The 84,381-nt window shown below is 67.1% G+C and carries 83 protein-coding genes, 4 pseudogenes and 1 riboswitch; of the genes and pseudogenes, 47 read left to right on the forward strand and 40 right to left on the reverse strand.

Going from position 1 to position 84,381, the window contains the following annotated elements; all coding sequences use genetic code 11:
- The 5 genes and pseudogenes from EJC49_RS25755 to EJC49_RS18165 form a co-directional block, all read left to right on the forward strand.
- A pseudogene (locus EJC49_RS25755) lies at positions 1–310 on the forward strand (hypothetical protein); the annotation flags it as partial.
- Between the two features lie 25 nt (positions 311–335).
- Positions 336–1,472 carry an ABC transporter substrate-binding protein gene (locus tag EJC49_RS18150; protein WP_126701353.1) on the forward strand — a complete coding sequence of 379 codons (1,137 nt, stop codon included), beginning with the start codon at positions 336–338 and terminating at the stop codon, positions 1,470–1,472.
- 74 nt (positions 1,473–1,546) lie between these two features.
- A complete protein-coding gene (locus tag EJC49_RS18155) occupies positions 1,547–2,368 on the forward strand; it encodes an ABC transporter permease (RefSeq protein ID WP_126701354.1) in 822 nt (273 codons plus the stop codon).
- A complete protein-coding gene (locus tag EJC49_RS18160; protein ID WP_170314782.1) occupies positions 2,365–3,225 on the forward strand; it encodes an ABC transporter permease in 861 nt (286 codons plus the stop codon). Before EJC49_RS18155 ends, EJC49_RS18160 begins: the two co-directional genes overlap by 4 nt.
- Positions 3,222–4,244, forward strand: coding sequence for a LacI family DNA-binding transcriptional regulator (locus EJC49_RS18165; RefSeq protein ID WP_126701355.1), 1,023 nt, complete (start codon positions 3,222–3,224; stop codon positions 4,242–4,244). The genes EJC49_RS18160 and EJC49_RS18165 overlap by 4 nt, the downstream gene beginning before the upstream one ends.
- A 68-nt stretch (positions 4,245–4,312) precedes the next feature.
- Here EJC49_RS18165 and EJC49_RS18170 read toward each other — a convergent pair whose 3' ends face one another.
- The 6 genes from EJC49_RS18170 to EJC49_RS18195 all read right to left on the reverse strand — a co-directional run bounded on the left by EJC49_RS18170 (position 4,313) and on the right by EJC49_RS18195 (position 11,229).
- Positions 4,313–6,022, reverse strand: a complete 1,710-nt coding sequence (locus tag EJC49_RS18170; RefSeq protein ID WP_126701356.1) for an ABC transporter ATP-binding protein — start codon at positions 6,020–6,022, stop codon at positions 4,313–4,315.
- Entirely contained in the window at positions 6,022–6,894 is an 873-nt protein-coding gene (locus EJC49_RS18175; protein ID WP_126701357.1) for a metallophosphoesterase family protein, read from the reverse strand. Before EJC49_RS18175 ends, EJC49_RS18170 begins: the two co-directional genes overlap by 1 nt.
- 78 nt (positions 6,895–6,972) lie before the next feature.
- Positions 6,973–8,526: an ABC transporter substrate-binding protein gene (locus tag EJC49_RS18180; RefSeq protein ID WP_126701358.1), complete on the reverse strand. Its 1,554-nt coding sequence runs from the start codon at positions 8,524–8,526 to the stop codon at positions 6,973–6,975.
- A gap of 80 nt (positions 8,527–8,606) precedes the next feature.
- Positions 8,607–9,506 (reverse strand): ABC transporter permease, encoded by a 900-nt coding sequence (locus tag EJC49_RS18185; RefSeq protein WP_126701359.1) that lies wholly within the window; start codon positions 9,504–9,506, stop codon positions 8,607–8,609.
- A complete protein-coding gene (locus EJC49_RS18190; protein ID WP_126701360.1) occupies positions 9,506–10,432 on the reverse strand; it encodes an ABC transporter permease in 927 nt (308 codons plus the stop codon). Before EJC49_RS18190 ends, EJC49_RS18185 begins: the two co-directional genes overlap by 1 nt.
- Positions 10,432–11,229, reverse strand: a complete 798-nt coding sequence (locus EJC49_RS18195) for an HAD family hydrolase (protein WP_245453463.1) — start codon at positions 11,227–11,229, stop codon at positions 10,432–10,434. Before EJC49_RS18195 ends, EJC49_RS18190 begins: the two co-directional genes overlap by 1 nt.
- Before the next feature lie 211 nt (positions 11,230–11,440).
- Here EJC49_RS18195 and EJC49_RS18200 point away from each other — a divergent pair, with 211 nt between their 5' ends.
- From EJC49_RS18200 to EJC49_RS18235, 8 genes are all read left to right on the forward strand, one after another.
- Positions 11,441–12,343 (forward strand): LysR family transcriptional regulator, encoded by a 903-nt coding sequence (locus EJC49_RS18200; RefSeq protein ID WP_126701361.1) that lies wholly within the window; start codon positions 11,441–11,443, stop codon positions 12,341–12,343.
- A 59-nt stretch (positions 12,344–12,402) separates the two neighbouring features.
- Positions 12,403–12,774, forward strand: a complete 372-nt coding sequence (locus tag EJC49_RS18205; protein WP_126701362.1) for a winged helix-turn-helix domain-containing protein — start codon at positions 12,403–12,405, stop codon at positions 12,772–12,774.
- Positions 12,775–12,837: 63 nt separating this feature from the next.
- A complete protein-coding gene (gene modA / locus EJC49_RS18210; RefSeq protein WP_126701363.1) occupies positions 12,838–13,629 on the forward strand; it encodes a molybdate ABC transporter substrate-binding protein in 792 nt (263 codons plus the stop codon).
- Complete coding sequence (gene modB, locus EJC49_RS18215) at positions 13,630–14,298, forward strand: molybdate ABC transporter permease subunit (protein WP_126701364.1); 669 nt, start codon at positions 13,630–13,632, stop codon at positions 14,296–14,298. It begins immediately after the preceding gene.
- Positions 14,298–15,392, forward strand: a complete 1,095-nt coding sequence (gene modC / locus EJC49_RS18220; protein ID WP_126701365.1) for a molybdenum ABC transporter ATP-binding protein — start codon at positions 14,298–14,300, stop codon at positions 15,390–15,392. Before modB ends, modC begins: the two co-directional genes overlap by 1 nt.
- A gap of 124 nt (positions 15,393–15,516) precedes the next feature.
- Positions 15,517–15,780, forward strand: coding sequence for a PepSY domain-containing protein (locus tag EJC49_RS18225; RefSeq protein WP_126701366.1), 264 nt, complete (start codon positions 15,517–15,519; stop codon positions 15,778–15,780).
- A 125-nt stretch (positions 15,781–15,905) separates the two neighbouring features.
- On the forward strand, positions 15,906–17,027 hold the full coding sequence (locus EJC49_RS18230) for a baeRF11 domain-containing protein (protein ID WP_126701367.1): 1,122 nt from the start codon (positions 15,906–15,908) through the stop codon (positions 17,025–17,027).
- 26 nt (positions 17,028–17,053) lie between these two features.
- Positions 17,054–17,473: a universal stress protein gene (locus EJC49_RS18235; protein ID WP_126701368.1), complete on the forward strand. Its 420-nt coding sequence runs from the start codon at positions 17,054–17,056 to the stop codon at positions 17,471–17,473.
- A gap of 99 nt (positions 17,474–17,572) precedes the next feature.
- On the opposite strand, the gene EJC49_RS18240 is transcribed toward EJC49_RS18235, so the two are convergent.
- The 3 genes from EJC49_RS18240 to EJC49_RS18250 form a co-directional block, all read right to left on the reverse strand.
- The gene (locus EJC49_RS18240; RefSeq protein WP_126701369.1) at positions 17,573–17,836 is read right to left on the reverse strand and encodes a DUF2312 domain-containing protein; all 264 of its coding nucleotides are present in this window, start codon (positions 17,834–17,836) and stop codon (positions 17,573–17,575) included.
- A 150-nt stretch (positions 17,837–17,986) separates the two neighbouring features.
- Positions 17,987–18,361: a cell division protein ZapA gene (locus EJC49_RS18245; RefSeq protein WP_126701370.1), complete on the reverse strand. Its 375-nt coding sequence runs from the start codon at positions 18,359–18,361 to the stop codon at positions 17,987–17,989.
- Positions 18,362–18,367: 6 nt separating this feature from the next.
- Entirely contained in the window at positions 18,368–18,640 is a 273-nt protein-coding gene (locus tag EJC49_RS18250; protein ID WP_126701371.1) for a DUF4164 domain-containing protein, read from the reverse strand.
- A gap of 278 nt (positions 18,641–18,918) precedes the next feature.
- Between EJC49_RS18250 and tkt the strand changes: the two genes are divergently transcribed.
- The 5 genes from tkt (at position 18,919) to EJC49_RS18275 (ending at position 25,743) form a co-directional block, all read left to right on the forward strand.
- Positions 18,919–20,913: a transketolase gene (tkt, locus tag EJC49_RS18255; RefSeq protein ID WP_126701372.1), complete on the forward strand. Its 1,995-nt coding sequence runs from the start codon at positions 18,919–18,921 to the stop codon at positions 20,911–20,913.
- 210 nt (positions 20,914–21,123) lie between these two features.
- Positions 21,124–22,134, forward strand: a complete 1,011-nt coding sequence (gap, locus tag EJC49_RS18260) for a type I glyceraldehyde-3-phosphate dehydrogenase (RefSeq protein WP_126701373.1) — start codon at positions 21,124–21,126, stop codon at positions 22,132–22,134.
- A 10-nt stretch (positions 22,135–22,144) separates the two neighbouring features.
- Complete coding sequence (locus tag EJC49_RS18265) at positions 22,145–22,402, forward strand: hypothetical protein (protein WP_126701374.1); 258 nt, start codon at positions 22,145–22,147, stop codon at positions 22,400–22,402.
- Positions 22,403–22,582: 180 nt separating this feature from the next.
- Positions 22,583–24,484, forward strand: coding sequence for a potassium/proton antiporter (locus EJC49_RS18270; protein ID WP_126701375.1), 1,902 nt, complete (start codon positions 22,583–22,585; stop codon positions 24,482–24,484).
- A 62-nt stretch (positions 24,485–24,546) separates the two neighbouring features.
- Positions 24,547–25,743: a phosphoglycerate kinase gene (locus tag EJC49_RS18275; RefSeq protein ID WP_126701376.1), complete on the forward strand. Its 1,197-nt coding sequence runs from the start codon at positions 24,547–24,549 to the stop codon at positions 25,741–25,743.
- A gap of 42 nt (positions 25,744–25,785) precedes the next feature.
- Here EJC49_RS18275 and EJC49_RS18280 read toward each other — a convergent pair whose 3' ends face one another.
- Positions 25,786–26,124: a hypothetical protein gene (locus tag EJC49_RS18280; protein WP_126701377.1), complete on the reverse strand. Its 339-nt coding sequence runs from the start codon at positions 26,122–26,124 to the stop codon at positions 25,786–25,788.
- 238 nt (positions 26,125–26,362) lie between these two features.
- Positions 26,363–26,701: a hypothetical protein gene (locus EJC49_RS18285; protein ID WP_126701378.1), complete on the reverse strand. Its 339-nt coding sequence runs from the start codon at positions 26,699–26,701 to the stop codon at positions 26,363–26,365.
- Positions 26,702–26,965: 264 nt separating this feature from the next.
- Between EJC49_RS18285 and EJC49_RS18290 the strand changes: the two genes are divergently transcribed.
- Positions 26,966–27,901 (forward strand): fructose bisphosphate aldolase, encoded by a 936-nt coding sequence (locus tag EJC49_RS18290; protein WP_245453464.1) that lies wholly within the window; start codon positions 26,966–26,968, stop codon positions 27,899–27,901.
- A gap of 118 nt (positions 27,902–28,019) precedes the next feature.
- The gene (locus EJC49_RS18295) at positions 28,020–28,784 is read left to right on the forward strand and encodes an SGNH/GDSL hydrolase family protein (protein WP_126701379.1); all 765 of its coding nucleotides are present in this window, start codon (positions 28,020–28,022) and stop codon (positions 28,782–28,784) included.
- Here the strand turns inward: EJC49_RS18295 and EJC49_RS25760 are convergent.
- On the reverse strand, positions 28,752–28,913 hold the full coding sequence (locus EJC49_RS25760; protein ID WP_170314784.1) for a hypothetical protein: 162 nt from the start codon (positions 28,911–28,913) through the stop codon (positions 28,752–28,754). The two genes, EJC49_RS18295 and EJC49_RS25760, sit on opposite strands and share 33 nt — an antisense overlap.
- Positions 28,914–29,088: 175 nt before the next feature.
- Between EJC49_RS25760 and EJC49_RS18300 the strand changes: the two genes are divergently transcribed.
- From EJC49_RS18300 to EJC49_RS18320, 5 genes are all read left to right on the forward strand, one after another.
- A complete protein-coding gene (locus EJC49_RS18300) occupies positions 29,089–30,993 on the forward strand; it encodes a propionyl-CoA synthetase (RefSeq protein WP_126701380.1) in 1,905 nt (634 codons plus the stop codon).
- Positions 30,994–31,082: 89 nt separating this feature from the next.
- On the forward strand, positions 31,083–31,871 hold the full coding sequence (locus EJC49_RS18305; RefSeq protein ID WP_126701381.1) for an SDR family NAD(P)-dependent oxidoreductase: 789 nt from the start codon (positions 31,083–31,085) through the stop codon (positions 31,869–31,871).
- Positions 31,872–31,958: 87 nt separating this feature from the next.
- Positions 31,959–32,141 carry a hypothetical protein gene (locus EJC49_RS18310; protein WP_126701382.1) on the forward strand — a complete coding sequence of 61 codons (183 nt, stop codon included), beginning with the start codon at positions 31,959–31,961 and terminating at the stop codon, positions 32,139–32,141.
- 165 nt (positions 32,142–32,306) lie between these two features.
- The gene (locus tag EJC49_RS18315; RefSeq protein WP_126701383.1) at positions 32,307–32,678 is read left to right on the forward strand and encodes a VOC family protein; all 372 of its coding nucleotides are present in this window, start codon (positions 32,307–32,309) and stop codon (positions 32,676–32,678) included.
- 25 nt (positions 32,679–32,703) lie between these two features.
- Positions 32,704–33,432, forward strand: coding sequence for a helix-turn-helix transcriptional regulator (locus EJC49_RS18320; RefSeq protein ID WP_126701384.1), 729 nt, complete (start codon positions 32,704–32,706; stop codon positions 33,430–33,432).
- A gap of 13 nt (positions 33,433–33,445) precedes the next feature.
- Here EJC49_RS18320 and EJC49_RS18325 read toward each other — a convergent pair whose 3' ends face one another.
- Positions 33,446–34,450 (reverse strand): NAD(P)H-quinone oxidoreductase, encoded by a 1,005-nt coding sequence (locus EJC49_RS18325; RefSeq protein ID WP_126701385.1) that lies wholly within the window; start codon positions 34,448–34,450, stop codon positions 33,446–33,448.
- Positions 34,451–34,553: 103 nt separating this feature from the next.
- Here EJC49_RS18325 and EJC49_RS18330 point away from each other — a divergent pair, with 103 nt between their 5' ends.
- From EJC49_RS18330 to EJC49_RS18340, 3 genes are all read left to right on the forward strand, one after another.
- The gene (locus tag EJC49_RS18330) at positions 34,554–34,748 is read left to right on the forward strand and encodes a DUF1192 domain-containing protein (RefSeq protein ID WP_126701386.1); all 195 of its coding nucleotides are present in this window, start codon (positions 34,554–34,556) and stop codon (positions 34,746–34,748) included.
- A gap of 90 nt (positions 34,749–34,838) precedes the next feature.
- On the forward strand, positions 34,839–36,110 hold the full coding sequence (locus EJC49_RS18335; protein ID WP_126701387.1) for an MFS transporter: 1,272 nt from the start codon (positions 34,839–34,841) through the stop codon (positions 36,108–36,110).
- A gap of 127 nt (positions 36,111–36,237) precedes the next feature.
- Positions 36,238–36,501, forward strand: coding sequence for an ArsR/SmtB family transcription factor (locus EJC49_RS18340; RefSeq protein WP_126701388.1), 264 nt, complete (start codon positions 36,238–36,240; stop codon positions 36,499–36,501).
- Positions 36,502–36,568: 67 nt separating this feature from the next.
- Here EJC49_RS18340 and EJC49_RS18345 read toward each other — a convergent pair whose 3' ends face one another.
- A complete protein-coding gene (locus tag EJC49_RS18345; protein WP_126701389.1) occupies positions 36,569–36,748 on the reverse strand; it encodes a YdcH family protein in 180 nt (59 codons plus the stop codon).
- 217 nt (positions 36,749–36,965) lie between these two features.
- Here EJC49_RS18345 and EJC49_RS18350 point away from each other — a divergent pair, with 217 nt between their 5' ends.
- From EJC49_RS18350 to EJC49_RS18375, 6 genes are all read left to right on the forward strand, one after another.
- Entirely contained in the window at positions 36,966–37,169 is a 204-nt protein-coding gene (locus tag EJC49_RS18350; protein WP_126701390.1) for a YdcH family protein, read from the forward strand.
- Between the two features lie 107 nt (positions 37,170–37,276).
- On the forward strand, positions 37,277–37,741 hold the full coding sequence (purE, locus tag EJC49_RS18355) for a 5-(carboxyamino)imidazole ribonucleotide mutase (protein ID WP_126701431.1): 465 nt from the start codon (positions 37,277–37,279) through the stop codon (positions 37,739–37,741).
- Positions 37,738–38,811, forward strand: a complete 1,074-nt coding sequence (locus tag EJC49_RS18360) for a 5-(carboxyamino)imidazole ribonucleotide synthase (RefSeq protein ID WP_126701391.1) — start codon at positions 37,738–37,740, stop codon at positions 38,809–38,811. The genes purE and EJC49_RS18360 overlap by 4 nt, the downstream gene beginning before the upstream one ends.
- 140 nt (positions 38,812–38,951) lie before the next feature.
- Entirely contained in the window at positions 38,952–39,077 is a 126-nt protein-coding gene (gene ykgO, locus EJC49_RS18365; protein ID WP_126701392.1) for a type B 50S ribosomal protein L36, read from the forward strand.
- Between the two features lie 83 nt (positions 39,078–39,160).
- Positions 39,161–39,739, forward strand: a complete 579-nt coding sequence (locus tag EJC49_RS18370; RefSeq protein WP_126701393.1) for a tetratricopeptide repeat protein — start codon at positions 39,161–39,163, stop codon at positions 39,737–39,739.
- 70 nt (positions 39,740–39,809) lie between these two features.
- Entirely contained in the window at positions 39,810–40,880 is a 1,071-nt protein-coding gene (locus tag EJC49_RS18375) for an alpha/beta fold hydrolase (protein WP_126701394.1), read from the forward strand.
- Between the two features lie 12 nt (positions 40,881–40,892).
- On the opposite strand, the gene pyk is transcribed toward EJC49_RS18375, so the two are convergent.
- Positions 40,893–42,329 carry a pyruvate kinase gene (gene pyk, locus EJC49_RS18380; protein ID WP_126701395.1) on the reverse strand — a complete coding sequence of 479 codons (1,437 nt, stop codon included), beginning with the start codon at positions 42,327–42,329 and terminating at the stop codon, positions 40,893–40,895.
- Positions 42,326–42,811 (reverse strand): DUF1036 domain-containing protein, encoded by a 486-nt coding sequence (locus EJC49_RS18385; RefSeq protein ID WP_126701396.1) that lies wholly within the window; start codon positions 42,809–42,811, stop codon positions 42,326–42,328. The genes pyk and EJC49_RS18385 overlap by 4 nt, the downstream gene beginning before the upstream one ends.
- 241 nt (positions 42,812–43,052) lie before the next feature.
- On the opposite strand from EJC49_RS18385, the gene EJC49_RS18390 reads away from it, so the two are divergent.
- Positions 43,053–43,859: an N-formylglutamate amidohydrolase gene (locus EJC49_RS18390; RefSeq protein ID WP_126701397.1), complete on the forward strand. Its 807-nt coding sequence runs from the start codon at positions 43,053–43,055 to the stop codon at positions 43,857–43,859.
- A gap of 33 nt (positions 43,860–43,892) precedes the next feature.
- Positions 43,893–44,201: a DUF1244 domain-containing protein gene (locus tag EJC49_RS18395; RefSeq protein WP_126701398.1), complete on the forward strand. Its 309-nt coding sequence runs from the start codon at positions 43,893–43,895 to the stop codon at positions 44,199–44,201.
- A 3-nt stretch (positions 44,202–44,204) separates the two neighbouring features.
- Here the strand turns inward: EJC49_RS18395 and EJC49_RS26310 are convergent.
- The 3 genes and pseudogenes from EJC49_RS26310 to EJC49_RS18405 form a co-directional block, all read right to left on the reverse strand.
- Positions 44,205–44,480: pseudogene (locus tag EJC49_RS26310) on the reverse strand (ABC transporter ATP-binding protein); the annotation flags it as partial.
- A gap of 71 nt (positions 44,481–44,551) precedes the next feature.
- Positions 44,552–46,034 (reverse strand): annotated as a pseudogene (locus tag EJC49_RS18400) (ABC-F family ATP-binding cassette domain-containing protein); the annotation flags it as partial.
- Positions 46,035–46,040: 6 nt separating this feature from the next.
- Positions 46,041–46,691 carry a thiamine diphosphokinase gene (locus EJC49_RS18405; protein WP_126701400.1) on the reverse strand — a complete coding sequence of 217 codons (651 nt, stop codon included), beginning with the start codon at positions 46,689–46,691 and terminating at the stop codon, positions 46,041–46,043.
- Between the two features lie 125 nt (positions 46,692–46,816).
- Positions 46,817–46,938: riboswitch (TPP riboswitch) on the forward strand.
- Between the two features lie 47 nt (positions 46,939–46,985).
- On the opposite strand from EJC49_RS18405, the gene thiB reads away from it, so the two are divergent.
- From thiB to EJC49_RS18425, 4 genes are all read left to right on the forward strand, one after another.
- A complete protein-coding gene (gene thiB, locus EJC49_RS18410) occupies positions 46,986–47,990 on the forward strand; it encodes a thiamine ABC transporter substrate binding subunit (protein ID WP_425358830.1) in 1,005 nt (334 codons plus the stop codon).
- A gap of 13 nt (positions 47,991–48,003) precedes the next feature.
- The gene (thiP, locus tag EJC49_RS18415; RefSeq protein ID WP_126701402.1) at positions 48,004–49,614 is read left to right on the forward strand and encodes a thiamine/thiamine pyrophosphate ABC transporter permease; all 1,611 of its coding nucleotides are present in this window, start codon (positions 48,004–48,006) and stop codon (positions 49,612–49,614) included.
- A complete protein-coding gene (thiQ, locus tag EJC49_RS18420) occupies positions 49,611–50,354 on the forward strand; it encodes a thiamine ABC transporter ATP-binding protein (protein WP_126701403.1) in 744 nt (247 codons plus the stop codon). The genes thiP and thiQ overlap by 4 nt, the downstream gene beginning before the upstream one ends.
- Positions 50,355–50,580: 226 nt before the next feature.
- Entirely contained in the window at positions 50,581–52,026 is a 1,446-nt protein-coding gene (locus EJC49_RS18425; RefSeq protein ID WP_245453465.1) for a M48 family metalloprotease, read from the forward strand.
- Between the two features lie 24 nt (positions 52,027–52,050).
- Here EJC49_RS18425 and EJC49_RS18430 read toward each other — a convergent pair whose 3' ends face one another.
- Positions 52,051–52,917, reverse strand: a complete 867-nt coding sequence (locus EJC49_RS18430; RefSeq protein WP_126701404.1) for an RNA polymerase factor sigma-32 — start codon at positions 52,915–52,917, stop codon at positions 52,051–52,053.
- A gap of 155 nt (positions 52,918–53,072) precedes the next feature.
- Here EJC49_RS18430 and EJC49_RS18435 point away from each other — a divergent pair, with 155 nt between their 5' ends.
- Positions 53,073–54,863 carry an acyl-CoA dehydrogenase gene (locus EJC49_RS18435; protein ID WP_126701405.1) on the forward strand — a complete coding sequence of 597 codons (1,791 nt, stop codon included), beginning with the start codon at positions 53,073–53,075 and terminating at the stop codon, positions 54,861–54,863.
- An 18-nt stretch (positions 54,864–54,881) separates the two neighbouring features.
- On the opposite strand, the gene EJC49_RS18440 is transcribed toward EJC49_RS18435, so the two are convergent.
- Positions 54,882–55,244, reverse strand: a complete 363-nt coding sequence (locus tag EJC49_RS18440) for a DUF423 domain-containing protein (RefSeq protein ID WP_126701406.1) — start codon at positions 55,242–55,244, stop codon at positions 54,882–54,884.
- Positions 55,245–55,372: 128 nt separating this feature from the next.
- Between EJC49_RS18440 and clpS the strand changes: the two genes are divergently transcribed.
- Positions 55,373–55,678: an ATP-dependent Clp protease adapter ClpS gene (gene clpS / locus EJC49_RS18445; RefSeq protein ID WP_126701407.1), complete on the forward strand. Its 306-nt coding sequence runs from the start codon at positions 55,373–55,375 to the stop codon at positions 55,676–55,678.
- A 143-nt stretch (positions 55,679–55,821) separates the two neighbouring features.
- Here clpS and EJC49_RS18450 read toward each other — a convergent pair whose 3' ends face one another.
- From EJC49_RS18450 to EJC49_RS18475, 6 genes are all read right to left on the reverse strand, one after another.
- A complete protein-coding gene (locus EJC49_RS18450; protein ID WP_126701408.1) occupies positions 55,822–56,400 on the reverse strand; it encodes a CarD family transcriptional regulator in 579 nt (192 codons plus the stop codon).
- Between the two features lie 357 nt (positions 56,401–56,757).
- Positions 56,758–57,096 carry a ferredoxin FdxA gene (fdxA, locus tag EJC49_RS18455; RefSeq protein WP_126701409.1) on the reverse strand — a complete coding sequence of 113 codons (339 nt, stop codon included), beginning with the start codon at positions 57,094–57,096 and terminating at the stop codon, positions 56,758–56,760.
- Positions 57,097–57,221: 125 nt separating this feature from the next.
- Complete coding sequence (locus EJC49_RS18460; RefSeq protein ID WP_126701410.1) at positions 57,222–57,605, reverse strand: RNA-binding S4 domain-containing protein; 384 nt, start codon at positions 57,603–57,605, stop codon at positions 57,222–57,224.
- A 5-nt stretch (positions 57,606–57,610) separates the two neighbouring features.
- Complete coding sequence (locus EJC49_RS18465; protein ID WP_126701411.1) at positions 57,611–61,078, reverse strand: helicase-related protein; 3,468 nt, start codon at positions 61,076–61,078, stop codon at positions 57,611–57,613.
- 390 nt (positions 61,079–61,468) lie between these two features.
- A complete protein-coding gene (phbB, locus tag EJC49_RS18470) occupies positions 61,469–62,191 on the reverse strand; it encodes an acetoacetyl-CoA reductase (protein ID WP_126701412.1) in 723 nt (240 codons plus the stop codon).
- A 125-nt stretch (positions 62,192–62,316) separates the two neighbouring features.
- The gene (locus EJC49_RS18475; RefSeq protein ID WP_126701413.1) at positions 62,317–63,504 is read right to left on the reverse strand and encodes an acetyl-CoA C-acetyltransferase; all 1,188 of its coding nucleotides are present in this window, start codon (positions 63,502–63,504) and stop codon (positions 62,317–62,319) included.
- Positions 63,505–63,812: 308 nt separating this feature from the next.
- Here EJC49_RS18475 and phaR point away from each other — a divergent pair, with 308 nt between their 5' ends.
- A complete protein-coding gene (gene phaR, locus EJC49_RS18480) occupies positions 63,813–64,421 on the forward strand; it encodes a polyhydroxyalkanoate synthesis repressor PhaR (RefSeq protein ID WP_126701414.1) in 609 nt (202 codons plus the stop codon).
- Positions 64,422–64,461: 40 nt separating this feature from the next.
- Here the strand turns inward: phaR and EJC49_RS18485 are convergent, their stop codons facing one another.
- The 4 genes from EJC49_RS18485 to EJC49_RS18500 form a co-directional block, all read right to left on the reverse strand.
- Entirely contained in the window at positions 64,462–66,051 is a 1,590-nt protein-coding gene (locus EJC49_RS18485; protein WP_210211822.1) for a gamma-glutamyltransferase family protein, read from the reverse strand.
- Positions 66,052–66,082: 31 nt separating this feature from the next.
- Complete coding sequence (locus EJC49_RS18490; protein ID WP_126701415.1) at positions 66,083–66,484, reverse strand: hypothetical protein; 402 nt, start codon at positions 66,482–66,484, stop codon at positions 66,083–66,085.
- A gap of 175 nt (positions 66,485–66,659) precedes the next feature.
- Positions 66,660–66,842 (reverse strand): 50S ribosomal protein L32, encoded by a 183-nt coding sequence (rpmF, locus tag EJC49_RS18495; protein ID WP_047147461.1) that lies wholly within the window; start codon positions 66,840–66,842, stop codon positions 66,660–66,662.
- Between the two features lie 156 nt (positions 66,843–66,998).
- A complete protein-coding gene (locus EJC49_RS18500) occupies positions 66,999–67,658 on the reverse strand; it encodes a biosynthetic peptidoglycan transglycosylase (protein ID WP_126701434.1) in 660 nt (219 codons plus the stop codon).
- A 212-nt stretch (positions 67,659–67,870) separates the two neighbouring features.
- Between EJC49_RS18500 and EJC49_RS18505 the strand changes: the two genes are divergently transcribed.
- Complete coding sequence (locus EJC49_RS18505; RefSeq protein WP_126701416.1) at positions 67,871–68,788, forward strand: polyprenyl synthetase family protein; 918 nt, start codon at positions 67,871–67,873, stop codon at positions 68,786–68,788.
- Between the two features lie 12 nt (positions 68,789–68,800).
- Here the strand turns inward: EJC49_RS18505 and EJC49_RS18510 are convergent, their stop codons facing one another.
- The 3 genes from EJC49_RS18510 to EJC49_RS18520 all read right to left on the reverse strand — a co-directional run bounded on the left by EJC49_RS18510 (position 68,801) and on the right by EJC49_RS18520 (position 71,589).
- Entirely contained in the window at positions 68,801–69,664 is an 864-nt protein-coding gene (locus EJC49_RS18510) for a lytic transglycosylase domain-containing protein (protein WP_425358829.1), read from the reverse strand.
- Positions 69,665–69,667: 3 nt separating this feature from the next.
- A complete protein-coding gene (gene ispG / locus EJC49_RS18515; RefSeq protein WP_126701417.1) occupies positions 69,668–70,960 on the reverse strand; it encodes a flavodoxin-dependent (E)-4-hydroxy-3-methylbut-2-enyl-diphosphate synthase in 1,293 nt (430 codons plus the stop codon).
- An 89-nt stretch (positions 70,961–71,049) separates the two neighbouring features.
- Positions 71,050–71,589 (reverse strand): TetR/AcrR family transcriptional regulator, encoded by a 540-nt coding sequence (locus EJC49_RS18520; protein ID WP_126701418.1) that lies wholly within the window; start codon positions 71,587–71,589, stop codon positions 71,050–71,052.
- A gap of 128 nt (positions 71,590–71,717) precedes the next feature.
- Between EJC49_RS18520 and EJC49_RS18525 the strand changes: the two genes are divergently transcribed.
- From EJC49_RS18525 to EJC49_RS18535, 3 genes are all read left to right on the forward strand, one after another.
- Complete coding sequence (locus EJC49_RS18525) at positions 71,718–72,839, forward strand: efflux RND transporter periplasmic adaptor subunit (RefSeq protein WP_126701419.1); 1,122 nt, start codon at positions 71,718–71,720, stop codon at positions 72,837–72,839.
- Positions 72,836–75,916 carry an efflux RND transporter permease subunit gene (locus tag EJC49_RS18530; RefSeq protein WP_126701420.1) on the forward strand — a complete coding sequence of 1,027 codons (3,081 nt, stop codon included), beginning with the start codon at positions 72,836–72,838 and terminating at the stop codon, positions 75,914–75,916. The genes EJC49_RS18525 and EJC49_RS18530 overlap by 4 nt, the downstream gene beginning before the upstream one ends.
- Positions 75,917–75,991: 75 nt before the next feature.
- Positions 75,992–76,768 (forward strand): 3-hydroxybutyrate dehydrogenase, encoded by a 777-nt coding sequence (locus EJC49_RS18535; RefSeq protein ID WP_126701421.1) that lies wholly within the window; start codon positions 75,992–75,994, stop codon positions 76,766–76,768.
- A 124-nt stretch (positions 76,769–76,892) separates the two neighbouring features.
- Here the strand turns inward: EJC49_RS18535 and ftsH are convergent, their stop codons facing one another.
- From ftsH to EJC49_RS18565, 6 genes and pseudogenes are all read right to left on the reverse strand, one after another.
- Positions 76,893–78,830, reverse strand: coding sequence for an ATP-dependent zinc metalloprotease FtsH (gene ftsH / locus EJC49_RS18540; protein WP_126701422.1), 1,938 nt, complete (start codon positions 78,828–78,830; stop codon positions 76,893–76,895).
- Positions 78,831–78,944: 114 nt separating this feature from the next.
- Positions 78,945–80,357: a tRNA lysidine(34) synthetase TilS gene (gene tilS, locus EJC49_RS18545; RefSeq protein ID WP_342635361.1), complete on the reverse strand. Its 1,413-nt coding sequence runs from the start codon at positions 80,355–80,357 to the stop codon at positions 78,945–78,947.
- A 79-nt stretch (positions 80,358–80,436) separates the two neighbouring features.
- Positions 80,437–81,435, reverse strand: coding sequence for a tol-pal system protein YbgF (ybgF, locus tag EJC49_RS18550; RefSeq protein WP_126701424.1), 999 nt, complete (start codon positions 81,433–81,435; stop codon positions 80,437–80,439).
- A 153-nt stretch (positions 81,436–81,588) separates the two neighbouring features.
- Positions 81,589–82,110 (reverse strand): peptidoglycan-associated lipoprotein Pal, encoded by a 522-nt coding sequence (gene pal / locus EJC49_RS18555; protein ID WP_126701425.1) that lies wholly within the window; start codon positions 82,108–82,110, stop codon positions 81,589–81,591.
- Between the two features lie 282 nt (positions 82,111–82,392).
- Positions 82,393–83,709, reverse strand: coding sequence for a Tol-Pal system beta propeller repeat protein TolB (tolB, locus tag EJC49_RS18560; protein WP_126701426.1), 1,317 nt, complete (start codon positions 83,707–83,709; stop codon positions 82,393–82,395).
- A 71-nt stretch (positions 83,710–83,780) separates the two neighbouring features.
- Positions 83,781–84,381: pseudogene (locus EJC49_RS18565) on the reverse strand (TonB C-terminal domain-containing protein); the annotation flags it as partial.

Consider the following 84,381-nt stretch of genomic DNA (forward strand, 5'->3'; position numbering starts at 1 on the left):
GTTCCGCACGGAGGGGGCGCAACTGATTGACCGCGAAGCCGCGGCGTCCGAGGCCGTCGACGCGCTGGATCTGTTTGGTCGCGTCGAGGCCGCGAGCTATCCCGGCGGCGGCTGGCGGCACTCGGTGCGGGTCGGCGACGACATCTTGCTGATCGATGCCCCGCAGCCATGCGCGCAAGGTCGGGCGGTGCGCATCCGCATCCCCGCGCAGAACCTCTTCCTCTTCAATCCAGGCCGCGAACCGCGGCCGCAACCAGGTTTCCCGAACGGGGGTGGCGCCGCCCGCGTCCTGGAATCGTCCGACGCATGAACATCGTCCAACGGAGACACCGACCATGAAGACATTCCTCCAGGCATCGCTGGTACTGGGCCTTTCGGCCGTGCCGGCCTCCGCAGCCGAACTGACGCTCATCACCGCAGGCGACCAGAACATGGTCGACTACGTCAACGAGTACCTCGCGCCTCTCTTCGAACAGCAGAACCCCGGCGCCACCGTCCGCGCCGTCGGCACCGGCCCCGGTGACGCAGGGTCGCAGAAGATCGTCGAGCGCTTCGAGGCACAGAAGCAGGCCAACGTTCAGACCTGGGACACCGACGTGGCCGTCGTGCACGAAAAGTTCGTCGGCCCGATGGTCGAAGCCGGCTATCTCGACAGCTACCGCGACCGCATCGCCACCGGTGGTCTCGTGACCCGTTCCAACGCCGACATGGCCCTGGGCGCGAACGTCAAGGGCTATGTCATGCCCATGTTCAACAGCCAGACCGCGCTGGCCTACAACCCGGCCCTGCTGCCGAACCCGCCGAAGAGCTACGAGGAACTGGCCGAATGGGCCAAGGCCAACCCGAAGCAGTTCGGTTACAACGGCATCAAGGGCGGCGCTTCGGGCGTCAGCTTCGTGATGGGCTGGATCTATGCCTTCGGCGGCGGCGATGCCGACAAGCTGATGAACGGCCCCTTCGAGGAGGCCGAGACCACGAAGTGGGATGGCGCCTTCGACAGCCTGGCGGAATTCACCACCAATGCCACGCTGACGCCGGGCAATGCCGGGACGCTCGACCTGCTGTCGCGCGGCGAGATCGCCATCGGCCCCGTCTGGGTCGACATGTTCTACTCCTGGCAGGCCAACGGCCAGCTGCCGCCCGAGTTCAAGCTGGTGCTTCCCGCTCCCGGCATGCCCGGCCAGCCGATGCACTACGTGATCCCGCAGAACGCGCCGAACAAGGAACTGGCCGAGAAGTTCGTCGAACTGGCAACCAGCGCCAAGGTCCAGGCCGAAGGCATCGTCACCCGCTTCAACTGGTATCCGGGCATCGACGCCCAGCATGTCCAGGCCGAACTCGACGAGGCGACCTGGAACAAGCTGTTCGTCGACGTCACGCCGGATGACCTCGCCGCCAAGGGGAAGCCCTTCCCGATCGCCCCCTACAACAAGGCGATCCTCGAGGCCTACGAGCGCCACGTCACCAACTGAGCCCCGCTCACCGCAGGACCAGGGCCGCCCGCTTCGTGCGGGCGGCCAAGCCTTCACCCGATCCGGATCGAACGATGCCGAAACGCCTTCTCGGACTGCTTCTCGTCCTGCCGGCCCTGACGGTGATCCTGCTGCTGTTCGTCGTGCCGCTCGCCACATCGGTCGTCGGCGCCTTCAAGGTGGATGACGGATACGGCCTCGGCAATTTCGTCAAATCCTTCGAACTCTATACGTCCGACATCGTGTTCACGATCGTCATCGTCTCGCTGTCGACGGCGATCATCGGCATTCTGGCCATCGCCATCGGCGGCTATCTCGTCCTGGGCGAAAATCCTCGCGCGGTCGCGATCCTGCGCTGGCTCTATCGCTGGCCCCTCTTCATCCCCTTCATCGTGGTGGGCCAGATCCTGCGCACCTTTCTCGCCAAGAACGGCCTGATGAACAACGTCCTGATCGAGGCGGGCATCATCACGCCGCTGCAGGCCGTCAGCTTCCTCGACTGGCGTGGCATCGTCATCGCCTTCGTGTGGAAGCAGACGCCCTTCGTCGCCCTGCTGGTCTCGGGGGCGATGGCGTCGGTCGACCGCAGCACGATCGAGGCCGCCCGCAACCTCGGCGCCTCGCGCCTGCGCATCCTGATCGAGATCATCGTGCCCCAGGTGGCCACCACGCTCGTCGTCGGGCTGGTTCTGTCCTTCGTCACCATGATGTCGGTTCTGTCGGTGCCGCTCATGATCAACGCGCAATCCCCGACGATGATCACCGCCGACATCGCCTTCCGCATCAACGCCTATGGCGATTACGGCGTCGCCAATGCGCTGGGCATGATCTCGCTCGTCGCCAGCGCCTGCGTCGGCTGGTTCTACCTGCGTCAGACCCTGAAGGAGCGGTCATGAACGTTCCAGCCCGTCGGCCCGCCGCCCCCGGCCTCGGCATTGGCATCGGCATCGGCATCGACCTGTGGTGGATCCCGCGCGCGATCGTGCTTGGCCTGCTGGCGTTCGCGATCTTCGGCCCGCTGACCAACCTGATCCTGTGGACCGTCGCCGAACGCTGGTACTTCCCGCACGCGATGCCGCTGGAATACGGCTTCAGCTACTGGGAACGCGTGTTCTCGCCGCGAGGCACGGCGATGGAATCGCTGACCAACAGCGTCGTCGTGGCGTCCCTGACCGTCGTGGTGTCGATGACGCTGGCGGTGCCCGCGGGCTATGCCCTGGCGCGGCTGCAACTGCCGTTCCGGGCCCTGATCCTGCTTGCCTTTCTCGTGCCGCAGGCTTTTCCGAACCTGCCCGTCTACGTCAACATCGCGCGACTGTTCTATCAGCTCGGCCTCAACGGAACCGTCACCGGCGTGGTGCTGGTGCATGTCACGCATGGCCTCGTCTATGCCGTCTGGATCGCGACCGCCGCCTTTTCGGCCGTCGATACCGAACTGGAGGAAGCCGCGCGGTCGGTCGGTGCGAGTGCTCTGCGCACCTTCAAGGACGTGACCCTGCCGCTTGCCGCGCCGGGCCTTCTGGCCAGCGCCATCTTCGTGTTCCTGGAGTCGCTCGACGAGTTCACCGGCAGCTATTTCGTCGGCGCGCCCGACGTGAACATGCTGCCGCTTCTCCTGTACACGGCAAGCGCGGGCGGCAACTACCAGATCGCCTCCATCACGGCGCTGTTGCTTCTCATCCCCTCGGTGGGCTTCATGCTGGTGGTGGAGCGATTCCTCAGATCGGACGTGCTTTCGAAGGTCGGCCATTGAAACGGGACCCGAAACAGGCGAGGCCCAGTTTCGTCAGCGCGCAACAGGTCGCGAAGCTGGCGGGAGTCTCGCGCTCGGCGGTTTCGCGCGCGTTCACGCCCGGCGCGAGCATCGCCCCCGAAACCCGCGACAAGGTCGGCAAGGCTGCGGCCGAGCTCGGCTACCAGGTCAACGACCTCGCCCGCGGCCTGCTGGCGAACCGCAGCCGGCTGGTGGGCCTCGTCGTCACCAAGCCGGAGCTCGGCTTCCGCGCCCATCTCGTCGCGGCGCTGAGCCGCGCGCTCATCAAGCGCGGCAACGTCCCCTTCCTCATCAACACCGGCCATACCGAGGTCGAGATCCAGGCCGCCCAGACCGCGTTGTTCGGCTATCGCGCGGAGGCGACCATCATCCTGTCCGGCTCGCCGCCGGCATCCTTCTCCGAGCTCGCCCGCCAGAACGGGCAGCCACTGGTGATGCTCGGCCGCGCCGAACCGGACTGCGACCACGTGCGTATCGACAACAGCGGAGCGGCGGCCAGGGCGGCGGCCCTGTTCGTTGAACGGGGCCTCATGCGGCTGGGCCTGGCGGGATCCGAGACCGGGACGCCGAGCATCGTGGAGCGCGAGCGCGCCTTCATCGGCGAGGCGCAGCGGCTTGGGGCGACCGTGCAGACGGCGCGGGGTGGCGAGTCCGACTATGCAGGGGGCCAGCAGGCTGCAGCCCTGCTGCTGGGCCAGATCGAAAGGCCGCAGGCCATCTTCTGCGTCAACGACCTGATCGCCCTGGGCCTCATGGATGCCGCGCGGATCAGGTTCGATCTTCACGTGCCACGAGACCTGTCCGTCATCGGCTTCGACGACATTCCCGAAGCATCGTGGGACGCCTACCGGCTGACGACGTTCCGGCAGGACCCGGACGAGATGGCCGCCCGCGCCATCGAGCAGCTCGACCGGCGGCTGGCGAAGCCGGACGCGGCTCCGTCGATCGTTCAGCTGGATCCGGTCCTGATCCTGCGCGACAGTCTTCGACACGCGTAGCCGCGCCCCCGCCCGGAATGGCCGGCGGACGCGGGACATCCCGGGATCGGACGCTGCTGTGCAAAGCGTCAGGCCGCGTTCTCGCGCACGAAATGGCCGGGCGCCGCTTCTCGCAGGCGCGCGCCGGGCTGCGGCGAGGACACCGCCGGAAGCGGTTGCACGAAGGCGCGGCGGCCCGCAGGATCGGTGCGCGGCACCGATGCCAGCAGCCGGCGGGTGTAGGGATGCCGCGGATCGCGCAGGACGGCCTGGGACGGGCCAGTCTCGACGATCTCGCCGCGATACATGACGGCGATGCGGTGGCTGACCCGTTCGATGACGGCGATGTCGTGGCTGATGAACAGGAAGGAGATGCCTTCCCGCTGCTGCAATTCCAGCATCAGATCGGTGACCTGGCGGGCGATCGACACGTCGAGCGCGGACACGGGTTCGTCGGCGACGATCAGCTTCGGCTTCACCGACAACGCGCGCGCGATGCAGAGCCTTTGCCGCTGCCCGCCGGAAAACTGGTGCGGATAGCGGTCGACCACGTCCTCTTCCAGTCCAACCGACTTGAGGAGCGTGGCAGCGAGGTCGCGCTGGTCGCGCGCCGTCACGACGCCGTGGATGCGGGCCGGCTCGGTGACGAGATCATGCACGGGCAGGCGCGGGTTCAGGCTGGCATAGGGATCCTGGAACACCATCTGCGCGTGGCGGCGAAGGGCTCGCAACTCGACACGGCCGGCGCGCATGACATCCTGTCCGTCGAGCAGGATGCCGCCGCTCGCCGGTTCGACCAGCCGCAGGATCGAGCGCGCCAGCGTAGACTTGCCGCAACCGGACTCGCCCACGAGCCCGAGCGTCTCGGCCCGGCCGAGGCTGAGCGAAACGCCGCGGACGGCGTCGATGCTGCGGCGCTCTTCCAGAAAGCCGCCGCGAACGGTGAAGCGCGTGGTCAGGTCGCGCACCTCGAGCAGCTTCGCCGCACCAGCCGGCGCAGCGGGAGAGCCGGAGCCGAGCTTGGGGGTCGCCGCCATCAGTTGTTGGGAATAGGCGTGCCTGGGCGCACGGAAAACCTCTGCGACCGCGCCTTCCTCGACCTTGCGCCCGTCGCGCAGCACCACGATGCGGTCGGCGATCTCGGCGACCACGCCCATGTCGTGCGTGATGAACAGGACGGCCATCCCGATCTCGGCCTGCAACTCGCGGATCAGATTGAGGATCTCCGCCTGGGTCGTGACGTCGAGCGCCGTCGTCGGCTCGTCGGCGATCAGCAGGCGAGGACGGCAGGCGAGCGCCATGGCGATCATCACGCGCTGGCGCAGACCGCCGGACAGCTCGTGCGGGTATTGCGACAGCCGCCGCTGCGGGTCGGGCATCCGGACGCTGTCGAGCGCGTCGCGCGCCGCCGCCAGCGCCTGGCGATTGCTCATGTAGCGGTGACGAATGAAAACCTCCGCCACCTGGTTTCCAACGGTCAGGACCGGGTTGAGCGACGTCATCGGCTCCTGGAAGATCATCGAGATGCGGTTGCCGCGCAGCGCCCGCAGGCTCGGCTCGTCGAGCGCGGTGATGTCGACGGGACCGAGGTCCTCGTGCAGCGTGATGGTGCCGCCAGCGATGCGGCCGCCCTCGCGCTCGATCAGCCGCAGGATCGACAGCGCCGTGGCCGACTTGCCGGAGCCGGATTCGCCCACGAGCGCCAGGGTGCCGCCCGTCGGCACGTCGAAGGAAAGCTCGCGCACCGCTTCCGTGGCGCCGAAAGCGACCTTGAGATTGCGGACGGACAGCAACGGCATCACGAAGCAGCCCTTCGGATCCGCGCTCCGATCTCCGGATGTTCGGAAAACACCGGCAGCGGTGGGGTCCAGCGGCGCGCCGACGGCTTGAAGCCGAAGGCGAACGGGTCGCGGCCCGCCACCTGCCAGTTCACGGTCTCGCCCAGTTCCAGAAGCCCCATCGCCGCTGCGGGCTCGCCCTGCGTGGTGAAACTCTCGGTCAGCGACTGCTGGGTGAGATGCGTGATGCCGTCGACCGTCGTCACGGTGTTCCAGTGGACGTGGCCGGCCAGGCAGACGACCGGGACGCGGGCCTGCGCCAGAGCTGCGCGGGCGCGCTCGGCCATCGGATAGGTCGAGACGGACGGATTGCGCTCGAAGTAGTAGTTGCCGGTCTGCGCATGGCCCGAGACCGGCACGTGGCTGACGACGAGCAGAGGCCTGTCGGCGGCCTGCGCGGTGCGCGACAGCCACAGCAGATCCTCCTCCCGCAGCACGAAGCCATGACGGTCCGCGTCGCGATGGATCTTCGCGTCAGCCCGCCACAGCGCGATGCGCCAGCCGCCGAGGTCGAGCGTCATCGACTTCATCGGCTGGCCGAGGATGGTCTCGTTGTCGGAGACCTCGAGGTGATCGCGGTCGTGATTGCCGTTGAAATGGTGGATCGGAGCGGCGACCTGGCGAAACGCCTCGCCGACGTCCTTCTGGAGGGCGAGATCGGTCTCGCGGTTCTCGTCGGAAATGCGGTCGCCGAGGTCGAGCACGATATCGGGACGGGCCTCGCTGGTGAAGCGCGCGAACTCTTCCATCAGGGCGATCGCGGTGTCGCCGCGCTTGGTGGCGGAGGGCTTTCCGTGATGGATGTCGGCAACGACGCAGATGCGGACGGACATGGATTCGATTCCCGTTTCAGGCTGGTTTCAGGCTGGAGACGCCGCCGGCACGGGGCCGGCGGCGTGCGCAAGCAGGCGTCAGTTCGAGGCGAAGGAGATCGAACCGGCGCGGAAGTCGAGAACGTAGGGGATGTGGCCGGGCTTCGGCGCCCAGTTGACGTTCTTGTTCATCGCCCAGGACTCGAACGGACGGTAGAGCGGCAGCAGCGGCGGATCCTGGCTGATGCGCTCCATCAGCTCGGCATAGGCGGCCTTGCGCGCCTCGACGTCCTTGGAGAAGCGGAAACGCTCCCAGCTTTCGGCATAGGCTTCGTCGGTGTTGAAGCGGCCTTCCGATTCCGACGGGCCCTTGGGCGCCCACATGACGCCGAACGAACCGAAGGGATCGGCGAAGTACATCGGGTTCGACCAGTTGCGGGCCATCATGTCGGCATCGCCGCCGGTCCACTTGTCGACCACGTTGACCTTGCCGTTGATGCCGACTTCCTTCCACATCTCCACGATCGCCTGGGCGGCGAGGAGACCGTTGGTGTAGTAGGTCGGGAAGCTCGTGTAGACGATTTCCTCGCCCTTGTAGCCGGCCTCCTGGAGCAGCTGCCTGGCCTTCTCCGGATCGTACTCGAAGGTCTTGAGCCCGGGCATGTAGAGGTCACCGAACTCTTCCATCGTGTGGGTCGACGGAACGACGGCCTTGCCGAGCCACAGCGCCTCGTTGAGCGTGTCGCGGTCGACCGCGAGGCTCATGGCCTGGCGGATGCGCGGATCCTTCAGCACCGGATGGTTCGCGTTCATGATCATGACGTGGAACAGCGCGGTGGCCGAGCCCGCCGCCTTGAGCGCCGGATCGGCCTCGATCAGGGCCAGCTGGTCGGGTGCGATGTTGGTCACGAGATCGGCTTCGCCGGTCTTCAGCGCGGTGATGCGCGAGGCGGTTTCCGGCATGTGACGGACCGTCACCTTGTCCAGCGGCGCCTTCTCGCCCCAGAAATCGTCGAAGCGTTCCCAGACCAGCGTTTCGCCGGGAACGAGCTGGGTGATGGCATAGGGACCGGTCCCGACGGGCTTGAGCGAGAAGGCCTCGAAGTCGTCGTTCTCGGCAACCTTGGGATCACCCGTCAGGCCCTTGGTGTAGTCCTCGGGAATGATCATGACCTGCTGCAGGTTGAGCAGCGTCTCCCACAGCGGCTCCTCGCGCTTGGCGTGGATGCGAACGGTGTAGTCGTCGACCTTCTCGGCCTTCTCGAAATTGGCGAGACGGTCGCGCGAGCGGACCTGATAGGGCGGGAACGTCGCCTGGTACATGCGGTTGAGCGAGAACACCACGTCGTCGGCGGTCATGTCCTCGCCATTGTGGAACTTCACGTCCTGACGCAGCTTCAGCTCCATCACCGTCGGCTCGACCAGCGTCCACTCGGTGGCGAGGCTGGGGCGGAACTCGCCCTGCAGCTTGTCGTAGTTCTTTTCGACCAGCGTATCGAATGTGTTGTAGTAGAACTGCGAGCCGACGTTCGAATGATCGCGGCCCGGATCGACATAGCCGGTCACGTTGGCCGCGCCGACGGTCAGTTCGACGGCGAATGCGGAGCCCGCGAGTACGGTTGCGATCGCGGTCGTCGCAAGGAACCTAGTCATGTCATGCCTCCTGAAAGGGCGGTTGGGTTTGGGATCGGCGGGCCTCGGACGGCCTCTTCTTGTTGAATGCGAGGCGAGTCTCATCTGTCCCTCAGCCGCACGTCGGCGCGGTCGCGCAGCCAGTCGCCGAGGATCTGCACGGCGAAGGTGACGAGGAGGATCATCATGGCGGGAACGATCACGATCCACGGCGCGGTCGGCAGGTAGTCGCGACCGATGCCGACCATGGAGCCGAGCGTGGCCGTGGGTGGCTGCACGCCCATGCCGAGGAAGGACAGCGTCGATTCCAGCAGCACGATGTTGGAGATCGACAGGGTGAACTGGACGACGAGCGGCGACACGGCGTTGGGCAGCACGTGCCGGAAGGCGATCCGGCCGCCGGAGGCCCCGGCCGCGCGCGCCGCCTCGATGAAGGGCATCGCCATCAGCCGGCGGACCTCGCCGCGGACGATGCGGGCATATTGCTCCCAGCCGTAGAGGCCGAGCACCAGCACCATGACCTCGATCGAGGAACCGAAGATCGCAAGCGTCAGCAGCGCGATCAGGGTGAAGGGGATGGCGATCTGGGCATCGACCGCGCCCATGACGACATCGTCGACGATGCCGCCGGCGATGCCGGAGACGAGCCCGAGCGTGCCGCCGAGCAGGAGGCCGATGGTCGCGCCGAGCGCCGCCAGGATCAGCGTCAGCTGCAGGCCGTGCAGCGAGCGCGACAGCACGTCGCGGCCGAGTTCGTCGGTGCCGAGCAGGTAGCCGTCCTTGAAGCGCTCGAAGCCGATCGGCGGGCGCAGCCGCGAGATCAGGCTCTGCGCCGTCGGCTCGTGCGGCGCGATGAAGGGCGCGAAAGCGGCCACGATGAGCAGCAGGACCGCGACGCAGATGGCCGCGCGCTGAACGCCGTTCGCGTCGCCCCAGATCCGCGCGGCATGGGCCAGAAGCGCGGGCCGCGCGGAGGTATTCCCGACGACGGCTTCGGCCATCACGCCCTCCCCAGACGGATGCGGGGATCGGCATAGGCATAGGCTATGTCGATCACCCCGTTGACGATGATGACCGCGAAGGCGACGGCGAGCACGGCGAACTGCAGCACCGGGAAGTCGCGCAGGATCGCCGCGTTGACGAGCAGTGCGCCGATGCCGGGCCAGGCGAAGATCGCCTCCACGACGACGTTGCCGGCAGCGGCCAAGCCCGCGATCTGGAGCCCCAGCACCGACAGGATGGTGATGGAGGCATTCGAAAAGCCGTGCTTCAGGATGACGACGGCTTCGGACAGCCCTTTCGCGCGCGCGGTGCGCATGAAGTCCTGGCTCAGCACGTCGAGCATGGCATTGCGGGTGAAGCGGGTCAGCGCCGCGATCAGCGCGCCCGACAGCGTGATGGTCGGCATGATGAAGTGCCAGGGCGTCGAATTGCCCACCACCGGCAGCCAGTTCAGCGTGAAGGCGAAGACCAGCACCATGAACACGGCCAGCACGAAGTTGGGCACCGCGTAGCCGATGAAGGCGACCGTCATCACCGCGCTGCCGATCCAACTCTTGCGATGGATCGCGGCGAGAATGCCGAGCGGAATGGCGACGAGGATGGTGAGCGCGATGCCCGACAGCAGGAGCTGCAACGACGGCCAGACGCGCTCGGCGACGATGTCGGCGACCGGGCGGCGCTCGACGAAGGAGAGGCCGAACTGACCATCCACGAAGGAGCCGAGAAAGCGGACGTACTGCTCCCAGATTGACGCGTCGAGGCCATAGTAGCGGGTCAGAAGCTCGCGGTCTTCCTGGGTGATCCCCTGACCCACGACGTAGTTGATCGGATCGCCGGAAAGGCGCGTTGCGAAGAACACCAGCGTCACGATCACGAAGAGCGTGATGATCATCTTGGCCAGCGTGCGGGCGATGTGGCGAACCATCAGATCGACCCTCCGGCAGCGGCCGCATCCGGCATGGCCAGCGCGCCGGCGGCCGGCGGTCCGTTCGCGGTCATGCGGCGCAGGTGGATGAAGCGCACGCCGGCGGCGGCCGCCGCGACGCCGTCGGTGCCGGCATTGTCGCCGATGAAGACGCAGGCGGCGCGCGCGGCCCCGCTGAGCCGCAGCCCGAGCTCGACCAGATCGGGCGCCGGCTTGCCGATGCTGGTGAAACCGACCGAGGGAACGCAGGCACGGATCGCCGCGACGATCGCGCCGGTTTCGGGAACCGGACGGCCGCGGTCGTCGGGATGGACCGTATCGACATTGGTCACGACGAGCGCCGCCCCATCGTGGACCTCGTCGATCAGCCGGCCGAGATCGCGCACCGTGAAGTCGCCGTCCCGCGCGAGGAGCACGATGTCGGGCTTGCGGGATTCGGTGCGCAGCCCAAGCGACCGGGCGAGGTTTCGGATCGGCGGCTCGGCATAGAGCGACAGGGCCGCGCCCGGTCGGGCGGCCGCGATCCGGTGGACCGCCTGCTCGCCGGCCAGCAGGATCCGCCGCGGATCGATGGCGAGCCCGATGGTGGCCATCCGGCGCGACAGGGTCTCGGCGGTGTCGGAGGAGTTGTTCGAGACGATCCAGAGCCGGTCGGCATGGCTGGCGACGAAGGACCGCACGTTGGGATAGACGTGCCCGCCCGAAACCAGGCATCCGTCGAGGTCGCAGAAGATCGCCTCGCAGCCTTCGACCGGCGCCTGCGCGATGTCTGCAATTCTGATCGTCTCGTTCGTCACGCCTCGGCTCCGCTGCCGGGAGACACGACGAAGCCGTCCGTCGGCGCATGCGCGCCGCGGCAGGTCCGTCCCGTCCGCCCTGGATCTGTCTGGGCAGCCGGCACGTCGCCCGCTGCATCCGCAATCTGGGCCTGCTCTGTGACACAGGCTTTACAGACGACAGCTAGACTTCGGCTCGATCAAAGCCCCGCTTATGTCGCCGGAGATTTCCTTGACCGTTTCGCCCACCCGCATCCGCGCCGTGAACGCCGTCGCCGCGTCCGGTTCCTTTGCCGCCGCAGCGCGCCTGCTCGGCATTTCCCAGCCCGCGGTTTCCCAACACGTGAAGGGGATCGAGGAAGAGTTCGGCGTGCGCCTGTTCCTGCGCCGCAACGGCGCCCTGCATCCGACGCCCCTGTGCCTCGAACTCTGCGACGTGGCGGAACGGATGACGGAGGCCGAAAACGCGGCGACCCGCATCCTGACCCGCCGCAACGCGCTCGCCGACGGGCACATCTCGGTCGGACTGGGCAATTCGATGCCTGGCATGGCGCTGATCGCGCTGTTCAACAAGCGCCACCCCTCGGTGTCGATCTCGGTCCAGACCGGCTCCTTCGAGGAGATCACCGCGGCCGTCATCACCCGCCGCGTCGATGTCGGCGTGCTGCCGAACGTGCCCGACGACGGCCGCTTCCGGCGCGAACTGCTCGTGCGCCAGCAGGTCGTGGCGATCGTCAACGCCGACAGCGCGCTGGCGAGCGAGCAATGCCTGACCTGCGAACAGCTCATCACCGCGCCGCTGGTCTTTCGCACGCGCGGGTCCTCGACCCAGCGCGTCGTCGACCGCGCCTTCAACGGCGCGGGGCTGAACCCGGTGCCGCTGCTCACCCTCGACACGCGCGACGGGGTCTATGAGGCGGTCGCCAACGGCATCGGGGTCGGCTTCATGTGGCGCGAGGGCACCGGCCGCACGGACACGATCCGGCGCATCCCCGTCCGCGAGATGGACAGGCTCTACGACGAGGTGGTGTTTGCGCCGCGCGACGATTCCGGACAGGTCGGCGAAGCCTTCTTCGCCGCCGCGAAGGTCTTCGGCAGCTCGGTCCTGGCGGACGCCGCAGCGAAAGGCCCCTGAGCGGCCGCGTCATTCCGGGACGACTTGTTCCGCCGCGGCAAGACGTCGATGATGGCCGCATGACAAAGGACACAAGGCACCCGGTCGTCCGGATTCGCATCGTCTTCGGCGAAGACGAGATGATGGGCCCCGGCAAGGCCGAGCTTCTCGAACGGATCGACCGCACGGGCTCCATCTCGGCCGCCGGGCGCGAAATGAACATGAGCTACAAGCGCGCCTGGATGCTGGTCGAGACGCTGAACGCGATGTTCCGCGATCCGCTCGTCGCCAGCACGCGCGGCGGCCCCCAGGGCGGCGGCGCGGTGCTCACCGATGCCGGGCGGCAGGTGCTGCATCTCTATCGCGCGTTCGAGGCGCAGGCCGCGGCTGCCGGCGCGGAGGGGCTGGCAAGGATGCAATCGATGCTCAGCGATATTCCCAGCGGAAAATAACGTTTGACTTCGCCGCTCTGTCCCTGGGATATGTTCGGCGAAACATAACCCAGGGAGGATCCCATGGTTTTCTCGCGACGTGTCCTGCTGTCCGCCGCGTTCGCTTTCGGCATCGCCGTCCAGCCGATCGCGCTCCAGGCAAAGGACGAAGCCCCCGTCGTCGCGGCGGCTGCGAACCTGCAGTTCGCCATCGAGGAGGTCGCCGAGAGCTTCAAGGCGCAGACCGGCAAGGACGTCCGCCTCTCGATGGGCTCGACGGGAAACATCGCCCGCCAGATCCGAGAGGGCGCGCCCTACGAACTGTTCCTCGCCGCCGACGACACGACGGTGCGGACCCTGGCGCAGGACGGGTTCACCCGCGACGCAGGGACGGTCTACGCGGTCGGCCGGATCGCGCTGATCGTGCCCGCCGGTTCGTCCCTGCGCCCCGACGGCACGCTGGGCTCGCTCGGCGAGGCGCTGGCGGCCGGCACGATCAACAGGTTCGCCATCGCCAATCCCGAGCACGCCCCGTTCGGCGTGGCGGCGCGCGAGGCGCTGATCCACGCCGGCCTGTGGGACACGCTCCAGCCGCACCTCGTTCTGGGCGAGAATGTCAGCCAGGCGGCCCAGTTCGCCGTTTCCGGCAACGCGGAGGGCGGCATCATCGCCTATTCGCTCGCTCTGGCGCCCGACGTCCGGGCAAAGGGCAGCTTCGACCTGATCCCGGCGGAATGGCACGAGCCCTTGCGCCAGCGCATGGCATTGCTGAAGAATGCGGGACCCGTCGCGGAAGCCTTCTACGACTACATGAACGGTTCCGCCGCACGCGCGATCATGGAACGATACGGGTTCGTCCTGCCGGAAGGGGAATGAATGGACTGGACGGCGCTCTGGCTGTCGCTGCGGCTCGCGGCCTGGACGGTCGCCCTGCTGCTGCCCGTGGCCATCCTGATGGGACGCTTCCTGGCCTACCGCCGGTTCCGGGGCAAGGGGCTGGTGGAGGCGCTGGTCATGCTGCCGTTGGTCCTGCCGCCCACCGTCTTCGGCTTCTACCTGCTGGTCGTCTTCGGCGCGAACAGCCCGCTCGGCCAGTTCTGGCGCGCGACCTTCGGCCATCAGCTCGTCTTCTCCTTCGAGGGGCTGGTGGTCGCTTCGGTGATCTTCAACCTGCCCTTCGCCATCCAGCCCGCCCAGCGCGGCTTCGAGGCGATCCCGGTCGAGGTGCGGGAGGCCGCGCGCTGCTGCGGCCTTTCCCCGCTGGAATCGCTGCGGAAGGTCGAACTGCCGCTGGCGTGGCCGGGCCTGATGACGGCCATGGTGCTGACCTTCGCGCACACGCTCGGCGAGTTCGGCATCGTGCTGATGGTCGGCGGTTCGATCCCCGGCGAGACCCGGACCATCGCGATTTCCATCTACGACCGCGTGCAGGCCTTCGACGATCGCTCCGCGGGCATCATGGCGGCGGTGCTGCTGGCCATTTCGCTGTTCACGATCACCGTGACGTACTGGCTGTCGGCGCGCGTCGGCCGGAGGCTGTCCTGATGGCGCTGGAGGTGATGGCTCGCGCGACCGCGCCGATCCCGCTCGACATCGCCTTTCGGGTCGAGCCGGGAGAGTTGCTGGCGCTGGTCGGCCATTCCGGCTCGGGCAAGTCGACGCTGCTGCGCACCATCGCCGGCCTGTGGACGCCGTCCGAGGCCAGGGTCGCGGTCAATGGCGAGACCTGGCTCGACACCGGGCGGCGGATCGACCTCGCGCCGCATCGCCGCCGAGTCGGCATCGTCTTCCAGTCCTATGCGCTGTTCCCGCACATGACGGCGCTCGGCAACGTCGTCGCCGCCATGGGCCATCGCGCGGCCCCGGAGCGGGGCGCGGAAGCGCGCCGGCTGCTGGCGCTGGTCAACCTGTCGGGGCTGGAGGCGCGCAAGCCGGCGGAACTGTCGGGCGGCCAGCAACAGCGCGTGGCGGTTGCCCGCGCGCTCGCCCGCCAGCCGGCCGCGCTGCTGCTCGACGAGCCCTTCTCGGCCGTCGACCGCGCCACGCGCGAACGGCTCTACGAGGAAATCCGGCAGCTGCGTGCCCATCTCGCCATGCCCACCATCCTCGTCACCCACGACATGGAGGAGGCGCGCCTGCTCGCCGACCGCATGGTGGTGATCGAGCATGGCCGCGTCGTGCGCGCGGGCGCGACGGCCGACGTGATGTTCGACCCCGCCGCGCTGCGCGCCATGGGCCTGCGCGAGATCGGGTCGAGCCTGCGCGCGGTGATCGCCGCGCATGAGGACGACGAGCTCACCCGCCTGCAGTCGGCCGCCGGACCGGTGTGGCTGCCGCGCATCGACGGCGCGCCGGGCGCCCCGGTTCGCCTGCGGATCATGGCGCACGACGTGATGATTTCGCGCGAGCGGCCAGGCGACATTTCGGCGCTCAACGTCCTCCCCGCATCCGTCATCGCCGTGACCGACGGGGAAGGGCCGGGCGTGATCGTGAGGCTGGATGTATCGGGTGACGAAATCCTCGCGCGCATCACCGTCCGCTCGGCCCGCGCGCTCGCCCTTGCGCCCGGCGCCGCCTGTTTCGCCATCGTCAAGTCGATGGCCGCCGCGCGCGGCGACGTCGAACCGACGGCGCGGTGAGGCCCCGCCGACACGGGATCGGCTCTCGAGGGCGGCCTGGGTCCAGCGCACGAACTTCGGAACCCCCCGGCGTCATCTCCGTTCAGTGAAGGCTCGAAGGAGCCCCTGCCAAAGGAGACGACGCATGATCAAGAGATCCATCCTTGCCGCCGGCCTCGCCACGGCGCTGTTCGTGGCACCGGCCTTTGCCGATGACCGCCCGCCGACGCCCGAAGAGCGGGCGCAGATCGAGGCGGTGCTGGCCGCGGAAGGATTTACCAGCTGGGACGAAATCGAATGGGACGACGATGGGCATTGGGAAGTCGACGACGCGGTCGGCCCGGACGGGCGACAATATGACCTGAAGCTGGACGCCAGTTTCGCCATCATCGCGCGCGATCCTGATTGAACCGCCGCCTCCAACCACTTACCTGAACGTCAGGTCACGGAAATTTCGGCCAGTGCTGCGATGGTGCTGGCCGATTTCTTATTCGCATGCCCCCTCTTCGCATGCCCGATACAAGGAAGAATTACATGCTCCACGTCGACATCCCGACCCGCGCCGAAATCATTACGCTCAACAAGGTTCGCGCCACCGCGTGCGTCTCGATCTATCTGAAGACGACGCCGCTGACGCAGCATGCGGACGCCTCCCGCATCGAACTGGGCAACCTCGCCAAGCAGGCGCGCGAACAGCTTGAAGCCGTCGGGTTCGACAAGCGCGAACTGGCCGCGCTGATGGAGCATCTGGACGAACTTCAGGAGGACGAGGCGTTCTGGGCCGAACAGGCCAACAGCCTTGCGATCCTGGCGACGCCGTCGACGCTGCGGACCTACCGGCTCGCCAACGACCTGACGGCGATGGTGGAAGTGTCCGACCGGTTTCACCTGAAGCCGCTGCTGCGCGCCATCACCTTCCCGCATTCCGCCCTGATTCTGGCGCTGTCGGAAAACGCCGTGCGCCTGGTCGAAGTCCATGCCGACCTTCCCGCAAAGACCGTGAAGGTGGACGGACTGCCCAAGGACGCGGCGAGCGCGCTCGGCAAGTCGACGTTGAACGACCGCTCCGCGAGCGGACGCATCCATGGCTCGGAGGGCCAGAACGTCCGCTTCCAGCAATATGCCCGCAAGGTGAACGCGGCGCTGAAGCCGGTGCTGGCCGGGCTGGACACGCCGCTCATCCTGGCCGCGACGGGCCGCCTCGCCTCGGTGTTCAGGTCGGTCAACAGCTATCCCAACCTGCTGCCGGACGGGATCGAGGATAGCCCCGACCGCATCACCGATGCCGACCTTGCCGCCGCGGCGCGCCCGGTCCTGGACGCCGCCTACGCGGCGGAGATCGAAGCGGCGAAGGCCCTGTTCGAGACGCGTTCGGGCGAGGGACGGGCGACCACCGACCTGTCGGATGCGGCGCGGGCGGCAACGTTCGGCGCGATCGACACGCTGCTGGTCAACATCGATACGACCGTTTACGGTTCGATCGACGAGACGACCGGCGAACTGCGGCTCACCGGAGAGGCCGACGCGACCAGCTACGGTGTCGTCGACGAGATCGCCGGCCGGGCGCTCGCGCATGGCGCCCGGGTGATGGGCGTGCGGAAGGCCGATCTCCCGGGCGAAGGCGAGCTTGCCGCCATCCTGCGCTTCGCGGCATAGTGCCGCCACAGGAGGCGGGAGGGAGCATGGCCGGCGGAAAGCGTTTGTTGTGTTGCGTCAACGGCAGCGCGCACGCGGTGCGAGCCGTCGAACTCGCCTGCCGCCTCGGCCCGGCGCTCGGGCTGGGCCTGACCTTCCTGGTGGTCAACCACCTCCGCAGCGCGAGCGGCTTTCCGCCGATCCGCGCCTTGCAGCCGGAGGAAGCCAAGGAAATCCTGGACACGGCGGTCCGATACGCACGCACGCACGGGATCCATGACGTCGGCGCCGAAGCGCTGGAGGCCGCGGATGTTGCGGCCTGCGTGCTGGACTACGCCCGGACCCGCGACATCGAGCACATCGTCGTGGGAACGGGAAACCCGCCCTTCATCGGACGCCTGCTGATCGGATCCGTGTCGGAAGCGATCGTCTCCGGCGCGCACTGCCCGGTGACCGTGGCCCGCTGAAGCCGGACGACGGCCCGGCCGTGAAATCGATTCCCCGATCGAAGGGAATCCTGTCGCCAGAAAATCGCGCCAGCCGGGCCGCGGTGCCGATGCGACCGCTCAGGCCATGCCGAGCGCGGCGAGGTAGAGGTCGAGGATCGCCTCTTCCTCCTGCCGCTCGTTGGCATCCTTCTTGCGCAGGCGGATGATGGTGCGCACGGCCTTGGCGTCGAAGCCCGTGCCCTTGAGCTCGGCATAGACGTCCTTGATGTCGTCCGCGATCGTCTGCTTCTCCTCCTCGAGGCGCTCGATGCGCTCGATGAAGGCGCGCAGCTGGCCCGCGGCGATCGTCTGGGAGGATTCTTCGGTGATCTCGTCGGCCATGTCGCTACTCCATATGGATGCGGCGCCGCGACTCTGTCTCGGCGACGCCTGAATTCGAGGCGCCTCGTTGCATCAGGAGCCCGGACCGGTCAAGCCGCCGGGCGATCAAATCGCCGCTCCGGCCGGCGAGACGGGCGATCGAAAGCCGGCTCACCCGCCGGGCGCGTCCTTCGTGGCCAGCCGGACCGACAGCGTCTCCATGCGCTCGGCCAGCGCCGACAATGCGCCGACGACGGCGGTGTCGGTCTGGTCGGCCTTGGACAGGGCCTCGTCGCGCGTCTTGCGCAGGATGGCCACCTCGGTCTCCAGACCCTTCACGCGGCGCTGCAGCTCCGACAGTTCGTCCATCACCATGATGCCGGCCATGACGGCAAGGCGGTGATCTCCGATCTCGCCGAAGGATTCCTTCAGGTGCCCGACATAGCGGTCGAACCTCTGGGCAAGCTCGAGGAGGTGCTCCTCCTGCCCCTCGTCGCAGGCCATCCTGTAAGACTTGCCGTCGATGCTGACGGTGACTTGCGCCATCTGGCTCTACCTATCGAGGACGGCTCGGATGGTCTCCATGGCGGTGACCAGCCGGCGCGACACTTCCTTGTTGGCGTCCTGCAATCGATCCGCGCGCGCCTCGGAGGCGTCGAGTTCCTGCGCCAGCCGCGCGCGATCGGCGTTCATGCGCTGCACTTCGGCCTCGGCCTCGGCATAGTCCAGACCCTGCTCGATCCGCGCCATTGCCGCGTTTTCGAGCGCGTCCATGGCCTTCCCCAGCCGACCGATCGCCTCTTTCAGTGTCGCTTCCACGGCCATTCCTACGCGGAGAACCCGAATCGTCCGCGTTGCTAGCGCGTTATCGGTGAAAGATTAGACGCCGCATGAAAGGGGCGTCAACAAACTCCGCGCCCGGTCCCCAGCAAAGAGGTGAGGCGGGAACGGCTTCGCTGCGCGAAGTCTGCGATAGCGCACAGCCGCGAGCCTCGGATTTGTTGACTCGCAAACGGCACCTGCTATGTGTCCCCTCGCCTTTCCGGGGCATTTCGCGGGCCTTTGGTCGCCCGATCCAGCCGTTCCGCAACGAGAGAGCCACCATGCCCGTTTCCGACAATCATGCCCGCATGGCCAATGCGATCCGCTTCCTGTCGGCGGACGCAGTCGAAAAAGCCAATTCGGGTCATCCCGGCCTGCCGATGCGCGCGGCCGACATCGCGACCGTTCTCTACACCCGCTTCCTGAAGCACGACCCGCACCATCCGCACTGGCCCGACCGCGACCGCTTCGTGCTGTCGGCCGGCCACGGCTCGATGCTGCTCTACGCGCTGCTCTACCTGACCGGCTACGAGGACATCACGATCGGCGAGATCGAGAAGTTCCGCCAGCTGGGCTCGAAGACCGCCGGCCATCCCGAATACGGACACGCCGCGGGCATCGAGACGACGACCGGGCCGCTCGGCCAGGGCCTGGCCAACGCGGTCGGCATGGCGATGGCCGAGCGCATCATGAATGCGCGGTTCGGCGACGACCTGGTCGGCCACTACACCTATGTTCTGGCGGGCGACGGCTGCCTGATGGAAGGCATCAGCCAGGAGGCGATCGCGCTCGCCGGGCATCTGAAGCTGTCGCGGCTGATCGTGCTGTTCGACGACAACGGAATTTCGATCGACGGGCCGATCTCGCTGTCGGACTCGACCGACCAGTGCGCCCGCTTCGAGGCCTCGGGCTGGCACGTCCAGCGCTGCGACGGCCACGACGCCGACGCCATCGCGCGCGCCATCGAGGCCGCGCAGGCTTCCGACAAGCCTTCGATGATCGCCTGCAAGACCACCATCGGCTTTGGCGCACCCACCCGCGCCGGCTCATCCAAGGCGCATGGTTCGCCGCTCGGAGCCGAAGAGATCGCCGGCGCCCGCAAGGCGCTGGGCTGGGATGCCAAGCCCTTCGTCGTGCCCTCCGACATTCTGGACCTGTGGCGGCTCGCCGGCCTTCGTTCGGCCAAGGAGCGCAAGGAATGGGAAGCGCGGCTGGCGGCGGCGAGCGGCGAGATCCGCACCGAGTTCGAACGTCGCATGCGCGGCGAACTGCCCGGCGGCTTCGAGAGCGCCATCGCCGACTACAAGAAGAAGCTTGCCGCAGAGAAGCCGAAGCTGGCGACCCGCAAGTCGTCGGAGAACGCGCTCGAGGTGATCAACGCCGCCATTCCCGAAACCATCGGCGGCTCGGCCGACCTGACCGGTTCCAACAACACCAAGACCAGCCAGACGACGCCTTTCTCGGCCGACGACTACGCCGGCCGCTACGTCTACTACGGCATTCGCGAGCACGGCATGGCCGCCGCCATGAACGGCATGGCGCTGCACGGCGGCATCATCCCCTATGGCGGCACCTTCCTTGTCTTCACCGACTACTGCCGGCCGTCCATCCGCCTGTCGGCGCTGATGGGGCTGCGGGTGATCTACGTCATGACGCACGATTCCATCGGGCTCGGCGAGGACGGTCCCACGCACCAGCCGGTCGAGCACATGGCGGCGCTGCGCACCATTCCGAACCTGCGCGTCTACCGCCCCGCCGACGCCGTCGAGACGGCCGAGTGCTGGCAGCTTGCCCTCGAGGACACCACCGGACCGTCGGTGCTGGCGCTCACCCGGCAGAACCTGCCCGCCGTGCGCACCGAGCATGTCGAGGAAAACCTCTGCGGCTTCGGCGCCTACGAACTGGAGACGGCCTCGGACGACGCCGTGGTGACGATCTTCGCCACCGGCTCGGAAATCGAGATCGCGCTCGCCGCGCGCAAGAAGCTCGAGGCGAACGGCCACCCAACCCGCGTGGTTTCGGTGCCGTCGATGGAGCGCTTCGCGATGCAGACGAGGCAGTATCGCACCGCCATGATCGGCAATGCGCCGATCCGCGTGGCGATCGAGGCCGGCATCCGCCAGCCCTGGGACGCGCTGATCGGGCCGGACGGCATCTTCGTCGGCATGAGCGGCTTCGGCGCCAGCGGCAAGTACGAGGAACTCTACGCCCATTTCGGCATCACCGCCGACGCCGTCCTGAAGGCGGTCGAGGAGCGCCTGCACGAAGCCGCCTGATCGACCCGGATCGCCGACCGGTCGCGCCTGCGCGGCCGGTCGGCCTCCGCTTTGCGAACATTATCGATTGAAACGGCGCTGGCAGAACCGATTTGCGGCCGGCGGCGCAGCCGTGCGGCTGGATTCTTGGACGCCGCGCCGGTAAGAAGCGGCAACCATCAAGCCAAGGGCTCACCCGCGCCCGCAGTTTCCGTCCAGGAGGTTTTCCGCATGTCGATCAAGATCGCCATCAACGGCTTCGGCCGCATCGGCCGCAACATCGTTCGCGCCATCTACGAGTCCGGCCGCACGGACATCGACATCGTCGCGATCAACGATCTCGGCCCGGTCGAGACCAATGCGCACCTGCTGCGCTACGACAGCGTCCACGGCCGCTTCCCGTCGCAGGTCACCGTGAACGGCAACGAGATCCGGGTCGGCGACGATTCCTTCAAGGTGTTTGCCGAACGTGATCCGTCGAAGCTGCCCTGGGGCGAGCTCGGCATCGACATCGTGATGGAGTGCACCGGCATCTTCACGTCGAAGGAGAAGGCCTCCGCGCACCTGGCCGCCGGCGCCAAGCGCGTCATCGTCTCGGCTCCGGCCGACGGCGCCGACCTGACGGTGGTGTATGGCGTCAACCACGACAAGCTGACGAAGGACCACATCGTCATCTCCAATGCCTCCTGCACGACGAACTGCTTGGCCCCGGTGGCGATGGTGCTGAACGACGCCTTCGGCATCGAGAAGGGGTTCATGACGACCATCCACTCCTACACCGGCGACCAGCCGACGCTGGACACCATGCACAAGGATCTCTACCGCGCCCGCGCCGCGGCCATGTCGATGATCCCCACCTCGACCGGCGCCGCCAAGGCCGTCGGCCTCGTCCTGCCCGAACTCAAGGGCAAGCTCGACGGCGTCTCCATCCGCGTGCCGACCCCCAACGTCTCGGTCATCGACTTCAAGTTCGTGCCCAAGCGCGACGTCACGGTGGAAGAGGTCAATGCCGCGCTGGTGGCAGCCGCCGACGGCAAGCTGAAGGGCATTCTCGCCTACACCCACGACCCGCTGGTTTCGATCGACCTGAACCACGACGCGGCGTCCTCGACCGTCGCCCTCGACCAGACCAAGGTCATCGAGGGCAATCTCGTGCGCGTCATGTCCTGGTACGACAACGAGTGGGGCTTCTCCAACCGCATGTCGGACACGGCCGCGGCCCTGGCCAAGACCATTTCCTGACCCTTACGCCATGGACGGCAACGAACCGTTCTGGCTGTTCCTCGGCGTGGTCGCCATCATGGCGGCCTTCGCCATGGTCCGAAACGGACGGCGCCGGCCGTCCCGGCCAAGCGCGCATCGGTGGGGCCGTGACGGCGGCGATGCAAGCCGGCAGGCACGGCACCACGGCGGCGCGCCCGGCTTTTCCGGCAATGATTCCAGCCGCGGTCCCGGCAGCACGGACAGCGGCGCCAGCGATGGCGGCGGCGGGGATGGCGGATGGGCCTGAAGCGCGGTCCGCAGCGCCTCCCTCGTAGCCGGAACTTTCCCGCGCCCGCGTCCACCGCGCGTCTCGAAAAGCGACGCGAGTATCGCGTGCGACCGCATTGCGCGCGGGCGAGGCTTGCCCCGGCCATGCCTTCGCCGCACTGTGCGCCGAGAGCACGCAAGGAGGGTTCGGGACATCGGCATGGACAGCATCTACCTGGCAATCATGATCGGGACGGCGCTGGTGCTTGCCGCAGCCTTCTCGAGCCTGATCGCCTTTCGATTCGGCGCGCCGCTGTTGCTGGTCTTTCTCGGTATCGGCCTGCTGGCTGGGGTCGACGGCCTGGGCCTCGATTTCAGCAATGCGCCGGTCGCCTATTTCGTCGGTTCGCTGGCGCTCGCCATCATCCTCTTCGATTCGGGCTTCGGCACGCAGCTCTCCGTCTTCCGCCAGGCCGCGATGCCGGCCCTGTCGCTGGCGACCTTCGGCGTGGCGATCACCGCAAGCGTCGTCGGTGTCGCGGCCTTCTACGTGACGCCCCTGTCCTGGTTCGAAGCCTTCCTGCTCGGCGCCACCATCGCGTCGACCGACGCGGCCGCGGTGTTCTTCCTCCTGCGCGCCGGCAATCTCAACCTGCGCGACAAGGTGCGGGCCACGCTGGAGGTCGAATCCGGCTCGAACGATCCGATCGCCATCTTCCTCACGATCACGCTGGTCTCCGTCATATCGACCGGCGCATCCGCGGACGCGGACTGGCTCCTCATGGACATCCTGCGGGGTTTTGCCATGCAGATGGGCCTGGGCCTGGCGGCCGGCGTGACCGGCGGTTTCCTGATGGCGCGGCTGATCGAGCGGCTGGACCTCGATATCGGGCTGCTGCCGATCTTCGTGATCGCGCTGGCCCTGCTGCTGTTCGGCGTGGCCGGCGCGATCGGCGGATCCGGCTTCCTGGCCGTCTACGTCGCCGGACTGATCACCGGCAATTCGCGCATCCGCTCGGCGGCGCGACTGAAGCGCTTCCAGGACGGCATTTCCTGGCTGGCGCAGATCATCATGTTTCTCGTGCTCGGCCTGTTCGCCACGCCCTCGCAGTTCGGCGCCATCGCCTTGCCGGCGATCGGGCTCGGCCTTTTCCTGATCTTCGTCGCCCGGCCGCTGGCCGTCTGGCTCTGCCTCATCCCGTTCCGGTTCACCCGCGCCGAAACCGCCTTCGTCTCCTGGGTCGGCCTGCGCGGTGCGGTCTCGATCCTGCTGGCGCTCACGCCGGTTCTGGATGCGCTGCCCAATGGCGGCTACATCTTCAACAGCGCCTTCATCATCGTTCTCGTCTCGCTCGTGGTCCAGGGCTGGACCATCGGTCCGCTGGCCAGGCGCCTGGGGCTCGTGGTGCCACCGCGCATCGGGCCGCTCGACAAGGTCGAACTCGAACTGCCCGGCGCGGCCAGGCACGAGCTCCTGGCCTACCGGGTCGCCGCCGGCAGCCCGGTGGCGCGCGGCGTGCGCATCCCGCGCTGGGCGCGGCCCTCCCTCGTCGTGCGCGAGGGACGGTCGATGGCCTATCAGTATGCGGGACGGCTGCTGGTCGACGACCATGTCTACATCTTCGTGCCAGACCGCTACCCGCCGCTGCTCGACCGGCTGTTCGCGAGCCGGGCGGACCTCGACGAAGACGATGCGGATTTCTTCGGTGAATTCGCCATCGATGCGACGCGGCCGGCCTCCGACCTCGACGCCGCCTACGGGATCGGCCTGCCGGAGGAGGATGCCAAGCGAAGCATCGCCGAGCTCGTCATCGCGCGCCTGGGCGGGCGGGCCGAATATGCGGACCGGGTCACGATCGGCCCGATCGAATTGATCGTCCGCGACGTCGGCGAGGACGGCACGCTCGCCTCCGTCGGCCTGTCGACCGAGCCGCACCACGCGGTACCGCAGGTTCCGGTCTTCCTCAGCGCCGGTGAAATGCGCGACCGGGCGGTCGAGGCCGTGCGCGGCTGGCGCGCCAGGCGGCGCGAAGCCCGGTTGCGCAGGCTGGAGATCGAAGCGGCGCGGCAGGCCGATTCGGGTCGTGGACCGGACGTGATCCTGCCGCGCGATCCCGACTGACGCTCCCTTGCGCGCGCCGGGGCAAAATGTATGGTCCGGCCGATTGCATTTGGGAGATGGCGATGCCCGACTTCAGAACCCTCGACGACATCGGTGACGTGACGGACAAGCGCGTGTTGCTGCGCGTCGACCTGAACGTGCCGATGAAGGACGGCGCGGTGACCGACGCCACGCGCATCGAGCGTGTTGCGCCCACCATCGCGGAACTGTCGGACAAGGGCGCGAAGGTGATCCTGCTGGCTCATTTCGGCCGCCCGAAGGATGGCCCCGACCCGGCGCTGTCGCTCGCCCCGATCGCGGCGGCGACCGAAGCGGTGCTGGACCGCCGCGTCCACTTCGCGGCCGACTGCGTCGGCAAGGTCGCGACGGACGCGGTGGCGGCGATGGCGGGCGGGGACGTTCTGCTGCTGGAGAACACCCGTTTCCACAAGGGCGAGGAGAAGAACGAGCCCGACTTCGCCAAGGCGCTGGCCGCCAATGGCGACATCTTCGTCAACGACGCCTTTTCGGCCGCGCATCGCGCGCACGCCTCCACCGAGGGGCTGGCGCACCTGATGCCCGCCTATGCCGGGCGCACCATGCAGGCCGAACTGGAAGCGCTGGAGAAGGGTCTCGGCAATCCGAGACGCCCCGTGGTCGCGATCGTCGGCGGCGCAAAGGTGTCGTCCAAGATCGATCTGCTGATGAACCTGGTGAAGAAGGTCGACGCGCTGGTGATCGGCGGCGGCATGGCCAACACCTTCCTGGCCGCGCGCGGCACGGATGTCGGCAAATCGTTGTGCGAGCACGACCTGGCGGCGACCGCCAAGCAGATCATGATCGAGGCGGCGACGGCCGGCTGCGCCGTGATCCTGCCGGTGGACGGCGTGGTGGCACGGGCGTTCAAGGCGGGCGCGGCAAGCGAGACGGTCGCCATCGACGCCGTCCCCGCCGACGCCATGATCCTCGATGTCGGACCGAGGACGGTTGAAACCGTCAACGCCTGGATCGACCGCGCAGCGACGGTGGTGTGGAACGGCCCGCTCGGCGCCTTCGAGATCGAGCCCTTCGATGCGGCGACCGTGGCGGCGGCGAAGTTCGCGGCGGCCCAGACGCGCGAGGGCAGGCTGGTTTCGGTGGCGGGTGGCGGCGATACCGTGGCTGCCCTGCACCTTGCCGGGGTTGCGGACGACTTTACCTATGTCTCGACCGCAGGCGGCGCCTTCCTCGAATGGATGGAAGGCAAGCCGCTTCCGGGCGTGGATGTGCTCAAGCGATAGCCGGGCATTCCCCGGGCCGCCGGGGACCAAGCTGCGCCCTTGTCATTCCGCATGGCTCGGCGTCATGCACAGCATGGCGATGCCGACCAGCACGATCGCCGCCCCGGCGGCCTCGCGCAGGGTGTATTTTTCCCCGAGGAACCAGATGGCCACGACGAAGGTCATCAGGAATTCGATCGCGAGGATCAGGATGATCACGTGGCCAAGCCGCGTGGTGCGGAGCACCTCGATCTCGAACCAGGCGGCCGCCGACAGCGTCAGGATGACCGCGGGGATCAGGACCAGGTAGGTCGAGCCGCCCCACGTCTTCATGATCCAGCTCGCCGACATGTAGAAGAACGCCGCGCCCGAGGCGAGCAGCACGGTGATCATCTGTGACATGCGACGCTCCGAGGCAGGAGGCGCTTCCGTCCACGCAGTGCCATGTGCAGTTTCCCGTGTGAAAGGCGAAGCCCCGCGCCCGTGTCCGATGCTGGAAAGCTAGATGCCGCGAGGCATTCCCTCTGTTAATGCCTTAACACTGGCATGCAGATTATCCTTGTATATCAAGCGCTTGAATCCCATCGACACGAAGCCGCGCCCCCGGTTTTCACCCAGGGCGGGACCGGACAGAACCGACCTATCCCGCGCGCCCGGCGCGGGTGCCGAGCAGGGCGAGACCGGCGAAGGCGACGATGGCGCCCATGATTTCGCGCGAGGGATAGATGTCGGTGACCGAGAGAATGGCGGCAACGACCGCCATCGAGACTTCGAGGGCGATCAGCAGCGTTACGACCGGGCCGAAGCGGAACCGGTGCTGCGATGCAGATTCGATCCAGGCGCTTGCTAGCATCGTGGCGGCAGCGAGCGGGATGAGGATCAGGTAGGGCGAGCCGCCGAGCGGCTTGAGGATCCAGCTCGCAACGACATAGAGGACGGCTGCGCCGGACCCGAACAGGGCTGTGGTGATCGGTGACATCAGAAAGGCTCCCAAACCGGGACGAACCCCGTTTGCATATGTTCTTGGGCCCATTCGTCGATCGCGGGCCAAGCATGTGTGCGATGGCACCAAGCTAGGCCTCGGCGCGCCAGCCTTCCGTTAAGTGCTTAACACTCCCGAAATATTCGACAGATGACTAAACCGATTGAAATCTTTCAATCGGTTCAAGCACTTGCGCTGCGGTTCCGTTTGTGCGCCGCTTCTGTTAGAGCCCGGAGAAGCAATATTCAGGAGGCAGATCAGATGAGCGACCCGCGCAACGACACGACGGCATCGACGCATGCGGACATGGCCGCCCAGGTTGCGGGCAAGGACGGCTTCATCGCCGCGCTCGACCAGTCGGGCGGGTCGACGCCCAAGGCGCTGAAACTGTACGGCGTCGATGAAGCCGCATGGTCGAGCGAGGAGGAGATGTACGATCTCATCCACCAGATGCGCTCGCGCATCATCACCTCCCCGGCTTTCACCGGCGACAAGGTCATGGGCGCGATCCTCTTCGAGCAGACCATGGACCGTGCGGTCGAAGGCGTGCCGACGGCGCAGTACCTGTGGGAGAAGCGCGGCGTCGTGCCGTTCCTCAAGGTCGACAAGGGCCTCGCCGACGGCAAGGACGGCGTGAAGCTGATGAAGCCGATCGCGGGTCTCGACGACCTGCTCGAGCGGGCGGTCGCCAAGGGCGTCTTCGGCACCAAGATGCGTTCGGTCATCGATGCCGCCAACCCGGCGGGCATCAAGGCAATCGTCGACCAGCAGTTCGAAGTGGGCAAGCAGATCCTGTCGCATGGTCTCGTGCCCATCCTCGAGCCGGAGGTGACCATCTCGATCGCCGACAAGGCCGAGGCCGAAGAGCTGCTGCTGGCCGAGATCCGGAAGCACCTCGACGGCCTGCCCTCCGGCCAGAAGATCATGCTGAAGGTGAGCATCCCGACGAAGCCGAACCACTACAAGCCGCTCATCGACGATCCGCGCGTCATGCGCGTCGTCGCCCTGTCGGGCGGCTACTCGCGCGACGAGGCGAACGCGAAGCTGGTGGAGAACGATGGTCTGATTGCCAGCTTCTCGCGGGCGCTCACCGAGGGGCTTTCGGCCGACCAGAGCGACGCGGACTTCAACGCCACGCTGGCCGCCACGATCGACAGCATCTTCCAGGCATCGCGGGCGGACAAAAAAGCCGCCTGAGCGACCGTCAGAGCAGGCATCCAGACCTAGGAAAGGCTCGTGTTCAGCGAGGCCTTTTCCATTTCGAGCGATCGGTTGTAGGGAAGTGGGATCCGAACACGCCATCGTCCGAGCCTTCATGACCCGCCTGCTTCCGCTTCTGTCCTGGCTCGCCCTCCCGGTCTATGCTTGGCAAGGCATCGGCGTCCGGCTGCGGACAAGGCGTCTGCTGCCGGCCGAAGGCCCGGTGACGCACACGCTCCCCGGGTCGGGTGCGCCGCTGCGGCTGCTGGTGCTCGGCGACTCGTCGGCCGCCTCGGTCGGCATCGAGCGGACGGACGGCGGCATCGCGGCGATCCTGGCGGGCATGATCCGGCGCGACACCGGACGCCCGGTGACCTGGCGCGCCGCCGGCTTCAATTCGGCGACGGCCGCGCAGCTGCGCGACTTCGTGCTGCCCAATCTCGCGCATGACGACTGGACCCACGTGGTGCTGTCGGTCGGCACCAACGACGCCAAGAACTTCCACCCCGTCTCGCGCTTCAAGCGCGATTTCGGCGGGCTCCTCTATGCGCTGAAGGCCAGGTTCCCCGCTGCGCGCATCGTCTGGTCGCCGGTGATCGACATGACGACGGTGCCGGCCCTGCCGCCGCTCCTGGCGCGCATCCTCGAGATCCGCGCCCAGGCGATCAACGCCATGGGGACGCGGCTTTGCCATGAACGCGGCGCGGTGCCGGCGAGCCGCCTGCCGGTCGAGGATCCGACCCTCGGCTTTTCCACCGACGGCTTTCACGCGTCGGAGGCAGGCTACCGCGCCTGGGCGGAGCACCTCTTGCCGCTGATCGAACTGCCGGCGGCAGAAGCGCTCGCCTCAGCCTCCGTGGCTGAAGATGACGGTCAGTGAGATCAACCCGAGCGCGCCGAGCGCCAGCTTCCAGAAATCGCTGCGCTTGCGAAGTCCGGGCAGGCCGAGCGGCTTGATGATCTGCACGGCCATGATCAGGATGATGACGATCGAAAGCGCTTTGGTCATGCCGGGGGCCGGCTCCTCGCTCGGGCGACCCATGCCGCCTGTCGCACCCATTGACCAGCCTGCTTGACGGAAGTCAAAGCCCCTTCCCCCACCCGGGCATATCGGAACATAGTCAAATGGACGCGTCGCGGCCGCCGAGGCTAGAAGACGGGCAATGCGACAGGGGAGGACTGCCATGGAATCGCGCTATCATGAGGTCTACGAGGGCTGGAAACGCGATCCCGAAGGCTTCTGGGCCGAAGCCGCCACTGCGATCGACTGGGTCTCGCCGCCGAAGGCCATCTTCGACCCTTCGGCCGGGGTCTACGGCCGCTGGTTCCCGGACGCGACCTGCAACACCTGCCACAACGCCGTCGATCGCCATGTCGAGGGCGGACGGGCCGAGCAGCCGGCTCTGATCCACGACAGCCCCATCACCGGGACGAAGCGAACCTACACCTATGCGCAGCTGAAGGCGGAGGTCGAGGCGCTCGCCGCCGTTCTGGTCGACCAGGGCGTGGGCAAGGGCGACCGGGTCATCCTCTACATGCCGATGGTGCCCGAAGCCGTCTTCGCCATGCTGGCCTGCGCGCGGATCGGCGCGATCCACTCCGTCGTCTTCGGCGGTTTCGCCGCCCGCGAGCTCGCCACCCGCATCGACGATTCGACGCCGAAGCTGATCGTCTCCGCCTCTTGCGGCCTCGAGCCGGGCCGCGTCGTGGCCTACAAGCCGCTGCTCGATGGCGCGATCGACATCGCCCGGCACAAGCCCGACGCCTGCATCATCCTCCAGCGCGACGAACAGCGCTGCGATCTCGTCGCCGGCCGCGACGTCGACTATGCCGACGCGGTCGGAGCGGCCAGGGCCGCGGGACGCGTGGTGCCCTGCGTGACCGTCGCCGCCACCGATCCGCTCTACGTGCTCTACACGTCCGGAACCACCGGCCAGCCCAAGGGCGTCGTGCGCGACAATGGCGGCCACATGGTCATGCTCGCCTGGAGCATGTGGAACGAGTTCGGCGTCAGGCCGGGCGAGGTCTTCTGGGCGGCGTCCGACGTCGGTTGGGTCGTCGGCCATTCCTACATCGTCTACGCGCCGCTTCTGCATGGCGCGACGACGATCCTCTTCGAGGGCAAGCCCGTCGGGACGCCCGATGCAGGCACCTTCTGGCGGGTGATCGCCGAGCATGGCGTGGTCGCGCTTTTCACCGCGCCGACCGCCTTCCGCGCCATCAAGGGGCAGGATCCGAAGGGCGATTTCGTCCGAAAGTACGACCTGTCGAAGTTCCGGACGCTGTTTCTCGCCGGCGAGCGCGCCGATCCCGAGACGATCAAATGGGCGGAAAACCAGCTGAAGGTGCCGGTGATCGATCACTGGTGGCAGACCGAGACGGGCGCGCCGATCAGCCAGAACCCGATCGGCCTGGGACGACTGCCCGTGAAATACGGCTCCCCGGCCGTGCCGATGCCGGGCTACGAGATGCACGTCGTCGACGATGCCGGCCACGAGGTGCCGCGCGGCACGCTGGGCAACGTGGTGGTGAAGCTGCCGCTGCCGCCTGGCGCCCTGCCGACGCTCTGGCATGCCGACGAACGCTTCCGCGAGGCCTACCTCGCCGAGTTTCCCGGCTACTACAAGACCGCCGATGCCGGCTACATCGACGACGACGGCTATCTCTTCATCATGGCCCGCACCGACGACATCATCAACGTCGCCGGCCATCGCCTGTCCACCGGCGGCATGGAGGAGGTGCTGGCCGAGCATCCCGACGTCGCCGAATGCGCCGTCATCGGCATCGCCGACGCGATGAAAGGCCAGGTGCCCTGCGGCTTCGTTGTGCTCAATGCCGGCGTCACCCGCGATCCCGCCGAGCTGGAGCGGGAAGTGGTGGCGCTGGTGCGCGACCGGATCGGCCCGGTCGCAGCGTTCAAGACGGTCGTGGCGGTGAAGCGCCTGCCCAAGACCCGGTCCGGCAAGATCCTGCGCGGCACGATGCAGAAGATCGCCGACCACGAGGCGTGGAAGATGCCGGCGACGATCGACGATCCGGCGATTCTCGACGAGATCGCCGAAGCCCTGAAAACCAAGGGGCTCGGCTGATCCGTCGGTCTCTACCGCCGAGCCGCGGCTCTGGCCCGCCGCGTCCCCGGGGTCTATAAGCGGCGCACGATCAGCTTCAGGAGCGCGCCATGCCACTCGACGGGAAAATCGCCATCGTCACCGGGGGTGCGGGCGGCATCGGCTACGCCATCGCCGAGCGCTTTGCGCGCGAGAAGGCCAAGGTGGTGATCGCCGACGTCGACACGGAGAAAGGCGCCCGCGCCGAGCGGGATCTGGGCCGGTTCGGAGACGTGCAGTTCGTGAAGGCCGATGTGGGCCGTCGGCTCGACGTGCACAATCTCGTCGCCGCGACCATCGATTCCTACGGAGAAATCGACATTCTGGTCAACAATGCCGGCATCGCGCACGGCGCGGATTTCCTCGACGTGACGGAGGAGGATTTCGACCGCGTGCTGGCCGTCAACCTGAAGGGCAGCTTCCTGACCGGCCAGGCGGTCGCCCGCCAGATGGTCGACCGCGTCAAGGCCGGCGGGCCGGCCGGTTCGATCGTCAACATGTCGTCGATCAACGCCGTGCTGGCGATCGCCAACCAACTGCCCTACTCGGTGTCGAAGGGCGGCGTGAAACAGCTCACGAAAGCCATGGCATTGTCGCTCGCCCCCTTCGGAATCCGAGTCAACGCCATCGGTCCCGGATCGATCAGGACCGACATGCTCGCCAGCGTCAATGCCGATCCCGCCGCCCGCGAGCGCATCCTGTCGCGCACGCCGCTCGGCCGCATCGGCGAGACGGCGGAGATTGCCGCGATCGCCGTCTTCCTCGCCTCCGACGAGGCGAGTTACATCACCGGCCAGACGATCTACGCCGATGGCGGCCGCCTGCCCTTGAACTACACGGTGCCGGTTCCCGAGGAATGACCGACCCGCCTGCGGGCTCCTGACGGCAGGTCGTCAGGAGGGGCATGGCACAGTGGCTCCATCGAAAACGACCCGATGGAGCACAGCATGAACTCGTTCCCCAACACTCTCCTTGGCCGCTGGGCCGAACGATGGCGCGCTGCCCGCGAGAGGGTCCGCGCCGAAAGGGCGATCGCGCGGCTGTCGCCCGCGCTGCGGAAAGACATCGGCTGGCCGGCCGCAGGCTCGAACGCGGGCGGGTGGCACGGCCACCTGATCGACGGCAAGTGAAGACCGGGCCGGATCGATGCGCACGGCGCGCGAGCCGGCTCCTACCCCTGTTTCCCGTCACGGCATGCGGCAGCGCCGCCGCGGCCGTCCACGAACTGACATCTCCTGACAGTATGTTGTCAGGAGGATCCTGCCATTGTCTAATCAGCTCAAGGAGAAGCTTCGATGTCTTCCATCCCTCAGAATGCCGTCGTCTGGGTCGAGATCCCGGTCGCCGACATGGATCGCGCCAAGGCCTTCTACGGCGCCGTGCTGCAGAACGAACTCGCCGACGAAGCGGGAGGGCCGAATCCGATGGCCCGGTTCCGTTCGGCAAGCGAGGAGGCAACGTCCGGTCACCTCTACGCGGGCAAGCCGGCAGCGCCGGGCACCGGCAGCACCATCCATCTCGCGGTCGCTGCCCCTCTGGAAGAAGCGATGGAACGCGTGACCGCCAATGGCGGCCAGGTCGTGTCGCCGCCGATCCAGCTCCCCGCCGGCCGCTTCGCCTATTGCCTCGATCCCGACGGCAACTCGATCGGCCTGTTTGCCGCCTGAGCGGTTCGACGAAAGGACATTTCGCATGCGACGCGCCGACCGCCTCTTCCAGATCGTCCAGCATCTGCGGGGTGGCCGGCTCGTCACCGCGCGCATGCTCGGCGAATGGCTGGAAGTCTCCGAACGCACGATCTACCGCGACATTGCCGATCTTCAGTCGACGGGCGTGCCGATCGATGGGGAGGCCGGCGTCGGCTACCTCATGCGCTCGGGATACGACCTGCCGCCGCTGATGTTCACGCGCGACGAAATCGTGGCCCTGGTCGCCGGAGCCCGCATGGTGCGGGCTTTCGGCGGTGCGGCCATGGCGCGCTCCGCCGAGGAGGCGCTGGTGAAGATCGCGGCCGTCCTGCCCGACAGCGAGAAGGACCGTACCGCCCGCACCGAGATCCACGCCCCGCTCTACGTCGTCAGCCAGCCCGACCGCGAAAAGATCGACGCCATCGAGCGGGCGATCGAGAACCGCACCGTCCTGACGCTGGACTATCAGGACGAGGCCGACAAGGGCTCCATCCGCGACGTGCGCCCGCTCGGCCTGTGGTTCTGGGGCAAGGTCTGGACGCTCGTCGCCTGGTGCGAACTGCGCGAGGACTTCCGCGCTTTCCGGATCGATCGCATCGCCTGCCTCTCGGCGGCGGAGCGATCCTTCCGGCACGAGCGCGGCAAGCAGCTGGCCGACTTCTACCGCCAGATGGAGGACCGCTCCCCGCACGGACCTGCGGTCTCGGAAAGGCATCTCGCACGCGAAGGCTGACCGGCGCGCGACGTCAGTCGACGTCGAGTACGATCTTGCCGATGTGGTCGCCTTCCTCCATGCGCTCATGCGCCCGCCAGGCGTCGCGCAGCGGATAGATCATGTCCATGACCGGCGCCACCTTGCGCTCGGCCAGGAGCGGCCAGACCAGTCGCTCGAGTTCGGCGGCGACGCCTCCCTTGAACTCCACCGTTCGCGGCCGCAGCGTCGAGCCGGTGTGGACCAGCCGCTTCACCATCAGCTTGGCGAAGTTCACTTCGGCCTTCGCGCCGCCGAGGAAGGCGATCTGGACGATGCGGCCTTCCACAGCCGCCGCCTCGTAATTGCGGTCGATGTAGCTGCCGCCCACCATGTCGAGGATCAGGTTCACGCCCTTGCCGCCGGTGGCCTCCTTCGCCACCGCGACGAAATCCTCCTCGCGATAGTTGATGGCGCGGGCGGCGCCGAGCGTCACGCAGGCTTCGCACTTGTCGGCCGAACCGGCCGTCGCCAGCACGGTGGCGCCGAAAGCCGAGGCGAGCTGGATGGCCGTCGTGCCGATGCCGGACGATCCGCCATGCACCAGAAAGGTCTCGCCCGCCTTCAGGCCGCCGCGCTGGAAGACGTTGTGCCAGACGGTGAAGAAGGTCTCGGGCAGGGCCGCGGCTTCGGTCAGCGTGAAGCCGTGCGGCACCGGCAGCGCGTTGCTTTCGTGGGTCAGGCAGTACTCGGCATAGCCGCCGCCGGGCGTCAGCGCGCAGACCGCATCGCCGACACGCCAGCGACGGACGTCCGGACCGACCGCCGCTACGGTGCCCGCCACCTCGAGGCCCGGAAGGTCGGACGCGCCGGGCGGCGGCGGATAGGCGCCGGTCCGTTGCGCGACATCGGGCCGGTTCACGCCGGCGGCGCGAACCCGGATCAGGACATCGCCGCCTTGCGGCTTGGGGACCGGCCGTGTTTCCGGCTTGAGAACCCTGGGCCCGCCCGGCTCGGCAATGGCGATCGCTGTCATCATCTCGGGAAGGGGCTCGGCCATGATGTCTCCTGTCGACGCTCGATGGGATTTCGTGCGGATTTGATTTCGAGGACCCGCGGACTGTATCCTGCCTGCCGGTCACGGCAACCGGAGGAGAAGGATCATGGGTATTCTCGAAGAAGAACCGGCGCGCAAGGCCAGGCCGCACGAGATCGGACAGGATCTGTCCCTGCTCTCGGTGGCCGAGCTGGAGGAGCGGATCGTCCTGCTTCGGTCGGAGATCGCCCGCATCGAGACCGAGCTGGGCGCGAAGGGATCGACCAAGCAGGCCGCCGAGGCGCTATTCCGCCGCATTTGACGGATTGACCTCGCCCCCCGGCCGCCAAAGCTGCCCACGACTGATTCCAGCCCGCCACCCGATTCGTTCGACCATATCCGGAAGGTGTCCATGTTCGCGAGCTACCGGCCGATCCTGTCCCTGCTGCGCGGCACGGCGTTCCTCCTGGCGGCGTCGGGCCTGCACAGCCTGTTGCTGCCACTGCGCGGACAGGCGGAGGGTTTTTCGACCACGTCGCTCGGCCTGCTCGGAACGGCCTGGGCGGCGGGCTTCGTCGCCGGCTGCCTGATGGCGCCGAGGCTGGTGCGCCGCGTCGGCCACGTGCGCGCCTTTGGCGCCTTTGCCGCGTCGGCCGCGATCATCGCCCTGCTGACGGGCCTGATCATCGACCAGTATGTCTGGATCTTCCTGCGCATCTTCACCGGCTTCTGCATGGCCGGCGCCTTCATGGTGATCGAGAGCTGGCTGAACGAGAGCGCCACCAACGAGAACCGGGGCACGGTGTTCGGCATCTACATGATGGTCACCAATGCCTCCCTCATGGGGGGACAACTGATCGTGGCGGCCGGCGACGTCACGACGGCATCGCTGTTCATGGTCACCGGCATCTTCTTCTGCCTGGCGCTGATCCCCACCACCGTGTCGACGCAGGCGACGCCCAAGCCGCTGGTCGGTGTCTCGCTCGACCTGAAGGCGCTCTACGCCAACTCGCCCGTGGCCTCGGCCGGCTGCCTGCTGATCGGCGTCGCCAATGGCGCCTGGGGCACGCTCGGCGCCGTGTTCGGGGCCGAGATCGGCATCTCCACCGGGCAGATCGCGCTGATGATGAGCCTTGCGGTCGTCGCCGGCGCCATCGTCCAGCTGCCGGCCGGGCGTCTCTCCGACCGCACGGACCGGCGCTACGTGCTCGCCGGAGCAGCCTTCGCCGCTGCGGCGATCGGGCTGCTGATCTTCGTCGTCGGCGCGCGCAACGGCACGACCGTGATCGCCCTGACCGCCGCCTACGGCGCCATGGCCTACGTGCTCTATTCCCTGGCCGTCGCGCATGCCAACGACCATGCGAAGTCGGAGGACTTCGTGAAGGTGTCCGGCGGCCTTTTGCTGCTCTACGGTTTCGGCACCATGATCGGGCCGCTCGTCGGCGGCGCGCTGATGGACCGGATGCGGCCCGAAAGCCTGTTCCTGACCACGGCCCTCGCGCACCTGCTGATCGCGGGCTACACGCTGCTGCGCATCTCGCGCCGCGCCCCGGTGCCGGTGGAGGAACGCGAATCCTTCAGCTCAATGCCGCCCGAGCGTGCCGTCACGCCCGAAGTCCTGCGCCTGGATCCGCGCGGCGACGGCGATCTCGACGATACGTCGGGGACCAAGGACGCGGCGTGAACCGGACAGGCCAGCCTCGGCAGGCCCAGTGCGCCGAAGGCAGGCCCCTCGCCAGAGACTTTGCGGGAGACCCTCTGGAGAGACGGTTCGGCTTTGTGTTTCGCCCGCAAGTGGATAACGTGGACCGATGAACTCCATCGACGCGTTCATGGCGATATCGGACGGGAACCGGCGGCACCTTCTCGAGGAGCTGCGCCGCGGGCCGAAGACCGTCAATGAGCTCGCATCGGGGTTGCCGGTCTCGCGTCCGGCCGTATCGCAGCACCTGAAGGTGCTGCTGGACGCGGGACTCGTCGTGGCAAGCCCCGACGGAACGAAACGCATCTACGCCATCAACCCTGGCGGGTTCACGCGCATCAATATCTGGATCGATCAGTTCTGGACCGAGTGACCGCCGCCCGGATGGACGACCGGCGGCGGAGGCTCCGCCGGTCACTGGTTTGGTGATGGATACTCCGTCAGTGCGTCGTGTGATGCGTCCCGAGCTTCTCGATGGCATCCTTGAGGGCGAGCTTGCGCCGCTTGAGCCTGTTGACCTCGATGTCGTCGGTGGAGGGTCGTGCAATCGCTTCGGCGATTTCGCGGTCAAGTTCGGTGTGCTTGCGCTTCAGTTCCTCGATATGCGACGTCAGAGACATGCGTATTGCTCCCTTTCCTCGTTCGTAGGTCAGGAACCGCGTCCCACCGCAGGCCGCGATTCATGACAACGCGATGACAGTGTGTCACCACTCGCCCGGTCTGTCGAATGCGGCGTGGTAGCATTTTCTGTCAGTAGGAAATGTGGTATGGGCCTGCGGCCCGGGCAAGACCCGGTTCGGCCACTGGGGCGCGACATTCCGCGCCGGGGAAGCATGCATGTCGGAACAGGAACAAGCGGAAATTCGTCTCGAGTTTGCGCGCTTGAAGCAGGAACACGCCGATTTCGACGCGGCAATCAATGCGATGATCGCCACCGGATGCGACCCGCTCCAGGTCCAGCGGATGAAGAAGAAGAAGCTCGCGATCAAGGATCGCCTGACTCATCTCGAAGACCGCGTGATTCCCGACATCATCGCCTGACGGGCGACGCCGTTTTTCTTGCGGCATGGTTCGTATTCGGTTAAGGCGCGCCTTTGGCGGGAAGGACCACCATCTTGGACAGCGCACACCCGGACGTCGCCATCATCATGGGAAGCCAGTCGGACTGGGCGACCATGCGCCATGCGGCCGAGACGCTCGCCGAACTGGAAATCGCCCACGAATCCCTGATCGTGTCGGCCCACCGCACGCCCGAGCGGCTTTTCGACTTCGCCCGCGGCGCAAAGGCCGCCGGCTACAAGGTCATAATCGCGGGCGCGGGCGGCGCGGCGCACCTGCCAGGCATGACGGCCTCGCTGACTCCGCTTCCCGTGTTCGGGGTTCCGGTGGAATCGAAGGCTCTGTCGGGCCAGGACTCGCTCCTGTCGATCGTGCAGATGCCCGCCGGCATTCCCGTCGGCACGCTCGCCATCGGCCGGGCGGGTGCGGTCAACGCAGCGCTTCTCGCCGCCGCCGTGCTCGCGCTCTCCGACGAGGACCTGGCCGCAAGGCTCGACCGCTTCCGCACCGCCCAGACCGACAAGGTCGCCCTCCGGCCCACCGACCACGCATGATCCGTCCCCTCGTTCCCGGCGACATGATCGGCATCATCGGCGGCGGCCAGCTTGGCCGGATGCTGGCGATGGCGGCCGCCCGACTGGGCTTCCGCACCACCATCCTGGAACCGCAGCCGGATTGCCCGGCCGCTCAGGTGTCGAACAGCCAGATCCTCGCCGATTACGACGACCGCGCGGCGCTGACCTCGCTGGCGGCCCGCTCGGCCGTCGTCACTTACGAGTTCGAGAACGTGCCGGTTGGCGCGGCCAGGCATCTCTGCGAGCACGTGCCGGTGTTTCCGCCGCCGCTGGCGCTGGAGACGGCGCAGGACCGGCTGGCCGAGAAGAGTTTCCTGAACCGGCAGGACATATCCACAGCCCGATTCCTGCCTGTGGATGACGATGCCGATCTTCGCGCGGCGCTTGATAAATTCGGCGGCAGCGGCGTGTTGAAAACCCGCCGGCTCGGCTACGATGGCAAGGGCCAGCGCGTGTTCCGCAACGCGAGACGCGACGCTTCCGACGGCGCGGTGGAGGCGATGGGCGGCGTGCCCCTGATCCTCGAGGACCTCGTCGCTTTCGATTTCGAGTTCTCCATCATCGCAGCGCGCGGCCTGGACGGCTCGATGATGGCCTACGACGCGGCCCGTAACGAGCACGCGGATGGAATCCTGCGTCGCACGACCGTTCCCGCCGGGATCGACGCCCAAATGGAAAAGACCGCCCGCGAAGCCACCTTCGCGCTGATGGACGCGCTTGGCTATGTGGGCGTGATCGGGGTGGAGTTCTTCGCGCTGGCCGACGGCTCGGTGCTCGCCAACGAATTCGCGCCGCGCGTCCACAATTCCGGCCACTGGACCGAGGCCGTCTGTGTCGTTTCCCAGTTCGAGCAGCACATCCGCGCCGTCGCCGGCCTGCCGCTCGGCCTGCCCGGGCGCCATTCCGATTGCGTGATGGAAAACCTGATCGGCGACGACATCGAGCGCATACCGGACCTGCTGGGCGAGCCGGGCGTGGTGCTCAATCTCTACGGCAAGACCGAGACCCGCCCAGGCCGCAAGATGGGGCATTTCACCCGGCTGGGGTGACACCTTCCGCTCGACGCGATCGGGGCTCGCGGTTGACACCAGTCGGGCTTTGCGTCTATGACCGCGCGACCTTTCCGGCGCGCCTTCTGGCGCGTCTTTCAATTCTGGCCCGCGCGGGCCGTACACCACGGGCTGAGACAATGAAGATCAAGAATTCGCTCAAGTCGCTCAAGGGCCGTCATCGCGACAACCGCATGGTTCGCCGCAAGGGCCGCATCTACATCATCAACAAGTCGGCTCCGCGCTACAAGGCGCGCCAGGGCTGATCCTGGGGAGCGTTCGCGCTCTCCGATGGCGATCACGGCATTTTCAGTTTGACGTTCCGCGCCGCAGGATTACGTTCTGCGGCATGCGGAACCTTTTTCATGTCGTGACAACGGCGCTCGTCGCCACTTTCCTCTCCCTGCCGATTGCCCTCGCGTCCGAAGACGCGGGACCGGCAAGCGAGGCCTCCCGGCTCGACAAGCTGTTCTCCGACCTCAAGCGGGAGCGCAACGAGAAAGCCGCCGAGCGCATCGCCAACCAGATCTGGGCCGAATGGCGCAAGTCGGGCAGCGCGTCCATCGACCTGATGCTGCAGTGGTCCAACGAGGCCGCCGACAAGAAGAAGTTCGACGTCGCGCTGGATTTCCTCGACCAGGTGATCACGTTGCAGCCCGATTTCGCCGAAGGCTGGAACCGCCGGGCGACCGTGCACTTCATGATGGACAACTACGCGAAGTCGATGGCCGACATCGAACACACGCTGCGGCTCGAGCCGCGCCATTTCGGCGCTCTCAGCGGGCTGGCATCGATCCTCAAGGAGACGGGCCGCAAGGAACTGGCGCTGAACGCCTATGAGCGCACGCTGGCGATCTATCCGATGATGCGCAACGCCCAGTCGCAGGTCGCCACCCTTTCCGACGAGCTCGCCGGCGAAGGCATCTGATCCGCCATCGTTTGCGCCGCCCGCGTGCGGCGGAACCCACCTTTTTTCCTCCCGACCGCATCGCGACGTCATGAACCTCGTCTATGCCGCCCTGGCCTTCCTGCTCGCGATGCTGCTGGTCCTGGCTGGCGCGACGCGCGTCGGCTCCTGGCTCATCGAGCGGCGCCATCCGCCCGTGGGCGGCTTCGCGACCGTCAACGGCACGCGCCTCCATCACGTCCATGTGCCGGCGGGTCCGGGCGCCGATCTGCCGCCCCTGGTTTTCGTCCATGGCGCAAGCGGCAACCTTCTCGACCAGATGCTGCCCTTCCGACCCTTGCTCGAAGGCCGCGCCGAGATGCTGTTCGTCGACCGGCCGGGTCATGGCTGGTCGGAACGCGGCCCTGCCGTCAACGACACCCCGGCCGGGCAGGCGGACACGATCGCCGCGCTGATGGACGCCTATGGGATGGAAAAGGCCGTCGTCGTCGGCCACTCCTTCGCGGGCGCCGTGCTCACCGCCTTCGGGGTGCTTCGCCCGGAGCGCCTGGAAGGCCTCGTCTTTCTCGCCCCGGCGTCGCATCCCTGGCCCGGCGGCGGCACGTCCTGGTACTACGACCTGTCGGAAACGCCGGTGATCGGCCGGCTTTTCACCGAAACGCTCGCCTGGACGGGCGGCATCATGCGGCTCGACGCTGCGACGAACTGCGTCTTCGCGCCCAATGCCGTACCGGAGAACTATGCGCGCGATGCGGCCATCCGGCTGGTGCTGCGCCCGAAAGCGTTTCGCGCCAATGCCCGCGACGTGGCCGGACTCTTCGCCTTCGTCGAGAAACTCGCGCCACGCTATGGCGAGATCACGGCGCCGACGGTGGTGATCTCGGGCAATCGCGACACGGTCGTCTACGAGGAAATCCATTCGCTGGGGCTCGCCCGCGACATCCCGAATGCCGAGCTTCTCTGGATCGAGAACCTCGGTCACAAGCCGGACTGGATCGCGACCGATCTCGCCGTCGCTGCGATCGAGAAACTGTCGGGGCACCAGCGCGATCTGCAGGCGCTGGCGCGACAGCTCGAGGCGCGGATCGCAAACGATGCCCACGGCCCCATCGAGGCGTGCGCCGACGGACCGCCGACGCCCGCTCCGGCGCCAGCCGGTTAGAGCAAGGTCCGGTCAGATGCCGCCGAAGCCGTCCGCGCCGATATAGGCGATGCGCAGCATGTTGGTCGCGCCCGGCGTGCGAAGCGGCACGCCCGCCGTGACGATGACCCGGTCGCCGGCACGTCCGAAACCTTCCGCGAAGGTGATGCGGCAGGCGCGGTCCACCATGTCGTCGAGATCGGTGGCGTCCGGCGTGACGACGCAATGCAGTCCCCAGACGAGCGACAGCCGCCGCGCCGTTTCCACCACCGGCGACAGCGCGATGATCGGCACCTGAGGGCGTTCGCGGGCGGCACGCAGTCCCGTCGTTCCGGAAGCGGTGTAGGTCACGATCGCCGAGAGCTTCAGCGTTTCGGCGATCTGGCGCGCGGCCAGCGAAATCGCGTCGGCACCCGTCGCTTCGGGGTCGCTGCGCTGGGCATTGATGATGCTGGGGTAGTTCGGATCCTTCTCCACCTGCACCGCGATCGCGTTCATCATCGCCACGGCTTCGACCGGATAGTCGCCGGCCGCCGACTCGGCCGACAGCATGATGGCGTCCGCGCCTTCGAAGACGGCGATCGACACGTCCGACACCTCGGCCCGGGTGGGCACCGGTGCGGTGATCATCGATTCCAGCATCTGCGTGGCGATCACCACCGGCTTGCCCGCCTTTCGGCAGGCACGGGTGATCTGCTTCTGGATTCCGGGCACCGCCTCGAGCGGCATCTCGACGCCCAGATCGCCGCGCGCCACCATCAGCGCGTCGGAAACCTCGATGATCTCGGCCAGACGCGCCACGGCCTGCGGCTTTTCGATCTTGGACAAGAGGGCGGCGCGGCCGCGCGAGATCTTGCGCACTTCGGCCAGATCCTCCGGCCGCTGCACGAAGGACAGCGCGATCCAGTCCACCTCGGCCTGGAGCACCGCGTCGAGGTCGCGCCGGTCCTTCTCCGTCAGGGCGCCGAGCGGCAGATCCGTATCGGGCAGGCTCACGCCCTTCTTGTCGGATATCTTGGTTCCGGCCACGACGACCGCCACGATGGCCTTGCCGTCGTTGCTCACCGCCTTGAGCTGGAGCTTGCCATCGTCGATCAGCAGGCGGTCGCCGGGCTTCACCGATTGCAGGATCTCGGGATGCGGGAGGTGCACGCGCGTGGCATCGCCCGGCGTGGTGTCGTCGTCGAGAACGAACGTGTCGCCCGCCTTGAGCGCGACCGTGCCGGCGGCGAATTTGCCCACGCGCAGCTTTGGCCCCTGGAGATCGGCCAGGATGCCGATGGGACGGCCCACCTGACGCTCGACGCTGCGGATCATCGCCACCAGCTTGCGCATCAGGTCGTGATCGGCATGGCTCATGTTGATGCGGAAGGTATCGGCACCCGCCTCGTGCAGCTTGCGGATCATCTCTTCGGTCGAAGACGAGGGGCCGAGCGTCGCGAGGATGCGGACCTTGCGCTGGCGCCTCATTGCTGCGCCCCCGTCACGGCGGCGGTTCCGTCCGCGGCGGGCTGATCCGTCAACTGCACCATCCAGCTTGCCTGTTCCCCGGTGTCGTATTCCTGGAAGCCGGCGCGTTGAAACCCGCGCCTGATACAGTCGCTCACGCCCACGATCTTGAACTCTCTTTCAGCGATGCACATGTTGATCGGCCCATCCCAGCGCCCGCCGCGCTCAGCATCTTCTGCATAGAGGTAGTAATAGCGTGATGACAAAGGGCCTTCGATCAGCGTCTTGCAGGTCGAGCCTTCCACGTGCCACCAGCCTTCGGTGATCCAGCCCGCGGGCGCGCGGTATCCGATCGCCACGCCGATGAGCGCCTGCGTTGCGTTGCACACGCGGAAGTCGGCGCGCGCTGCTCCCGTCGACGCCACGATGCCAAGCAGGGCAATAACGACGATGGAACAGGCCGCCGCGAGGCGTGACGCCCCCCCGACACCCGGCAGAACCATACTCGTGCCCCTTGCCCTTGGACGAAACATTGCTTCGATGCTCCTTTTCGGAAATGCGCGCGCGCATGTCAACGCGCCGTGGCGATATGATCAAATCGGTTAATCGCGCAACAACACTGGCATCTGTCACAAGATTGTCGAAAGGACGGCATTGCGACGAGCCGGTGGTCGTGGAAGGAAGGTCGGGCCAGGCGTTGCCATGGCTCGCTCACCCCATGCCCCGGACCCGACCCCGAACACGATGACACGCACAGCCATCTTTTCGCCCTACGAGATCGTCGATGGCGACCGCAGCCGCGGTCTGCTGCTGCTTGCCGACCATGCCCGCAACACGCTCCCCGAAGAGTATGGGAGCCTCGGCCTGCCCGCCGCCGAATTCGAGCGTCACATCGCCTACGACATCGGCGTCGAGACGGTGACGCGCGAGCTTGCCCGGCAGCTCGACGCGCCGGCTCTGCTGTGCGGCTATTCGCGGCTTCTGGTCGATCCCAATCGCGGCGAGGACGATCCCACGCTGATCCGCCAGCTCTATGACGGCACGGTGATACCGGGAAACTATCCGATGGCGCCCGAGGAACGCGAGAAGCGGCTGGAGCTCTTCTACCGGCCCTGGCACGACGCCGTCGGCGCGATGACGGCATCCGTCCATGCCGCGAGCGGGGCGGCGCCGCTGATCATATCGATCCACTCCTTCACGCCCTGCATGCAGGGCGTCGAACGGCCCTGGCATGTCGGCATCCTGTGGGACATGGACGACCGGGCCGTGGCGCCGCTGTTGTCGGCGCTGCGCAGGGATCCCGATCTCGTCGTCGGCGACAACGAGCCCTATGATGGCGCCCTTCGCGGCGACACGATGTACCAGCACGCCATCATGCACGGCTATGCACACACCCTGATCGAGATCCGGCAGGACCTGATTGCCAGCGAAGCCGGCGCGGTGGCATGGGCAGATCGACTGGCGCCGATCCTTGACGACATCAATCGCCGGACCGATATCCATCAGGTGCGGTTTTTCGGATCGCGCACCGGGCCGGTGCAGACCCGATAGGAACCGATTTGAACAACATGCGAGGAGACGGACATGGCTGATCTCACGCCGGAACGGCAGCGCGATTTCGAGGCCGCAGCGTTCCGTCGCCTGACCGAGCATCTGCGCACGCGCAGCGACGTGCAGAACATCGACCTGATGAACCTCGCCGGTTTCTGCCGCAACTGCCTGTCGAACTGGTATCGCGACGCCGCGACGGCCGAGGGCGTCGAACTGTCAAAGGACGAAAGCCGCGAGATCGTCTACGGCATGCCCTATGCCGAATGGCAGGCCAAGCACCAGACGGATGCCTCGCCGGAAAAGCAGGCGGCCTTCGAGCAGAACCGGCCGAAGGATCATTGAGGCTCAGCCGCCCTCGATCTCCTCGCGCAGCATCTCGAGCTCCAGCCATTCCTCTTCCATCGCCGACAGCGCGGCGCGCTCCTTGTCGAGCGTTTCCGCCGTCCTGGCGAAGCCTTTCGGGTCGCGGGCGAAGAGCTGCGGGTCGGCGAGCGTCGCCTCCAGCCTGGCGATGGCGGCCGTGGCTTCCTCCATCTTCTTCGGCAGGCTCTCCAGGGCGAATTTCTGCTTGTAGGAGAATTTTCTTGCCGACGCCCTGGGGGCCTGCGCCTCGCCGCCGGAAGCCGAATCGCGTGAAACCTTGTCGGCGGCCGGCCTCGTGTCTCCGGCGCGCTTGACGAAGCGGGCGCTGCCGCGCTGGGTGAGCAGGTCGGTGTAGCCGCCGGCATATTCCACCCACCTGCCGTCGCCGTCGGGCGCGATCGTGCTCGTCACCGTGCGGTCGAGGAAATCGCGGTCGTGGCTGACGAGGATGACCGTGCCGGCGAAACCCGACACGAGTTCCTGAAGGAGGTCGAGCGTCTCCATGTCGAGATCGTTGGTCGGCTCGTCGAGCACCAGCAGGTTCGACGGCCGGGCCAGCACGCGGGCGAGGATCAGCCGCGCCTTCTCGCCACCCGAAAGTTCGCGAACCGGCGTGCGCGCCTGCTCGGGCTTGAACAGGAAGTCCTTCATGTAGGACACGACGTGACGTTCCTCGCCATTGACGACGACGGTCTCGCCGCGTCCGTCGGTGAGAAAATGCGCCAGCGTTTCGTCGGGGTCGAGCGCGGCCCGGCGCTGGTCGAGCGTGGCGATCTCGAGGTTGACGCCGAGCCGCACGGTGCCGCTGTCCGGGGCGAGTTCGCCCGTCAGCATCCGGAGCAGCGTCGTCTTGCCGGCGCCGTTGGGACCCACCAGGCCGATGCGGTCACCACGCTGGATACGCGTCGAAAACTCTTTCACGATCACCGCGTCGCCGTAGGTCTTGGAGATCGACTTCGCCTCGACGACGAGCTTGCCGGACTCGGCCGCCTCGCTCGCCTCAAGCTTTGCCGAGCCTTCCGCGCCGCGATGGCCGCGGAACTTGGACCGCATCGACTGCAACTCGCCGAGCCTGCGCATGTTGCGCTTGCGCCGCGCGGTGACGCCGTAGCGCAGCCAGTGCTCCTCGCGCACGATCTGGCGCCCGAGCTTGTGCTGGTCGCGTTCCTCCTCCTCGAGCACCTGGTCGCGCCACTCCTCGAAATGGGCAAAGCCCCGGTCGAGCCGGCGCGTCACGCCGCGGTCGAGCCACACGGTCGCGCGCGTCACCCGTTCGAGGAAGCGACGATCGTGCGAGATCACCACGAAGGCCGACGAGGTGCGCGACAGTTCCTCTTCCAGCCATTCGATGACGGTGAGATCGAGATGGTTGGTGGGCTCGTCGAGAAGCAGGATGTCGGGCTGCGGCGCGAGCACACGCGCAAGCGCGGCCCGGCGCGCTTCGCCGCCCGACAGGGTGTCGGGCGCTTCTTCTCCCGAAAGGCCGAGATTCTCGAGGATGTAGGTGGCGCGGTATGGATCGTCCGTGGGTCCGAGACCGGCCTCGACATAGGCGCGCACGGTCGAGAAACCTTCCGTATCCGGCGCCTGCTGGAGGTAGCGCACGGTCGCCGACGGCTGGCGGAAGATCTCGCCGTCCTGCGGCTCGATGAAGCCGGCGGCGATCTTGAGCAGCGTCGACTTGCCCGATCCGTTGCGGCCGACCAGCGCGATGCGGTCGCCGGGCTGGACGGAAATCGACGCGCCCTGCAGCAGCGGCGTGCCGCCGAAGGTGAGGCCGATGTCGTCGAGACGGAGGATGGGAGGCGCCATGCGGTGTCAGCCCTTCGAGGCGGGAGATGTTTCGGGGCGGGCAAGCAGCAGGGCGCGGCCCTGGCGCAGCGAGACGCGCAGGTCGCCGCGCACCTCGTTCGAGAGCGTCAGCGAAGATCCGAAGGCGAGATCGACATCGGCCAGCGGCCATTTCGCGCCGGAGACGGTGAGTCCCGCCAAGGGCGAAAAGGCGAGGATCGAAAACAGCGTGCCATCGGGAAAATCGAAGCCGCGTTCGCCGGGCAACAGCGGCGCGCCCTCCTCGAAGCCGCTCGACAGGAGCACCGGGAGGCCGCGTTCGGCCAGCCGGATGGCGGCCGTCATGTGCAGGAAGGCATGGTCGGCGCGCTCGCCCCCGAAGGCCCCGACCATGATCAGGTTGGTGGCGCCTCGCGCAACCGCGGCTTCCGCCGCCAGTTCGCCGTCGGTGCTGTCCTTTTCGGGCGGATGCATGTCACGCTCGATGCCGGCATGGCCGGCGATCTCGGCCGCCGTGACGGAATCGAAGTCGCCGATCCACAGTTCAGGCGTCAAGCCGAGCGCCGCGGCATGCCGGATGCCGGAGTCGGCGGCGATGACGCGCGCCTGCCCCAGGGCAGCGTCGAGGCGGGGCGTGCGAACGAGATCGCCGCCGAGCAGGATCGCGAATGTGCTCATGGGGGTCGCCTCTATCACGCGGCGGGCGCAAAGCGAAAGGGCAACGGTGCGCCGGCCCGACGAGGCACGGGGCCATCGACGAACGAAAGCGCTTGCCGCCCGGCGCGAGCCATCCTAGATGTTTCAGTGCTCTAACGGGGTGCCGGCGGTCGCTTGACCGGCCGGCTGAGAGGCCAAGGGGAAACCCGGCCAACCCGCTGAACCTGATCCGGCTTGTACCGGCGGAGGGATTAGACGCTCTTCCACCAGCGCCTCAATTCCCTTTCATTCGAACAGAGGAGGCGCTGCATGCGCATGACATCGACAGGCACCATCGCCGCTTTGGCCGCATCCCTTTCCATTTTCCCGGCGCTTGCGCAGGAAAACGGAACGCTGACGGTCTACACCTATGAGAGCTTCACCGCCGAATGGGGCCCCGGCCCACAGATCGAAAAGGCTTTCGAGGCCGAGTGCGACTGCGACGTCACTTTCGTCTCGGTGGCCGACGGCGTTGCGCTTCTCAATCGTCTGAAGCTGGAGGGCGGTGAAACCAAGGCCGACATCGTGCTCGGCCTCGACACCAACCTGACCGTCGACGCGAAGGCGACCGGCCTGTTTTCGCCCCATGGCATCGATGGGTCGACGGTCGAGGTGCCCGGCGGCTGGACCGACGAGGTGTTCCTTCCTTTCGACTACGGCTATTTCGCCGTCGTCTACGACACGCAGGCGCTGGACACGCCCCCCGCGAGCCTGAAGGAGCTGGTGGAGGGCGACGCCAGCCAGAAGATCGTCATCCAGGATCCGCGCACCTCGACGCCGGGCCTCGGCCTGCTCCTGTGGGTGAAGGCCGTGTATGGCGACGATTCCGCGGCAGCCTGGGCCAAGCTGAAGGACCGGGTTCTGACCGTCACGCCGGGCTGGAGCGAGGCATATGGCCTGTTCACCGCCGGCGAGACGCCGATGGTTCTGTCCTACACCACGTCCCCCGCCTATCACATGATCGCCGAGGATACCGAGCGATACCAGGCAGCGAGCTTCGAGGAAGGTCACTACATGCAGGTCGAGGTGGCCGGCATCACCACGAAAGGCGCCGCAAACCCGCTGTCGGCCCGTTTCATGGCCTTCATGACCGGCCCCGGCTTCCAGGATGCCATTCCGGAGGCGAACTGGATGTACCCGGCCGGCCCGGTGTCGGAACCGTTGAACCCGGCCTTCGACAAGCTGGTCCAGCCGACGACGACGCTGATCCTGTCGCCCGAAACGGTCGCGCAGAACCGCAAGGCCTGGGTCGACGAGTGGCTGTCGGCCATGAGCAACTAAACCAGCCGCCGCGATGCGCCACCTTCCATCCCCGACGATCACGTGGGGCATCGCGGCTTTCGGATTCGTGGCGCTGCTTGCGGCGGGCGCTTTCGCCGGCCTGCTCCTGGAAGGCGCGCAGGACTTGCCCGCCGCGCTGGCAGGTTTCGATTCATACCTGCTGCGGGTGGCCCGCTTCACGCTTTGGCAGGCGCTCCTGTCGACGCTGATCTCGGTCGGGCCGGCACTTCTGGTGGCGCGTGCGCTCTCCAGCCACCCGTCGTTTTTCGGGCGCCGTGCCCTCCTGATGCTGTTTGCCGTTCCGCTCGCGCTTCCGGCGCTTGTGGCCGCCCTCGGCGTCCTGGCGCTTCTCGGGCGCGCCGGGCTTTTTGCCGACGCCTATCGCTGGTTCGGCGGCGGCCAGTGGCCCGGCATATACGGGCTCTCGGGCATTCTGGTCGCCCATGCCTTCTTCAACCTGCCGCTGGCCACGCGGCTATGCTTGAACGCCCTCGATGCCATCCCGGCCGACCAGTGGCGGCTGGCGAGCCAGTTGGGCATGGGTACCGCCGCGCGCTGGCAACTGATCGAGTGGCCAGCGCTTCGTTCGGCCTTGCCGGGCATCGCCGCGCTCGTCTTCATGCTCTGCCTCGGCTCCTTCACGATCGTGCTCACGCTTGGCGGCGGACCGGCCGCGACGACGCTGGAGGTTGCGATCTACCAGTCGCTTCGCTTCGATTTCGATCCCGCTCGCGCCCTGGCCCTGACGACGCTGCAACTCGGGCTGACGGCGCTCGTCCTGGCGCTGCTGTTCCGGCTCGGCGCCGATCTCGCCGGCACCGCCAACCTCTCGGTCTCGGCGCGGCGCCACGCCAGGCCCGGCCGGCTCGAAGCCGCGTTCAACACGGTCGTCGTCCTGCTTGCCGCTGCGTTGGTCGCCGCCCCCCTGGCCGCGGTCGTCGCGGCGGGGCTCCGGTCGGACCTGGCCCGCCTGGCCACGGAGAACACCGTGCGCGACGCCGTCGCGACGAGCCTCGTGCTGGCGACGCTTTCGGCTGGCCTGTGCGTCGCGCTGACCCTGTCCATGGTCGGCGCGCGCCATCGGCTCGCGGGCGCACGGCGCCGCGCGAGACCCGGTTTCCTGGAGCGTGCGCTCGACGGCGGCGCGAGCCTGATCCTCGTCGTTCCGCCCATCGTGATCGGCGCGGGCTGGTTCATCCTGTTGCGGCGCACGGCCGACGTCTTCGCGCTTGCCCCGGTGATGGTGGTCGCCGTCAATGCCGCGATGGCGATCCCTTTCGCCATGCGCGCCATCCGCCCGGCCCATGACGACGCCGCGTCCAGGCACGACCGGCTTTGCGCGCAGCTCGGCATCCGAGGGATCGACCGCTGGCGGCTGATCGACTGGCCGGCCCTCAAGCGGCCGCTCGCCACCGGATTCGCCTTTGCAATGGCGCTTTCGCTCGGCGATCTGGGCGTGATCGCACTGTTTGGAAGCGATGCGTTCCAGACCTTGCCCTATCTGCTGCTTCAGCGCATGGGCAGCTATCGCACGGCCGACGCGGCGGGGCTCGCGCTGATCCTGGCGCTGCTGTGCCTGGCGCTGATGCTGATCGCGGAGCGCCTGGGCGGGAGACGGCAATGACGCGCGCAACGGGGACCGGGGGAGCGGAAGTCGTGCTTGATGGCGTCGAGTTTGCCTGGCCGGGCGGACCGCCGATGCGCTTCGACCTGTCGGTTCCCTCAGGCGAGATCCTCGCGCTCATGGGGCCCAGCGGATCGGGCAAGTCGACGCTTCTGTCGCTGATCGCCGGCTTCGAAACGCCATCGGCCGGGGAGATACGGATCGCCGGCAAGGACGTTTCCCCGTTAGCGCCGGCCTTGCGCCCTGTCTCCATGATCTTCCAGGAAAACAACCTCTTTGCCCATCTGGACGTCGCCGCGAATGTCGGGCTCGGTCGTTCGCCCTCGCTGCGCCTGTCGGCCGAGGATCGCGCCGAGATCGGACAGGCGCTGGCGCGCGTCGGTCTTGCCGGCAAGGAAGGGCGGCTGCCGCGCGAACTGTCCGGCGGCGAGCGCCAACGCGTCGCGCTCGCCCGCGTTCTGGTGCGCGATCGTCCCGTCCTGTTGCTCGACGAGGCCTTTGCCTCGCTCGGGCCTGCGCTTCGCGACGACATGCTCGACCTCGTCGGCGATCTTCATGCGTCGAAGGGGATGACCGTGATCATGGTCACCCACGATCCGCATGATGCGCGGCGCATCGCGTCGCGAACCGCCATCATGGAGAAGGGCGCGATCGCCGAGGTCGCCACGACGGAGGCCCTTTTCAGCGGCGAGCGCTCGGAGGCTCTGGCCCGCTATCTGGGGCACGGAACGTCGCGATAACAAAGAATTGCCCGGATCGGGACATATTTGTTCCGCAGCTCTGGGGCAATGGCGTAGAAGCTTTGGTAACCGGCGTCTTCGACTATGGCGTTCCATGGCCAGATTGCGGCAGCGCCCGGTGATTCGGGTCGTGGGCGGCCGGGAAGGATCAGTTCTGAGACAGGTTGAGGCTGAGGCCATGCAGGGTGCGGGCGCTTCACTACCCGCTGGACGGACGCTGCGGCTGATGCTGGCCAGCGCGGGCCTGATGCTGCTTGCCGGTTGCCAGGGTTTGGGCCCGAGCATCAGCGAGCAGAGCTTCGTGCCCTCGTCGAACCCGGTCACCGTCGATACCGTGACGCGCAACGACCGCATGGTGGCGCTGGCGCGCGCCCAGCACCCGCGCATCCTGGCGACCTATGGCGGTGAATATTCCGATCCGAAGCTGGAGCGCATGGTGGCCAAGGTGGTGGGCAGCCTCACGGTCGCTTCGGGCAATCCCGACCAGACCTACCAGATCACGCTGCTCGATTCGCCGAACGTCAACGCTTTCGCCCTCCCCGGCGGTTTCCTCTACGTGACGCGCGGACTGCTGGCGCTCGCCAATGATTCGGCCGAGCTGGCCGCCGTGATCGCGCATGAGATGGGCCACGTGACCGCCAATCACGGCATCCAGCGCCAGCAAAAGGAAGCCGAGGAGCAACTCGCCTCGCAGGTGGTGGACGACGTTCTGTCGGACAACCAGGTAGCTCGCGCGGCGGTCGTGCGCGGCAAGCTGAGGCTGGCGCAGTTCTCCCGCAACCAGGAGCTCGAGGCCGACAGCATCGGCATCAAGACCATCGGCAGCGCCGGCTACGATCCCTATTCCGCGGCCCGCTTCCTCCAGTCCATGGCCTCCTACTCCGATTTCCGCAGCATCAGCGGCGCCACCGATGCGAGCCTCGACTTCCTGGCCTCGCACCCCAACGCCCCGCAGCGCATCGATCTGGCGCTGCGCCATGCCCGCCAGTTCGGCGCGCCGGGGGCGGGACGCCGCGACCGCGATTCCTACCTCGCCGGCATCGACGGCATGCTGTTTGGCGACACGCCGGAAGAAGGCTACGTGCGCGGTCGCAACTTCGAGCACCCGACGCTTGGCGTGACCTTCAGCGTGCCGGAGGGGTTCGTCATCGACAATTCGGCCGCCGCGGTCACGGCCGCGGGACCGGGCGACGTGGCGGTTCGCTTCGACGGCGTGGCGCTCAACCGCAACAAGAAGCTGGACGACTATCTGCGCAGCGGCTGGGTCGCGGGCCTCGATCCGGCGAGCATCCGCACGCTCTCCATCAACGGCAACGAAGCAGCCGTCGCCTATGCACAGGCGGACAAGTGGACCTTCCACATCGCGGTGGTACGCGCCGGCGGCCAGGTCTATCGCCTGCTGACGGCAGCCCCGCGCGGGAGCGAAAGCCTGGAGACGACCGCCTCGACGGTGACCGGCAGCTTCCGGCTTCTCGGCGAGAGCGAACGCAAGGAACTGAAGCCGCTGCGCATCCGCGTCGTCACCGTCCAGCCGGGCGAGACCGCCGGCAGCATCGCCGCGCGCATGAACGGCGTGGGCCGCGCGCTCGACATGTTCAGGCTGCTCAATGCGTTGCCGCCCGGCGGAAGCGTCTCGCCGGGCGACAAGGTCAAGATCATCACCGACCAGTAGGCGGGGGCTTCCCCCGCCGGCGGGTCAGATCATGGCCGGGGCCATTTCCGGATTGATCTTCAGGAGCGCGGTTCGCAGCTTCTGCATGGCGCGGGTCTCGATCTGGCGCACGCGCTCCTTGGAGATGCCGAGTTTCTCGCCGAGTGATTCGAGCGTCGCACCCTCGTCGCGCAGCCGGCGCTCGCGGATGATGCGCAGCTCGCGCTCGTTCAGTACGCCCAGCGCCCGGTTGAGCCACAGGACGCGGCGTTCGTCGTCGACGGAGGCGGCGACGACTTCGTCCGGCGTCGGTGCATCCGACACGAGGAAGTCCATGCGTTCCGATCCGGCCTCGCCATCGTCGGAGAGCGGCGCGTTGAGCGAGGAGTCCGGGCCTGAAAGGCGCGAATCCATCAGCGCTACGTCGGATACCGAAACGCCGATGGCGTCGGCGATCTCCTTGTAGACAGCCGCGCCGCGCAACGGTTCCGACCCTTGCGCCAGTCGCGCGCGCAGACGGCGCAGGTTGAAGAACAGCGCCTTCTGCGCCGAACTCGTCCCACCGCGCACGATCGACCAGTTGCGCAGGATGTAGTCCTGCATCGAGGCACGGATCCACCAGGTGGCATAGGTGGAAAACCGCACCTCCCGGTCGGGTTCGAACCGGGCGGCGGCCTCCAGCAGGCCGACATGGCCCTCCTGGATCAGATCGCTGAGGGGGAGGCCGAAATAGCGAAACTTTGTCGCCATCGAAATGACGAGGCGCATGTGCGCCATGGTGATCCGGTGCAGCGCTTCCTGGTCGCGTTTTTCTTTCCAGCGCACGGCGAGTTCGTGTTCCTCGATCCGGTCGAGATACGGCGCCTTGCGAGCGGCGCTGATCATGGAAGTCCCGGCTGGTTCGGCATTCATGGACCGCTCCTGAACTTGCGATGGTTATCGCTGCGCTTTACGTTCGCGCCGTCCCTCTGGATCAGCGCGACGCGGAGGAGCCGATTCCGGAACCCCGCCGGAGCAGGGCGCGCGGTTGCAGCTGATACGGAACTCCACCCATCGGAGAACGTTCCATGATCTCGATCGACCGGGCCGACCTGGCCTTTCAGTTGCACGACGTGCTCGGGCTTGCCCGCCTGAGCGCAATTCCCCGTTTTGCAGACTATGACCGCGAAGCGATGGACGGCGTGCTGGAAACGGCCGAGCGGATCGCCATGGAGCATTTCCTGCCGCATGCCGCGCGCCTGGACGAGCACGAGCCGACATTCGTCGATGGCAAGGTGGAGATGGACGGAGCGGTCGCCGACGCGCTCGCCGTCTACCGCGACGCGGGGTTCTTCGGCGGCGCCTTCGACGTCGAGTGGGGCGGAACGCAGATGCCCGAGACCTTGCGGGTCGCGGCCGCCTTCGTCTTCTCGATGGCCAACATCTCCACTTCGGCCTATCCCTTCCTGACGGTCGGCGCGGCGAGGCTGATCGAATCCTTCGGCACGGACGCGCAGAAGGAGCGCTACCTGCGCCCGATGGTCGCGGGCCGCTTCTTTGGCACGATGTGTCTGTCCGAGCCGCAGGCGGGCTCCTCGCTGGCCGATATCACGACGCGGGCCGAACCGCAGGAGGACGGCAGCTACCTTATGGTCGGCCGCAAGATGTGGATCTCTGGCGGGGACCAGGAGATTTCGGACAACATCGTCCATCTGGTGCTCGCCCGCATCCCGGACGGACCGGCAGGCGTAAAGGGCATTTCGCTGTTCATCGTGCCCAAGCGGATCGTCGGCGAGGATGGAACGCCCGGCGAACGCAACGGCGTCTCGCTGGCCGGCCTGAACCACAAGATGGGCTATCGCGGCACCACCAATACGCTGCTCAACTTCGGCGAAGACGGGCCATGCCGGGGCGAACTGCTCGGCGAGGCTCATCACGGCCTTTCCTACATGTTCCAGATGATGAACGAGGCCCGCATCGGCGTCGGCATGGGCGCAACGGCGCTCGCCGCCGCCGGCTATCGCGCCTCGCTCGCCTATGCCCGCGAGCGGCCGCAGGGCCGACCGGCCGGCGCCAAGGATCCCGCCACGCCACAGGTGCCGATCATCCAGCACGCCGACATCCGTCGTCTGCTGCTGGCGCAGAAGGCGGCCGTGGAAGGCGCGCTGGCGCTCTGCCTCTATTGCGCCGATCTCGTCGACCGCGCCCATGGCGACCGGGAGGCGGCGATCGCGAAGGAAGAAGCGCTGCTGCTCGATCTCCTGACCCCGATCGCCAAGTCCTGGCCATCGGAATTCTGCCTCGAGGCCAACAAGCACGCCATCCAGATCCTCGGCGGCTACGGCTATACGCGTGACTATCCGGTCGAACGCCTCTACCGGGACAACCGGCTGAACCCGATCCACGAGGGCACGCACGGCATCCAGGGACTGGACCTGCTCGGCCGCAAGGTGGGCATGGGCGGAGGCGCCAGCGTCAAGGCGCTCGCCGGGCGGATCATGGCCGACGTTTCGGCCGCCCATCAGATCGCCTCGCTCGAAGCCTTCGCCGAGATGCTGGCGACCGAACTCGCCGAGACGGTCGCCACGACACGCCGGCTCGCCGTCGCCACCGCGAATGAGCCGAGGCTGGCGCTGGCCAACGCGACCATCTACCTCGACATGTTCGGCCACGTGGTGATTGCCTGGATGTGGCTGCGCCAGGCGACCGTCGCCGCCAGAAAGCTTGCCGAGGGGTCCGGCGACGAGAACTTCCTGAACGGCAAGCTGTCGGCGTGCCGGTACTTCTTTACCTACGAACTGCCGAAAGCCAGGACGCAGCGCGCGCTGCTGGAATCGCTGGACGACACCACGCTCGCCATGAAGCAGGAGTGGTTCTGAGGCTCGTCCCGCCTCGGTCTATCTGTCGGCGGGGCGCGACCGCGTGAAGGCGCCGGTGACGGCAACCGCGAGCCAGCCGACGATCATCAGCGTGCCGCCCGTGGGCGCCGCCATCGGAAATAGGCGCATGCCTGCGAAATCGCGCATCAGGAGGTCGCCGGCGAAGAGCGCCAGGCCGGCGAGCACGACGAATGCGGCAAGGCGCATCGGCCTGCTCGACGGGGCGAGGCCGACCGCCAGAAAGGCCCCGGCATGCATGAGCAGGAAGGACGCCGCGGTGCCGGTGTTGCCGCCGCCGGCATGCGCGGCCGCAGCCGAAAGCACCACCCCGGCCGCGCCACACAGGCCGCCAGCCACCGTCAGAACCCTTGCCGTCGTCATCGTCCGTCCCCGTGCAAATGGCGCTTCCCAGAACCGCCCTACGAAAGCGCCGCGTTTACGCCCGTGTCGAGCCATGGCATAAGCGACGCATTGCCGCCCCACCCTTTCCGATATGAAGAGCCTCAGCGATGAGCGACGCCGCCACCACGCCGCGAACCATCACCGAGCCGAAGACAGAACGACCGCGCCTGCACAAGGTGATCCTGTTCAACGACGATTTCACGCCGCGCGACTTCGTGGTCATGGTGTTGAAGGCCGAATTCCGGCTGAATGCAGACCAGGCCCGGCGGGTTATGATCACCGCTCACCAGCGCGGCGTCTGCGTGGTCGCGGTGTTTCCCAAGGACGTTGCCGAAACCAAGGCCACGCGCGCGACGGAAGCAGGCCGCAAGATGGGCTACCCGCTGCTGTTCCGCACCGAGCCGGAAGCGTGACCTTTTCCGCGTAGAGCCCGCACAGGGCGGTTTCAGGGGTCGCGCCCGCAGGGACGGTCGTGGCCGTGGCCCGGGTCCAATGCAAGAGGCCCGGCCAGTTGCCTGGTCGGGCCTCGTGACAATGAAAATGGCGAAAAAGAAGGTTACGCTGCGACTTCCTGCTCGGTGTCGTCGCCTTCGTTGTCGGCCTTGACGCCGCGACGCGGACCCTTGTTGAGGTTGGTCTCGATCAGCCGCACCGCCTCGGTGTCGGACATGCGGTTGACCGCCGCGATTTCGCGCGCCATGCGGTCGAGAGCGGCTTCGTAGAGCTGCCGCTCGGAATAGGACTGCTCCGGCTGGTTGTCGGCGCGGTAGAGGTCGCGAACGACTTCCGCAATCGAGATCAGGTCGCCCGAGTTGATCTTGGCGTCATACTCCTGCGCGCGGCGCGACCACATGGTGCGCTTCACGCGGGCGCGGCCCTGCACGACCTTCAGCGCGCGATCGACATAGTCCGTCTCGGACAGTTTGCGCATGCCGATGGTCGCGGCCTTGGCGACCGGAACCTTCAACCGCATCTTGTCCTTCTGGAAGTCGATGACGAACAGCTCCAGCTTGTGGCCGGCGACTTCCTGCTCCTCGATGGCCACGATCTGGCCGACGCCGTGCGCCGGATAGACAATGTACTCCGTGGTCTTGAAGCCGTTGCGCGCTGCTGTCTTTTTCTGCTGGGTTGCCATACGCCCTGAACTCCTTAGCTTCGGCAGCGGCTCTTTACGGCCGCGATCATGCTGCGGCCGAATGCCGCCCGGATCCGACTGCGCGCGCAAACAACCAATCTCCGGTGAAGAAACCGATGACATCGGCACAAGCTTTCCAGCCTGAGCCAAGTCACCTTGGACCGGAAATTGATCGCACCTTTCGAGAATTAGGGCGTTTGCGCCACAAACGGACGATGTCTCACCTGCATGACGACCATATGTAACATAAATATGCGAAAGAATCAACAACTTGCTGCACAAGCGAACGGCAGCGCCATCCTGATGGGCGGCGCCCGTTCGCGGCAAGGTTACTGACGCAGCGTCAGTTTCAGCCGGTCAGTCGCCCTCGCCCGGCTCCGGCGAAAAGAACTTTTCGAACTTCCCTTCGAGACCATCGAAGTCCTTGGCATCGGCCGGCGGTTCTTTGCGGGCCGTGATGTTCGGCCACTTGTCCGCATAATCGGCGTTGACCTTCAGCCACTTGTCGAGACCCGGTTCCGTATCCGGGCGGATGGCGTCAGCCGGGCACTCGGGCTCGCAGACGCCGCAGTCGATGCATTCGTCGGGATGGATGACGAGCATGTTCTCGCCTTCATAGAAGCAGTCGACGGGGCAAACCTCGATGCAGTCCATGTACTTGCACTTGATGCAGTTGTCCGTGACGACATAGGTCATGCAAGGGGCTCCGGCAGCGTCTTCCAGCTTGAACGGCGTTGAGGTAGCCCCGTTGCGGCACTGGCGCAAGGGGCGGTTTGGCGCACGCGAGCCGCTTCGGGGAAAGAATTTCCCAAGCGCGGTGACTATTCGCCGCGCCAGCGATCCGTCAGCCGCCGTTCCTTCTTGGTCGGTCGTCCGGCGCCCCGCTCGCGTTCGGCCGCCGGCGCGGGTTCGAGGACCAGGGCGGCGGGATCGGGCTTCGGCGTCAGGTCTTCGTAGAGACCGCGAGCCTCCTCGGCGGGGCCGCGCCGCGTTCCGGTGTCGACCACGCGCCAGACGAGGATGCGACGGTCGAGCGTGATCGTCAGGCCGTCCCCCGGCTTCACCGGATGGGACGGCTGGCCGACCTTCTCACGGTTGACCCGCACGGCGCCGGACTGCACCAGCCGGGCCGCGAGCGACCGGGATTTGGCCACGCGAGCGAAGAATAGCCATTTGTCGAGACGCTGGCGCTCCGGACCCGCCATGGCGCCTACTTCTTGAGCTGGTCCCGCAAGGCGGCGAGCTTGGCGAAAGGCGAATCCGGGTCGAACTTCACCGGCCGTTCCTCGCGCGGCGTCTGCTGGAAGGCAGGACGGCGATCGCCCCGATCCCCCTTGGGACCCCGGTCGCGCTCCGGCTTGCCGCCAGGCCCGCCCCGGCCGGGCCGGTCGCCGCGAGGACGGTCGCCCCCGGGCTTGTCGCCCTTCTCCCTGAAGCGGTTCTCGAACCGGCCCTTGCCGCCCTCGGCCGAACGGCCGGCCGGGCGCTCGCCCTGACCTTCACGCGGCTGACCCGGACGCGGCTGCCTCTCGCGGGCTGCCTGTCCTTCGCGCGGCTGCCCCTCGCCCGCCTGCCCGTCGCGGGGCTGGCCGCGGCGGCCGCGGTTGCGATTGTCCTGGCGCTGCCGGTCGCCGAAGCGGCCAGGCCGCCACAGCATGATCGGCTTTTCTTCCTCGACCGGTTCGGCCGGCTCCTCGGGCGCGGCCGGCGCAGCAGTCTCTCTGGCGCCGGTCTCGGCGGGGGCAGCGCTTTCGGGCGCCTGATCGGCAACGGCCTCGACGGCTGCCTCGCCCAGGGACTGGGGCTGATCCTCACCTTCTCCGAGCGCGGCCGCAGCCGCCTCCACGAGCGGCTCGACGGCGGCGGCCGGTCGTTCGACCTCGGCGGCAACGGCCGATGACGCCAACGTCTCGTCGTTTCCGTCAATACCTTCCGCGGCGTCGGCGTCCGGCGTCGGCGCAGCGTCCTCGACGGCAGGCGATGCACCCGCATGGTCCGCAGCGATGTCGGCAGCGACATCGCCGAGTGATTGCGGCTCGCCTCCGGTATCATCGCCCAGGGCGGCGGTTGCCGCGTCCGATGCAGGGGCAAAGGCTGTGGCTGTGGCTGTGGCTGTGGCTGTGGCAGCCTCGGCCGCCGCCTTTCGGCGTGCAAGCTCGGCCTCGGCCGCCGCACGCGCGGCCTGATCGAGGCTTTCGAGCCTGGCCTTGACCTCGGCGGCGGGTTTGGCTTCACCGCGATAGCCGAGCCCGCGGAGGATCTCCTCCATGTCGTCGGCGGTCGCGCCCAGGATCGACATCATCGCCGGCGTCACGACGAAGGCAGCGCCGTCGAAGCCGCCTTCCGGCCGCGATCCGGTGCCTGGACGCCAGGCAAGCGCAGGACGGATCAGATCCGCGAGGCGCTCCAGGATGTCGACGCGCACGGCACGGCGGCCGAGCAGCCGATACCCGGCGAGGCGATAGAATTCCGTCGCGAAGGTCGGATCGACCACCAGCGACGTGCGGCCGGTCGACAACGCGTTGACCACGTCGCCGAACCCCGGCTTGTCCTTGCCGTCATTGGCAAGCGCCCAGAGCAGCGTCAGCAGCCCGGCCGGACCCGGCTTCAGGAGTGCGGGCAGGAAGACGTGATAGGCTCCGAAACGCACGCCAAGCCGGCGCAGTGCGGCGCGGGCTTCCTGGTCGAGCGACTTCACGTCGTCGGCGACGTCGCGGCGATTGAGGATCCCGAGATTTTCGAGCAGCCGGAACGCCACCCCGCGCGCAATGCCGGACAGCTGCTCGGCGTTCTTCAGGTCGGCGAGCGGCTTGAGCAGCGTTTCCACCTGATAGGCGACATAGCGGTCGATCCGGGCGGCGACGCGGTCGCGCGACGGGCCCGTCAATTGCTCGTCGGCCAGAAGGATGGCGCGCGGCTTCAGCGTGTCTTCCCCGGACACCAGCGTGGCGACCGGCGCGCCGATCCAGCGCAGGACGCCGTCGGAGCCGAGCGCGAGATCGCCATTGGCGCAGGCGGCAAACCGCTCGGCGCGCGTCTCGAATTCCGTCGCGAGCGCCTTTTGCGCGGCTGTTCGGACCGCCTTGGCGTCCTCGCCGCCGGCAGACTGGTCTGCCGTAAAGCGAAAGCCTTGCAGCTCGCCGACGTGATGGCCTTCGACGAGCACCTCGCCGGCGGGGTTTATTTCTGCCTCAAGCATCGTATTTTCTCTCAGGCGCCTCATGAGCACGGATGTCCTGCGGTCAATGAAGCGTTTCGTCAACCGTTCATGCAGTGCATCGGAAAGTCTGTCCTCGATCTCGCGCGTTTTTTCCTGCCAGTGTGCCGGATCGGCCAGCCAGCCGGGCCGGTGCGAGACGAAGGTCCAGGTTCGGATCTGCGCGATCCGCTGCGATAGCGTATCGATGTCGCCTTCGGCTGACTCGGCGCGACGAACCTGTTCGGCCATGTAGGCCTCGTCGACATGACCGCGCCTGGCGAGATCGGTGAAGATCGAGGCGATCAGGTCGGCGTGCTGTGCGGGTGCAATGCGCCGATAGTCGGGCAGCGCGCAGGCATCCCACAACAGCGCCACCCGCTGCGGCCGATCGGCAAGGTTGCGAATGTCCTCGTCGCGGCAGACGTGGTCCAGCGCCTGGGCATCGACGGCGGGCAGCGCCTTGGTCAGTCCCTCCACGGGGGCCGGCGTTTCGATCGACCGCTTCAGCGCGTCGAGGCTCGCATAGTCGAACTGCGCGGTACGCCACTGCAGCACGCGCACCGGCTCGAAATCATGTCCCTCGATCTTCTCGACCAGTTCCTCGTCGAGCGGATCGACCTGGCCGGTGACGCCGAAGGTGCCGTCGCGCAGGTGGCGGCCGGCGCGGCCGGCGATCTGACCGAGCTCGGCCGCCGTCAGGTCGCGATACTGGAAGCCGTCGAACTTGCGGTTCTGGGCGAAGGCGACGTGATCGACGTCGAGGTTCAGGCCCATGCCGATGGCATCGGTCGCCACCAGGAAGTCGACGTCGCCCGACTGGTAGATCTCGACCTGCGCATTGCGGGTGCGCGGCGACAGCGCGCCGAGCACGACCGCAGCCCCGCCGCGCTGGCGGCGGATCAGTTCGGCGATGCCGTAGACCTCGTCGGCCGAGAAGGCGACGATGGCCGAACGGCGCGGGAGGCGCGTGATCTTCTTGGAGCCCGCATAGGCGAGGTGAGACATGCGCGGGCGGGTGACGACGGAGATGCCCCGCAGGAGCTTTTCGAGGATGCCCCGCATCGAGGCCGCGCCGAGCAGCAGCGTCTCGTTGCGCCCCCGCAGATGCAGGATCCGGTCGGTGAAGATGTGGCCGCGCTCGAGATCATTGGCGATCTGGACCTCGTCGATGGCGACGAAGGAGGCGTTGGTCTCGCGCGGCATCGCCTCGACGGTGCAGACGGAGTATCGCGCGCCGGGCGGCTGGATCTTCTCCTCGCCGGTGATGAGCGCCACGTTGGCGACGCCGACCTTCTCGGCGACGCGGCCGTAGACCTCACGCGCCAGGAGCCGGAGCGGCAGACCGATGATGCCGGACTCGTGGGCAACCATGCGCTCGATCGCCAGATGCGTCTTTCCGGTGTTGGTGGGACCGAGAACGGCGGTCACGTCCCGACCGGACAGGATCAATGGCGATGACTTGTTGGGGTGCACGTTCATGAACTGGAGTTGCGGCCTTTCGTGCCTAAGCCCCTAGACTGCGCCCCCGCAGGAATCCGGCCCGGCACGACCGGAACCACACGCCGCCGAGACATAGGGTCTCCGTCCCGGGATGACAATCTCAAATGTACGGCGCCCGAAGAGATTCGCTGCAACCGGAACGAGTCTGGAACGAAACGGCGACGAATCGCTGACTCGATGCGATTCATGCTTTGTTCGTCACATCATCTGGCGTTCGCCCTCGTCGTGGACACCAGATGATGAATCTTTTGAATCACTTGCTCGCGGCCCATGTTTCCGGGAGGAGTCAAGGCCGCGATCCCCGTCAAGCGAAAAGAAAGGGCGGCGGGCCACTCTCGTGAGCCGGCCGCCCTCTCGTTCCGGACAACCTCAGATGAAGTACTGGCCACCGTTGGCACTGATGGTGGAACCGGTGATGAAGCCGGCTTCGTCGGAGACGAGGAAGACGACGCAGCGCGCGATCTCGGCCGCCTCGCCGAGGCGACCGACCGGAATCTGCGCGATGATGCTCTCGCGCACCTTCTCCGGCACCGCCATCACCATGTCCGTCCCAATGTAGCCGGGGCAGATCGCGTTGACGGTGATGCCGACGCGCGCGCCTTCCTGCGCAAGCGCCTTGGTGAAGCCGAGATCGCCGGCCTTGGCGGCGGAATAGTTCGCCTGCGCGAACTGGCCCTTCTGGCCATTGATCGACGAGATGGTGACGATGCGGCCGAACTTGCGCTCGCGCATGCCGTTCCAGAGCGGATGCGTCATGTTGAAGACGCCGTCCAGGTTGGTCCGCATGACGTCATTCCATTGTTCACGCGTCATGCGGTGGAACGGCGCATCGCGGGTGATGCCGGCATTGTTGATCAGCACGTCGACGGGGCCGAGATCGGCCTCGACCTGGGCGATGCCCGCCGCGCAGGCGTCGTAGTCGGCAACCGACCATTTGTAGGTCTTGATGCCCGTCTCGGCGGAGAACTTCGTCGCCGCCTCGTCATTGCCGGCATAGTTGGCCGCCACCGTGTAGCCCGCGTCCTTGAGCGCTACCGAAATGGCCGCGCCGATGCCGCGCGATCCCCCGGTGACGAGTGCTGTTCTTGGCATATCGTGTCTCCTCCCTGTGGTCAGAAGGCGAATAGCGAATGGCGAAAAGCGAATGGGGAAACCGCCCCGACGCATCCGCCCTTGTCTGTCCCCTATTCGCTATTCCCTATTCGCTATTCGCCAGTTCAGTTCATCGCTTCCACGCACATGGCCACGCCCATGCCGCCGCCGATGCACAGCGTGGCCAGGCCCTTCTTCGCGCCGCGACGCTTCATCTCGTGGACGAGCGTGTTGAAGATGCGCGTGCCCGACGCGCCGATCGGATGGCCGATGGCGATGGCGCCGCCGTTGACGTTGACGATGTCGGGGTTCCAGCCCATGCCCTTGTTGACGGCGCAGGCCTGCGCGGCGAAGGCCTCGTTGGCCTCGACCAGATCGAGATCGGCGGCCGTCCAGCCGGCTTTTTCGAGCGCCTTGCGCGACGCCGGGATCGGACCCGTGCCCATGATCGCCGGATCGACGCCCGCCGTCGCCCAGGAGACGATGCGGGCGAGCGGGACGATGCCGCGGCGCGCGGACTCCGCCTCGCTCATCAGGAGCACGGCGGCGGCGCCGTCATTGATGCCCGATGCATTGGCGGCCGTCACCGTGCCGTCCTTGTCGAAGGCCGGCTTCAGCTTCTGCATCGCGTCCATGGTCGCGCCGAGCCGGATGTACTCGTCCTGATCGACGATGGTGTCGCCCTTGCGGCCCTTGATCGTCACCGGCACGATCTCGTCCTTGAAGCGGCCGGCCTTCTGCGCGGCTTCCGCCTTGTTCTGGGAGGCAAGCGCGAACGTGTCCTGCACGTCGCGGGTGATCTGGAACTGCTTGGCCACGTTCTCGGCCGTGGTGCCCATGTGATAGCCGTTGAAGGCATCCCAGAGCCCGTCCTTGATCATGGTGTCGATCATCTTGTAGTCGCCCATCTTCACGCCGGCCCTCAGATGAGCGCAGTGCGGCGACAGCGACATGGATTCCTGGCCGCCCGCGATGATGATGCCGGCATCGCCGGTCGCGATCTGCTGCATGCCGATGGCGATGGTGCGGAGGCCCGAGCCGCAGACCTGGTTGAGCCCCCAGGCGGTGGTTTCCTTCGGCAATCCGGCGGCGATGGCGGCCTGGCGGGCGGGGTTCTGGCCCTGTCCGGCGGTCAGGACCTGGCCGAGGATCACCTCGTCCACCTCGGCCGCGTCGACGCCCGCCCGCGCCAGGACTTCCTTGATGACCACCGCGCCGAGATCATGCGCGGTGGTGTTGGCGAAAGCCCCGTTGAAGGAGCCGACGGCAGTGCGCGCCGCGCTGGCGACGACGATCGACGTTGAAGCGGACATGGAATACTCCCTGGGTGCATGACCTGACGGCCGCTCGGGTATCGGCCCGACCAGCGCGTACCTTTCCGACTTTTCTTGCCCGTTCGTTGATCCGAGTCAAACCGGAAATGGAACGGGTCGAGATTGCGCCTCACGCATTCGTGGAATGCTCGGGGGCCGGCGACCCGTATCGTCCATGACCGGGACACCCGGGCTCCTGCACTGCACAATTCGCTTTCATTTGGCCGGCTTTTGCGCATATCCTGACCACCGAGCAGGGTGCGGCTTGGCTTCAAGCCGTTGGATTTCGACAAAGCTGGGAGAGTCGCGTGGCAGCCAAGGACGATCCGGTGGTGATCAAGAAATATGCCAACCGACGCCTCTACAACACGGGTACATCGACCTATGTGACGCTCGAGGATCTCGCCGAGATGGTGAAGAAGGGCGAGAACTTCAACGTTCAGGACGCCAAGTCCGGCGAGGACATCACCCATCCGGTCCTCACGCAGATCATCTTCGAACTGGAGAACAAGGACGGGCAGAACATGCTGCCCGTGTCGTTCCTTCGCCAGCTCATTTCCTTCTACGGCGACCAGATGCAGATGGTCGTGCCGAGCTTTCTCGAACAGTCGATGATCGCCTTCGCCAAGGAGCAGGAGCGCTTTCGCGAACAGATGAAGTCGGCGCTGCCCCGGACCCCGATGGAAATGATGAACGTGGCAACGCCGATCAAGGCGCTGGAAGAGCAGGCCAGGCGGAACGTGGAGCTGTTCCAGAACGCGATGCGGATGTTCACGCCCTTTCCGCCGCAGAACGGTGGCGGCGCGCCGGCCGACGACGAGCCCCAGAAGGCGCCGGCGGGCCAAGGCACCGACGAACTGCGCGAACTGAAGGAACAGATCGCCGCCATGCAGCGAAAGATCGACAAGCTGGGCTGAAACGCCTTTCGTCGATGCCGGACCTCGGCAACGGACCGGACTACCAGCCCAGGGCGCAGCCGTCCTTGCGCGGATCGGAACCGCCGATCAGAAAACCGCTCGCGTGGTCGATGGCGATGATCTGGCTGCCGCCGAGCGGCGCCTGCGCATCCACCACCTTGTGCCCCTTCGCCGCGAGCTCCGAGCGCACGGCCTGCGAAATCCCGGTTTCCGCTTCCAGCACCTGCTCGTCGTCGCCCCAGAAGAGCCTCGGCCAGTCGATCGCCATCTGCGGGTCCATGTCGTGGTCGAGCATGTTCGACAGCACGAGCGCATGGCCCATCGGCTGGTAGGCGCCCCCCATCACGCCGAAGGATATGGACGGGCGACCGTCCCTCATCGCCATCCCCGGGATGATCGTGTGCATGGGACGCTTCGACGGGCCGATTTCGTTCGGGTGGCCCTCCACGACGGAGAAGCAGGCGCCGCGGTTCTGCAGGGCGATGCCGGATTCGGGCGTCACCACCCGCGAACCGAAGCCGGAGTAGAGCGAGTTGATGAAGGACACGGCGCGGCGATCGCGATCGACCACCGTGAGGTAGACGGTATCGGCGTTCGGCAGCGGCGGCAAAGACAGCGCCTCGTTGCGCCTGTGAGGATCGAAGCTGCCGGCGAGCGTTTCCGTCAAGGCCGGAGACAGGAACTGCCCGACGGTGCCGGCCATGAAGGACGGATCCCCCACTTCGCGGTCGCGAACCGCGTAGGCGAGCCTGGCGGCTTCGATCATCAGGTGATGGCGCTCCGCGCTGCCGGGCGCCAGCCGGTCGACCCCGAGCGCCGTCATCAGGTTCAGGATGATCAGGGCGGTCACGCCCTGCCCGCTCGGCGGGATCTCGTGGATGGTGTGGCCGCGATACTCCGTCGTGATCGTGCCGACCCAGTCGGCCGTCACCGCGGCGAGGTCGGCCTCGTCGAGAAACCCGCCCTTTGTCTGGACGGTGCGGGCAATCTCGGCGGCGATGTCCCCTTCGTAGAAGGCCCGCGACCCTTCGCGGGCGATCCTGCGCAAGGTGTGCCCCAAGGCGGGGAGCTTCAGCCGGGAAAGCATCGCGGGCGCCTGCCCGTCGACCAGATAGTGCCGGCGCCCGCCTTCGTCGGCGGCGAGATCGCCGACATGGCGCTGCCAGTCCCAGGCGACGCGCGGGTGGATGGCGAAACCTTCCTCCGCATAGCGGATCGCGTCGGTGAAGAGCGCGTCGAAACCCCGCGTGCCGAAGCGATGCGCGAGCGCCTCCCAGGCCTTGATCGCGCCGGGCACGGTGATCGTATGCGGGCCGTGGCTGGGAACCTTGGAGAAGCCCCGTTCGCGATACCAGCCGGGCTGCGCGCGCGCTGCCGACCGACCGGATCCGTTCAGCCCATGCACGGACCCGTCGGGCTCGGCCAGGATGACGAAGCAGTCGCCGCCGATGCCGGTCATGTGCGGCTCGACCACGGCAAGGACCGCGCTTGCCGCGATCGCCGCATCCACCGCGTTGCCGCCGTCGCGCAGAACCGACAGCGCGGTCGCCGTGGCGAGCGGATGCGACGTCGCAGCCATTCCGTTCTCGGCGATCACCGGCGAACGTCCGGGAAGGTCGAAATTGCGCATGAAATGCCCCGATCGGTTTCTGCGGCCGCGATCAGTTGAAGCTGACGTCGCGACCCGCCGCCCGGATGGAAACGGAGAAGCCCGCGATCAGGTCGATGAAGGCGATGACCATGAGGATGAAGAACACGGAATGCGCAGCCTGCTCGACGAGCAGGAACTCGACGATGTAGGCCACGAACACGAAGGTGGACAGCAGGTGGTCGATCACCGAGGCGTTCGAGGTGCGCGTCGACTTCATGATCTCGATGAAGAGCAGGAAGAGCGCAACCACGACCAGAAGGTCGCCGAGCGTCAGCGCGAAGGACCCGCCCGACATCATCGGAATGGCAAAGAGCACCTGCTCCCACGGGCCGGCAGGCCCCCCGCCCAGCACCCCGGTGAGCCCCAGGTTGAACAGGATGAAGGGGATGATGAGCAGCGGGACGATCGCCATGGCGCGCTTCCGGTTGGTGCGGTCGCGCACCGTATCGCGCAGCCGCGCCGCGTCAAGCCGGATCAGCCAATTGGATCGTCAGGGAGGCGTCGGTGGAGACTGGCCAGAACCCGGAGAGTCAAACGCAAAAGACCGGCACGAGGCCGGTCCCGACTGCGTCGACTGAAGTCGTGGCTCAGCCTTCCTTGGGCTCCAGAACCTGGCGGCCGCGATACATGCCCGTCTTCAGGTCGATGTGGTGCGGACGGCGCAGTTCGCCGGAATTCTTGTCCTCGACATAGGTCGGGGCCTTGAGCGCGTCGGCGGAGCGACGCATGCCGCGCTTCGACGGCGAGGTTTTCCTTTTGGGGACAGCCATGGTACCTGCTCCATCATCGGTCAAAAGCCCGTCGCGCCCTCGGTGAAGGGCCGCAGCGACAGGCCGTCTTGTTAAAGTCGCGTGCCTATACACGCTCGCACGCCGCTTGGCCAGTCGCGCGGGCCAAATTTTTAGCCGCGCACTTGGCCAGTCACATCACCGAACGCAGTTGACGTGGCTGCCCGCCTGCCGAGCCCGCCTCTCGATGATGTCGGCGAGGCGATTGAGGCCGGCGGTCGGCTTCGCCGGATTGCGCACGTGCGGATTGGGGAGAGTGACCGTCAGGAGAGCCGCCTGGCGCCGGGTGAGTTCGGACGCCGACCGGCCGAAATGGTGCCGTGCCGCGGCCTCCGCGCCATAGACGCCGGGCGCCCACTCGACGATGTTGAGGTAGATCTCGATGGTCCGTCGTTTCGGAACCACGAAATCGAACCCGATCGCCAGCGGCACTTCGAGCGCCTTGCGCACGAAGGACCGCCCCTGCCAGAGGTACAGGTTCTTGACCGTCTGCATGGTGATGGTCGATGCGCCGCGCGACGGTTCGCCCGACAGCGCATCGTCGATGACCGACGAGAGGGCGCCCCAGTCGATGCCGCCATGCGAACAGTAGAGTCCGTCCTCCGACATGATGACCGAGTGGACGAGCACCGGCTGGATATCCTCGAGGTCGACCCATTGCCGCTCATAGCCACGCATCATCACGAGATCGCGCAGCATCAGCGTCGAAACGGGATGGACGAACGGCAGCAGGCTGAGAAAGGTCAGCACCACCGGCACGAGCGCCAGGCCCAGTACCGCAAGCCCGCCGCGCCGCAGGTAGAGGGAAGCCCGCCCGCGCGTGCTCCCGGCCCTTCGGCGACCTTTACGGCCCTTCGCGGCCTTGGAATTGTTGTCTTGTGTGCTCAAATCCAGCCTGACCGGGTCGTCTCTAGGCTGAATAGAGTGAGCGGGCCGGTCATGCAACGCTGCAAATCCCCGTTCGTGCCGACCCGCTTGACCGGGGATGAATTTGCAGCCATCGCTCGCCCATGCAAGCCGATGTCCTCGCCCTTTTCGAAGCCGCCCGCGTCAGCCACGCGAATGCCGTGGAACGGCGCCTGCGCGCCCTGCTCGACGATCGCGCCCGGGACGGCGAGGTGGCGCGTCCCGAAAGGCTGATGCAGGCGATGCGCCATGGCGTGCTCAATGGCGGCAAACGGCTGCGGCCTTTCCTTCTCATGGAAAGCGCCGCGCTGTTCGGGATCGAGGGCGAAGCGCCGCTTCGCGTCGCCGCCGCGCTCGAATGCGTGCATTGCTACTCGCTGATCCACGACGACCTGCCGGCGATGGACGACGACGACCTGCGCCGCGGACAGCCGACCGTGCACAAGGCTTTCGACGAAGCGACCGCGATCCTCGCCGGCGACAGCCTGCTCACCTACGCCTTCGACATCGTGGCGAGCGAGGAGACCGAGTTGCCGGCGACCGCCCGCGTGGCGTTGGTCGCCGCACTTGCCCGCGCCGCGGGGCTTGGCGGCATGGCCGGCGGCCAGGCGCTCGACCTCCAGGCCGAGCGCGAGAGACCCGACGAGGCCGGCATCCTGATGCTGCAGGCCATGAAGACCGGCGCACTGATCCGCTATGCCTGCGAGGCGGGCGCGATCGTCGGCGGCGCCAGCGTGGATGAACGCACGCGGCTGGCGGAGTTCGGGTCGGCGGTCGGCCTAGCCTTCCAGCTTGCCGACGACCTGCTGGACATGACGTCCGACGCGGCGACGCTGGGCAAGGCCACCGGCAAGGACGCGGCAGCGGGCAAGGCGACCTTGCCGGGCCTCCACGGCGTCGACTGGACGCGGCGACAGCTCGACGGCCTAGTCGCGCAGGCGCAGGACCTGCTTGCGCCCTTCGGCGACACCGCGTCGATGCTGCGCGCGGCCGCCCAGTTCATCGCCCGGCGCGATCACTGACGTTTCGAGCCTTCAGCGGTTGCGCAGAACGACGCAGGAGCCACCCGCCGCCCGCAGTTGCTGGCAGATGATGTCGGCATTCGCGCGATTGTCGACACCGATGCGGACGGCGTGGATGCCTTGCCGGCCGATGGGTGAGCGAACCCGGCTGACGACCGGCTCGTAGGGCGACAAAAGGGCGGGAAACCGCCCCTTCACCCGCTGGTACTGGCGGATCGCCACGTCGCGCCGGAAGTGTCCGGCAAGCTGGACGCCCCAGGGCTTGAGCTGGACGCTCGACATCGGAACCGTCGCGGTCCGCGTCACCGGCAAGGCCACGCAGGCCTCTTCGAAGGACTGGCCTTCGCGCAGCGGCGGGATGACGCCGGTGCCCGACTGGCCGATGAAGCTGTCCGCCGGCGCGCCGAGGATGTCGAGCACGTAGTTCTCGGTTTCGAGCGGCAGGAAGCCCCCTTGTGAAAGCCAGCGTGCCACCCGGCCCTCGCCGGCATTGTAGGCCGCAGCGGCAAGCCCGACATTGCCGAGGCCTGCGGCGAGTTCGGCAAGATAGGCGGCGGATGCGGGTATCGCCTTGTCGATGTCGAAGCTGTCGTCCAGCCCGCGCATCTTCGCCGTTCCCGGCATGAACTGGGCGATGCCCTCCGCCCCCGCCGGGCTGACCGCGTTCGGATCGAAGCGGCTTTCCTTCCAGATCAAGCGGGCAAAAAAGTCGCGCGACAGACCGTTGCGATCCGCGTGACGGGAGATCAGATCGCAGACGCGGGAGACCGTGACCGGACGTGGCTTCGGCTCGGGCGGCGGCACCGCATGCGCGGCTGTCGTCAGGCCAAGCAGGCAGGCCGCGAGGAGCCGAGAGAGGCGTCCCCGGCCAGCCACAGCCTAATCCGCCGCCGCTTTGCCGGCGACCCCGAAGCGCTGCTCGATGTAGTCGGCAACCATCTTCTGGAAGTCCTCGGCGATGGCCGGGCCACGCAGCGTTGCCGCCTTCTTTCCGTCGATGAAGACCGGCGCGGTCGGCGTCTCGCCCGTGCCGGGCAGCGAGATTCCGATGTCGGCGTGCTTGGATTCGCCGGGTCCATTGACGATGCAGCCCATCACCGCGACCTTGAGCATCTCGACTCCGGGGTAGCGGCTCTTCCAGGCCGGCATGTTGCGGCGCAGGTCGGCCTGGATGTTCTCGGCGAGTTCCTGGAACACGGTCGACGTCGTGCGTCCGCAGCCGGGGCAGGCGGCGACGATCGGCACGAACTGGCGAAAGCCCATCGTCTGCAGCAGTTCCTGCGCGACCTGCACCTCGCGCGTCCGGTCCCCGCCGGGCTCCGGCGTCAGCGAGATGCGGATCGTGTCGCCGATGCCCTGCTGAAGCAGGATGCCCATGGCGGCCGACGAGGCGACGATGCCCTTGGTGCCCATGCCCGCCTCGGTCAGCCCCAGATGGAGCGCGTGATTGGACCGGCGCGCGAGATCGGCGTAGACGGCGATCAGGTCCTGCACCTGGCTGACCTTGGCCGACAGTATGATCTTGTCGCGCGGCAGGCCGATCTCCTCGGCAAGCTCGGCCGACAGGAGCGCCGACTGGACGATCGCCTCGCGCATCACCTCGTCGGCCGTCAGCGGGAAACCGCCGGCCTGGTTCTCGTCCATCAGGCGGGTCAGCAGTTCCTGGTCGAGCGAACCCCAGTTCACGCCGATGCGCACAGGCTTGTCGTGACGGATCGCGGTTTCCACGATCGCCGCGAACTGCCGGTCCTTCTTCGCCCTGAACCCGACATTGCCCGGATTGATGCGATATTTGGCCAGCGCTTCCGCGCAGGCTGGATGGTCCGCAAGCAGCTTGTGGCCGATGTAGTGGAAGTCGCCGATCAGCGGCACGAAGATGCCCAGGCGTTCCAGCCGCTCGCGGATGCGCGGCACGGCGGCGGCGGCCTCGTCGCGATCGACCGTGATGCGGACGAGTTCGGAGCCCGCGCGATGCAGCGCCGCGACCTGGGCGACGGTGGAATCGACGTCGGCCGTGTCGGTGTTGGTCATCGATTGCACGACGATCGCCGCACCACCGCCGACCTTCACGCCCCCGACGTCCACGCCCACGGCCTCGCGGCGCGGCGCCGGTCCGGCCTTTCCGGCGGCGGAGGCCAGGCCGACTGAAGGAATCGAGGCTGCGATCGTCATCTGCCGTCTCCGCGACCTGAAGGGACGGCTTTCAGGTGGCGGAGGGCCTGCGCCATGTCAAGCATGGACCTGTGTTCCCGGGACCGACCTCAGACCCGTTGGCCGGCTGCGATGGCGTGCGCCCGTTCGAGCAGGACGGCCCTCTCCTGCGGGCTGAGAAGATCGGTGTCGAACAGCTTCATGCATTGCAGCCCTTCCATCGCCATGAAGGCGATCAGGAGGTCGCCCAGGTCGCCACCCTGGGCACGCAGGCGCGCCAGCAGGCGGCCACGAAACTGGTTGATCGGCTCCAGGAAGCCGGGATCCTCCGCAATGGCCGAAAAAAGCCAGGCGGCCGGCGGATGCCCCTCGGCCGAACTGCGCTCGATGACGCGCAGATAGGAGGAGAGCAGCGGTTCGCCACGCGCGGAACCCTCGTCGATCGCCTTCTCGAACTCTTCGAGATGCTTCTCGACCAGTCCTTGCAGAAGCTTCGCCTTGGTCGGGAAATTGTACAGAAGCCCCCCCTTCGAGACACCCGCGCGTTGGGCGATGGCGTCGAGCGAAAGGCTTCCCGGCCCGGCATTGCGGGCGACCTCCTCGGCCGCGATAAGAATTCGTTCACGTGAATTTGTTTTTTGCGGCTTCAATCCGATCCTCCCAAGACGCCTGCCGATTGACATTACCGTCCAGACGGTACAGTAAGCGTTCACTGCTAAATTGCAGGATAATGACCGACAAGCAAGAGCCGAGTCGGTCGACACGCGCGGAGCCCCTCGTGATCAAGCGTTTTCTCATAGCCATCGTCCTGCTCGTCATCGTCGTGGGCGGGATCCTCGGTTTCAACATGTTCCGCGACAACGCGATCAACCAGTTCTTCGCCAACATGCCGGTGGCGTCGTCACCGGTCTCGACCGTCGACGTGGCGCCGATCCGCTGGACGCCGAGCATCCAGGCGATCGGCACCGTCGGGGCATCGAGGGGTGTCGACCTCTCGGTCGAGACGAGCGGCATCGTCAAGGCGATCCAGTTCGAGGCCAACCAGCGTGTCGCGCAGGGCGACCTGCTCGTCCAGCTCGACGACACGCAGCAGCAGGCCGATCTCTCCGCCCAACGCGCCCAGGCGGCCCTCGACGTCCAGAACCTTGCCCGCGCCCAGGAACTCCAGAAACGCGGCGTCGGTTCCGAAACGACCGTCGAGCAGGCACAGGCCTCCGCCTCCGCCTCCGCCGCGCAGGTCGAGAAGCTCGAGGCGGTGCTGGAGCAGAAACGGCTCGTAGCGCCCTTCGACGGCACGCTGGGCATTCCCCGAATCGACGTCGGCCAGTACCTCTCTCCAGGCACCACGGTGGCGACGCTGCAGAACCTCGACGTCCTGCGCGCCGATTTTTCCATTCCCGAGCAAAGCCTCGGTCTCGTCGGGATCGGCCAGCCCGTCCGCTTCGGCGTCACCGGGGACGAGATGCCGTTCGAAGGCAAGATCACCGGCATCGAGCCCAAGGTGGACGCGGCGACGCGCCTGGTGCTGATCCGGGCCGAAATCTCCAATCCCGACGGCAAGCTGGCGCCGGGCCAGTTCGTCCAGGTGCGAGTCCAGCTGCCCGAGGAATCGGACGTCATCGCCGTTCCGCAGACGGCCATCATCGCCAGCCTCTACGGGGACTACGCCTATGTCGTGCGCCCCGCCGAAGGGGACGGCGCCGAAGGTCTCGTCGCCCGCCAGGTCTTCGTCAAGACAGGCCGGCGCGCGGAGGGCCGCATCGAGATCGTCGAAGGTCTTGCGAGCGGCGACATCGTCGTCACGGCCGGACAGAACCGGCTGAACAACGGTTCCCCGGTGACGATCGACAACACGGTGCAGCCGCAGGTTCAGGCCGCAAGCGAGGCGGTGACGAAATGAGCTTCTCCGCCATCTTCATCCGCCGGCCCGTCCTGTCGACGGTTCTTGCCTTCCTCATCCTCCTGCTTGGCGCGCAAGGCATCTTCGGGCTGTCCGTGCGGCAGTACCCGAAGGTCGAGGAAACGGTCATCACCGTTACCACCACTTATCCGGGCGCCAGCGCGGACCTGATCCAGGGGTTCATCACGGCGCCGATTTCGGCCTCCGTCTCGACCACCGAAAACATCGACTACGTGACCTCGCAGAGCCGGCCCTCCGTCTCCGTGGTGACGGTCCAGATGCAGCTCGGCGCCGACCCGGACGCAGCGCTGACCGAGGTGATCGCCAAGGTCAATCAGGTGCGCGGGCAGTTGCCGTCGGATGCCGACGATCCGGTCATCGTCAAGGGCACGGGCCAGCAGTTCGCCATCATGTACCTGGCGATGCAGAACCCCAACATGACGGCCGAGCAGCTGACCGAATACATCAAGCGCGTCATTCGCCCGCGCATGTCCACGATCGAAGGCGTCGCCGAGGTCCAGGTTCTCGGCGCGAAGGAATACTCCATGCGGGTCTGGGTCGATCCGGTGAAGCTCGCGTCGCGGGGAATGACCGCTGCCGAGGTTCTGGCCGCGATCCGCGCCTCGAACTTCCTGTCGGCTCCGGGGAAGACGAAGAACACCTTCGTGGCAAACTCCATCACGGTGCAGTCCACGCTTCAGGACCCGCAGGCCTTTGGCCAGCTGCCGCTCAAGTCCGACGAAAGCGGCATCGTCCGCCTCATCGACGTCGCTGCCGTCGAGCTGGCCGCCGAGAGCGAGGAAACGGTCGTCAAGTTCAACGGCGAGGACGGAACCTTCGTCGGCATCTTCCCGACCCCGTCCGCGAACCCGCTCGACACGTCTGCCGGCGTCATCGCGGAATTGCCCGCCATCCGGGCAAGCCTTCCGGACGGCATGTCGATCGAACTGGTCTATGATTCGACCGAGACCATCAGCGCCTCCATCGAGGAGGTGTTCATGACGATCGCCGAAGCCGTCGCGATCGTCATCGTCGTGATCCTGCTCTTCCTCGGTTCCTTCCGGTCGGTGATGATGCCGATCGTCACCATTCCGCTGTCCCTCATCGGCGTCTGCTTCCTGCTGCTGATGATGGGCTATTCGATCAACCTCCTGTCGCTTCTGGCCATGGTTTTGGCGATCGGCCTTGTCGTGGACGATGCGATCGTCGTGGTCGAGAACATCCACCGCCACATCGAGGAAGGCCTGTCGCCCATGCAGGCCGCCTACAAGGGCATGGCGGAGATCACCTCCTCGATCATCGCCATGACCATCACGCTCGCCGCCGTGTTCGCGCCGCTGATGTTCATCGGCGGTCTCACAGGCTCCCTGTTCAGCGAGTTCGCCTTCACCCTGGCCGGCGCCGTGATCATCTCCGGTATCGTCGCGCTGACGATCACCCCGATGATGTCGGCGCGCATTCTGAAGGCCGGCAACCACAGCCGCTTCCAGAAGGCGGTGGACCGCTTCTTCGAGAGGTTCGCCAATGGCTACGAGCGCCTGGTCTCCGGCTCGCTGAAATACCGCCCGGTGACGCTGCTGGTCGTGATCTGCCTCGTGGGCATCTCCGGTTTCATGTTCTTCAAGACCACCACGGAACTGGCGCCGGAGGAGGATTCCGGCGCCCTCTTCGCCCTCATCACGGCGCCGCGCTACGCCACGACCGAGTATACGCAGCTCTACATCGACCAGATTCGCGAACTGACCAGCGACATCCCCGAGGTCAAGGCCAACTTCTCGATCACCGGTTCGGGCGGACAGACCAACTCGGCCTTTTCGGTGTGGGCCCTGAAGGATTGGTCGGAACGGACGCGCTCGCAGAAGGAAATCCAGGCCGACATCCAGGCGCGTCTCGCCAAGGTGGCGGGCGTCCAGGCGCTGGTCTTCGCGCCACCCTCCCTGCCCGGCACCGGCGGCGGCCTGCCGATCTCCGTCGTGATCCGCTCGACCGGCGACGCCTCGCGCGTCTACGAAGTGGCGGAGCAGATTCGCGTCGAGGCGCAGCAGTCGGGCCGCTTCATCGTCGTGCAGAACTCGCTCGCCTTCGATGCCCCGCAGGTGACCATGACGATCGACCGTGACCGCGCCGCCGCGCTGTCCCTGCCGATCAGCGAGATCGGAACGACGTTGGCGCTGCTCGTCGGCGGCGGATCGGTCGCGCAGTTCGACCGCGATTCCAACAGCTACGACATCATCATGCAGGTGCCGGAATCCTTCCGTAACAACCCCGAACGCCTCGGCGAGTTCTTCATCCGCTCGGTGTCCGGCGACATGGTGCCCCTGTCGGCGGTGGTCTCGGTCTCCACCAATGCCTCGCCGGCTTCCATCGAGCAGTTCAACCAGCTCAACGCCGCGACGATCTCGGCCCTGCCGCTGCCGACGGTGTCGAGCGGCGACGGCCTGGCGACGATCGAGCAGATCGCCCGCCCCTTGCTCCCCGACGGCTTCTTCATCGACTATTCCGGGCAGTCGCGCCTGGAGAGCCAGCAAGGGAACACGATCATCATCGCCTTCGCGCTGGCGATCGTCGTCATCTACCTCGTGCTGGCGGCGCAGTATGAGAGCTTCCGGGACCCGATGATCATCCTGATGTCGGTTCCGCTGTCGATCTTCGGCGCCATCCTGCCGCTCAACCTCGGCATCGGAACGCTCAACATCTACACGCAGGTGGGACTGATCACCCTCGTGGGGTTGATCACCAAGCACGGCATTCTGCTTGTGGAGTTCGCCAACCAGCAACGGCAGCTCCACGGGCTCGACCGACATGCCGCGATCATCGCTTCGGCAAAGACGCGCCTGCGGCCGATCCTCATGACCACCGCCGCCATGGCGCTCGGCGTGGTGCCGCTGATCACCGCATCGGGCGCCGGCGCCGCCGCGCGCTCCGCCATGGGCGTGGTGATCTTCGCCGGCCTGATCGTCGGCACCGCGTTCACCTTGTTCGTCGTGCCGATGTTCTACACCTTCCTGTCCGCGCGCGACCTGCCGCCCGAACCGGAAATGCCGAACTTCGAACCGGCGGCCAGTCCGGCTGAATAATTGATCCACCACTTGGACCGCCCCTCGGGGCGGTCTATCTCTGTTGCAGTGCAAAAAGAGAAATGGAGGGCAGCCATGCCCAGGATCGCCGTCGTCACCGGATCCACGTCCGGGATCGGGCTCGCCATCGCCGACGCTTTCGCCGCGTCGGGGTGTCACGTCGTGATCAACTCCTACTCGGACACCCCCGAGGACCACGCGGTCGCCCGGACCATCGCCGAGAAGAATGGCGTCGAGGCGCTCTACGTGCAGGCCGACATGTCGAAGGGCGAGGATTGCCGGGCGCTCGTGGCCAGGGCCGCCGCGCATTTCGGCACCGTCGACATCCTCGTCAACAACGCCGGTATCCAGCATGTGGCAGCCGTCGAGGACTTCCCGCCCGCCAAGTGGGACGCCATCCTGGCCATCAACCTCTCGTCGTCGTTCCACACCATCGCTGCCGCCATTCCCTTGATGAAGCGGGGGGGATGGGGGCGGATCGTCAACATTGCCTCGGCGCACGGGCTGGTGGCCTCGCCCTTCAAGGCCGCCTACGTCGCCGCCAAGCACGGCGTCCTCGGCCTGACCAAGACCGTCGCCCTGGAAGTGGCGACGAACGGCATCACCTGCAACGCGATCTGCCCGGGCTATGTCCTGACGCCCCTCGTCGAGGCGCAGATCCCCGACCAGATGAAGACGCATGGCATGAACCGCGAGACCGTGATCCGCGAGGTCATGCTCGAACGGCAGCCGACAAGCCAGTTCGTGACGGTGGAGCAGATCGGCGCGACGGCGCTCTGGCTCTGCTCGGACGCCGCGAGCCAGGTCAACGGCACGCACATCTCCGTCGATGGCGGCTGGACGGCGCAGTAGCCCGGGCCGTCGACGTCCCGGCACCGCCGCCGCGGTGCCGTCCTTGCCCTGACGTCCCGCCGGTCACAAAAAATCCGGGGACATGCCCCGGATTCTTCGTCTCGCGTCGCGATCGCCCCGCCGCTCAACCCTGCGGCTGCGGCTCCAGCGGCGCATCCGGCTCTTCGCCGCCCTTCGGCTTGCCGCGGGCCGCGCCGGCCTTCGGCACGGCCGATCCGCGCGAGGGCGGCGTGTCGTCGCCCGTGTCGCGGGTCGGCTTGTTGCCGGCCAGCAACTGGCGGATCTCCTCGCCCGACAGGGTCTCGTATTCGAGCAGCCCCTCGGCGATGGCGATCCACTCCTTGTTGTATTCCGTCAGGATGCGCGTGGCCTCGACATAGGCCTCGTCGATGAGCCGCCGCACTTCGGCGTCGATGATCTGGGCGGTTTCCTCGGAGACGTTCTGCGTGCGCGCCACCGAATGGCCGAGGAACACCTCTTCCTGGTTCTCGCCGTAGGCGACATGGCCGAGCTTGTCGGAGAAGCCCCAGCGGGTCACCATCGCCCGGGCGAGCTTGGTCGCCTGATCGATGTCGCTCGAAGCGCCCGACGTGATGTTCTCCTTGCCGAACTTCATTTCCTCGGCGACGCGGCCGCCCATCATGATGATCAGTCGCGACGTCATCCACTTGTAGCTCATCGAGTAGCGGTCGCCCTCGGGAAGCTGCATGACCATGCCGAGCGCGCGCCCGCGCGGAATGATGGTCGCCTTGTGCAGGGGATCGGCCGCCTGAACCTTCAACGCGGTGATGGCGTGGCCGGCCTCGTGATAGGCGGTCAGCTCCTTCTCGGCCAGCGTCATGGCGGTCGAGCGGCGCTCCGCACCCATCATGATCTTGTCCTTGGCATCCTCGAACTCGGCCATCGTGACCAGTCGCTTGTTGCGCCGCGCCGCCATCAGCGCCGCCTCGTTGACCAGGTTGGCGAGATCGGCGCCCGAGAAGCCCGGCGTTCCGCGCGCCAGAACCTTGAGGTCGACGTTCGGGGCCAGCGGCACGTTGCGCGAATGCACCTTGAGGATCTTCTCGCGGCCGGTGATGTCTGGGTTGGGCACCACCACCTGGCGGTCGAAACGGCCCGGGCGCAGCAGCGCGGGATCGAGGACGTCCGGACGGTTGGTGGCGGCGATCAGGATGATGCCCTCGTTCGCCTCGAAGCCGTCCATCTCGACCAGCAGCTGGTTCAGGGTCTGCTCCCGCTCGTCGTTTCCGCCGCCTAGGCCCGCACCACGATGGCGACCGACCGCGTCGATCTCGTCGATGAAGATGATGCAGGGGGCGTTCTTCTTGGCCTGTTCGAACATGTCGCGGACGCGGCTGGCGCCGACGCCAACGAACATTTCGACGAAGTCCGAACCGGAGATGGTGAAGAACGGCACGTTCGCTTCACCCGCCACGGAGCGCGCGAGGAGCGTCTTGCCGGTACCGGGAGGGCCGACGAGCAGAACGCCGCGCGGAATCTTGCCGCCGAGACGCTGGAACTTCTGCGGATCGCGCAGGAACTCGACGATTTCCTCCAGGTCTTCCTTGGCCTCGTCGACGCCGGCCACGTCCTGGAACGTCACGCGGCCGTGCGCTTCCGTCAGGAGCTTGGCCTTCGACTTGCCGAACCCCATGGCGCGCCCCGAGCCGGACTGCATCTGGCGCATGAAGAAGATCCAGACGCCGAGGATCAGGATCATCGGCAGCCAGGAAATCAGGTAGCCGAGGATCGAGTTCGAGCCATCCGTTTCCGGCCGCGCGTTGATCGTCACGCCGCGCTCTTCGAGCCGCGAGACGAGCGAGGGATCGCCCGGCGAGTAGGTCTGGAAGCCCGTTCCGTTGTCGACATAGGTACCCGTGATCCGGTCGCCGGCGATCGTCACGGACCGCACCCGGCCCGCAGAGACGTTCTGGATGAACTCGGAGTAGGCGATCTCCTGCGCGCTGCCCCGCTGTTGCGGGGTCTGGAAGAGATTGAAGAGAGCGATCAAGAGAACGGCTATGATCGCCCACAGCGCGAGATTGCGGTAGTTCGGATTCATCTTTGGGTCCCGTACGCGCCTTCTGGAGGCACGCGTCCATCGTGGAGAACTTGGCCTAACATAGGGTTCAGGCGGGACCTTGCCAAGCAGAAGCCCACCTTTCGGTTAAGCAGCTTATGCGGCATTGTGACTGCGCCAAGGCGAAGGTGGAAATTCATCCGCGCTGACGAGCTTCCGGAGGGCTTCGGCCGGCGCCAGATCGAAGCTCGGCAGGAAGCCGGCATAGGGCGACGGCACGCGCACGAGCAGGGCGCGCGCGAGATCGGCCCCGACCGGGGAAACACCGCCGCCGGTCTCCTCAAGGATACCGCCATCGGTCTCTTCCAGGCTGACGACGGGCTCGGCCGCGAGCGCCGCCCGCACCAGCGCAGGCGGAACGCCGCAGCCTTCGAACCGGCCAGCCTCGATTGCCGCAAGCGCCTGCCCGGCCGCTCCCACCCTTGCCCCGGGCGGTAGTCCGCGAGCGGTTATCCTGAACCGGCCATCCCAGACGGTGCCCGGGGCCGCCGCCTTCGCGCCGGTCCAGCCCGCACGGACTTCCCGATGCAGGAAGACCGCGTCGCTTCGGCGGTCGACGACGGCGCCGCCGAGCGATCCTCGTCCGGGCGCCGAAGCCAGTCGCTGGAACGTCTCCCGTGCGCGTTCGGCTTCGGGCAGGTGTTCGCGCCCGCCCACCGTTGCCAGGAGCAGGCGGAAAGCGAGAAGCGCCGCCACATCGTCCTCGTCCAGGAGCAGTCCGGCTTCGAACCGAACGAGCCCAGGCGTCGGCAGGCTGGCATGACGATCGATCAGCCTTGCGGCCCGGCCGCCAACCTCGATGCGCTCGGACGATGAGCGCCGTCCCTGCACCAGGAGATCCTCGGCCCTGTCGTTTTCGTCGGCGCCGGCCAGCGCCTGGCGCACGCGCGCGCGCTCATAGGCGAGTTGCTCATTGCTGGGGTCGTCGATCCAGGAGAGCCCCTCGCCGACCAGCAGCCCACGCAGCGCGGCGCGCGACAGCGACAGAAGCGGCCGGACGAACCATACGGCGCCGCCATGGAGCGTGGCCGGCGCGATGCCCGCAAGGCCCCGCCCCTCGCCGCGCTGTCGGCGCATGGCGATGGTTTCGGCCTGGTCGGTGGCGGTATGCCCCGTCAGCACCATGGCAGCGCCCGACGCCGTGGCTGCGTCGGCGAGCAGGCGATGACGCGCTTCGCGCGCGGCGGCCGGTACGCCGGTGCCGGGTTTCGGCCCTTGCCAGGCAAGCGTGCGATGTGGAATGCCGCGGGCCGCGCAGAAGGCGGCGACGCGCCTGGCTTCCGCCGCTGAATCCGGACGCAGGCCATGGTCGACGGTCGCTGCAATGAGACCGTTCACGCGCCCGTGGCTTCTGAAAAAGGAATCGAGGAGAACGAGCAGCGCCATGGAATCGCTGCCGCCGGAAACGGCTGCGATGACGGGCCTCCCTGGCGGAAAGGTCAGGCTGGCGAAGACGCGCTGGGGGTCGATGTGGTGGATGTGACGCTCCTCGGACTGGCTGGAGGGCAGGCCTCGACGGCCATGCGGAGCGTCTCTTGGTTTCGTCCGGGTTTCGGCCAGATGCCGGCCGCTTCGCGGACCCTAGCCGTCAGCAGCCGGCGAGAGCCTGCTCGGCCCGAACACGCTCCTTGAGCGCGGAAGACACGTCCTTGTAGCGCTTGCCGATCTCGGAATAGGTGGCGCAGGCGACGTCGCGCTGCTGGAGCGCGGCAAGGGACACACCGAGCTTGAGCAGCATGTCCGGCGCCTTGGGCGCATCCGGAAACTCGCGATTGGCCGCGAGGAAGGTCTCGGCGGCGCTGCGATACTGTTCCATGCCCAGAAGCGCCTCGCCGAGCCAGTAGCGCGCGTCGGCCGTCTTCGGATCGCCCGGAAACCGTTCGATGTGCTCGCGGAAGCCGGCCTCCGCCGTGGGATAATCGCCAGACAGGATGAAATTGTAGGCGTTCCGGTAGAGTTCTTCCGGATCGTCGGTCGGCGGCAGCGCCGCGACCTGGGTGTTGTCGGTTCCCGCGCCGCCATCGTCCATCATCGGCGCGGCCGACCCGGCCATCTGGCCATTCGTGTCGAGGGTGCCCCCCGTCGGGTTGCCATTGGCGTCGAAGGTCACGGTTCCGAGAGTGCGCGGCGGCTCGCCGCGAACGGGGCCTTCCTGCGCAGTCGATGGGGCAGTCGATGACGCGGGCGGGGCCACCGGCGCGGCCGGCTCCGCCGCGGTGACGCGGTTGCCGGTGGCAGCCCCGGCATCGCCACGCTTTTCTTCGAGCTGCTGCAGGCGGAACTCGTTGTCTTCCTGCATCTTGCGCATCTGGTCTTCCATCTGAAGCAGAAGGAAGTTGAGCTCCTCGACACGGCCCGTCAGGTCGCGAACCTGTTCCTCCAGCGTCGGGATGCGCGGATCGCCCGCCTGGGCAAGCTGGACGGTCGCGGCATCGCCCGACCGGCCGAGCCAATTGGGCGGAAGCAGGCCGCCGATCCCGCCGGTCTGGGCGGAAGGCGAATTCTGGCCAAACGGAACGGCATTCGCCGTCCCGCCGAGAAGCAGCGGCACGGCGACCACCGCACAAAGAAATGTTTTCAGTTTCATCAAGGGTCTCGCTTCGGGAAACGCGAAAGGACGGAACGCGAGCACGCTCCGGATTCGGACCCTACCAAGACTTGCGACTTCGGCCAAATTTTGTTTGGCGCGCAAAGCCGATGAGGACCCGGCGCCGCAAGCGGCGCCGGATCGTCAACCGGATCAGCTTCCAGCGCCGCCGAGCAGCGTCACCGCGCGGCGGTTCTGCGACCAGCAGGAGATGTCGTCGCAGACCGCCACCGGGCGTTCCTTGCCGTAGGAGATCGTCCGCAGGCGGTTGCCGGCGACGCCGCGCGACACCAGGAAGTCGCGCGCGGCAGCGGCGCGGCGAGCGCCCAGCGCCAGGTTGTACTCGCGGGTGCCGCGCTCGTCGGCATGTCCCTCGACCGTGATCGTGTAGGACGGATACTGGTTCAGCCACTGTGCCTGGCGCGCCAGGATCTGCTGGGCGTCGGCGCGAACGACGGACGAGTCCGTGTCGAAGAAGATGCGGTCGCCGACATTGACCGTGAAGTCCTGTTGCGTACCGGGGCGGGCCACGCCGCCAGCGCCGGCACCGCCTGCGCCGAGACCGAGATCGGCGGCGCTGTTGGGAATTTTCTTGGACGCGCAGCCTGTGACGGCCAGCGCCATGACAAGCGCGAGTACGGCGGGATTGCGGGTCAGTGCAGCGATACGGCGCATGCGCCACTCCTTCGCATTTTCGTTGTTCGTTTGACTTTCCAGTAACCACGTCGGGGTTAATCCGCCGCCAATGAACATGGTTAACGAAAGGTAATTGCTCCTGATGGCACCGCGATTCTCGGCAGGGATGCCACCGCCGCACACTAGGAGAAAATGCGGCGGAAACGGGACGCAACAGCGCCGAGCGTATGGTTTGCCACGATCGACGGGCTAACAGCCCGCGGATTTCGGCCCCGGATCGGACGCGGCGGGCGACGAGCCGCCGCCGCTGTCACGATCATGTCAGTCGAGCAAGGGCGACCACGCCGGATCGGATGCGAAATTGGGGCTGACGATCGCCTGCTCGTTTCGGCCGGTGAGGTCCACCGAATGAAGCCGCGGGCCTTCGGCTCCCGCTGCCTGGCGGAAGAACATCAGCACGCGCCCGTTCGGGGCCCAGGTGGGGCCTTCCTGGCTGAAGCCGGACGACAGGATGCGCTCGCCCGAACCATCGGTGCGCATGACGCCGATCTGGAACTCTCCACCCGCCTGCTTCGTGAAGGCGATGAGATCGCCGCGAGGCGACCAGACCGGGGTCGAATAGGTGCCGTCGCCAAACGAGATCCGACGCTGGTTGGAGCCGTCGGCGTTCATGACGTAGATCTGGGTCCGGCCGCCGCGATCGGACGTGAAGACGACCTGCGATCCGTCCGGCGAATAGGAGGGCGAGGTGTCGATGGCGTTGGAGCTCGTCAGGCGCGTCGTGGAACGGCTGCGCAGGTCGAGCACGTAGATGTTCGAATTGCCGTCGTCGCGCAGCAGGCTCATGATCACCTTCTGGCCATCCGGCGAGAACCGGGGCGCGAACGTCATGCCCGGAAAGTTGCCGACCAGTTCGCGCTGTCCGGTTTCGAGCTGCAGCAGGTAGACCTGCGGCTGCCCGCCCTCGTAGGACATGTAGGTGATTTCCTGCCGGCTCGGCGAAAAGCGCGGCGTCAGCGCGATCGCACGGCCATCGGACAGGAACCGGGCATTGGCCCCGTCCTGGTCCATGATCGCGAGGCGTTTCACGCGCTGGTTCTTGGGGCCGGATTCATCGATGAAGACGATGCGGGTGTCGAAATAGCCGCGCTCGCCCGTCAGGCGCTCGTAGATCGCGTCCGAAATGATGTGCGCGACCCGACGGACGTTGGACTGCGAGGCGAAGAATTGCTCGCCCGAAAGCTGCTGACCCGCGAAGGTGTCCCACAGACGGTACTCGGCGCGGACGCGGCCGTCGGCCTCACGCGTGACCCGGCCCGTGACCAGCGCCTGTGCGTTGATGACCTTCCAGTCCTCGAAGCGCGGCGCGGCGTCGGGATTGGAAATCTTCTCGATGAAGGCGGCCTTGTCGATCGGTGCGAAGAGACCGGAACGCCTGAGATTGGCCGAGACGATGCCGGTTATCTCGGCGCCCAGCCCGTCCGAGGACAGGAAATCGGTCAGGGCGATCGGAAGCGGCTCGACGACGCCCTTGTTGACGTCGATTTCGAGCACGGCGCGGGCCGGCACGGTCACCGCCGCCGAGAAGGACGCCGCGACCGCGGCTGCGATCAGGAAAGCTTTGAACGTGAACTTCATGGCATGACCTTATTCGTGACTTGCGGGGCGGACTAGCCGCGAATCGTGCTCACAACATGTCGCATCGTGCTTCAGAACATGTCGCTGGGATCAAAGTTGACGATCACTTCGGCCCAGGTTTCATACTTGTCGGCCGGCAGGTTGAAGGGCTCGCACTTCTGGACCGCGCGGACTGCCGACTCGGCGGCGATGCGGCCCGCGCCCGAGCTTGCCCCGCCCTTGACCACTTCCGGGCGCCCTTCGAGATTTCCGGCCCGGTCGAGTCGGAAGCGCACCGACACCCGCAGTGAATCACCATCCTCGGCGCCGGCCGGGATGTTCCAGCACGAGCCGAGCCGCTGGCGCAGCGCATCCATCTCGCTTTGCGAGAGCCGCTCGCCCGTCGTCCTGCGTTCGCCGCCCAGCGCTGCCTGCTCGGTGGAGCGCCTGGCTCCGCCGCCGGACGCCTTCTCCTTGTTGAGGAGCGCGGCGACGTCGTCGAGCACGTTTTCCTTGTTCTGCTCGGCAGGCCGCTGGGCCTGCCGGGTGGCCGGCCGTTCCGGCTCCCGACGCTCCGGGACGCTGGCTGTCTGGGTCTGCTGCTGGCGCGGGCGCGCCTCCGGACGGGGAGCGACGTTGGGCAACGCGGCGTCGAGCGAGGGGGCCGGCTCCGCCGGAGCCGGCGTGGGCTCG

The organism is Aquibium carbonis, assembly GCF_003970795.1.
GTDB lineage: Bacteria > Pseudomonadota > Alphaproteobacteria > Rhizobiales > Rhizobiaceae > Aquibium > Aquibium carbonis.

Bases quoted from the DNA above. Each gene is read 5' to 3' on its own strand.
- EJC49_RS18370 (WP_126701393.1), top strand. From the start codon at position 39,161: ATGCGGAACCTTTTTCATGTCGTGACAACGGCGCTCGTCGCCACTTTC.
- EJC49_RS18340 (WP_126701388.1), top strand. From the start codon at position 36,238: ATGAACTCCATCGACGCGTTCATGGCGATATCGGACGGGAACCGGCGG.
- EJC49_RS18250 (WP_126701371.1), bottom strand. From the start codon at position 18,640: ATGGCCGTGGAAGCGACACTGAAAGAGGCGATCGGTCGGCTGGGGAAG.
- fdxA (WP_126701409.1), bottom strand. From the start codon at position 57,096: ATGACCTATGTCGTCACGGACAACTGCATCAAGTGCAAGTACATGGAC.
- modC (WP_126701365.1), top strand. From the start codon at position 14,298: ATGGCGCTGGAGGTGATGGCTCGCGCGACCGCGCCGATCCCGCTCGAC.
- EJC49_RS18475 (WP_126701413.1), bottom strand. From the start codon at position 63,504: ATGTCCGCTTCAACGTCGATCGTCGTCGCCAGCGCGGCGCGCACTGCC.
- EJC49_RS18435 (WP_126701405.1), top strand. From the start codon at position 53,073: ATGATCTCGATCGACCGGGCCGACCTGGCCTTTCAGTTGCACGACGTG.
- ftsH (WP_126701422.1), bottom strand. From the start codon at position 78,830: ATGAATCCGAACTACCGCAATCTCGCGCTGTGGGCGATCATAGCCGTT.
- ykgO (WP_126701392.1), top strand. From the start codon at position 38,952: ATGAAGATCAAGAATTCGCTCAAGTCGCTCAAGGGCCGTCATCGCGAC.
- tolB (WP_126701426.1), bottom strand. From the start codon at position 83,709: ATGAAGTTCACGTTCAAAGCTTTCCTGATCGCAGCCGCGGTCGCGGCG.
- EJC49_RS18160 (WP_170314782.1), top strand. From the start codon at position 2,365: ATGAACGTTCCAGCCCGTCGGCCCGCCGCCCCCGGCCTCGGCATTGGC.
- EJC49_RS18270 (WP_126701375.1), top strand. From the start codon at position 22,583: ATGGACAGCATCTACCTGGCAATCATGATCGGGACGGCGCTGGTGCTT.
- EJC49_RS18310 (WP_126701382.1), top strand. From the start codon at position 31,959: ATGAACTCGTTCCCCAACACTCTCCTTGGCCGCTGGGCCGAACGATGG.
- EJC49_RS18155 (WP_126701354.1), top strand. From the start codon at position 1,547: ATGCCGAAACGCCTTCTCGGACTGCTTCTCGTCCTGCCGGCCCTGACG.
- EJC49_RS18450 (WP_126701408.1), bottom strand. From the start codon at position 56,400: ATGGCAACCCAGCAGAAAAAGACAGCAGCGCGCAACGGCTTCAAGACC.
- phbB (WP_126701412.1), bottom strand. From the start codon at position 62,191: ATGCCAAGAACAGCACTCGTCACCGGGGGATCGCGCGGCATCGGCGCG.
- EJC49_RS18490 (WP_126701415.1), bottom strand. From the start codon at position 66,484: ATGGCGATCGTCCCGCTGCTCATCATCCCCTTCATCCTGTTCAACCTG.
- EJC49_RS18395 (WP_126701398.1), top strand. From the start codon at position 43,893: ATGGCTGATCTCACGCCGGAACGGCAGCGCGATTTCGAGGCCGCAGCG.
- EJC49_RS18325 (WP_126701385.1), bottom strand. From the start codon at position 34,450: ATGGCCGAGCCCCTTCCCGAGATGATGACAGCGATCGCCATTGCCGAG.
- EJC49_RS18295 (WP_126701379.1), top strand. From the start codon at position 28,020: ATGACCCGCCTGCTTCCGCTTCTGTCCTGGCTCGCCCTCCCGGTCTAT.
- EJC49_RS18460 (WP_126701410.1), bottom strand. From the start codon at position 57,605: ATGGCGGGTCCGGAGCGCCAGCGTCTCGACAAATGGCTATTCTTCGCT.
- EJC49_RS18190 (WP_126701360.1), bottom strand. From the start codon at position 10,432: ATGGTTCGCCACATCGCCCGCACGCTGGCCAAGATGATCATCACGCTC.
- thiP (WP_126701402.1), top strand. From the start codon at position 48,004: ATGCGCCACCTTCCATCCCCGACGATCACGTGGGGCATCGCGGCTTTC.
- EJC49_RS18335 (WP_126701387.1), top strand. From the start codon at position 34,839: ATGTTCGCGAGCTACCGGCCGATCCTGTCCCTGCTGCGCGGCACGGCG.
- EJC49_RS18245 (WP_126701370.1), bottom strand. From the start codon at position 18,361: ATGGCGCAAGTCACCGTCAGCATCGACGGCAAGTCTTACAGGATGGCC.
- EJC49_RS18305 (WP_126701381.1), top strand. From the start codon at position 31,083: ATGCCACTCGACGGGAAAATCGCCATCGTCACCGGGGGTGCGGGCGGC.
- EJC49_RS18430 (WP_126701404.1), bottom strand. From the start codon at position 52,917: ATGAATGCCGAACCAGCCGGGACTTCCATGATCAGCGCCGCTCGCAAG.
- purE (WP_126701431.1), top strand. From the start codon at position 37,277: ATGGGAAGCCAGTCGGACTGGGCGACCATGCGCCATGCGGCCGAGACG.
- gap (WP_126701373.1), top strand. From the start codon at position 21,124: ATGTCGATCAAGATCGCCATCAACGGCTTCGGCCGCATCGGCCGCAAC.
- EJC49_RS18205 (WP_126701362.1), top strand. From the start codon at position 12,403: ATGACAAAGGACACAAGGCACCCGGTCGTCCGGATTCGCATCGTCTTC.
- thiB (WP_425358830.1), top strand. From the start codon at position 46,986: ATGACATCGACAGGCACCATCGCCGCTTTGGCCGCATCCCTTTCCATT.
- EJC49_RS18465 (WP_126701411.1), bottom strand. From the start codon at position 61,078: ATGAACGTGCACCCCAACAAGTCATCGCCATTGATCCTGTCCGGTCGG.
- EJC49_RS18350 (WP_126701390.1), top strand. From the start codon at position 36,966: ATGTCGGAACAGGAACAAGCGGAAATTCGTCTCGAGTTTGCGCGCTTG.
- EJC49_RS18375 (WP_126701394.1), top strand. From the start codon at position 39,810: ATGAACCTCGTCTATGCCGCCCTGGCCTTCCTGCTCGCGATGCTGCTG.
- EJC49_RS18530 (WP_126701420.1), top strand. From the start codon at position 72,836: ATGAGCTTCTCCGCCATCTTCATCCGCCGGCCCGTCCTGTCGACGGTT.
- EJC49_RS18235 (WP_126701368.1), top strand. From the start codon at position 17,054: ATGGCCGGCGGAAAGCGTTTGTTGTGTTGCGTCAACGGCAGCGCGCAC.
- EJC49_RS18330 (WP_126701386.1), top strand. From the start codon at position 34,554: ATGGGTATTCTCGAAGAAGAACCGGCGCGCAAGGCCAGGCCGCACGAG.
- EJC49_RS18275 (WP_126701376.1), top strand. From the start codon at position 24,547: ATGCCCGACTTCAGAACCCTCGACGACATCGGTGACGTGACGGACAAG.
- EJC49_RS18390 (WP_126701397.1), top strand. From the start codon at position 43,053: ATGACACGCACAGCCATCTTTTCGCCCTACGAGATCGTCGATGGCGAC.
- EJC49_RS18440 (WP_126701406.1), bottom strand. From the start codon at position 55,244: ATGACGACGGCAAGGGTTCTGACGGTGGCTGGCGGCCTGTGTGGCGCG.
- EJC49_RS18285 (WP_126701378.1), bottom strand. From the start codon at position 26,701: ATGTCACCGATCACCACAGCCCTGTTCGGGTCCGGCGCAGCCGTCCTC.
- clpS (WP_126701407.1), top strand. From the start codon at position 55,373: ATGAGCGACGCCGCCACCACGCCGCGAACCATCACCGAGCCGAAGACA.
- EJC49_RS18360 (WP_126701391.1), top strand. From the start codon at position 37,738: ATGATCCGTCCCCTCGTTCCCGGCGACATGATCGGCATCATCGGCGGC.
- EJC49_RS18300 (WP_126701380.1), top strand. From the start codon at position 29,089: ATGGAATCGCGCTATCATGAGGTCTACGAGGGCTGGAAACGCGATCCC.
- EJC49_RS18280 (WP_126701377.1), bottom strand. From the start codon at position 26,124: ATGTCACAGATGATCACCGTGCTGCTCGCCTCGGGCGCGGCGTTCTTC.
- thiQ (WP_126701403.1), top strand. From the start codon at position 49,611: ATGACGCGCGCAACGGGGACCGGGGGAGCGGAAGTCGTGCTTGATGGC.
- EJC49_RS18425 (WP_245453465.1), top strand. From the start codon at position 50,581: ATGCTGGCCAGCGCGGGCCTGATGCTGCTTGCCGGTTGCCAGGGTTTG.
- EJC49_RS18535 (WP_126701421.1), top strand. From the start codon at position 75,992: ATGCCCAGGATCGCCGTCGTCACCGGATCCACGTCCGGGATCGGGCTC.
- EJC49_RS18405 (WP_126701400.1), bottom strand. From the start codon at position 46,691: ATGAGCACATTCGCGATCCTGCTCGGCGGCGATCTCGTTCGCACGCCC.
- modB (WP_126701364.1), top strand. From the start codon at position 13,630: ATGGACTGGACGGCGCTCTGGCTGTCGCTGCGGCTCGCGGCCTGGACG.
- pal (WP_126701425.1), bottom strand. From the start codon at position 82,110: ATGCGCCGTATCGCTGCACTGACCCGCAATCCCGCCGTACTCGCGCTT.
- EJC49_RS18290 (WP_245453464.1), top strand. From the start codon at position 26,966: ATGAGCGACCCGCGCAACGACACGACGGCATCGACGCATGCGGACATG.
- EJC49_RS18170 (WP_126701356.1), bottom strand. From the start codon at position 6,022: ATGCCGTTGCTGTCCGTCCGCAATCTCAAGGTCGCTTTCGGCGCCACG.
- EJC49_RS18345 (WP_126701389.1), bottom strand. From the start codon at position 36,748: ATGTCTCTGACGTCGCATATCGAGGAACTGAAGCGCAAGCACACCGAA.
- modA (WP_126701363.1), top strand. From the start codon at position 12,838: ATGGTTTTCTCGCGACGTGTCCTGCTGTCCGCCGCGTTCGCTTTCGGC.
- EJC49_RS18485 (WP_210211822.1), bottom strand. From the start codon at position 66,051: ATGCGCAATTTCGACCTTCCCGGACGTTCGCCGGTGATCGCCGAGAAC.
- EJC49_RS18315 (WP_126701383.1), top strand. From the start codon at position 32,307: ATGTCTTCCATCCCTCAGAATGCCGTCGTCTGGGTCGAGATCCCGGTC.
- EJC49_RS18385 (WP_126701396.1), bottom strand. From the start codon at position 42,811: ATGGTTCTGCCGGGTGTCGGGGGGGCGTCACGCCTCGCGGCGGCCTGT.
- EJC49_RS25760 (WP_170314784.1), bottom strand. From the start codon at position 28,913: ATGACCAAAGCGCTTTCGATCGTCATCATCCTGATCATGGCCGTGCAG.
- EJC49_RS18265 (WP_126701374.1), top strand. From the start codon at position 22,145: ATGGACGGCAACGAACCGTTCTGGCTGTTCCTCGGCGTGGTCGCCATC.
- EJC49_RS18320 (WP_126701384.1), top strand. From the start codon at position 32,704: ATGCGACGCGCCGACCGCCTCTTCCAGATCGTCCAGCATCTGCGGGGT.
- EJC49_RS18505 (WP_126701416.1), top strand. From the start codon at position 67,871: ATGCAAGCCGATGTCCTCGCCCTTTTCGAAGCCGCCCGCGTCAGCCAC.
- EJC49_RS18225 (WP_126701366.1), top strand. From the start codon at position 15,517: ATGATCAAGAGATCCATCCTTGCCGCCGGCCTCGCCACGGCGCTGTTC.
- ybgF (WP_126701424.1), bottom strand. From the start codon at position 81,435: ATGAAACTGAAAACATTTCTTTGTGCGGTGGTCGCCGTGCCGCTGCTT.
- EJC49_RS18175 (WP_126701357.1), bottom strand. From the start codon at position 6,894: ATGTCCGTCCGCATCTGCGTCGTTGCCGACATCCATCACGGAAAGCCC.
- EJC49_RS18185 (WP_126701359.1), bottom strand. From the start codon at position 9,506: ATGGCCGAAGCCGTCGTCGGGAATACCTCCGCGCGGCCCGCGCTTCTG.
- EJC49_RS18240 (WP_126701369.1), bottom strand. From the start codon at position 17,836: ATGGCCGACGAGATCACCGAAGAATCCTCCCAGACGATCGCCGCGGGC.
- ispG (WP_126701417.1), bottom strand. From the start codon at position 70,960: ATGACGATCGCAGCCTCGATTCCTTCAGTCGGCCTGGCCTCCGCCGCC.
- EJC49_RS18230 (WP_126701367.1), top strand. From the start codon at position 15,906: ATGCTCCACGTCGACATCCCGACCCGCGCCGAAATCATTACGCTCAAC.
- tkt (WP_126701372.1), top strand. From the start codon at position 18,919: ATGCCCGTTTCCGACAATCATGCCCGCATGGCCAATGCGATCCGCTTC.
- pyk (WP_126701395.1), bottom strand. From the start codon at position 42,329: ATGAGGCGCCAGCGCAAGGTCCGCATCCTCGCGACGCTCGGCCCCTCG.
- EJC49_RS18150 (WP_126701353.1), top strand. From the start codon at position 336: ATGAAGACATTCCTCCAGGCATCGCTGGTACTGGGCCTTTCGGCCGTG.
- rpmF (WP_047147461.1), bottom strand. From the start codon at position 66,842: ATGGCTGTCCCCAAAAGGAAAACCTCGCCGTCGAAGCGCGGCATGCGT.
- EJC49_RS18180 (WP_126701358.1), bottom strand. From the start codon at position 8,526: ATGACTAGGTTCCTTGCGACGACCGCGATCGCAACCGTACTCGCGGGC.